91 protein-coding genes and 2 pseudogenes (1 of these 93 running past the window's edge) are annotated in these 115,343 nt (G+C 71.9%); 48 read left to right on the top strand and 45 right to left on the bottom strand.

Going from position 1 to position 115,343, the window contains the following annotated elements:
• A protein-coding gene (locus AB0B58_RS17465; protein ID WP_360224425.1) for a GNAT family N-acetyltransferase crosses the window boundary here: on the top strand, positions 1 to 227 show its 3' end. The gene continues 307 nt to the left of window position 1, outside the view; the window shows 227 of its 534 coding nt (coding positions 308-534); its start codon lies off the left edge, out of view; it ends in the stop codon at positions 225 to 227.
• A gap of 29 nt (positions 228 to 256) precedes the next feature.
• Here AB0B58_RS17465 and AB0B58_RS17460 read toward each other — a convergent pair whose 3' ends face one another.
• Together AB0B58_RS17460 and AB0B58_RS17455 are read right to left on the bottom strand one after the other, a co-directional pair.
• Complete coding sequence (locus AB0B58_RS17460) at positions 257 to 895, bottom strand: response regulator transcription factor (protein ID WP_360224423.1); 639 nt, start codon at positions 893 to 895, stop codon at positions 257 to 259.
• Complete coding sequence (locus AB0B58_RS17455; RefSeq protein WP_360224422.1) at positions 892 to 2,067, bottom strand: histidine kinase; 1,176 nt, start codon at positions 2,065 to 2,067, stop codon at positions 892 to 894. The genes AB0B58_RS17460 and AB0B58_RS17455 overlap by 4 nt, the downstream gene beginning before the upstream one ends.
• A gap of 233 nt (positions 2,068 to 2,300) precedes the next feature.
• Between AB0B58_RS17455 and AB0B58_RS17450 the strand changes: the two genes are divergently transcribed.
• The gene (locus AB0B58_RS17450; RefSeq protein WP_360224788.1) at positions 2,301 to 3,029 is read left to right on the top strand and encodes an ABC transporter ATP-binding protein; all 729 of its coding nucleotides are present in this window, start codon (positions 2,301 to 2,303) and stop codon (positions 3,027 to 3,029) included.
• A complete protein-coding gene (locus AB0B58_RS17445) occupies positions 3,026 to 5,596 on the top strand; it encodes an ABC transporter permease (RefSeq protein ID WP_360224420.1) in 2,571 nt (856 codons plus the stop codon). Before AB0B58_RS17450 ends, AB0B58_RS17445 begins: the two co-directional genes overlap by 4 nt.
• A 77-nt stretch (positions 5,597 to 5,673) precedes the next feature.
• Here the strand turns inward: AB0B58_RS17445 and AB0B58_RS17440 are convergent, their stop codons facing one another.
• Positions 5,674 to 6,255: a dihydrofolate reductase family protein gene (locus AB0B58_RS17440; RefSeq protein ID WP_360224418.1), complete on the bottom strand. Its 582-nt coding sequence runs from the start codon at positions 6,253 to 6,255 to the stop codon at positions 5,674 to 5,676.
• Positions 6,256 to 7,734: 1,479 nt separating this feature from the next.
• On the opposite strand from AB0B58_RS17440, the gene AB0B58_RS17435 reads away from it, so the two are divergent.
• Positions 7,735 to 8,373 (top strand): GNAT family N-acetyltransferase, encoded by a 639-nt coding sequence (locus AB0B58_RS17435; RefSeq protein WP_360224416.1) that lies wholly within the window; start codon positions 7,735 to 7,737, stop codon positions 8,371 to 8,373.
• Between the two features lie 282 nt (positions 8,374 to 8,655).
• Complete coding sequence (locus tag AB0B58_RS17430) at positions 8,656 to 10,881, top strand: N-acetylmuramoyl-L-alanine amidase (protein WP_360224414.1); 2,226 nt, start codon at positions 8,656 to 8,658, stop codon at positions 10,879 to 10,881.
• 60 nt (positions 10,882 to 10,941) lie between these two features.
• Here the strand turns inward: AB0B58_RS17430 and AB0B58_RS17425 are convergent, their stop codons facing one another.
• On the bottom strand, positions 10,942 to 12,507 hold the full coding sequence (locus AB0B58_RS17425; RefSeq protein ID WP_360224412.1) for an acyltransferase family protein: 1,566 nt from the start codon (positions 12,505 to 12,507) through the stop codon (positions 10,942 to 10,944).
• 292 nt (positions 12,508 to 12,799) lie between these two features.
• Between AB0B58_RS17425 and AB0B58_RS17420 the strand changes: the two genes are divergently transcribed.
• Positions 12,800 to 13,678 (top strand): CAP domain-containing protein, encoded by an 879-nt coding sequence (locus AB0B58_RS17420; protein WP_360224410.1) that lies wholly within the window; start codon positions 12,800 to 12,802, stop codon positions 13,676 to 13,678.
• Between the two features lie 129 nt (positions 13,679 to 13,807).
• A complete protein-coding gene (locus AB0B58_RS17415) occupies positions 13,808 to 14,569 on the top strand; it encodes a L,D-transpeptidase family protein (RefSeq protein WP_360224408.1) in 762 nt (253 codons plus the stop codon).
• 67 nt (positions 14,570 to 14,636) lie between these two features.
• Here AB0B58_RS17415 and AB0B58_RS17410 read toward each other — a convergent pair whose 3' ends face one another.
• A complete protein-coding gene (locus AB0B58_RS17410; protein ID WP_360224406.1) occupies positions 14,637 to 14,858 on the bottom strand; it encodes a hypothetical protein in 222 nt (73 codons plus the stop codon).
• 290 nt (positions 14,859 to 15,148) lie between these two features.
• On the opposite strand from AB0B58_RS17410, the gene AB0B58_RS17405 reads away from it, so the two are divergent.
• The 4 genes from AB0B58_RS17405 to AB0B58_RS17390 are packed head-to-tail and all read left to right on the top strand — an operon-like array spanning position 15,149 to position 19,312.
• Positions 15,149 to 16,492 carry an HlyD family efflux transporter periplasmic adaptor subunit gene (locus AB0B58_RS17405; protein ID WP_360224404.1) on the top strand — a complete coding sequence of 448 codons (1,344 nt, stop codon included), beginning with the start codon at positions 15,149 to 15,151 and terminating at the stop codon, positions 16,490 to 16,492.
• Positions 16,489 to 17,235 carry an ABC transporter ATP-binding protein gene (locus tag AB0B58_RS17400; RefSeq protein WP_360224402.1) on the top strand — a complete coding sequence of 249 codons (747 nt, stop codon included), beginning with the start codon at positions 16,489 to 16,491 and terminating at the stop codon, positions 17,233 to 17,235. The genes AB0B58_RS17405 and AB0B58_RS17400 overlap by 4 nt, the downstream gene beginning before the upstream one ends.
• Positions 17,232 to 18,416, top strand: a complete 1,185-nt coding sequence (locus AB0B58_RS17395) for an ABC transporter permease (protein WP_360224400.1) — start codon at positions 17,232 to 17,234, stop codon at positions 18,414 to 18,416. Before AB0B58_RS17400 ends, AB0B58_RS17395 begins: the two co-directional genes overlap by 4 nt.
• The gene (locus AB0B58_RS17390) at positions 18,413 to 19,312 is read left to right on the top strand and encodes an EamA family transporter (protein WP_360224398.1); all 900 of its coding nucleotides are present in this window, start codon (positions 18,413 to 18,415) and stop codon (positions 19,310 to 19,312) included. Before AB0B58_RS17395 ends, AB0B58_RS17390 begins: the two co-directional genes overlap by 4 nt.
• On the opposite strand, the gene AB0B58_RS17385 is transcribed toward AB0B58_RS17390, so the two are convergent.
• From AB0B58_RS17385 to AB0B58_RS17370, 4 genes are all read right to left on the bottom strand, one after another.
• Positions 19,284 to 23,582: a hypothetical protein gene (locus AB0B58_RS17385; protein WP_360224396.1), complete on the bottom strand. Its 4,299-nt coding sequence runs from the start codon at positions 23,580 to 23,582 to the stop codon at positions 19,284 to 19,286. The two genes, AB0B58_RS17390 and AB0B58_RS17385, sit on opposite strands and share 29 nt — an antisense overlap.
• A gap of 868 nt (positions 23,583 to 24,450) precedes the next feature.
• Positions 24,451 to 24,888 carry a hypothetical protein gene (locus AB0B58_RS17380; protein WP_360224394.1) on the bottom strand — a complete coding sequence of 146 codons (438 nt, stop codon included), beginning with the start codon at positions 24,886 to 24,888 and terminating at the stop codon, positions 24,451 to 24,453.
• Between the two features lie 107 nt (positions 24,889 to 24,995).
• On the bottom strand, positions 24,996 to 25,967 hold the full coding sequence (locus tag AB0B58_RS17375) for a pirin family protein (RefSeq protein WP_360224392.1): 972 nt from the start codon (positions 25,965 to 25,967) through the stop codon (positions 24,996 to 24,998).
• A gap of 10 nt (positions 25,968 to 25,977) precedes the next feature.
• Complete coding sequence (locus AB0B58_RS17370; protein WP_360224390.1) at positions 25,978 to 27,357, bottom strand: acyltransferase; 1,380 nt, start codon at positions 27,355 to 27,357, stop codon at positions 25,978 to 25,980.
• A gap of 130 nt (positions 27,358 to 27,487) precedes the next feature.
• Between AB0B58_RS17370 and AB0B58_RS17365 the strand changes: the two genes are divergently transcribed.
• Positions 27,488 to 28,441, top strand: coding sequence for a hypothetical protein (locus tag AB0B58_RS17365; RefSeq protein WP_360224388.1), 954 nt, complete (start codon positions 27,488 to 27,490; stop codon positions 28,439 to 28,441).
• A 6-nt stretch (positions 28,442 to 28,447) separates the two neighbouring features.
• Here AB0B58_RS17365 and AB0B58_RS17360 read toward each other — a convergent pair whose 3' ends face one another.
• Both AB0B58_RS17360 and AB0B58_RS17355 read right to left on the bottom strand, forming a co-directional pair.
• Entirely contained in the window at positions 28,448 to 28,858 is a 411-nt protein-coding gene (locus AB0B58_RS17360; RefSeq protein ID WP_360224386.1) for a TIGR03618 family F420-dependent PPOX class oxidoreductase, read from the bottom strand.
• Positions 28,859 to 28,874: 16 nt separating this feature from the next.
• Positions 28,875 to 30,305 carry a DUF2252 domain-containing protein gene (locus tag AB0B58_RS17355; RefSeq protein WP_360224384.1) on the bottom strand — a complete coding sequence of 477 codons (1,431 nt, stop codon included), beginning with the start codon at positions 30,303 to 30,305 and terminating at the stop codon, positions 28,875 to 28,877.
• 194 nt (positions 30,306 to 30,499) lie between these two features.
• On the opposite strand from AB0B58_RS17355, the gene AB0B58_RS17350 reads away from it, so the two are divergent.
• The 7 genes from AB0B58_RS17350 to mmsB all read left to right on the top strand — a co-directional run bounded on the left by AB0B58_RS17350 (position 30,500) and on the right by mmsB (position 39,601).
• Complete coding sequence (locus AB0B58_RS17350) at positions 30,500 to 31,513, top strand: LacI family DNA-binding transcriptional regulator (RefSeq protein WP_360224382.1); 1,014 nt, start codon at positions 30,500 to 30,502, stop codon at positions 31,511 to 31,513.
• Positions 31,514 to 31,679: 166 nt separating this feature from the next.
• Positions 31,680 to 33,320: a ribulokinase gene (araB, locus tag AB0B58_RS17345; protein ID WP_360224380.1), complete on the top strand. Its 1,641-nt coding sequence runs from the start codon at positions 31,680 to 31,682 to the stop codon at positions 33,318 to 33,320.
• Positions 33,317 to 33,991 carry an L-ribulose-5-phosphate 4-epimerase gene (locus tag AB0B58_RS17340; protein WP_360224378.1) on the top strand — a complete coding sequence of 225 codons (675 nt, stop codon included), beginning with the start codon at positions 33,317 to 33,319 and terminating at the stop codon, positions 33,989 to 33,991. The genes araB and AB0B58_RS17340 overlap by 4 nt, the downstream gene beginning before the upstream one ends.
• Positions 33,988 to 35,478: an L-arabinose isomerase gene (gene araA, locus AB0B58_RS17335; protein ID WP_360224376.1), complete on the top strand. Its 1,491-nt coding sequence runs from the start codon at positions 33,988 to 33,990 to the stop codon at positions 35,476 to 35,478. The genes AB0B58_RS17340 and araA overlap by 4 nt, the downstream gene beginning before the upstream one ends.
• 126 nt (positions 35,479 to 35,604) lie before the next feature.
• On the top strand, positions 35,605 to 36,732 hold the full coding sequence (gene chvE, locus AB0B58_RS17330) for a multiple monosaccharide ABC transporter substrate-binding protein (protein WP_360224374.1): 1,128 nt from the start codon (positions 35,605 to 35,607) through the stop codon (positions 36,730 to 36,732).
• Between the two features lie 74 nt (positions 36,733 to 36,806).
• The gene (gene mmsA, locus AB0B58_RS17325) at positions 36,807 to 38,339 is read left to right on the top strand and encodes a multiple monosaccharide ABC transporter ATP-binding protein (protein ID WP_360224372.1); all 1,533 of its coding nucleotides are present in this window, start codon (positions 36,807 to 36,809) and stop codon (positions 38,337 to 38,339) included.
• A 5-nt stretch (positions 38,340 to 38,344) separates the two neighbouring features.
• On the top strand, positions 38,345 to 39,601 hold the full coding sequence (mmsB, locus tag AB0B58_RS17320) for a multiple monosaccharide ABC transporter permease (RefSeq protein ID WP_360224370.1): 1,257 nt from the start codon (positions 38,345 to 38,347) through the stop codon (positions 39,599 to 39,601).
• A gap of 58 nt (positions 39,602 to 39,659) precedes the next feature.
• Here the strand turns inward: mmsB and AB0B58_RS17315 are convergent, their stop codons facing one another.
• Together AB0B58_RS17315 and AB0B58_RS17310 are read right to left on the bottom strand one after the other, a co-directional pair.
• Entirely contained in the window at positions 39,660 to 40,931 is a 1,272-nt protein-coding gene (locus AB0B58_RS17315) for a DUF1501 domain-containing protein (RefSeq protein WP_360224368.1), read from the bottom strand.
• 5 nt (positions 40,932 to 40,936) lie between these two features.
• Entirely contained in the window at positions 40,937 to 42,481 is a 1,545-nt protein-coding gene (locus AB0B58_RS17310; RefSeq protein ID WP_360224366.1) for a DUF1800 domain-containing protein, read from the bottom strand.
• Positions 42,482 to 42,596: 115 nt separating this feature from the next.
• On the opposite strand from AB0B58_RS17310, the gene AB0B58_RS17305 reads away from it, so the two are divergent.
• The gene (locus tag AB0B58_RS17305) at positions 42,597 to 43,643 is read left to right on the top strand and encodes an ROK family protein (RefSeq protein ID WP_360224364.1); all 1,047 of its coding nucleotides are present in this window, start codon (positions 42,597 to 42,599) and stop codon (positions 43,641 to 43,643) included.
• Positions 43,644 to 44,091: 448 nt separating this feature from the next.
• Positions 44,092 to 46,047 (top strand): PPC domain-containing protein, encoded by a 1,956-nt coding sequence (locus AB0B58_RS17300; protein ID WP_360224362.1) that lies wholly within the window; start codon positions 44,092 to 44,094, stop codon positions 46,045 to 46,047.
• A gap of 48 nt (positions 46,048 to 46,095) precedes the next feature.
• On the opposite strand, the gene AB0B58_RS17295 is transcribed toward AB0B58_RS17300, so the two are convergent.
• Positions 46,096 to 46,428, bottom strand: coding sequence for an STAS domain-containing protein (locus tag AB0B58_RS17295; protein WP_360224360.1), 333 nt, complete (start codon positions 46,426 to 46,428; stop codon positions 46,096 to 46,098).
• A 127-nt stretch (positions 46,429 to 46,555) separates the two neighbouring features.
• On the opposite strand from AB0B58_RS17295, the gene AB0B58_RS17290 reads away from it, so the two are divergent.
• Positions 46,556 to 47,026, top strand: coding sequence for a peroxiredoxin (locus AB0B58_RS17290; RefSeq protein ID WP_360224358.1), 471 nt, complete (start codon positions 46,556 to 46,558; stop codon positions 47,024 to 47,026).
• A gap of 4 nt (positions 47,027 to 47,030) precedes the next feature.
• Here the strand turns inward: AB0B58_RS17290 and zwf are convergent, their stop codons facing one another.
• Positions 47,031 to 48,524: a glucose-6-phosphate dehydrogenase gene (gene zwf, locus AB0B58_RS17285; protein WP_360224356.1), complete on the bottom strand. Its 1,494-nt coding sequence runs from the start codon at positions 48,522 to 48,524 to the stop codon at positions 47,031 to 47,033.
• Positions 48,525 to 48,682: 158 nt separating this feature from the next.
• Between zwf and AB0B58_RS17280 the strand changes: the two genes are divergently transcribed.
• A complete protein-coding gene (locus AB0B58_RS17280; protein ID WP_360224354.1) occupies positions 48,683 to 49,621 on the top strand; it encodes an exopolyphosphatase in 939 nt (312 codons plus the stop codon).
• Positions 49,622 to 49,779: 158 nt separating this feature from the next.
• On the opposite strand, the gene AB0B58_RS17275 is transcribed toward AB0B58_RS17280, so the two are convergent.
• Positions 49,780 to 50,601 carry a DUF1775 domain-containing protein gene (locus tag AB0B58_RS17275; RefSeq protein ID WP_360224352.1) on the bottom strand — a complete coding sequence of 274 codons (822 nt, stop codon included), beginning with the start codon at positions 50,599 to 50,601 and terminating at the stop codon, positions 49,780 to 49,782.
• Positions 50,602 to 50,680: 79 nt separating this feature from the next.
• Between AB0B58_RS17275 and AB0B58_RS17270 the strand changes: the two genes are divergently transcribed.
• The 5 genes from AB0B58_RS17270 (at position 50,681) to AB0B58_RS17250 (ending at position 55,317) form a co-directional block, all read left to right on the top strand.
• Complete coding sequence (locus AB0B58_RS17270; protein ID WP_184993586.1) at positions 50,681 to 50,887, top strand: RNA-binding S4 domain-containing protein; 207 nt, start codon at positions 50,681 to 50,683, stop codon at positions 50,885 to 50,887.
• Positions 50,888 to 51,033: 146 nt separating this feature from the next.
• Positions 51,034 to 52,407 carry a sugar ABC transporter substrate-binding protein gene (locus AB0B58_RS17265; RefSeq protein ID WP_360224349.1) on the top strand — a complete coding sequence of 458 codons (1,374 nt, stop codon included), beginning with the start codon at positions 51,034 to 51,036 and terminating at the stop codon, positions 52,405 to 52,407.
• Between the two features lie 54 nt (positions 52,408 to 52,461).
• Positions 52,462 to 53,427: a sugar ABC transporter permease gene (locus AB0B58_RS17260; RefSeq protein ID WP_360224347.1), complete on the top strand. Its 966-nt coding sequence runs from the start codon at positions 52,462 to 52,464 to the stop codon at positions 53,425 to 53,427.
• Positions 53,424 to 54,284, top strand: coding sequence for a carbohydrate ABC transporter permease (locus AB0B58_RS17255; RefSeq protein ID WP_360224345.1), 861 nt, complete (start codon positions 53,424 to 53,426; stop codon positions 54,282 to 54,284). Before AB0B58_RS17260 ends, AB0B58_RS17255 begins: the two co-directional genes overlap by 4 nt.
• A 136-nt stretch (positions 54,285 to 54,420) precedes the next feature.
• Positions 54,421 to 55,317 carry a hypothetical protein gene (locus tag AB0B58_RS17250; protein ID WP_360224343.1) on the top strand — a complete coding sequence of 299 codons (897 nt, stop codon included), beginning with the start codon at positions 54,421 to 54,423 and terminating at the stop codon, positions 55,315 to 55,317.
• Positions 55,318 to 55,437: 120 nt separating this feature from the next.
• On the opposite strand, the gene AB0B58_RS17245 is transcribed toward AB0B58_RS17250, so the two are convergent.
• Positions 55,438 to 55,806 carry an FKBP-type peptidyl-prolyl cis-trans isomerase gene (locus AB0B58_RS17245; RefSeq protein ID WP_360224341.1) on the bottom strand — a complete coding sequence of 123 codons (369 nt, stop codon included), beginning with the start codon at positions 55,804 to 55,806 and terminating at the stop codon, positions 55,438 to 55,440.
• Positions 55,807 to 55,969: 163 nt separating this feature from the next.
• Between AB0B58_RS17245 and AB0B58_RS17240 the strand changes: the two genes are divergently transcribed.
• Positions 55,970 to 56,905, top strand: coding sequence for a lytic polysaccharide monooxygenase (locus AB0B58_RS17240; protein WP_360224339.1), 936 nt, complete (start codon positions 55,970 to 55,972; stop codon positions 56,903 to 56,905).
• 33 nt (positions 56,906 to 56,938) lie between these two features.
• Positions 56,939 to 58,144 carry a glycoside hydrolase family 3 N-terminal domain-containing protein gene (locus AB0B58_RS17235; protein WP_360224337.1) on the top strand — a complete coding sequence of 402 codons (1,206 nt, stop codon included), beginning with the start codon at positions 56,939 to 56,941 and terminating at the stop codon, positions 58,142 to 58,144.
• 30 nt (positions 58,145 to 58,174) lie between these two features.
• On the opposite strand, the gene AB0B58_RS17230 is transcribed toward AB0B58_RS17235, so the two are convergent.
• The 5 genes from AB0B58_RS17230 to AB0B58_RS17210 form a co-directional block, all read right to left on the bottom strand.
• Positions 58,175 to 59,143, bottom strand: a complete 969-nt coding sequence (locus tag AB0B58_RS17230; protein ID WP_360224335.1) for an endonuclease/exonuclease/phosphatase family protein — start codon at positions 59,141 to 59,143, stop codon at positions 58,175 to 58,177.
• A gap of 36 nt (positions 59,144 to 59,179) precedes the next feature.
• A complete protein-coding gene (locus AB0B58_RS17225) occupies positions 59,180 to 60,364 on the bottom strand; it encodes a PQQ-binding-like beta-propeller repeat protein (RefSeq protein WP_360224333.1) in 1,185 nt (394 codons plus the stop codon).
• A 108-nt stretch (positions 60,365 to 60,472) separates the two neighbouring features.
• Positions 60,473 to 61,255, bottom strand: a complete 783-nt coding sequence (locus AB0B58_RS17220; protein ID WP_360224786.1) for an SAM-dependent methyltransferase — start codon at positions 61,253 to 61,255, stop codon at positions 60,473 to 60,475.
• A 128-nt stretch (positions 61,256 to 61,383) separates the two neighbouring features.
• Complete coding sequence (locus AB0B58_RS17215) at positions 61,384 to 64,434, bottom strand: discoidin domain-containing protein (RefSeq protein WP_360224331.1); 3,051 nt, start codon at positions 64,432 to 64,434, stop codon at positions 61,384 to 61,386.
• 226 nt (positions 64,435 to 64,660) lie between these two features.
• Positions 64,661 to 65,404: a class I SAM-dependent methyltransferase gene (locus AB0B58_RS17210; protein ID WP_360224329.1), complete on the bottom strand. Its 744-nt coding sequence runs from the start codon at positions 65,402 to 65,404 to the stop codon at positions 64,661 to 64,663.
• 133 nt (positions 65,405 to 65,537) lie between these two features.
• Here AB0B58_RS17210 and AB0B58_RS17205 point away from each other — a divergent pair, with 133 nt between their 5' ends.
• A complete protein-coding gene (locus AB0B58_RS17205) occupies positions 65,538 to 65,972 on the top strand; it encodes a CBS domain-containing protein (RefSeq protein WP_360224327.1) in 435 nt (144 codons plus the stop codon).
• 355 nt (positions 65,973 to 66,327) lie between these two features.
• Here the strand turns inward: AB0B58_RS17205 and AB0B58_RS17200 are convergent, their stop codons facing one another.
• The 3 genes from AB0B58_RS17200 to AB0B58_RS17190 form a co-directional block, all read right to left on the bottom strand.
• Positions 66,328 to 69,045 (bottom strand): cation-transporting P-type ATPase, encoded by a 2,718-nt coding sequence (locus AB0B58_RS17200; protein ID WP_360224325.1) that lies wholly within the window; start codon positions 69,043 to 69,045, stop codon positions 66,328 to 66,330.
• Between the two features lie 149 nt (positions 69,046 to 69,194).
• Positions 69,195 to 70,028, bottom strand: a complete 834-nt coding sequence (locus AB0B58_RS17195) for a hypothetical protein (protein WP_360224323.1) — start codon at positions 70,026 to 70,028, stop codon at positions 69,195 to 69,197.
• Positions 70,029 to 70,039: 11 nt separating this feature from the next.
• Positions 70,040 to 70,534, bottom strand: coding sequence for a SigE family RNA polymerase sigma factor (locus AB0B58_RS17190; RefSeq protein ID WP_360224321.1), 495 nt, complete (start codon positions 70,532 to 70,534; stop codon positions 70,040 to 70,042).
• Positions 70,535 to 70,793: 259 nt separating this feature from the next.
• Here AB0B58_RS17190 and AB0B58_RS17185 point away from each other — a divergent pair, with 259 nt between their 5' ends.
• The 3 genes from AB0B58_RS17185 to AB0B58_RS17175 are packed head-to-tail and all read left to right on the top strand — an operon-like array spanning position 70,794 to position 73,634.
• Positions 70,794 to 71,018, top strand: a complete 225-nt coding sequence (locus tag AB0B58_RS17185) for a ferredoxin (RefSeq protein WP_360224319.1) — start codon at positions 70,794 to 70,796, stop codon at positions 71,016 to 71,018.
• Complete coding sequence (locus AB0B58_RS17180) at positions 71,015 to 72,406, top strand: FAD/NAD(P)-binding oxidoreductase (RefSeq protein WP_360224317.1); 1,392 nt, start codon at positions 71,015 to 71,017, stop codon at positions 72,404 to 72,406. The genes AB0B58_RS17185 and AB0B58_RS17180 overlap by 4 nt, the downstream gene beginning before the upstream one ends.
• A 13-nt stretch (positions 72,407 to 72,419) precedes the next feature.
• Positions 72,420 to 73,634: a cytochrome P450 gene (locus AB0B58_RS17175; protein WP_360224315.1), complete on the top strand. Its 1,215-nt coding sequence runs from the start codon at positions 72,420 to 72,422 to the stop codon at positions 73,632 to 73,634.
• Here the strand turns inward: AB0B58_RS17175 and AB0B58_RS17170 are convergent.
• From AB0B58_RS17170 to AB0B58_RS17150, 5 genes are all read right to left on the bottom strand, one after another.
• Positions 73,596 to 74,198: a hypothetical protein gene (locus AB0B58_RS17170; RefSeq protein ID WP_360224313.1), complete on the bottom strand. Its 603-nt coding sequence runs from the start codon at positions 74,196 to 74,198 to the stop codon at positions 73,596 to 73,598. The genes AB0B58_RS17175 and AB0B58_RS17170 overlap by 39 nt on opposite strands.
• Complete coding sequence (locus tag AB0B58_RS17165; RefSeq protein WP_360224311.1) at positions 74,195 to 75,025, bottom strand: carbohydrate ABC transporter permease; 831 nt, start codon at positions 75,023 to 75,025, stop codon at positions 74,195 to 74,197. The genes AB0B58_RS17170 and AB0B58_RS17165 overlap by 4 nt, the downstream gene beginning before the upstream one ends.
• Positions 75,025 to 75,906: a sugar ABC transporter permease gene (locus AB0B58_RS17160; protein ID WP_360224784.1), complete on the bottom strand. Its 882-nt coding sequence runs from the start codon at positions 75,904 to 75,906 to the stop codon at positions 75,025 to 75,027. The genes AB0B58_RS17165 and AB0B58_RS17160 overlap by 1 nt, the downstream gene beginning before the upstream one ends.
• A 104-nt stretch (positions 75,907 to 76,010) precedes the next feature.
• Positions 76,011 to 77,345, bottom strand: a complete 1,335-nt coding sequence (locus AB0B58_RS17155) for an ABC transporter substrate-binding protein (RefSeq protein WP_360224309.1) — start codon at positions 77,343 to 77,345, stop codon at positions 76,011 to 76,013.
• Positions 77,346 to 77,350: 5 nt separating this feature from the next.
• Positions 77,351 to 78,403, bottom strand: a complete 1,053-nt coding sequence (locus AB0B58_RS17150; protein ID WP_360224307.1) for a LacI family DNA-binding transcriptional regulator — start codon at positions 78,401 to 78,403, stop codon at positions 77,351 to 77,353.
• Between the two features lie 239 nt (positions 78,404 to 78,642).
• On the opposite strand from AB0B58_RS17150, the gene AB0B58_RS17145 reads away from it, so the two are divergent.
• The 7 genes from AB0B58_RS17145 to AB0B58_RS17115 all read left to right on the top strand — a co-directional run bounded on the left by AB0B58_RS17145 (position 78,643) and on the right by AB0B58_RS17115 (position 87,730).
• Positions 78,643 to 79,962: a Gfo/Idh/MocA family oxidoreductase gene (locus tag AB0B58_RS17145; protein ID WP_360224305.1), complete on the top strand. Its 1,320-nt coding sequence runs from the start codon at positions 78,643 to 78,645 to the stop codon at positions 79,960 to 79,962.
• Positions 79,963 to 79,985: 23 nt separating this feature from the next.
• A complete protein-coding gene (uxaC, locus tag AB0B58_RS17140) occupies positions 79,986 to 81,389 on the top strand; it encodes a glucuronate isomerase (RefSeq protein ID WP_360224303.1) in 1,404 nt (467 codons plus the stop codon).
• Positions 81,386 to 82,687: an enolase C-terminal domain-like protein gene (locus tag AB0B58_RS17135; RefSeq protein WP_360224301.1), complete on the top strand. Its 1,302-nt coding sequence runs from the start codon at positions 81,386 to 81,388 to the stop codon at positions 82,685 to 82,687. Before uxaC ends, AB0B58_RS17135 begins: the two co-directional genes overlap by 4 nt.
• Positions 82,678 to 84,168: a mannitol dehydrogenase family protein gene (locus AB0B58_RS17130; protein ID WP_360224299.1), complete on the top strand. Its 1,491-nt coding sequence runs from the start codon at positions 82,678 to 82,680 to the stop codon at positions 84,166 to 84,168. The genes AB0B58_RS17135 and AB0B58_RS17130 overlap by 10 nt, the downstream gene beginning before the upstream one ends.
• On the top strand, positions 84,165 to 85,313 hold the full coding sequence (locus AB0B58_RS17125; protein WP_360224297.1) for a Gfo/Idh/MocA family oxidoreductase: 1,149 nt from the start codon (positions 84,165 to 84,167) through the stop codon (positions 85,311 to 85,313). The genes AB0B58_RS17130 and AB0B58_RS17125 overlap by 4 nt, the downstream gene beginning before the upstream one ends.
• A gap of 172 nt (positions 85,314 to 85,485) precedes the next feature.
• The gene (locus AB0B58_RS17120) at positions 85,486 to 87,033 is read left to right on the top strand and encodes a right-handed parallel beta-helix repeat-containing protein (RefSeq protein ID WP_360224295.1); all 1,548 of its coding nucleotides are present in this window, start codon (positions 85,486 to 85,488) and stop codon (positions 87,031 to 87,033) included.
• A gap of 163 nt (positions 87,034 to 87,196) precedes the next feature.
• Entirely contained in the window at positions 87,197 to 87,730 is a 534-nt protein-coding gene (locus AB0B58_RS17115; protein ID WP_360224293.1) for a hypothetical protein, read from the top strand.
• Positions 87,731 to 87,975: 245 nt separating this feature from the next.
• Here AB0B58_RS17115 and AB0B58_RS17110 read toward each other — a convergent pair whose 3' ends face one another.
• Complete coding sequence (locus AB0B58_RS17110; RefSeq protein ID WP_360224291.1) at positions 87,976 to 88,788, bottom strand: hypothetical protein; 813 nt, start codon at positions 88,786 to 88,788, stop codon at positions 87,976 to 87,978.
• A 405-nt stretch (positions 88,789 to 89,193) separates the two neighbouring features.
• Between AB0B58_RS17110 and AB0B58_RS17105 the strand changes: the two genes are divergently transcribed.
• Positions 89,194 to 89,631, top strand: a complete 438-nt coding sequence (locus AB0B58_RS17105; RefSeq protein WP_360224289.1) for a hypothetical protein — start codon at positions 89,194 to 89,196, stop codon at positions 89,629 to 89,631.
• Between the two features lie 347 nt (positions 89,632 to 89,978).
• On the opposite strand, the gene AB0B58_RS17100 is transcribed toward AB0B58_RS17105, so the two are convergent.
• Positions 89,979 to 91,088, bottom strand: coding sequence for an LLM class flavin-dependent oxidoreductase (locus AB0B58_RS17100; RefSeq protein WP_360224287.1), 1,110 nt, complete (start codon positions 91,086 to 91,088; stop codon positions 89,979 to 89,981).
• 197 nt (positions 91,089 to 91,285) lie between these two features.
• Between AB0B58_RS17100 and AB0B58_RS17095 the strand changes: the two genes are divergently transcribed.
• The 4 genes and pseudogenes from AB0B58_RS17095 (at position 91,286) to AB0B58_RS17080 (ending at position 98,090) form a co-directional block, all read left to right on the top strand.
• Positions 91,286 to 92,344: an amidohydrolase family protein gene (locus AB0B58_RS17095; RefSeq protein ID WP_360224285.1), complete on the top strand. Its 1,059-nt coding sequence runs from the start codon at positions 91,286 to 91,288 to the stop codon at positions 92,342 to 92,344.
• 606 nt (positions 92,345 to 92,950) lie between these two features.
• The gene (locus AB0B58_RS17090; RefSeq protein ID WP_360224283.1) at positions 92,951 to 94,045 is read left to right on the top strand and encodes a hypothetical protein; all 1,095 of its coding nucleotides are present in this window, start codon (positions 92,951 to 92,953) and stop codon (positions 94,043 to 94,045) included.
• Between the two features lie 138 nt (positions 94,046 to 94,183).
• A pseudogene (locus AB0B58_RS17085) lies at positions 94,184 to 94,542 on the top strand (DDE-type integrase/transposase/recombinase).
• A gap of 695 nt (positions 94,543 to 95,237) precedes the next feature.
• Positions 95,238 to 98,090, top strand: a complete 2,853-nt coding sequence (locus AB0B58_RS17080; protein ID WP_360224281.1) for a M36 family metallopeptidase — start codon at positions 95,238 to 95,240, stop codon at positions 98,088 to 98,090.
• 52 nt (positions 98,091 to 98,142) lie between these two features.
• On the opposite strand, the pseudogene AB0B58_RS17075 reads toward AB0B58_RS17080, so the two are convergent.
• Both AB0B58_RS17075 and AB0B58_RS17070 read right to left on the bottom strand, forming a co-directional pair.
• Positions 98,143 to 98,283 (bottom strand): annotated as a pseudogene (locus AB0B58_RS17075) (DDE-type integrase/transposase/recombinase); the annotation flags it as partial.
• A 346-nt stretch (positions 98,284 to 98,629) separates the two neighbouring features.
• On the bottom strand, positions 98,630 to 99,523 hold the full coding sequence (locus tag AB0B58_RS17070; protein ID WP_360224279.1) for a PmoA family protein: 894 nt from the start codon (positions 99,521 to 99,523) through the stop codon (positions 98,630 to 98,632).
• A gap of 88 nt (positions 99,524 to 99,611) precedes the next feature.
• Here AB0B58_RS17070 and AB0B58_RS17065 point away from each other — a divergent pair, with 88 nt between their 5' ends.
• Positions 99,612 to 99,971: a hypothetical protein gene (locus tag AB0B58_RS17065; protein ID WP_360224277.1), complete on the top strand. Its 360-nt coding sequence runs from the start codon at positions 99,612 to 99,614 to the stop codon at positions 99,969 to 99,971.
• 46 nt (positions 99,972 to 100,017) lie between these two features.
• Here the strand turns inward: AB0B58_RS17065 and lpdA are convergent, their stop codons facing one another.
• From lpdA to AB0B58_RS17035, 6 genes are all read right to left on the bottom strand, one after another.
• Positions 100,018 to 101,415, bottom strand: a complete 1,398-nt coding sequence (gene lpdA, locus AB0B58_RS17060) for a dihydrolipoyl dehydrogenase (RefSeq protein WP_360224275.1) — start codon at positions 101,413 to 101,415, stop codon at positions 100,018 to 100,020.
• 60 nt (positions 101,416 to 101,475) lie between these two features.
• Positions 101,476 to 102,879, bottom strand: a complete 1,404-nt coding sequence (locus tag AB0B58_RS17055; RefSeq protein WP_360224273.1) for a family 43 glycosylhydrolase — start codon at positions 102,877 to 102,879, stop codon at positions 101,476 to 101,478.
• Positions 102,880 to 102,984: 105 nt separating this feature from the next.
• Positions 102,985 to 104,244 carry an alpha-L-arabinofuranosidase C-terminal domain-containing protein gene (locus tag AB0B58_RS17050; RefSeq protein ID WP_360224271.1) on the bottom strand — a complete coding sequence of 420 codons (1,260 nt, stop codon included), beginning with the start codon at positions 104,242 to 104,244 and terminating at the stop codon, positions 102,985 to 102,987.
• A gap of 117 nt (positions 104,245 to 104,361) precedes the next feature.
• Positions 104,362 to 105,519 (bottom strand): carbohydrate binding domain-containing protein, encoded by a 1,158-nt coding sequence (locus AB0B58_RS17045; protein WP_360224269.1) that lies wholly within the window; start codon positions 105,517 to 105,519, stop codon positions 104,362 to 104,364.
• Positions 105,520 to 105,594: 75 nt separating this feature from the next.
• Positions 105,595 to 106,371: a glycerophosphodiester phosphodiesterase gene (locus tag AB0B58_RS17040; RefSeq protein ID WP_360224267.1), complete on the bottom strand. Its 777-nt coding sequence runs from the start codon at positions 106,369 to 106,371 to the stop codon at positions 105,595 to 105,597.
• A complete protein-coding gene (locus AB0B58_RS17035; RefSeq protein WP_360224265.1) occupies positions 106,362 to 108,104 on the bottom strand; it encodes an acyl-CoA dehydrogenase in 1,743 nt (580 codons plus the stop codon). The genes AB0B58_RS17040 and AB0B58_RS17035 overlap by 10 nt, the downstream gene beginning before the upstream one ends.
• A 137-nt stretch (positions 108,105 to 108,241) precedes the next feature.
• On the opposite strand from AB0B58_RS17035, the gene AB0B58_RS17030 reads away from it, so the two are divergent.
• Positions 108,242 to 110,176, top strand: a complete 1,935-nt coding sequence (locus AB0B58_RS17030) for a S41 family peptidase (RefSeq protein ID WP_360224263.1) — start codon at positions 108,242 to 108,244, stop codon at positions 110,174 to 110,176.
• A gap of 3 nt (positions 110,177 to 110,179) precedes the next feature.
• On the opposite strand, the gene AB0B58_RS17025 is transcribed toward AB0B58_RS17030, so the two are convergent.
• The 5 genes from AB0B58_RS17025 to AB0B58_RS17005 form a co-directional block, all read right to left on the bottom strand.
• Positions 110,180 to 110,767, bottom strand: coding sequence for an NADPH-dependent FMN reductase (locus tag AB0B58_RS17025; RefSeq protein WP_360224261.1), 588 nt, complete (start codon positions 110,765 to 110,767; stop codon positions 110,180 to 110,182).
• Between the two features lie 77 nt (positions 110,768 to 110,844).
• Positions 110,845 to 111,267 (bottom strand): MmcQ/YjbR family DNA-binding protein, encoded by a 423-nt coding sequence (locus tag AB0B58_RS17020; protein ID WP_360224259.1) that lies wholly within the window; start codon positions 111,265 to 111,267, stop codon positions 110,845 to 110,847.
• 67 nt (positions 111,268 to 111,334) lie between these two features.
• On the bottom strand, positions 111,335 to 112,621 hold the full coding sequence (locus tag AB0B58_RS17015) for a methyl-accepting chemotaxis protein (protein WP_360224257.1): 1,287 nt from the start codon (positions 112,619 to 112,621) through the stop codon (positions 111,335 to 111,337).
• An 80-nt stretch (positions 112,622 to 112,701) separates the two neighbouring features.
• Positions 112,702 to 113,940 (bottom strand): D-arabinono-1,4-lactone oxidase, encoded by a 1,239-nt coding sequence (locus AB0B58_RS17010; protein ID WP_360224255.1) that lies wholly within the window; start codon positions 113,938 to 113,940, stop codon positions 112,702 to 112,704.
• Positions 113,941 to 113,989: 49 nt separating this feature from the next.
• Complete coding sequence (locus tag AB0B58_RS17005; RefSeq protein WP_360224253.1) at positions 113,990 to 115,198, bottom strand: acyl-CoA desaturase; 1,209 nt, start codon at positions 115,196 to 115,198, stop codon at positions 113,990 to 113,992.
• Positions 115,199 to 115,343: the final 145 nt, after the last annotated feature.

Here is a 115,343-nt window from a genome sequence, read left to right as displayed (position 1 = left end):
ACGGCGTACGCCCGTCGGCCCGCCGCCGCGGCCTGGCCACGCTCGCGCTGCGCGAGGTCCTGTCCCATGCCCGCAAGCTCGGCCTGGACCGGGTCCTGATCACCTGCAACGTGGACAACGAGGCCTCGCGCCGCACGATCGAGCGCAACGGCGGCGTACTGGAGGACATCCGCGACACCGAGATCGGCCGGCTGCGCCGCTACTGGGTCGACCTGTCCGGCGACTGACCGCCCCGCGGGCGCGGTACTCGCCGGCGTCAGCCGACCAGGCGGCGCTCCCAGGCCCAGGCGGCGATCTCCACCCGGTTTCGGGCGCCCAGCTTGGTCTGGACGCTGCCCAGGTGCGTCTTGACCGTGCCGACCGAGATGAACAGCCGGGTGGCGATCTCCGCGTTCGTCAGGCCGCGGGCCGCCAGCTTCACCACGTCCAGCTCGCGCGGCGAGAGCCCGCCGTCGTCCCCGGCCGGTGCCGGCGGCGACAGGTGCTCCAGCAGCCGTACGGTGATCGACGGGCTGATCAGCGCGTCTCCCGACACCGCGGCGCGCACCGCCTCCACGAGCAGCGCCGGGCCCGAGTCCTTCAGCAGGAAGCCGGCCGCGCCGTTGCGCAGCGCCTGGTGCACGTACTCGTCGAGGTCGAAGGTCGTCACCACGACCACCTTGATGGGGTCCGCGACGCCCGGCCCGGCGAGCAGCCGCAGGGCCTCGAGGCCGTCCATCCGGGGCATCCGGATGTCGAAGAGCGCCACGTCCGGCCTCAGCTTCCGGGCCATCGCCACCGCCTCGACGCCGTCGGCGGCCTCGCCGACCAGCTCCATGTCGGGCTGCGCGCCGATGATCATGCCGAAGCCGGTACGCACCATCGCCTGGTCGTCGGCGATCATCACGCGGATCACCGCGCCACCTCCTGGTCGAGCGGCAGGGCCGCGTCGACCACCCAGCCTCCGTCGATGCCCGGCCCGGCGGAGATGCGCCCGCCGACCGCGCGGACCCGTTCCGTCAGGCCCACGAGACCGTACCCCGGCGCCTCCCGCGGCGCGGCGGCGCGCGGCACCGCGCCGTCGTTCGCCACCCGGACCAGCAGCCAGTCGGGGGTGCGGCGCACCCAGACGTCCGCGACGCGCGCACCCTGCGCGTGCCGGCGGATGTTCGTCAGCGCCTCCATCACCACCCGGTACGCCGACGTGGACACCTCCACCGGGATGCCGGTCGTGCTCCCGTCCACGTGCAGCCGGGCGAGCACCCCGCCCGAGTTGCCGAACTGTTCGAGCAGCGGCCCGAGCTCGTCGACGCCGGCCAGCGGCGCGAGCGGGGCGTCGGGCTGGGCGTTCGGGTCGCGCAGCACGCCGACCATCCGGCGCATCGACGCCATCGTCTCGGCGCCGGCCGCCTCGATCTGCTCCAGGGCGAGCATCACCCGCTTCGGGTCCTGCTCGGCGATGAACCGGGCGCCCTGCGCCTGCACGACGATGCCGGTCACGTGGTGGGCGATGAAGTCGTGCAGGTCGCGGGCGAACTCGGCGCGCTGCTCGGCCCGTACCGAATCCATCGCCCGCTGCCGGGTCGAATCGATCGTGCGCAGGTAGACGGCGAGGGCGATGACCGCGGTCGCGGCCAGGCCCAGGGCCAGGCCGGCGATGACGTAGTCGGCCGTCAGGCCGCCGCGCAGCGGCAGGAAGCCGATCGCCATGCCGATGAGCAGCACGGCACCGACCGCCCACTGGGCGTCGCCGCGGCGGGTGACGACGAACATGACGCCGAGCAGGCCGACCGCCTCGGCCATGCCGAAGCTGCCCCCGGTGCCGCCCGCGCCCCCCGCGACCGCGATCGTCAGCAGCAGGGAGAACCCGGCGAGCAGCATTGCCACTTTCGGCAGACGCTTCGATCCCTGCCGGTGCCGGGGCAGCCAGACCACGGCGGTCGCCACGGCGCTGAGGATCATCAGCGGCGCCAGGATGAGGAAGCCGCCGCTGGTCACGCTGCTCAGGTCGGCCAGGCCGAGAACGGCCATCAGCACCAGGGCGGCGACCTGGCCGGCGCGGAGCAGCAGGTTCTTTTGCGTCAACATCGTGACCCAGCGTAACCGCTGGTAAACGCCCCTCCATCGGCCGAAAGTCAGACCCGGGCCCGGCGGTCAGCCCTGCTGCGGGCCGATGTGCGGGCCGGTCCTCCGCCATCAGGATTCTCCCAGTTTCGCCGATCCCGGCATCCTCGCCGACCCGCCCCCGGAGGCACCCGATGAGAACGCAGTCCCCGGCCACCGCGCCGACCACGCCGTCCCCGGCGGGCCCGGACGACGGCATGACCGCCGTCGCGGCGGTGAACCTGGTCAAGGTGTACGGCAGCGGAGACACCGCCGTACGCGCCCTGGACGGCGTCACCGTCGGCTTCGCCCGGGCCCAGTTCACCGCGATCATGGGCCCGTCCGGCTCCGGCAAGTCGACGCTCATGCACTGCCTCGCCGGCCTGGACACGGCGACCTCGGGCCGGGCGCTGCTGGGCGGCACCGACCTCACGACGCTGAGCGACAAGGTCCTCACCAAGGTCCGCCGCGAGCGGATCGGCTTCGTGTTCCAGTCGTACAACCTGCTGCCGCAGCTCACCGCCGAGCAGAACATCACCCTGCCGCTCGACCTGGCCGGCAAGCGCGCCGAGACCGGTCTCTTCGCCCACCTCGCCGACGTGCTCGGCATCACCGGGCGCCTCGCGCACCGGCCCAGCGAGCTCTCGGGCGGACAGCAGCAGCGGGTCGCGCTGGCCCGCGCGCTGGTCTCGCGCCCCGAGGTGGTCTTCGCCGACGAGCCGACCGGCAACCTGGACTCGCGCTCCGGCGCCGAGGTGCTGATGTTCCTGCGCAACTCGGTGCGCGACCTCGGCCAGACCATCGTCATGGTCACCCACGACGCCGCCGCGGCCGCCTACGCCGACCGGGTGGTGCTGCTCGCCGACGGCCGGGTCGCCGGCGACCTGGACCGGCCCGGCCACGCGGAGATCGCCGACGCCCTGCGCAGCCTCGGAGCGCACCGATGACCGTGCTGCAGACCCAGCTGACCGGGGTGGCCCGGCGCCCGGCCCGGCTGCTGCTGACCGGGCTGGCCATGCTCGTCGCGTCCTTCGTGGTCTACGCGACAGTGCTCGCACAGCAGATCGCCGAGCGCACGATGCTCGACGGGCTCAGCGGCACCCCCGCGGCCGTCGACCTCGTCGTCGGCGGCGGGAACCTGGCCGGCAGCGTCGGCGGCGCCCCCTACCTCACCGCCGCCGACCTGGCGAAGCTCAAGGCCGTGCCCGGCGTCGCCGAGGCGGCGGGCCGGGTGGAGGCCTCCGGCGAGACCGGCGGCCAGTACCTCAACCTGACGGCCGACCCGGGCAGCGGCCCGCTCGCGGTCACCCACGTCACGCAGGGCCGGTTCCCGGCGGCGCCGGGCGAGATCGCGGTCAGCCCCCGTACGGCGGACCGGATGGGCCTGCCGGTCGGCACCGCCGTCACCCTCTTCACCTCCTGGGACGACCAGGGCAACCCGACCAAGCCGGTGAAGTTCACCGTCACCGGGCTCGTCGACGCCCGCGACGACTACGGCTTCACCGGGTACGCGCCGGAGAGCACGATCGTCCCGCTCGCCCCCGACGGCCTGTTGTCGCAGGTGGACCTGCGGTTGCAGGCCGGCGCCGACGCGGCGGCGGTGCGCTCGGCGGTGGACCGGATCGCGCAGGGCGGACCGGCGCCGAAGGAGGGCTACGAGCGGCCGGCGGTACGCACCGGCGCCGAGGTCCGCACCGCCGAGGCCAACGAGGCGGCGTCCGACCTGGACGCCCTCTTCGCGGTGGTCGCGATGTTCGTGGCCATCGCCGTAGTCGCCGCCGGGCTGGTCGCCACGTCCACGTTCCGGATCGTCTTCGCCCAGCGGATGCGCCAGCTGGCGCTGCTGCGGGCCGTCGGCGCCGGGCGCGGCTCGATCAGCCGGGCGCTGGCCGCCGAGGGTGCCCTGACCGGCCTCGTCGCCGGAATGGTCGGCGTGCTGGGCGCCCTCGCCGTCGGCCACGCGCTGCCGCCGGCCCTGCGCGCCTTCGACCTCAGCGTCGCCTCGCCCGGCTGGCCCGTGCTGCCCGCGATCGGCGTGGTCCTGCTGTCGGTGGCCATCACCGTGCTGGCCGTGCTCGCCCCGGCGTACTCGGCCGCCAAGGTCGCGCCGCTCGAGGCGCTGCGCTCGGCCAGCACCACCGGCGGGCGGCGCGACATCGGCAGGCTGCGCTGGGCGTTCGGGCTGCTGCTCGCGCTGGGCGCGGCGGCCTCGGCCGCGTACGTCATCACCAACCTGCCGGGTCGTGACCAGCCGAACTACAACCCGGAGCCGATGCTGTTCATGGTCGTCGTCTCGGGAGCGCTCGCCTTCTTCGCGCTGATGGCCCTCGGGCCGGTGCTGGTGCGACCCGTGCTCGCCGCCGTCGGCTGGCCGATGCGGCGCCTCGGCGCGGTCGGCCGGCTCGCGGTCGGCGGCGTCGGCGGCGCACCCCGGCGGGCCGCTGCGGTGTCCGTGGTCGTGGCGCTGGGCGTGACCATGATCGCGGGACTCGTCGTGACGGGGGCCTCGGTCCGGGTCCTCGCCGACCGCGAACTGGCGTCGTCGGTGCCCGCCGACTACGAGCTGACCGCCAACGGCGACGACCCGGTGCCGGCCGCCGTGTACGACCAGGCGAAGGCCAGCACCGACCTCGTGCACGTCACGCCGTACCGGCGGCTGAGCGACGTGCGGATCACCGGCTCGGACACCGAGCTCGTCGCCACCGACCTGGTCATGAAGCAGCTGCCGACGCTCGACAAGATCGACGTCTCGGCCGGTTCGCTCGCGGACCTCGGGCCGGGCAAGGTCGCCATCTCGGGCTGGACCACCGACCTCACCGGCCTGAAGGTCGGCGACACCACGACCCTGACCGTCGGCGCCAGGACGGCCCGGGTCCAGGTGGTGGCCACCCTGCCCGACGGCGCCCCGCTGGGTTCGTACCTGGTGCTGGACCCGGGCGACCTCACCCGGCTCGGCGCGCCGGCCGGCTACTCCGGGCTGCTCGCCGACGCGGCGAAGGCGGGCGAGGACGGCCGTACCGCCGGGCAGAAGGCGTTGCAGCAGCTCGCCCAGGGGCGTGCCGGGCTGGGCGTCACGGTCCTGGCCGACCAGCGCGACCAGCTCAACCTGGTCCTCAACGGCGTCCTCGCGGTGGCCCTGGGCCTGATCGGGCTGACCGTGCTGATCGCCGTCGTCGGCGTCGGCACCACGACGGCGCTGTCGGTGGTGGAACGGGTCCGGGAGTCCGGCCTGCTGCGGGCGGTCGGCCTGTCCCGCGGCGGCCTGCGCGCGATGCTCACCGCCGAATCCAGCCTGTACGGCGTCATCGGCGCCACGATCGGCCTGCTCCTCGGCGTCCCGTACGCCTGGCTGTCGATCAAGGCACTCGGTGTGAACGCGCCGCTGGCCCTGCCGGTGTGGCAGCTGATCGCGGTCTTCGCGGCGCTGGTCGCCTTCACCGCGCTCGCCGGGGTGCTGCCCGCCCGCAAGGCGTCACGGGTCAGCCCGGTCGCCGCCCTGGCCACCGACGGCTGACGGAGCTACCTACCCACCCCCGGCGGTTCCGGCCGCCGGGGGTGGGCCAGGCTTCTTCGCGTACCCGCTCAGATCGGTCAACGGCGCACCCGATAGCGCAGGTGAAGCACCCGGTTGCTCTGAATCACCACGTCAGGATCCTCCAACAGGTGCTGCCCTTCGACCGACCCGAAGTAGCGCCTGCCGGACCCGAACACGACGGGTACGACGTCCATGCGCACCTCGTCGACCAGACCCGCGGCCAGCACCTGGCCACCGACATCGCCGGCGGCGACCTCGACCAGGCGGTCGCCCGCAAGCTCCTGCGCCTCGGCCACGGCTGCCTCGACGCCGTCGACGAAGTGAAACGGCGCCTCGGGGTCCCAGCCCTCGGGCGCCGGCCGGTGTGTCACGACGACCACGTGGTCGATCCCGCTCGGAGGCTTCCCGTCCCAGCCGTCCGTCATGTCGAAGACGCGGCGGCCGGCGATCGTCACCCCGATCTGGTCCCAGTACGCCCGGGTGTAGTCGTAGGAGGTCTGCGACACCTTCACGTAGCCGCTGTCGTCCAACGGGACGTCACCGCCGGACAACCAGTCGAACAGCGGCCCGGGCTGATCATTGTCGTCCGCGATGAAGCCGTCCACCGACACCGAGCTGTACATGACGACCTTGCCCACGGGGCTCTCCTCTGCTTCGAGCTACCCCCAAATTAGCGTGTCGTGAGCCGGCGCTCTGGTAACAGCCAGATGTCCTCACCGGCGAATCCGTGAACCGGGCAGGGCATCGACCGGTGCCTCCGGCAGACCACCCTCTCGGGTGATAATCAGAAAGTGGCGGGTTGTGGCGGCGGCGGAGCTCGGCCGAGGCGCGGATTGCCGGTGAGAATGCATCGGCCGGGTATTCCTGGGAATGGCTTGTCATGCCCCGGGCGCTACCGCCGGTGGCCGCCGATAAGTGCAATTGTGGATTGAGTGCGGCTTTGACTCGGCCCGGGATTCTGCATTCCTTCGACTGCCGGGCAGGTTGATTTCGCGGCAGGCTGCGTCGATTGTGTTTCCCTCGGATTTCAAAGCGGCGGCGGTCCGCGGGTGTGATCTGGCGGGTGTCGGTAGCCGGTGTGTCGGCGATGCTGTGGTGCCCTCGGCAGGGGAGTTCCGGGGCGGGTACCGCTCGCGGGGGTGATGGGCGGGAGTGCCTGGTCCGGCAGGTGCGTGCCCGATGCCTCTCGGCAGGTTCCGCCTGGCCGGCACGTCGTGGAGCCTTGTCCGGCAGGTGCCGGCCGAGGCCGGCGTGTCGCGGCTGGTTCGGCCCTTCGTCGGATCCTGCCTGGTAGCCCGCTGCCGGCTGTGGCGCTGCGACGGGTCCCGCCGGGCCGGGGCCCGGTGCCGGGTGTGATGTCTGCGCCATGCGGGCGGGCTCGCCCGGCAGCGTCGGCGGGGGAGCCGACCGGTGCGGCACGTCCGGGCTTGTCGCGCTGGCGTCACCGAATCGGTTCCGTGCGTGACACAGGCGCTCGGCGTGGCGCCGGGACAGGCCGAAGTTGCGACGGCGTGCCTGGTCGCGGCGGAATTCGTCCCGCGCGGGAGAATGATTACGGGATGCGGTCCGGTCACGCATAGCGGCCAGTTCCCTGGTGCTGAACAACTGAAGCTGCCGCATGTATTGATTATTCCGCAAACCCGGCGAGTGTGGGGCCTCGATAGGCGATCGATCATGCCAATTTGTGGGGTCGTCGCGGAGACAGGACAGGGATAAATTGAGGACGTCGCTGCGGATTATCGCCGTGCGTGATTGGAAGACCGACCCAAGCGGGCGAGATCTTCGGTGGCTCCCCGAACTCGGCGACATTCGGTGCAGTGACTCGGCTCTGGTGCGGTGACCGGTGACCTTCACCAGTGCCGCGCCGGCGAGGCGCCTCAGCTCTTCCGATCACCTGACGGTCGCGACTCCCAGGCAGCGAAACAGCGCTCCCAATCGCTGGACACCACGTCCAGCGCCGAACCACACCCGATCTTGAGGAGTGGAGGTCGGCTCCGATCCCCGACCCTTCGACATCTGGCCGGCCGGCCCGCAACCCGGTCACCGCAGCGGCGGGCATTTCGGTGGATGATCGCTGTGGCATGACTCACGCGACCCGCGGAGGGAGAAGGTGACCCGTGGACGACTGGCCGTTGTTCGGGCTGCGGCTGCGGTGCCGGGAGGTCACGCTCCGGCCGGTGCGGGAGGACGACCTGCCGCGCCTCGCCGCCATCCTGCCCGACGACTTCGAGCAGGATCCGCGGCTCGAACGCCTTCCCGGCCTGGACGCCGCGGCGCAGGAGCGCGGCTTGTTCTGCCAGGGGTACTGGCGTGCGCTCGGCACCTGGTCGCCCTCGTCGTGGGTGCTGCACCTGGCCGTCGGGTTCGAGGGGGACCTGGTCGGCGTGCAGACGCTCGAGGGCGAGGACTTCCCGGCGTTGCGGACCGTCGACTCGGCGTCCTGGCTGACGCGCCGGGTGCGCGGCCGCGGGCTCGGGGTCGCGATGCGCACGGCGGCGCTCGGGCTGGCGTTCGAGCGGCTCGGCGCGGTCGCCGCGGTCTCGTCCGCGGTGCCGGCGAACGTGGCCTCGCTGGGGGTCTCGCGGCGCATCGGGTACGCGGAGAACGGGGTCGGTCTGATCGCCGCGCCGGGCGGCCGGGTGGTCGAGCTGCGGCACCTGCGCCTCACCGCGGACCGGTGGCGGGCGGCGGGGCACGGCCGCTCGGTCACGGTCGCGGGCTTCGACCCCTGCCGGCCGTGGTTCGGCCTGGCCTGAGCCGGCCCGGCGACCGCCCGTGGGGCCGCCCGGTCTGATGCCCGTGGGGCCGCCCGGTCTGATGCCCGTGGGGCCGCCCGGTGCGATTCCCTCGCCGCGCGTCCCGTGTTCAGGCCGTTCGGGTCGATCCGTGCAACCGAACGGGGGAAGCGATACAGGCAGGCGGCGCCTATCAAGCGCCGTCCACTTCGGACCGGCCGCGGCGGGCCGCGCGGAGATCGTCGAGCCGGTACTCTCACGGCCGGTCGGCCGCTCGTCGCGGCTAAGCACACGGGGGTACGCGTGAAGCAACGGCAACTCGTCGGAGTCGTCGCGGGCACGGTGGTGCTGGTCGCCGGTGCGGCGGTCGTTGCGCTGAACCTGCCCGGCGGATCGGCAAAGCGGGCGCCGCAGGCCGCGCCGGCCGTGGCGGCGGAGCCGGTCGCCGACGCGGAGCCCGTGATCGACGACGGCGACGGCAAGGCGGTGGCCACCAGCCTGCACACCCTCGACATCGCGCCGGCCGACCGCGCGGCCCGCCGGGCCGAGGTGCGCAAGCGCGGCACCGAGCGGTTCAGCCTGCTGGGCCTGACCTGGTCGGACCCGGCGCTGGCCGTCGGCGGCACCGTCGAGGTGCGTACCCGGGCGGTCGGCACCGGCCGCTGGAGCCGGTGGCAGACCCTGGAGACCGAGGGCACCCGCGGCCCGGACAGCGGTGCCGAGGCCGAGGGCGATCTCCGCGGCGGCAGCGAGCCGCTGTGGGTCGGCCCGTCCGACGGCGTAGCCGCGCGCGTGGTGAGCGCCGAGGGCACCGGGCCGCTCCCGGCCGGGCTGCGTCTCGACCTCGTCGACCCGGGCCGGACGTCCGGGTCCGGGGGGCAGGGCGGCGGGCTCGCGCTCGACCCGAGCGACCCGGTCACGGTGGCGCCGAGCGGAAGCGCCGCGCCGAGCACGACCCCCGACGCGCCCGCCGGCCCCGACGCGCCTGCGGTGTCGCCGGCTCCGGCTGCGGCCAAGGCCGTCGCGGCGGTGGCGCGGGTGCCGCTGCCGTCGTACACCAGCCGGGCCGGATGGAAGGCGGGCCCGGCGCGGGCCGAGCCGGCGGTGGCGGACTCCGTGGCCGTGATGTTCGTGCACCACACCGCGGACGGCGGCAACAACTACGACTGCGCGGACTCGCCGGCGCACGTGCGCGCGATCCAGACGTACCAGGTCGAGAGCCAGGGCTGGGACGACATCGGTTACAACTTCCTCGTCGACCGCTGCGGCACCCTCTTCGAGGGGCGCGGCGGCGGCGTCGACCGGGCCGTCGTCGGCGCGCACACCTACGGCTTCAACACCGGCACCGCGGCGATCGCCGTGCTGGGCACGTACACGACGGGCGGCGTCTCCGAGGCCGCGCGCAAGGTCATCTCGCAGGTCGCGGCGGCGCGGCTCACCGCGTACGGCTTCGATCCGGGTACGACCGCGCAGCTGACCGAGCGCGCCACCGACGGCAAGTTCCCGTACCTGTCGGAGCAGACGTTCCAGCGGATCTCCGGACACCGCGACGGTGTCGCCACCGAATGCCCCGGCGACGGCCTCTACGGGCAGCTGCCGGCCGTCCGGGTCGAGGCGTCGTCGCGGGTCCTGGGGCTGAAGGCCGGCGCACCGTCCGGCGGCGTCTCGTCCGGCGGAAAGTACTACGTCAAGGGCCGGGCCACCCTGTCCTGGTCGGCGGCGACCCCGTCGGCGTCGATCGCCCGGTTCGAGCTGCTGGTGGACGGCGCGGTCCGCGCCACCCTGGCCGGCACCGCCCGCTCCGGCCCGGTCGACGTCCCGTCCGGCACGCACCGGTTGCAGGTACGGGCGACACACGTCAGCGGCAACGCGGAGACGACGGCGGCCGCCACGGTCGTGTCGGACGTGACCCTGCCGGTGATCTCCACGCCGTGGCTGGGCCTTCGCACCGGCACCGTGAGCACGACCTCGGTGCCGGTGACGGTGAACTTCAAGGCGTCCGACAACGTCAAGGTCGCCTGGATCGGCGGCACGTCCCCGTCGACGGCGACGTTGTCGTCGACCGCGACGACCTGGTCGACCTCGGCGAAGCCGGGCCCGGCGGTGACCTTCGGCGTATCCGCAAAGGACCTGGTGGGCAACGTCGGCAGGACCTCGGTGGTCCGCACCACGGCGCTGCTGGCGGAGACGTCGGCGAAGCGGACGGGCAAGTGGACGACGAAGTCGTCCGGCTCGCACCTCAACGGCAAGGCGCTGTACAGCTCGAAGAAGAACACCAAGCTGACGTTCACCTTCACGGGCCGGTCGGCCGCGCTGATCGTCGGCCGCTTCAAGACGTCCGGCAAGGCGACCGTCTACCTGGACGGCAAGAAGGTGTCGACGATCGACACCAGGGCGGGTAAGACGACCTACCGCCAGGCGGTCTGGACCAGGAGCCCGGCGTACGGCAGGCACACGGTGACGATCGTGGTGCTGGCGACGAGCGGGCGCCCGGGCGTCACGGTCGACGGCCTGGCCTACGTCAAGTAGGGCCGGAACACGGCAGCGGCCGGGGGCGCGACCATCGGTCGCGCCCCCGGCCGTGAGCAGTCAGCGGCCTTCGTCCGAGTCCCCGCCGAACCAGGACGTCGCCGCGGCCGGCTCGTCGTCATGCCCGCGGGACTGCTCGGGTGCGGCCGGGCCGCGGGGCGTGATGTCCGGGTGGCCGGCGTCCTGCCGTCGCAGGCGTGGCCCGTCCTCGGGCGGGCCGAACGACACCGCGGCCTCGGGATACGGCGCGACCGGCTGCCTGCCGGTGCCGTACCCGTTCCCGCCCGGGGCGGACCACGGCGCGACCTGGTCCTGCTCGTCCCGGTAACCCGCGGGAGCGGAGGGGACGCCCCTGGCCGGGACCACCGGCGGCGATTCGAAGCCGCCGCCGGCCGGGAGGTCGGGCTCGCCCGCGGCCTGGGCCGGCGCGTACCCGCGGCGGTGCGCCCGAGGGGTGCCGGCGGTCTCGGCGTCCCGCCCGGGGCCGGCCGCGGCCGCGACCGAGGCGGGCTCGACCCCGAACCCGTTCGATCTGGTCCGCCCGCTGCGCGGCGCCGGATCCGGCGGCGGGTCGGCGGCCGCTTTGCGGCGGCCGGCGGCCGGCCACAACGCGGGCCGCCGCCGCGCTGCCACGTCCTCGACCCAGCCGAGCGCCAGCACCGCCAGCATCGTCAGCGCCATCGACGCGACCAGGTCCACCGGCCCGTCCAGGATGTCGAGATCGTCCAGGGCCAGCAGGGTGAGCACCGGCCAGATCGCCGCGATCGCGATGTTGTGCCACAGGTAGATCGTCACCGCGCGCGCGTTCAGGAAGTCCACAGCGCCGTCGAGCACCCGGTTCTTCGCCAGCCAGGACATGTCGGGCTGCCACCGCAGCGCCAGCAGGACGAACGCCAGGGACCACAGGGCCTGGGACTCCGACACGTCGTTCAGGTCGTAGCCGCCCTCGCCGGCGTGCCCGCGTAGCCAGTACAACGCCGCGCAGCCCATGACCGTCGACATGCCGAGCACCACCACGGGGCGCAGGCGGGCCAGGCGGCCGTCGTGGTGGGCGAAGCCCGCGATCCAGCAGGCCCCGTACGTCGCGAAGTCCCACATCGCCGCGTCCGCGCGGCCGAACGGCAGCGAGAAGCCGCTTTTGTCGAGGAAGGCGATCAGGATGATCGGCGCCGGCACCGCGGCCCAACCGATCTTCTTGTACGCCAGGTACATCAGCGGCGACAGCACCACGAACCAGAGGTACGCCCGGACGTACCAGAGGGGTTCCCACACGTCGATGCCGCGTTCGCTGCCGGGCGGGTCGCCGATCGGCAGGATCCACAGGCCCAGCTTCCAGCTCCACGGCTCGTCGCCGCCGTCCTCGTTGGTCCAGCCGAGGTACAGCATCGCGGGCACCGCGATGATCGCGAGCGCCCAGAGCGGTGGCAGCAGGCGGCGTAGCCGGGAGGTGATCACGTCGCCCGCCGACCGTCTGTCCAGCGACGCTGCTGTCAGCGATCCCGCGAGGGCGAACATGATGCCCATGGCCGGCAGCAGGATCGACAGCCACGGCCAGCCGAACAGGTGGTAGACGATCACTCGGACGATGGCGGCGGCCCGGAGCAGATCCAGGTAACGATTGCGCACCGCAGAACGCTAGCCATGCGCGACCCCTCCCAAGAACCTCCGCAACGGCTCTCATGTAGACCCGCGTGGGTTACCCCGAAGGGATGAAGTGTCCGGTTTACTCGTGCGTTTGTGCGTTCATCATGATCCATCGTGGAGGGCATAACCGCAGGTCAGGGCGCATAGTGACAGCCGCGGGGCGGTCATGTGGCGAAAACCGGGAGGAGTCACCCGGTGGATGGTGGTGACGTTGGTCCATCTTGAGGGCGACGTGCACGGGGCGCGGCGCCGCGAGCAAGAGGGAGACAACGGGATGCGCAGACCAGCTCTCGTAGCGGCCGCCGCGGTCTCGGCGGTGCTGGCCGGCGGGATCATGGTGGCCACCACCGCGGGCGCGGAGGAGACTCCGGACGCCCTGGCGGTCCCGTCGATCCAGTGGCCCGACCTGGCCGGGGTACCGCAGCTGCCCGTCATCGCGGGCGTACCGGACGTACCGGACGTGGCCGCCGTACCGGCCGATCCCGGTCCCGTTGCCGTTCAGGGCGGGCCGATCGGCCAGGGCGAGCCCGCCGACGACGCCGGGCCGGCCCGCCCGGGCGGCGCCGCGAAGCCGGCGGCCGGCGTCCTGCCCGCCGCGAACGACCGGCCGGACCGGCCCGCCGCCGACGACGACGCGGCGGGGGCCGCCGTCGACGACGACAGGCGGACCAAGCCGACTCAGGCGGACAAGCCCGCCGCGCCCGCCGCGCCGGCCGCGGCGCAGCGGGATGTCACGGTCGGCCAGGCGCTCTCCACCGACCCGCGCAGCGCGGTGCAGCAGCGGGCGCTCGACATGGTCAACCAGTACCGCCGGCGCGCCGGCTGCGACGACGTGACCGTCGACCGCAGGCTGATCCTCGCCGCGAACCGGCACGCCGCCGACATGGCCCGGCGCGGCTACTTCGCCCACGAGGACACCCGCGGCGACCGGGCCGGTGAGCGGGTCGAGGACGCGGGCTACCGGTGGCGGCGCTTCGGCGAGAACATCGCGCGCGGCCAGGAGAGCGTCTACGAGGTGGTCGAGGGGTGGATGGACAGCCCGGCGCACCGCGAGAACATCCTGGATTGCGGGCTGCACCAGGTCGGCCTCGGCCTGGCCTTCGCCGGGGACCGCACCTCCTACTGGGTGCAGGACTTCGCCACCCCCCAGTGAGCCCCGCCGGGTGACCCGGAGACCCACCGCCTCTGACGTCCCGGATTCGCGCCACAGTCAACCGGATGACCTTCCCAGGTGCACACGTGTGCTTCGATGTGCGCACACAAACTCCTGGGGAGGACCATTTTGGGAGGGCAGCGGGTTTCCGCGCGCCTCGCCGCCGCCGTCGTGGCCGCGGCGGTCGGCGGTGGGCTCGGGGCTGTCGCCCTGACCCCGGTCGCGGCAGGTGCCGCGGTCCGGCCGGTCGGTGCGGCGCCGATTACCGCCGTCGTCGTCACGAAGGCCGCCGCGGCTTCGTGCTCGACGGGCAAATATCAGAAACAGGTCGAGGGTTACCTCAAGAAGATCGGTGGCTACGGCACCGTCACGGTCGACGGCAAGCAGTCCGCCGCCGACTGCAAGGCGATCAAGAAGTTCCAGAGCCGGTTCGGCATCAAGCCGGCGGCGGGGCTGGCCGGCCCCACGACGAACGGGGTGGCCAAGCGCATCGCCGCCACCAAGACGTCGAAGTGCAAGGCGAAGAAGTCGGGCTACACGTTCTGCGTGGACCTGACCAACCAGACGACCTGGGTGATGAAGAACGGCAAGGTGCACGCCAAGCCGACGGTCACCCGGACCGGCATGAAGGGCTACCGGACGCCGGCCGGCAGCTTCAAGATCAACAAGCGCACCAAGAAGGAATGGTCCGACCCGTACGAGGTGTGGCTGCCGTACTGGCAGCGCTTCATCGGCGGTCGGGGCTTCCACCAGACGACCACGTACATCCACGATGCGTGGCGTGGCTCGCACGGTTGCGTCAACCTGCTGCCGTCCGACGCCAAGAAGTACTACAGCATCGGCAAGATCGGCATGACGGTGAAGGTGATCGGCCGGCGACCCGGCACCTGATCCGGGCAGGTGGTTGTGCGGGGCCCGTCGGCTGCGGCCGGCGGGCCCTCGTCGTGTCCGGCCGGGGTCAGGCGGCGAGCCCCGGGTGTGCCAGCCGGGCGTGGGTGGTGAGGATGTCGAACCTGGTGAAGGCCTGTTCGTCGCCGGTCGCCGTCAGTACCCGCAGGCCGTCGCGGGTCAACGTGTAGGTGACGTCGGTGAAGTGGCTGACCGTGTCGTCGTGGTGCACCACCGTCAGCTCGTCGGCGCGCAGCATGGCGGTGGAGGTGGGTAAACCGTGTAGCGACATGGTCCCGTCCTTCGGTACGCGGATCCGGCAACGTGACTCCGACTACGGGCCCCGCGGGCGTTCGGTTCAACAGGCGGCCGATTGTGCCTTGCCGGCGGCCTGCCCGTCGAGGCCGCAATTCAGCGTCGCGCCGCCCTTTGAGCTGCGCAGTCGCCGACCCGTCGCCCGCCGGGCGGATAACCGACATCCGGCCGGTATCTCCACCATCCAGACCGATATCGATCAGCCGGCGCGGACGGGATGAGTGCCGATGGAAACGTCCGCCGGCGGCCCGGATTAGAGTGACGCTCGTGTTCGGGCCCAGACGTCGCACCGTTGTCCTGCTGGTCGCCTTCGCCCTGTTGCCGCCGCTGACCGCCGCATCCTGCGGCGACGAGCCGTCCGGGGTCACCCTGGGCACGGCCGCCCGCGGCACCGTTCAGGAGATCGTCGAGGCGTCCGGCTCGGTCACCGCCCGCGCCGCCGCCACCGTCAGCTCGCCCGCGGCCGGCACCCTCGCCGAGCTGCGCTTCGACGCCGGGGACAAGGTCGCCAAGGGCCAGGTCGTCGCGGTGATCGACTCGCCGGCCGCCACCCGCCGCCTCGACGACGCGGCCCGGGCCGTGGACGCGGCCTCCGCCGGCGGCGTCCCGGCCGGCGGCGGCACAGCCGGCTTCCGGGCCGTCCAGCGCCGCACCGACGCCCGCGCGGACCAGGCCTTCGCCACCGCCCGCGACGCGGCCGGCAGGGTGACCGATGCCGAACTCCGCGCGGCGCTGCTGACCCAGGTCAAGGCGGCCCGGCTGCAGTACGAGGCCGCCTCCGAGGCCGCCGGCGCCGCCGTCCGCTCGGTGCAGCGCGGCGTCGCGAGCCTGGGGGACGCGGTCAACGCCCTGACCGACGCGCAGCGGCTGCAGGCGCGGCAGGCCTACGACCTGGCCGAGGCCGCCGTCGACGCGCTCACCCTGCGCGCGCCCGTCTCGGGCGTCGTCCAGCTCGGCGGCACCCCCTCGGTCGGCACGGCGTCGCTGACCGACCTGCTCTCCGATCCGGCGTCGGCCACCGCCGGCGCGGCCCCGGCCCAGGCGCCGCTGAGCGGCGTCGACTCCGCGATCCCCGTCGGCGCGGTCGTCGGCGCGGGCACCCCGATCCTGACCATCGTCGACACCGGCCGGCTCGGCCTGGCCGCCGAGGTCGACGAGACCGACGTGCTGCTCGTCGCGCCCGGCGGCAGGGCCACCGCGGAGCTCGACGCCGCCACGGGTGCCACCTACGGCGCGACCGTGCAGGCCGTCGACCTGCTGCCCACCACCTCGGCCCGCGGCGGGGTGTCGTATCGCGTCCGCCTCACCCTCGGAAAGGGCCGCTACGCCGACGGCCGCACCGCGCCGACGCCGCGGCCGGGGATGAGCGCCATCGTCCGGCTGCGGGTGCGCGAGGCCGCCGACGCGGTCACCGTGCCGGTGTCCTCGATCGTCTCCTCCGGCGGCCGGGACACGGTGTGGGCGGTCCGCGGCGGCCAGGCCGAGCGTGTCCCGGTCACCCTCGGCGTGCAGGGCGAGGACGTGGTGCAGGTCGTCTCCGGCATCGCCGCCGGCCAGCAGGTCGTGGTGGGCGGCGCGGACCAGGTCAGCGCCGGGCAGACCGTGCCGTGAGCGGCGGGCCCGCGATCGTCGCCGTCGACGTCACCCGGACGTACCAGCTGGACGGCGTCTCCGTCGCCGCCCTGCGCGGCGTCTCGCTGACCGTCCCCGACGGCGACTACCTGTCGATCGTCGGCACCTCCGGCTCCGGCAAGTCCACCCTCATGCACCTGCTCGGCGGGCTCGACCGGCCGACCGGGGGCACGCTGATGATCGGCGGCCGCGACGTGGCCACGCTCTCGCCGCCGGAGATGGCCCGGCTGCGCAACGAGACCATCGGCTTCGTCTTCCAGTCGTTCCACCTGCTCGCCCGCACGACCGCCCGCGACAACGTCGCCCTGCCGCTGGTCTATCGCGGCATCGGCCGCCGTGAGCGCCGGGCCCGCGCCGCCGAGATGCTCGAGCGGGTCGGCCTGGCACACCGCATGGACCACCGGCCCAACCAGATGTCCGGCGGCGAGCAGCAGCGGGTCGCCATCGCCCGCGCCCTGGTCACCGCCCCGTCCGTGCTGCTCGCCGACGAGCCGACGGGCAACCTCGACACCACCACCGGCCAGGCGGTGCTCGCCCTGCTCGAGTCCCTGAACGCCGAGGGGGTGGCGATCGTGCTGGTCACCCACGATCGTGAGGTCGCGGCCCGGGCCGGCCGGCAGATCGTGATGCGGGACGGCCTGATCGTCGATCCCGCGCCGACCGATCACCCGCCGGGCGCCGCGGCCGAGGGCGGCCCGGCGGGCGGGGACGGCGCCGCGTGAGGCTGGCCGAGGCCTGGCGGGTCGCGCTCGACGCGCTGCGCGCCAACCGGCTGCGCAGCGTCCTCACCATGCTCGGCGTCGTCATCGGCGTCGCCGCGGTGGTCGCACTGGTGGCCATCGGCACCGGCACCAAGCAGCAGATCGAGCAGCAGGTCGAGGGCCTCGGCTCCAACCTGCTCATCGTCGTGCCCGGCCGCCTCGAGGCCGGCTCCGCGCCGTCGGTGTCGACCCTCTCGCTCGACGACGTCGAGGCCGTCGGCCGGGTGGTCGGCGACCCAAGCCGGGTCGCGGTCACCGTCGCCTCCGGCGAGACCGTCCGGGCCGGCAGCCGGACCACGTTCGCCAGCATCCAGGGCGTCCTCGAGACCACCCCGACCGTGTTCGTCCGGCACCTGGACCGCGGCGCCTACCTGACCCGCTCCGACGTCAGCACCGCACGCCGCGTCGCGGTGCTCGGTGCGGGCGTCGCCACCAAACTCTTCGGCGACCGCGACCCGATCGGTCGCCAGATCACCATCGGCGGGGTCCGGTTCCGGGTGATCGGGACGTTCGAGCGATTGGGCCAGAGCCTCGGCGTCGACCGCGACGGCGAGGTGCACATACCCGTCACCGCGGCCCAGCGCCTGCTCGGCACCGACCGCATCGACGCGCTCGCCATCCGTGCACCGGACCGCGAACGCATCGACGCCCTGGGCCGCGACATCGTCGCCACCCTCGGCGAACGCCACCCCGACAGCGACTTCAGCGCCGTCACCCAGGAGCAGATCCTCGGCGTGCTCGGCGACATCCTGGGCGTGCTCACCGGGGTGCTCGCCGCCATCGCCGGGATCAGCCTGCTCGTCGGCGGCGTCGGCGTCTCCAACATCATGCTGGTCTCCGTCCGCGAACGCACCCGGGAGATCGGCCTGCGCAAGGCGGTCGGTGCCCGCCCCCGCGACATCGGCCTGCAGTTCCTGCTCGAGGCCGTCCTGCTCACCACGATCGGCGGCGTCATCGGCATGGCCCTCGGCATCACCGCCGCGCTGCTCGTCGACCGGCTGACACCGGTGCCCGCCGCCGTCACCTGGTGGTCGCTGGCGCTGGCGTTCGGCGTGTCGGCGCTGGTCGGCATCGTCTTCGGCGTCGTGCCCGCGCAACGGGCCGGGCGGCTCGACCCGGTCGTCGCGCTGCGTACCGAATGATCACGGTCGTCCGCCGCCGTACGCCGCCCGCCCCGCTGCTCGTCCTCGCCGCGATCGTGTCGGTGCAGTTCGGCAGCGCCGTCGCCCGTACCCTCTTCGACGATCTGGGCGCGGCGGGCATGACCCTGCTGCGGCTCGCCATCGCCGCCGTGATCCTCGCCGTGGTGTTCCGGCCCAGGGTCGGGGGCTGGAACGCCGCCGCGTGGCGAGCCGCCGCGCTGCTCGGCATCGTCATGGCGGGCATGAATCTCCTCTTCTACCTGGCCCTGCGCACCGTGCCGCTCGGCGTCGGCGTCACCGTCGAGTTCCTCGGGCCGCTGCTGCTGGCGCTGGCGCAGACGCGCCGGCTGATCGACCTGTGCTGGGCGCTCGTGGCCGGCGGGGGAGTGGCGCTGCTCGGCCTGGGCCCGGGGGTCACGGCGCCGCCCGCCGGGCTGCTTCTGGCGTTCGCCGCCGGGCTCTGCTGGGCCGGGTACATCCTGGCCAGCGCGCACCTCGGCACCCAGGTGCCGGGCACCGGAGGGCTGGCCGTCGCGGTGGCGGTCGCGGCGCTGCTGGTCCTGCCGTTCGGTGCGCAGGGCGCGTCGGCGGTGCTCGACCACCCGTCGCTGCTGGTGGGCGCGACCCTCGTGGCGCTGCTCTCCTCGGTCCTCTCGTACGGGCTGGAGATCAACGCCCTGCGGCGGATACCGACCCGGGTCTTCGGCATCCTGATGAGCCTGGAACCGGCCGCGGCGGCCGTCGCCGGACTGATCCTGCTGCACCAGCGCCTGGGCGCCCGCGAGATCGCCGCGCTGCTGCTGGTCAGCCTGGCGAGCCTGTGCGTCACCCTGACCCGCCGCGACCCGGTGATCCGCGAGACGCCGCCTAGCGCTGTTCCTGATCCTCGCCCTTGACCAGACCGAGGATCTCCCGCCGCGAACGCGGGTACGGGCCCCACCCGTCCCGCAGGACGTGGATGTAGATGGCCTCGAGCGCGACGTCGATGCGCTGTGCCAGCTCGGAGTCGTCGGGCGACCCCAGCCGTACGGCGCGCGCGAAGTGATCGAGCGCCTCCATGTGCCGGCCCTGGTCGAAGGCGCTGCGCCCGGCGTTCTCGTGCACGACGCTGCGCAGCAGTTCCGGTGCCTCGGAGCCGGCGGCGCGCTCGAACAGCCGGTCAGCCTCCTTGTGGTCGCCGCGCAGCCGTAGCACGTGTGCCAGCTCGGCCTGTGCGATGACGGTGGCCTGCACGTCACCCGACGACTCGGCGTGTGCCAGCGCCAGGCGGCTGGCGGCGGCGGCCATGCCCAGCTCCTCCAGGAGGCGGTAGACCTCCGCCCGTACGCTCAGCAGCCCCGCCTTGACGACGTTGTCCTGCTCCTCCGAGAGCGGGCCGTCGAGGCGCTCACCGAGCACGCGCAGGGCGTCCCGGTCGTCCACGACCTCGCGCAGCGTGGCGCCGTCGAGGCGCCAGCGGATCGCCGCCAGGTCCTCCGGGCCGAGCGGCCCGGTGCCGTCGGGGGCGGTCGCGGGCATGACCTCGGTCGGTTCCGGCCCGGGTACGAGCCGGGCCTCGGCGGCCGGCGCGGGCGCCTGTTCCGGCGCCGCGGCCTGCGTGGCGCCGGCGGTGCCGTTCAAAAGCCCGGTGATGTCCACGTCGAGCACCACGCCCTCGGGCTCGGCCCCGTCCGCTCCGGTGCCGTCCGAGCCCGGTGCATCCGCGGTCCGGCCGGCGTCGGCCGGTTCCGTGCCGGGCTCTGCGGCGGTCGTCGCCCCGGTGGACGTCCCGGTGGCGGGCTTGGCGCCGAACCAGGTCGGGCCGAGGTCCGCGTCCGCGTATCTGGGGGGCGCCGTCGGGCCGGAGGTGATCAGGCGGCCGATCGGGACGGCGAACGCCGCGGGGTTCGGGCCGGGCCGGGCCGCCATCGGCACCCCGGAGGGACCGCCGGCGCTGCCGTCGGCCAGGCGCGCGGCCTCGGCCTCGCGCGCGGCCTGCGTCAGCCGGATCGCCTCGGCCCGGCGGGCCTCCTCGGCGGCCAGGCGTGCGGCCTCGGCGTCCCGCGCGGCCCGCGACTGCCGCTCGGCCTCCGCCTGCCGCGCGGCCGCCGCCCGGCGCACCGCCTCCGCGTGCTGGTCGGCCTCGGCCTGGCGGGCCGCGATCGCCGCCTGCCGGGCCGCCTCGGCGCGGCGGGCCTCCTCCTCGGCCTGGCGCGCGGCCTGCGCACGGCGTGCGGCGTCGGCCTCCCGCGCGGCCTGGCGTTCGGCCTCCACCTGGCGGGCGGCCGCCTCGGCGCGGCGGGCCTCCTCGGCCCGGCGTGCCGACTCGGCGGCCTGGCGTGCGGCCTCGGCCTGGCGGGCGGCCTCCGCCTCGCGGGCCGCCACCTCCGCCCGGCGGGCCGCCTCCTCGGCCTGGCGTACGGCCTCGGCGTGGCGTGCCGCCTCGGCCGCCTGGGCCTGGCGTGCTGCCTCCGCCTGCCGTGCCGCCTCGGCCTGGCGGGCGTACTCCGCCTGGCGTGCTGCCTCGGCCTGGCGGGCGTACTCCGCCTGGCGTGCTGCCTCGGCCTGGCGGGCCGCCTCCTGCGCCCGGCGGGCGATCTCGGCCTGGCGGGCGAGCTCGGCCTGCCGGGTCGACTCCGCCAGGCGGATGGCCTGCTCCATCTTGCGGTCGGCCTCGGCGCGGCGCTGGACGTCCGCGAGCTGCGCCGCCGCGGCCCTGGCCTGCTGCGCCTCGGTGGCCCGCCGCGCCTCCTCGGCCTGCCGGGCCGCGTCCGGGTGCTGCGTGGGCACGCCGCCCGAACGGGCCGGAAGCACCTCGCCCTCCAGCACCTGCGGGCCGGAGTGCCGCCCCTGCGGCGGTTCGTCCTGGCGGTACTGCGCCGGGGGCTCCGCCAGGCGGCTCTCCGGTGCCTGCTGCGTGGCGTGGCGGGGCTGGTCTGGCGTCCGCTGCTGGGGTACGTGGATCCCGGCGTCCGGGCCGCGCATCCCGTCCGCCGGGGACGGTCCGCCCGGGGAGACCGGCTGGTCGGCGCCGACGACCGGCAGTTCGCCGGTCGTCGCGGCCAGGTCGCGCGGGCCGGCCGGGGAGGACGGCCGGGCCAGGCCGACCGTCGGGCCGTCGGCCGCTACCGTGCCGCCGCCCTGCCGCGGGTCGAGCACCTCGCCGCTGATCGCCGCGGCGGCCGGGTAGCCCTGCGCCGGCATGCTGCTCACCGGCCGGTCGTAGGCCGTGACCTGCGGCTGCGGCGCTCCGACGGTCGGCGCGGTACGCGACGGCGGGCGCTGCGACGGCGGGACCGCTGTCGGCGTACCGGTGGAGGTGATCATCGCCGTGCGCGGCCCGCCGACGATCGGCCTTTCGGCGGTCGAGCCGTCGTCGAAGGACGACCGGCCGTGCGGTGCGCCCGGCGGCGGACCGGCCTGGGCCGGCCGGCGGCCGCGAGGGGCCGCAACGCGCGGGTCCTGATCGGGCGCGGCGGCGCCGTCCGGATGGCCGGCGCCCCAGGGTGCGAACGGCGGCGGAGCCTGCGGCGCCGCCGGGGTCGGCCGCACGGCGGGCGCGTTCTGCGGCGGGGCCGCGGCGGCGGGCCGGCGGATGGGCGTCGGCGCCGACGGGGGAACCGGCGGCGGCGCGGCGGCCGGCATGACCGGTGGCCGGTTCTGCGGCGCGCCGGGAACGCCGGCCGGTCCGCCGGGCGCGTGCCCCGGAGGCGGCGGCACGCCTGGGCGGCTCCGGGCCGGGTCGAAGGCGGCAGGGTTCGCCGGTGCCCCGGCCGGCGGCTCGCCGGGCATGCCGGAGGGCGAGATGAAGCCGACCCTGGGCCGGCGCGGACCGGCGGGGCTGACCGGCGGGGCGGCATCCCGGTGGTAGCCGGGTGCGCCGCCGGCCGGACCCTGTTCGTACGCGGCCGGCTGCGCGGGCGCACCGTTCGCGGCCCAGCCGCCCGGCTGGTCGCCGTAGGGCGGTGTGCCCTGGTCGTACGCCGGCGCCGGCGACGAGGGCCGCAGCACGTCCGCCGACGCGGCGGGCGCCTTCGGCACGTTCGGCGGCGCGGGCGTCACCACCCGCGGCGTGGCCGTCTGCGGCGGCGCGTTGACGACGCGGGGCGGCGCCGGCGGCTCGGCCTTCTTGATCACGCGCGGCGTCTCCGGCGGCGTCGCCTTGCTGATCACCCGCGGGGCGACCGGCGGAGTGGCCCTGCTCTTGACGCGCGGGCCCTCGCCCTCGCCCGGCGTGCCCGTCTCGGCCGGCCGGTCGCCGACCTCCGAGCCGGCGGCAGCGGCGGGCTGCTCGGACCAGGGGTCCGGCCGGGACGCGGCGGGCGCGTCCGGGCGCGACGTCCGCGGGTCGCCGCCGGACTGGGCCGCGGCCGGCCTGACCGGCCGCGCCACGCGCGGATCTCCCTCGGGCCGCAGGTCCGGACGCGGTGCCCGGCCCGGCCGTACGGGCGAACGACGGTCCTGCTCCGGGCTGAAGGCCGCCGGAGCGTCGTAGGGGCGCAGATCCTCCTCGCGCAGGTCGTCGAGGAGCGGGTCGTAGTCGCGCCCGCGCCGGGACCGGCGATCGTCCGGCGGCGGCGACACCCGGGCCCGGCCACTGGCCACCTCGGGCACGTCGCGACCGGCGCGCCGGGCGGGATCGTCGTACTCCTGCGCGAGGCGGGAGCGGCGCGCGGCGGTGTGGCGGCGCTGCTCCTCCCAGTCCTGGACGTCGAAGTCGCGGTCGTCGTACTCGAGCTCGTCGAAGTCGAGGCTGCGGCGCTGCCACCCCTCGGCACCGGGCGGCGAGACGGGGGCGGCGTCGAGGTCGGCGGGGGTGAACGCGGGGTCGTCCAGCCATCCCGGGCGGTCCCCGTCGAAAGCCGAACTGATCCGCTTGTCGCGGTTCGGTGACCGTTGGTAGCCGGCCTCCCGGCGCTGACGGCGGCGTTCGGCGAGTTCGTCGACGCCCGGATCGAACGAATTGACCGGGGCGGACACCGGGGCGGACACGGGGTCCGGCGCCTCGTCGAAATCGTCGTCTTCGATGTACTGCGTGCGTTGCACCGGCCGGCGGGTGTCGGCGCCCCACCGGGCGGCGACGGCGTCCGCATACGGGTCCCGGGCCGTCGCGGTGGTGTTCGTGTACGGCACCTTGCCGTTGTCGTCGTACTCGGATTCCCAGTATTCGTCGTCCTCGAAGCTCATCGGGTCACCCCGGGGCGACCCTCGAGAGCGCGCGAACGAGGATGCGCCGAGCCGGCCCGCTGCCGCATACGTGCCCCCCGTCCTCGCCGCCGCGTACGCGCACCACGCGCCCCGTAACACCTCCGCGCGGACTGACTTGGAAGGTTAACCACGGATTTGCGTGCAGCGCTACCGCCCGCGGAGGCGCGTCACCCGACTCACGGACGGCCGTCGCGTCCGGAACCGGCCCCGGCGCCGCGGCCCGCCGAAGTGTTCCCTCAACGGACAGTACGGGTGTGGGCGCCAACCGGTTCAATCGCCGTGGTACGAGGTGCGGAGGGTTCCGGTCGATTGACGGAAAGTGACCGCGGTCGCCGCGCCCGATCACCATTCCATGAACGGTTTCCATTGTTACGCGGACGTGGCCGGCCGCAGAAGTTAAGCCATTCTTAATGACCCGCTGAGGAAAGCGACGGAAAGGTGCTGTGTGGACTCGCCGGATCCCGGCGAGCGTGATCACTGAACGTGACCGTGGCGAGGGACACGTCGCCGCGCCGCGGATCATGGCGTGACGGGATGTCATGGTTGGAGCCACGGGCCGGTCCGACGATGTACCGGCCCGCGGCATGTCGGTCGGCCGCGGCGACCGGCCCGTGCAGTGACCGATACACGACACCTCGGCGCCGTGCGCGCCACCCTCCGGACGGCCGCCTCCGGACGGCCGCGCACCGCTCGGCTCCCCGGACCGTGTCCACCCTGAACTCCCCGGCCGGCGGCCACCGCGCCCCCCGTCGTAGGCCGCCATCAGCCGGGGCACAGAAACGGCGGCGGGTGCACCCGCCGCCGTTTCGACCTCTTCCCGGGCCGGGGTGCCGGCGCGTGGCTCCCGTCAGAGCCGGCCGTCCTTCGTGAACGGTCCGACGGTCGCCGGCAGGACCAGGCCGGCGTCCACCAGCGCGTGCAGCAGCCGGCCGAGCTCGGTCCGGCTCAGCGCGCCGTCCGGCCCGGGCTCCCGGTGCGGCACGTCGAGCGCCTGGGCCGCCTCGACGGCCCGCACGCTGATGGCGGCCTCGACCGCCCACAGCCGGTGTGCCCGCATCGCGATGTGCGCGGAGCGGGTCAGCTCGTCGTGCAGCCGCAGCAGCCGGCGCAGGTCGGCCGCGAGCTTCTCGATGGGCAGGCCGATCGGCACGGGCTCGCGGTCGGCGTTGTCCGGCCAGACCCGGGCGAGCACGGCACACCACCGGGGTGCGTAGACGACCACGGCGCCGATCAGGGTCGGTGTGACGGTGATGAGGGCGAGTTTCCCCACGTCGAGCAGGCTCATGGTGCACTCCTTCAGCCCGCGTGCATGGCTGTCACTCTGACGATCCGCCCGCCCGCGACCACCGTCAAGCCACGTTTGTGTGACTCACCGATGCGGATCTTCCCAGCTCAGCGGGTGCGGCCCCGGGCGACCAGCCGGGTCGTCGGCATCGGCGGCGCCGGGATGTCGGGTCCGTCGTAGCCCAGCACCCGTCCGAACCGGCCACCGTCCGACCGGGCCTCCCACGCCTCCCGCGCCGCGACGATCTCGTCGTGGTCGCGGCCGACGAAGTTCCACCACATGACGATCCGCTCGTCGAACGGCTCACCGCCGATCAGCAGCAGCCGGGTCCGCGGACCAGCGTCGAGCCGGAGCCGTGAGCGCCCGGCGCCGAGATAGAGCAACGGCCCGGGCGTGACGCTCGCGCCCTCGACGGTGGCGGCCCCGTCGAGGACCAGCACCGCGTGCTCGAAGTCCGGCCGCAGCGGCAGCGTCGCGCCGCCGCCCGCGGCCAGCGTGACCTCGGCACCCACGAGCGGCGTGTGGCACGCGGCGGGCGAGAGCTCACCGGCCAGCTCACCCATGAGGACGGTGGCGGACAGGTCGCCGACGGCGACCACCGGCAGATCCGGGTGATGGGCGAACGAGGGCGGCACGTCGCGGGCGGCGCCGGGCAGGGCGACCCACAGCTGCACCCCCTGCAGCACCCCGCTGTGCGCGGCGGGAGTCTGCTCGGAGTGGGAGATGCCGCGCCCCGCGGTCATGAGGTTGAGCTGACCCGGCCGGATCTCCTGGAGGCTGCCGAGGCTGTCCCGGTGCAGGACCTCGCCGGCGACGAGCCAGCTGACGGTCTGCAGCCCGATGTGCGGGTGCGGCCCGACCCGCATCCCCGCCGAGCCGGCTAGCGCGTGCGGCCCGTACGCGTCGAGGAAGCACCACGCGCCGACCATCCGCCGATGCTTGTTGGGCAGGGTCCGGGTGACCTCGAACCCGCGGGGTCCGCCGAGCGCGACGGGCGCGCCCTCCAGCAACTCCGTCCCGTCCGGCGACGGCGGAACCACCGCGCGGCCGACCTCGGGATCCGCTTCCAGACAGCTCACCCGTCGAAAGCTACCGCCGCCCTCCGACGATTTCACCGTTTGCGGCGGCTTCCGGCCGGCGTGGGCTGCTCAGCGGCGCCGCTCGCAGCAGCCCCGCGCCCAGGGCGACCAGCGCGACCGCGACGGGGGCCGTGACCGGCACGACCAGCAGCGTCGCCGTGCGCCCCTCGAGCAGGCCGCCGAAGCCGACCGCCGAGACACCGAGCACCCCGAGCGTGCACAGCGCCGCACCGGCCGCCGCCCGCGGGCCCGGCCCGGCCGTGATCACCGTCGGCCGGGCCGCGTCGAAACGCCGGAAGGTGAGCACCAGCACGGCCGTGACCAGGGCGGCCGCGCCGATCCACAGCGGCCGCGTGGCCCACCAGCCGGCCGAGCCCGGCGCTCCCGCCGAGAGGCCGCCGAGCGTCACCAGCACCACGAACGCCGCGCTCAGGTGCCACAGGAAGGCCGTCATCGCGAGGCCGTTGGCCGCCACGACCGCCCGCCAGACCCGGGCCCGCCGCAGCAGGCGCGTGGCCGGCTCCCGCAGCAGCAGCACCAGGCCGACGAGCCACACCGCGTGCGCCGCCAGGGCGGCCGTCGGCGGGGACATGTTGGAGATCGCCTCGCCGGGCACCCCGACCATCGACACCGGGTACGGGCCGGCGGAGGTGAGCAGGACTACGGCGGTCAGCCCGCCACCGGCCAGCAGCAGGCCGAGCCGCCTGCCGCCGCGCTGGAGGGTGCCGTCCGCGTACAGGAAGCCGAGCTGGTGCACGCCGGCCCAGACGATCAGCAGGTTGAGCATCGCCACCCGCGGGTGCCCGTGGAAGCGCAGCACGTCCACGACCACGGCCGCCGCCAACAGCGCCGCCGGGACCGCGGCGCCGAAGCGGCGGTGCAGGCGCCACATCGCCGGGGCCAGGGCCACCAGGCCCAGGTAGACGCCGAGGAACCACAGCGGCTGCACCACCGTGCGCAGGGCGACCCGGACCAGGCCGTGGTCCTGGCCGGCCAGCGCCGCGCCCAGCGCCAGCGCCAGCCAGATCGCGACGAAGACCGCCGTCGGCCGCAGCAGCCGGGCCGTGCGGGAGCGGGCGAAGTCCGCGTAGCCGCCGCCGCGCCGGGCGATCGACGTCAGCGCCGTCGCGTGAGCGAAGCCGCCGACCAGGAAGAACACCGGCATCACCTGGAGCAGCCAGGTCGCCGGCGCGAGCGCGGGCACCAGGGCGAGCACGTTTGTCACCCGGGCGGTGCCGCCGGCGTCGGTCACGGGCACGGCCATCAGCCAGTGCCCGGCGATCACGACGCCGAGGGAGACCACCCGCAGGAGGTCGACGTAGCGGTCACGGCCGGCCGGCGTCGCGGCGGCCAGGGCGGCCGCGGGGCCGCGCATGGTGGCGGGGGTCATGCACACAGACCTTTCCCGAGGCCGGGCCGGTCCGGATGGGGCCGCGTACTCAATCGTGGCTGGGTGTGAGCGCTGAAGATGTCGGCGGCCCGCAGTACCGTGGCCCTCTGCCCGCAGACAGGAGGTCGATGTGCGCCCTTCGCTGCGTCGCGCGCTCGCGGTCCTGGCCGTCGCGGCCCTCGCCGGCTGCGGTGGCGACGGCCCCGAGACCGCACCGACGGCGTCCGCGTCCGCCCCGCGCGGCGGCTCGGCGGGACCCGGCGCCACGTCGCCGCCACCACCGGCCGGCGGGCCGGCGAAGCCGAGGGAGCTGCCGCTCGGCGGCACCAGGATCTTTCCCGCGTACCGCGTCGTGGCCTACTACGGCACGGCCGGCAACGCCGCGCTCGGCGTGCTCGGCGAGGGCGGACCCGACAAGGTGCTGCCGAGGCTGCGCGCCGCCGCCAAGCCGTTCGCCGGCGGCCGCAAGGTCCAGGTGGCCTACGAGTTGATCGCCAGCGTCGCCCAGGCCCGGCCGGGTGCGGACGGCGACTACAGCCAGATGATCGAGCTCGGCAGGATCCAGCACTACGTGGACCAGGCGCGCCGCAACAAGGTGCTGGTCATCCTCGACCTGCAGCCCGGGCGGGGCGACTTCCTGCCGCAGGCCCGGCAGCTCGAGCGGTTCCTGGTGCAGCCGCACGTCGGCCTCGCGCTGGACCCGGAGTGGCGGATGCCCAGCGGCAAGGTGCCCGGCAGGACCATCGGCCATGTCGGCGCGGCCGAGGTCAACCGGGTGTCCGACTACGTGTCCGGCCTGGTCGCGCGCCACAGACTGCCCGAGAAGCTGTTCGTGCTGCACCAGTTCCGGGCCTCGATGCTGCCCGACGTCCCGAAGATCCGGCAGCGGCCGGGGCTGGCGATGGTCCAGCACGTGGACGGCTTCGGCACCCGCTCGGAGAAGGACGCCACCTGGGACCGGCTGCGCCGCCCGCGGCAGTTCCATCTCGGCTACAAGCTCTTCTACGACGAGGACGTGCGGCGGTACGCCCCGGCCGACCTGCTCAGGTTCTCCGACGTGCCGGAGCTGATCTCCTACCAGTGAGCGGCGCTACCGCGGCGCGCCGAGGCTCACCGACCCGAGCACCCTGGTGATGGTCACCTCGATGGCGACCCGCTCCGGGTTGGGGCGCGGCTGCCGGTAGCGCACGGCGTACCGGCGGACGGCCTCGGCCACCGACTCCGGGTCGTCGCGGACCACGGCCTTGCCCTCGATCGTGCTCCAGCGTGGACCGTCCACCTGGCAGACCGCCACCCGGTCGCCGCCCGCGAGGACGTGACGGACCTTCGCCGAGCCGCGGAACGCGATGATCCGCAGCAGCCCGGCCTCCGGGTCGACGGTGGCGCCGACCGGCACGACGTGCGGCGAACCGTCGGCGCGCAGCGTGGTGAGCGTGCAGAGGTGCCGCTCGGTCCAGAAGTCCAGGACCGGCTGCGCCGAAAGCGACAGACGACCGCTCATGTCCCTACCTCCCCGTTCATGCGGGCTCCGCCGGTAGGACGCCCCGGCGCACCGCGTCCAGCAGGCATTGATGGTCGCTCTCGACCTGGTCCGCGTACGCGTGGGCGAACCGGGCGAGCATGTCGTCGAGCTTGTCGCTGCTTCCGATGTAGCCCGCGATCATCGACGCGCCGCTGGTCCGGGCGTGGCTCTTGGCGAGCAGGTACCCGCAGATGCCGGCGTAGTCGCCGAGCGCGGCCGCGTTGATGCCCTCGACGAGGATCGCGCCCTTCATGTCGCGGAACTGTCGCACGTAGAACTGCAGGTCGCCGATGGTGGCCCAGCCCAGCAGCGGGTCGCTGACCGTCTGCAGCTCCTGCTGGTACTCGACCACCCGCTGGCCCTGGTGGCGGTGCCACGCCGCGTCGCCGTGCAGGTGCTTGGCGATCACCGACCGGCGGGCCTGCTTGAGCTGCAGGAACACCACGTCGTCCGGGCTGCTGCCCTCGCACAGCGCCACGTAGGCCCGCAGCCCGACCGAGCCGACCCCGACCACCTTGTGCGCGATGTCGACGATCCGGTAGCCGCCCAGGATGCGCGCCCAGTGCGGCGGCAGCGTGTTCAGGTAGCCGTCGAGCGCCGCCGCGAGGTGTTCGTACTCCCGGTCGCTCGGCCGGGTGATCAGCGGCGGTTCCTGCACCAGCCGGGCCGTGCCGTCGCGCTGCTCGGTGAAGCGGGGCAGCGCCCGGTCGCTGGTGCGGCGCCGGGCCCGGCGGGCGGCCCGTTCGATCTCCTCGCGGAACCCGGCCTTGGTGGCCGCCCTGCGCAGGTCGTCCACGTCGAGGGCGGCGAACGAGCGGGCCAGCAGCGGCTGCTCGGCGAGGTGGCCGATCTGGTCGCGGTACTCCGCGACGCAGTGCCGCACCGCGTCGGCGCAGGCGTGCTCGCGGAAGCCGTTCTGCCGCCCGGCGACCCAGACGCTGGTGACGAGCCGGCGCAGGTCCCACTCCCAGGCGCCGGGGTGTGCCTCGTCGAAGTCGTTGAGGTCGAAGACGAGCTCGCGCTCGGGGGATGCGTAGAAGCCGAAGTTGCCGAGGTGGGCGTCGCCGCAGATCACCGGCGTGATCCCGGTGTGCGGCAGGCTGGCGAAGTCGTCGGCCATGATGTTCGCCGAGCCGCGCAGGAACGCGTAGGGCGACGCGATCATGCGGCCGACGCGCACCGGGATCAGCCGGGGCAGCCGGCCCTCGTGGGCGTCGACGAGCTGCTGGATGGGGTCGGCCCGGTCCGGGGCGGGTTTCCAGTCGGCCAGGTTGGTGCGAGGCGAGCGCTCGCGCAGGGAGCGGCCGAGCTCGTAGCGCGCGGCGCGCGGGCGGGCCACGGTGCGCAGCGAGGCGAAGCCGTCGTCGCGGCCGCTGCCGAGCACGCCGCCGCCGTCGTTCGGCGGGAAAACCGGGGCTGCGTCCATCTCCGCCGAGCCTACGGGGCGGCGCGAGCAGGGGGAACGGGCGGGTTGACGGCAATCTTGTTATCGCTAACACTTACCGTCGGGCCCAGAGTGCGGATCACCCGGGCGGCCGGTACCCGTCCGCCGAGCGCCGCGCGGCGCCGGTACGGTCACTCATCGGGTCGTGACGGCCCGCGACGGGGACAGGAGTGGCGATGGACGTCAAGGCAGCGCGCAGTCCCGCCATGACCGATGTCGCGCGGCTGGCCGGCGTCTCGCACCAGACCGTCTCGCGGGTGCTCAACGATCACCCCAATGTGCGCGAGCAGACCCGGCTGCGGGTCCGCGCGGCCATCGCGGAGCTGGGCTACCGCCCCAACCGCGCCGCCCGGGCGCTGGTCACCGGCCGCTCGCAGCTGATCGGGATCGTCGCGCAGAACAGCACCCTCTACGGTCCGGCCTCGCTGCTGGCCGCCTTCGAACAGGCTGCCGCCGAGGCCGGTTTCGCGGTCAGCGTCGGCAGCGTCGGGCGCCTGGACCGCGAGTCGATCGCCGGCGCGGTCGAGCGGCACCTGGATCAGCGGGTCGCCGGGCTGGTGGTGATCGCGCCCGTCAAGTCCGCCGACGACGCGCTCGAGGACATGCCCGTCGGGGTGCCGCTGGTGACGATCGACGGCGATCCGCAGCGTTCGCACACGCTCGTCACCGTCGATCAGGCCGCCGGGGCCCGGGCCGCCACCGAGCACCTGCTGGCCGCGGGTCACCGCACGGTCTGGCACATCTCCGGGCCCGTGGACTGGTACGACGCGGCCTGGCGCATCGAGGGCTGGCGCGGCGCGCTCGAGGACGCCGGCGCCGAGATCCCGCCGCTGGTGACCGCCGACTGGTCGGCCTCGTCCGGCTACGACGCCGGACGGATGCTGGCCCGGATGCCCGAGGTCACCGCCGTCTTCGCCGCCAACGACCACCAGGCGCTGGGCCTGCTGCGCGCCTTCAGCGAGCACGGCCGCCGGGTGCCGCAGGACGTCAGCGTCGTCGGCTTCGACGACGTGCCCGAGGCGGCGTACTTCATCCCGCCGCTGACCACCATCCGGCCGGACTTCGACGCGGTCGCGCAGGCGGGCCTGGATCTGCTGCTGGCGCAGCTCACCGACGAGGCCGCGCCGCCGAACCGGGTCGTCATCGCGCCCACCCTGGTGGAGCGGGCGAGCGTGGCCCCGCCCGGATAGCCCGGCGGCCCCGGCAAACGGTTTCGGCCAGGTTGCCCCGATGTAACCGCCAACCCGTTGACATCAGAAATGTTAGCGCTCACACTCGATCCCACGCCGCCCGGCACGCGCGCTGCCACCACGCGGGCGACATGCCGGATCCCCCCTTCGCGGAGGTACATCACTCATGCCCGTCGCACCGTCCGAGACCTGTGTGATCGGCGTCGACTTCGGCACGCTCTCCGGCCGGGCCGTCGTCGTCCGCGTCGCCGACGGCGCCGAGCTCGGCTCGGCCTCACACGACTACCCGCACGCCGTGCTCACCGACGCCCTGCCCGACGGCACCCCGCTCGGCCACGACTGGGCGCTGCAGGTTCCCGGCGACTACCTCGAGGTGCTGCGCGAGGCCGTGCCCGCCGCGGTGCGCGCCGCCGGCGTCGACCCGGCCCGGGTGGTCGGCATCGGCACCGACTTCACCGCGTGCACCATGATCCCGACGCTGGCCGACGGCACCCCGCTGAGCGAGCTCGAGGGCCTCACGAACCGGCCGCACGCGTACGTGAAGCTCTGGCGCCACCACGCCGCCCAGCCGCACGCCGACCGGATCAACCAGCTCGCCGCGAAGCGCGGCGAGTCCTGGCTGCCGCGGTACGGCGGCCTGATCTCCTCGGAGTGGGAGTTCGCCAAGGGCCTGCAGGTCCTCGAGGAGGACCCGGAGATCTACGACCGGATGGACCGCTGGGTCGAGGCCGCCGACTGGATCGTCTGGCAGCTCACCGGCGCGTACGTGCGTAACGCCTGCACGGCCGGGTACAAGGGCATCCGCCAGGACGGGCGCTACCCGGCGCGCGCCTTCCTGGCCGAGCTCAACCCCGCCTTCGCCGGCTTCGTCGCCGAGAAGCTGGACCAGCCGATCGGCGAGCTGGGCGACGCCGCGGGGACCCTGACGGCGCGGGCCGCCGCCTGGACGGGCCTGCCGGAGGGCATCGCCGTCGCGGTCGGCAACGTCGACGCGCACGTCACCTCCGCGGCCGCCCAGGCGCTCGAGCCCGGCCGGCTGGTGGCCATCATGGGCACCTCGACGTGCCACGTGGTAAACGGCGACACGGCCGTCGACGTGCCCGGGATGTGCGGGGTGGTGGACGGCGGCATCGTCGCCGGGCTGTGGGGCTATGAGGCCGGGCAGAGCGGGGTCGGCGACATCTTCGCCGCCTACCTGCGCCACCTCGCCCCCGAGTTCACCCACGAGCGGCTGACCGAGCTCGCGGCGCGGCAGCGGCCCGGCGAGCACGGGCTGATCGCGCTCGACTGGCACAGCGGCAACCGCTCGGTGCTCGTCGACCACGAGCTCTCCGGCCTGCTGATCGGCGAGACCCTCGCCACCCGGCCCGAGGACGTCTACCGGGCGCTGATCGAGGCGACCGCGTTCGGCACCCGCACGATCATCGAGACGTTCGGCCGGGCCGGCGTGCCGGTCGGTGAGTTCATCGCCGCCGGCGGGCTGGTGCGCAACGCGCTGCTGATGCAGATCTACGCCGACGTGCTCCGGATGCCGTTGTCGGTGATCGGCTCCGAGCAGGGTCCGGCGCTGGGCTCGGCCATCCACGCGGCCGCCGCCGCGGGCGCGTACCCGGACGTCCGCTCGGCCGCGGCGGCGATGGGCCGCAAGCAGACCGCGGTGTACCGGCCCGACCCGCGGGCCGCGGACGTCTACGACGAGCTGTTCGCGGAGTACACGAAGCTGCACGACCACTTCGGGCGCGGCGCCAACAAGGTCATGCGCAATCTGCGCGCCATCCAGCGCCGGTCGGGGGCGGGCACAGCATGATCCTGACGGACGCGATCAGGCAGATCCGCCGGCAGGTGGCCGACCTGCACGCCGAGCTTCCCCGCAACGAGCTGGTGGTCTGGACGGCCGGCAACGTCTCGGCCCGGGTGCCCGGCGCGGACCTGCTGGTCATCAAGCCCTCCGGGGTGCGCTACGACGAGATCACCGCGGACAACATGGTGGTCACGGATCTGGAGGGCAACCTGGTCGACGGCGAGCTGAGCCCGTCGTCGGACACCGCCGCACACGCGTACGTCTACAAACACCTGCCGCGCGTCGGCGGCGTCGTGCACACCCACTCCACGTACGCGACCGCCTGGTCGGCCCGAGGCGAGGCGATTCCGTGCGTGCTGACGATGATCGCCGACGAGTTCGGCGGCGAGATCCCGGTCGGCCCGTTCGCGCTGATCGGCGACGACTCGATCGGCCGCGGCATCGTCGAGACCCTCGAGGGGCACCGCTCGCCGGCCGTCCTCATGCGCAACCACGGCGTCTTCACGGTCGGCGCCACCGCGAAGGCCGCCGTCAAGGCCGCTGTCATGTGCGAGGACGTCGCCCGGACCGTGCACATCTCGCGTCAGCTCGGCGAGCCGGTGCGCATCGCGCAGCCGGATATCGACGCCCTCTACGACCGCTACCAGCACGCCTACGGACAGGAGTCCACCCGATGAAGCCCCAGATCTGGTTCCTCACCGGCAGCCAGCACCTCTACGGGCCCGAGACCCTGGACCAGGTCGCCTCGCAGTCGCAGCAGATCCAGCAGATCCTGACCTCCTCGGGCGTGATCTCGGCGGAGATCGTCAGCAAGCCGGTGCTCACCGACGCCGCGGCGATCCGCGCGGTCATGCTCGAGGCGAACGCCGACCCGGCCTGCCTCGGCATCATCGCCTGGATGCACACGTTCTCGCCGGCCAAGATGTGGATCACCGGGCTGGACGCGCTGCGCAAGCCGCTGCTGCACCTGCACACCCAGCTCAACCAGGCGCTGCCGTGGGCGTCCATCGACATGGACTTCATGAACCTCAACCAGGCCGCGCACGGCGACCGCGAGTTCGGCTACATACAGACCCGGATGGGTGTCGCCCGCAAGACCATTGCGGGGCACGCGGCCGACCCCGGCGTGGTGGCCCGCATCGACGGCTGGGCCCGGGCCGCGGCCGGCGTGCAGTGCCTGCGCGGCCTGCGGCTCGCGCGCTTCGGCGACAACATGCGCGACGTGGCGGTCACCGAGGGCGACAAGGTCGAGGCCGAGCTCCGCTTCGGCGTCTCCGTCAACACGTACGGGGTGAACGACCTGGTCGCGGTCGTCGACGCCGTGCCGGACGGCGAGGTCGACGCGCTGGTGGCGGAGTACGCGGACGCGTACGCGCTGGACCCGGCGCTGTCCCGCGGCGGCGACCGGCACTCCTCGCTGCGGTACGCGGCGCGCATCGAGGCCGGGCTGCGGCAGTTCCTCACCGCGGGGGGCTTCGGGGCGTTCACCACCAACTTCCAGGACCTCGGCGGCCTGCGCCAGCTTCCCGGCCTGGCCGTGCAGCGGCTGATGGCCGACGGCTACGGCTTCGGCGGCGAGGGCGACTGGAAGACGTCCGCCCTGCTCGCCGCCGTCAAGGCGATCGGCGCGGGCACCGGGCGCGGAACCTCCTTCATGGAGGACTACACATACCACTTCGGACCAGGCGAGCAGAAGATCCTCGGCGCGCACATGCTCGAGGTCTGCCCCAGCATCGCCGCCGACCGGCCGTCCTGCGAGATACACCCGCTGGGCATCGGCGGCCGCGGGGACCCGGTACGGCTGGTATTCGACGCCGCGCCCGGCGCGGGCGTGGTGATCGGCATGGTCGACCTGGGCGACCGTTTCCGGCTGGTCGCCAACACGATAGAGGTGACCGCGCCGGACGAGCCGCTGCCGCGGCTGCCCGTGGCCCGGGCCGTGTGGAGGCCGTCGCCGTCGCTGGCCACCTCCGCGGAGTCCTGGCTGACCGCCGGCGGGCCGCACCACACGGTGCTCACCCAGGGCGCCGGGGTGGAGTCGCTGCGCGATTTCGCCGCGATGCTGCAGACGGAGCTCCTGCTCATCGACGAGCGCACGGACACCTACGACTTCGCCGACCGGGTGCGCTGGAACCAGGCCTATTACCGACAGTTCGCAAGGTAGCCCGCAGAGCGGCGGAATGTAACGCACCGCTAACGACAGTGTTCAGGATTGTTTACTTCTGAGCGGACGTGCGGGAAAGTTCCCTCATCTCGTGCGTTCGCGACCCCCCATCGCAAGGAGAGAACGATGAAGTTGACCCGGCTCGCGTCGGTGGCCACGGCCATGACGCTCATGGCGGCCATGGCCGCCTGCGGTTCGAGTGAGAAGACGGCCGACAAGCAGGCCGCGGCCGGCGACAACAGCGGCGCGCTGGTCGGCGTCACCATGCCGACCCGCTCCTCCGAGCGTTGGATCGGCGACGGCGACAACCTCAAGAAGCAGCTCGAGGCCAAGGGCTACAAGGTCGACCTGCAGTACGCCGAGGACGACATCCCGACGCAGGTCAACCAGCTCGACAACCAGATCACCCGTGGCGCCAAGCTCCTGATCATCGCGTCCATCGACGGCACGGCGATCACGACGCAGCTGGAGAGCGCCAAGGAGAAGAACATCCCGGTCATCGCCTACGACCGGCTGATCCGCGACAGCCCGAACGTGGACTACTACGCCACCTTCGACAACTTCAAGGTCGGCGTGCAGCAGGCCACCTCGCTGCTGGTCGGCCTGAAGCTGCTCAAGGAGGACGGCTCGAAGGGCGACGCCAAGGGCCCGTTCAACGTCGAGCTGTTCGCCGGCTCGCCGGACGACAACAACGCCACCTTCTTCTTCAACGGCGCGATGTCGATCCTGCAGCCGTACATCGACGCCAAGACCCTGGTCGTCAAGAGCAACCAGACCGACTTCAAGACCGTCGCGATCCTGCGGTGGAAGCCCGAGGTCGCGCAGAAGCGCATGGAGGACCTGCTGACCTCCACGTACAAGGGCGGCGCCAAGGTCGACGGCGTGCTCTCGCCGTACGACGGCCTGTCCATCGGCATCCTGTCCGCGCTCAAGAGCAGCGGCTACGGCACCGCCGGCCAGCCCTACCCGGTCGTCACGGGTCAGGACGCCGAGGTTGCGTCGGTGAAGTCGATCATCGCGGGTGAGCAGTACGCGACCATCTACAAGGACACCCGCAAGCTCGCGGACACCACCGTGCAGATGGCCGACGCGGTCCTCAAGGGCCAGACGCCGCAGACGAACAACAACAAGGACTACGACAACGGCGTCAAGGTCGTTCCGTCCCAGCTGCTCGACTCGGTCATCATCTACAAGAGCAACTACAAGAAGGAGCTCGTCGACTCGGGCTACTACAAGGAGTCGGACCTCCAGTGATCCGAGCCGGTGCCCGTCGCCGCACGCCGGCGGCGGGCACCGGTCCCTTCGCGTGCCGACCCTGGGGGATGAGCATGAGCGACACCATCCTGCAGATGCAGGACATCACCAAGACGTTTCCCGGGGTCAAGGCGCTCCAGGACGTCAACCTCACCGTACGCCGCGGCGAGATCCACGCGATCTGCGGCGAGAACGGCGCCGGCAAGTCGACGCTGATGAAGGTCCTGTCCGGGGTCTACCCGCACGGCTCCTACGACGGGGAGATCACGTTCGAGGGCGAGGCCTGCCGTTTCTCGGGGATCCGGGACAGCGAGCACCGCGGCATCGTCATCATCCACCAGGAGCTGGCGCTGGCACCGCAGCTCTCCATCGCGGAGAACATCTTCCTCGGCAACGAGCAGGCCACCCGCGGCCTGATCGACTGGAACCGCACCAACCACGCCGCCGGCCAACTGCTGGAGCGGGTCGGCCTGCACGAGAACCCGGTCACGCCGATCATCGACCTCGGCGTCGGCAAGCAGCAGCTCGTCGAGATCGCCAAGGCGCTGTCCAAGGAGGTGCGCCTGCTCATCCTGGACGAGCCGACCGCGGCGCTCAACGACGAGGACTCGGCGCACCTGCTCGGCCTGCTGCGCGACCTGCGTGGCCACGGCATCACCTGCGTGATCATCTCGCACAAGCTCAACGAGGTCATGGCGATCGCCGACCGGGTGACGATCCTGCGGGACGGCCGCACGATCTCGACCCTGGACCTGGTGGAGGACGAGGTCACCGAGGACAAGATCATTTCCGGCATGGTCGGCCGGGACCTGGATCACCGCTTCCCGCCGCACGAGCCGAACATCGGCGAGGAGGTGCTGCGCATCGAGGACTGGACGGTGCGCAGCCCGACCCAGCACGGCCGCGTCATGGTCCGCAACGCCAATCTGAGCCTGCGCCGCGGCGAGATCGTGGGGCTGGCCGGGTTGATGGGTGCCGGCCGCACCGAGCTGGCGATGAGCGTGTTCGGCCGTGCGTACGGCACCGGGATCTCGGGCCGGATCTTCAAGGACGGCAGGGAGATCCGCCTGCGCTCGGTGCGCGACGCGATCAAACACGGCATCGCGTACGCGACCGAGGACCGCAAACGGTACGGCCTGAACCTCATCGAGGACATCAAGCGCAACATCTCCGCGGCGGCCCTCGGCAGGCTCGCGAATCGTGGCTGGGTGGTGGACGAGAACGAGGAGTTCAAGGTCGCCGGCGGCTTCCGGGAGAGCATGAACATCAAGGCTCCGAGCGTCCTGAGCATCACCGGCAAGCTCTCCGGTGGCAACCAGCAGAAGGTCGTCCTGTCTAAGTGGATCTTCACCAATCCGGACGTGCTGATCCTGGACGAGCCGACCCGCGGCATCGACGTCGGCGCCAAGTACGAGATCTACACGATCATCAACCGGCTCGCGGACGAGGGCAAGGCGGTGCTGGTCATCTCCTCGGAACTGCCCGAACTGCTCGGCATCTGCGACCGGATCTACACGCTGTCGGCGGGCCGGATCACCGGTGAGGTGCCCCGCGCCGAGGCCACCCAGGAAAGCCTGATGACGCTCATGACCAAGGGAACGGAGTAACCGCGATGTCTGTCGCACCCACCAACGCCGACCTCGCGGTGGACGAGACGCCGGCGGCGCCGGCCGGGCCGACGGGGGACTCGCCCCGCCGGTTCAACCTGAACCTGCGCCAGAGCGGCATCTACATCGCCTTCGCCGTGATCGTCCTGCTGTTCACCGTGCTCAGCGGCGGTGACCTGCTGGCGCCGCAGAACATCAGCAACATCATCGTGCAGAACTCGTACATCCTGATCCTCGCGATCGGGATGATCCTGATCATCATCGCCGGCCACATCGACCTGTCGGTCGGCTCGGTGGTCGGGCTCTGCGGCGCCGTCGCCGCGGTCCTGATGGTCAACCACGACGTGCCGTGGCCGCTGGCTCTGCTGATCACGCTGGTGGTCGGCGGCATCATCGGCGCGTGGCAGGGCTACTGGATCGCCTACTTCGGCATCCCGGCCTTCATCGTCACGCTCGCCGGCATGCTGCTGTTCAAGGCGCTGACGCTGATGGTGCTCGGCAACCGTGGCATCGGTCCGTTCCCGGACCCGGTGCGGACGATGTCGAACGGCTTCCTTGAGGGCTACCTGGGCAATATCGGTCTCGGCCCGCTGGGCGGGGCGGACCTGTTCAGTCTGCTCGTCGGCGTGATCGCGGTCGCCGGCATCGTCTTCACCCAGTGGCGCACCCGCTCGGGCCGCCTGCAGTACGGCCAGGCCGTCGACCCGATGCCGCTGTTCATCGGCAAGATCCTGCTGTCGTCGTTCCTGGTCATCGCCGTCGTGACGCAGCTGGCCAGGTACAAGAACCTGCCCTGGGTGCTGGTGCTGCTGGCCTTCCTGGTGCTCGGGTACTCGTTGCTGACCAACCGGGTGGTCTTCGGGCGGCAGATCTACGCGGTCGGCGGCAACCTGCAGGCGGCGACGCTGTCCGGCGTCAAGGTCAAGTCGGTGATCTTCTGGATCTTCGTGAACATGGGCGTCCTGGCGGCCCTGGCCGGCGTGATCTTCGCCGGCCGGTTGAACCAGGCGGGCCCGACCGCCGGCAACCAGTTCGAACTGGATGCGATCGCGGCGGCCTTCATCGGCGGCGCGGCGGTGCAGGGTGGTGTCGGCAAGGTCGTCGGCGCCATCACCGGCGGCCTGATCATGGGCGTGATCAACAATGGCATGTCGCTGATCGGCGCGCAGAGCGAGACGGTGATGTTCGTCAAGGGCGCGGTCCTGCTCGCGGCGGTGGCGTTCGACGTCTGGAGCAAGCGCCGCGCCGGCGCCTCCCGCTGACCTCGAAGCCCGGTGCGGCCGTCGGATCCGGCGAGCCGCACCGTGGCCACCGCCGGGCTCAACGGGCGGCGGCCAGCCCCAGCGATGCCGGTGCGACGTCCGGGAAGACGTTCTTCAGCGAACCGAGGCCGCAGCGCTTCTGCAGGATCTCACCGATCACCGCGCGGTAGTCGGTGGTCGCCGCGAGGTCGCCGGCGACGAGGGCGCCGGGGGACAGTCCCGGCCACTTGCCGTACACCGTGCCGCCCTTGATCCCGCCGCCCATCAGCAGCATCGCGTTGCCGTGCCCGTGGTCGACACCGCGGGACCCGTTCTCCGCCACCCGGCGGCCGAACTCGCTCACCGTCACCAGCGTCACGTTCGCCATCCCGGCCGGGCCGAGGTCGGCCGCGAACGCCGCCAGGGCGTTCGAGGTCTCGAGCAGGTTGTCGTACATGCGCTGGCCCTTGACCGCGGTGCCGAGGCCCTCGTGCATGTCCCAGTCGCCGCAGTCCACCGCGGCCACGGCGAGACCCGCCTTCGCCTTGATCATGCGGGCCACGTCGCGCAGCGCGGCACCCAGCGGCGTCGACGGGTACACGGCGCCGTTCGCGGGCGCGTACGCGGTGGCGCGCAGCCCGGCCGTCGCCGTCAGGGCGGAGTCCGCCGCCCGGGCCGGCGCCGCCAGCAGGGCGGGCGCGGACGCGTACATCTTGCGCAGGGACGCGGCCATCGGGCGCTTGGCGCTCTCGCCGGCCAGGACGAGGTCGTCGACCGCCGCCATCGAGATGTCGGCGGACGGGCCGCTGAAGAGCCGGGCGGGCATCGCGTTGCCGAGCGAGACGCCGGCGAGCGGGCCGGTCGCGCCGGTCATCCCGAGCATCCGGTCCAGCCAGCCGGTGCGCACCGACGAGCCGGCGGCCGCGCGCTCCATCTCCTCCATCGCCGCGAAGTGCGACCGGGTCGGGTTGGGCTGGCCGACCGCGTGCACGGCGGCCAGGTTGCCGTTCTTCCACATCGGCAGCAGCGGCGCCAGCGCCGGGTGCAGGCCGAACTTCGCGTCGCCGGCGATCGCCTGGCTCTTCGGCAGGGCGATCGACGGGCGGGCCTTGTAGTAGTCCGGGTCACCGATGGGCGCGATCGCCGACAGACCGTCGAATCCGCCGCGCAGCGACAGCACCACCAGAGTGTCACCGGTGTACCCGCCGGCGGCGAACGCCATCCGGGTCGACAGCCCCTCGCCGACGAGCCCGGCAAGGGCACCGGCCGCGCCGACGGCCAGGCCGCGGCCCAGTACCCCCCGGCGGGTCAGCAGTTTCCTGTTCTCGTCGCAGCACGCCTGTGCGGTCATGATGCTCACCTCAGCTGGAAAGAGGGCGAATCGAGGACGAGGGCGACCAGATAGGGCAGGCTCCCGGCCACCGACTTGTCTTTGCTGGTCAGAGGACTCGTCGGCAGCTTGTCGGCAACGCTTAGCACGGCGGCGACATGGTCGGCGGGCAGCGAGGTGCCGATCAGGCGCTTGGCCAGGGCGTCCACCAGGGCGCCGTACGTCGCGGGCAGGGTCGGCACGAGCGCCTTGAGCATGTCGGCGGGGCGGGTGAGCTGCTTGGGGTACCAGCCGGTCGCAAGGTTCAGGTGGCCGTTGCAGCGCATGACGAAACCGGACGGCGAGGCCCAGGCGGCGGCGACGTCGGGGTAGCCGTTCGGCGGGCTCCAGCGGAACGGCGCGTTCCCGGCGTCGACCAGGTTGTTGTAGAGCGCGTCGAGCGCCTTGATGCCCGAGGTCTCCGGGCCGAGGCCGAGCGCGCGGACCGTCGCGGCCAGGTCCTCGAACGGCGTACGGACCTTCTTCCCGATCGAGGCGGCGAACTCCGGCGAGGTGAACAGGGCCCGCAGCACCGGCACGATCGCGGTGTCGTTGTCCAGGTACACCTTCGCCAGCTTGGCGACCAGCGTCGCCGGGGCCTCGTCCGCGACGAAGCGGACGCACAGCTTGGTGGCGAGGCGCTCGGCGGTCGCCTTGTGCCGGGCCAGGTGGTCGACGAAGGCCAGCGCGGCCGCCTCGCCGCCCGCGGCGGTGGCGTTCGCGTGGCTGAAGCCGAGGATCTTCACGGCGCCGGTGGCGTGCTTGTCCGCCGCGTACGTGTAGGTGCCGTCCTTGGCGACGGTCAGCCCGGTGAGCAGCTTCGCCGCCGCCTGCACGTCCGCCTCGCTGTAGATCATGCCGACGGTGTGCAGCTCCATCAGCTCGCGGGCGTAGTTCTCGTTCGGCAGGGCCTTGGTCGACGACCGGTTGTCCAGGTACGTGAGCATCGCCGGGTGCCGGGCCGCGGCCTTGAGCATGTCGGCGTAGCGGCCGAACGCGTGCTTGCGGATCACCGACGCGTCGTAGTCGGGGCGGCTGTCCCACACGCCGCTGGACGGCGCGGCGATGTGCAGGTGGTTGGCCCAGAACGCGGCGTTGGTCTCGAACAGCTGCCGGTTGCTCCAGATGGCCCGGGCGATCGCGGCGCGGCCCAGCTGACCGAATCCCTCGTACGAGTGGACCTTGAGCTTGGCCCGGACGGTCGCGATGCCGGCGCCGGCCAGCGGGAGGCGGGTCAGCAGCGAGTCCAGCGCGGCGTCGCTGATCTTGGCGGGGGCGAGCTGACGGTCCAGCCAGCCGGCCGCACCGAGCTTCTTGATCTCGGCGAGGGACTCGGGCGTCGGCCCGAAGGTGGCCCGGCGCAGCAGGTGCGCGAGCGGGTCGTTGGAGACGAGATCGGCAGGCCCGGGGGTTGCGGCGGCGGCGGGCACGGCCAGCGCCGCGTCGAGGGCCAGGCCCCCGACGGCGGTCGCGGCCACGGCCACGGCACCACCGAGAACGGCGCGGCGGGTCGGCTCAGTCTTCGTCGTCATACCGGACCCTTCGGCCCGTTCCCGGCCCGCCAGCGCCCGTTCGGCCGTTGGCAACCCACCCGCAATCCGCCGGCACCCGTCGCCTACCGGCGCGCGCGGACGTACGCTCAGGCCTGTGGATCAGATCGATGTGGTGCGGACCCCGGCGTCCTGGGTAGTGGTTGGCCTCGACAACGGCGGCACCTGTAACAATGCGACCGTGCTGGACGCGACGGGCCAGTATCTCGTCGATCAGATGGTGGAGAGCCCCAGTCTGGTGACCGACGGCCCGAAGGCCGCGGTCGAGCAGCTCGCCGAGGCGTTCCACGGCATCCTCGCGATGACCAGCACGCCGATGACGCTGGTACGCGCGGTCGGCCTGGACACGCCGGGCCCGGCGAGCGCCGACGGGGTGATCTCCTCGAAGGGCTCGACGAACTTCTCCCAGCTCTCCTGGCACGGTTTCGACATCCGCGGTGCACTCGAGGCGCGCATCGGCCTGCCGGTGATCTACAACAACGACGCCAACGCGGCGGCGCTCTACGCACACCATCGGCATTTCGGCTCCGAGGCCCCGCTGCGGTCGTCCGTGGCGGCGATCGTCGGCACCGGCCTCGGCGGCGGCGTGGTGGAGGACGGCAAGGTCGTCGGCGGGGCGGTCGGCATGGCGGGCGAGCTGGGCCACGTGCAGATCCCGCTGCACGGCGTGCTGGAGGACGACCAGCCGGTGCCGCGGTGCAACTGCGGCTTCGAGGGCGACGTGGAGAGCATCGCGTCGCTGACCGGCATCACCAACAACCTGTTGCCGTACTGGCTGGGCAGGTTCCCCGACCACCCGCTGGCCAAGGAGTCGATCAAGAAGGCGGCGAAGCTGCTGCGCGGGTACGGGGAGCGGGAGGACCCGCTGGCGCTCGCGGTCTTCGGTCAGCAGGCGAGGGCGATCGGCAAGCTGTTCACGATCGCGGCGAACTTCACCGACCCGGCCGCGTACTTCCTCGGCGGCGGCGTGGTCGAGGCGGCACCGCACTTCCGGCAGTGGTTCCTGAACACGGTCCGCGAGCACACCCAGCTCCGCGCCGAGCAGCAGGCGGCGGCGACGTTCGCGCTGGTGCCGGACCTCGACATGGCCGGAGCCCGCGGCGCGGCGGTCGCCGCGCTCGCCCGGGTCCGCAGCATGATGTAGGGCGGGCCACGAGCCTGTAGCAGCCGCCACCGCGCGGCCCGGATCTTTCACCCGGGCCGCGCGTGAAAGCCGCACCATTTCCCGTTGGCGCAGATCCCGTGGAATTCGCGACGAATGCGCCTCCGCCTAGAATCGACGGCGATCGATTCTGCCGTCCAGGCTCCAAGATCCGCTTGTTCATCCGGCCGCGGCGCCCGGAGGCGCGCTGGCAGAGCCGGTTCGCTCCGTTGTCGGGTAATGGCCGTCCGGCATTCCCGATAGACATTTCACCAATTTGGACCGAATGGCGTCGCGGCGCCGCGGCCGCGGGCCCGTGACCGCATTTGTGGGTGCGCCCCTAACACCTGTGACAGGTCATCGACAGCCCTAGATATTGATCGACATCTTCAGTAGCGTCCCCAGTGCCGTCCGCGGCGGGGGGCCCGGACGCGCTGAAGGGGGATCACTGATGCGACGTAGCATCGCGACCGTCGGAGCCGTCGTGCTCGGACTCGTTGCGCTCACACCGGGCGCAGCACCGGCCGCTCCAATCCAGACCGATCCGGGGCTCAGCCCCGCCGACAAGGCGTCCGTCGACGCCGGACTTCCGGTGGCGGACAAGGCCGCACCGGGCGTCAAACCGGCCGGGCCGAACCCGTTCCTGGCCCTGCTGCCCGACGCGTCGAAGGCCGACTACAGCGGCTGGGCGAACTACCTGAAGAAGCAGGCGTCGGCGAAGGCCGCCGCCCGCCTGAAGGCCATCGCGGGCACGCCCGCGGCGGCCGCGAAGGCCGCCGCCGCCGCGGTGGCCGTCGACGAGGACGAGCCGGACGGCACGCGCGGCTCCAATGAGGACCCGGCGTCCGCCCAGCTGATCAAGGGCTTCGGCACCGGTGCCGCGCAGAACTCCGCGATCCGCATCCTGGGCTCGCTCGACCCCGAGTCGGTCACCCCGGTCACCCGGGCCGCGACTCCCGAGGACGACGGGTCCATCCCGCTCGCCGGTGACACCGGCATCGGCTCGGGCCGGGCCGCGATCGTCACCAACGCCGTGATCGGCGACGGCCCGCACGGCTCGGCCGGCACCGGCACCAACGACTTCGACTTCTACGAGCTGCAGGCGACCGCCGGTCAGGTCGTGAAGGTGCAGACCGCCACGCCGACCGGCGACCTGGACACCCTGGTCGCGATCTACACGCCGGACGGCACGATCGTCGCCTCCAACGACGACTCGGGCGGCGGCTTCGACAGCCTGCTGCAGTACAAGGTCCCGGCCTCCGGCACCTTCTACGCGATCGTCGCGGCCTACAGCGGCCTGCCCGCCGACCCGTTCGACCCGGCCAGCGGTGACGGCGGTGCGAGCGAGGGCCCCTACACGGTCACCATCTCGGCGGCCTCGGACGACAACGACTTCTTCGCCGTCAAGCTCAAGGCCGGCGACGTGCTCGGCGCCTCGGTGAAGGGCTCCCCGGCGTACCTGACGGTCTACGACACCACCCCGCGCGAGGTGCACGGCTCCGATCAGGACGCCAGCTTCATCTACCCGATGGACTCGCTGCTGCCCGGTGGCGGCAAGGCGGCCACCGACTACGTGGCCACCAAGGCCGGCTGGCACTACATCGGCGTCGCGCAGGGCAGCGGCTCCTACGACATCACCGTCGAGGCGTACCGCCCGGTCCTGCAGGGCGCGAAGCCCGTCCAGACGCTGTTCCTGGACTTCGACGGCGCCCGGGTCAACACGGGTGTCTTCGGCGGCACGGGCAACGTGCAGCTCAGCCCGTTCTCGGCGTTCCTCGCGCTGTGGGGCATCCCCCGCGCGCAGGAGGACGACGTGATCGACGCGGTCGTCGCGAGCGTCACCGAGAACCTCCGGCAGGACCTGATCGACAGCGGTCTCAACAGCCGGTTCAAGCTGAAGATCCTCAACAGCAAGGACCACGCGGACCCGTGGGGCCAGAAGAACGTCAGCCGCATCGTCATCGGCGGCACGATCGCCGAGTCCGGTGTCAGCACGATCGGCATCGCGCAGAGCATCGACCCGGGCAACTTCGAGACCGAGGAGACCGCCCTGGTCCTGCAGGACGTGCTCAGTGACCCGGCCGGCGGCCCGGCCTCGCTGAACACGTACCTGGGCGCCGGCAGCGACCGGATCGCCTTCGTCGGCCAGGCGGTCGGCAACGTGACCGCACACGAGGCGGGCCACTTCTTCGGCGACTGGCACACCGACAACTCCGACGAGACACCCAACCTGATGGACTCGGGCGGCGCCAACTTCGACGTGCTCTTCGGCGTCGGCCCGGACGGCGTCGGCGGCACCGCGGACGACCTCGACGTCGACTTCGGTGACAGCCGGTTCAGCCCGGCCGAGGGCTTCGTCGGCACGGAGGACACGCTGGGCCGGATCGTCTTCGGCGTCACCAGCTGACGTTTCGGCAGGCGAAAGGGCGTCCCGGGGATCCGGGGCGCCCTTTGCTCACTCCTTGAGCGCGGCCGCGACGTCGGTGTGCAGCGACATGTGGTCGGTCAGCCCGAGGGTGTCGAGCAGGCGGCGCAGGAATCCCGAGGGTGCGGCGAGCCGGACCCAGCCGCCGCGTTCCGTGGCCCGGCCGTGCGCCGTGACCAGGACACCGATGCCCATCGAGTCGCAGAAGTCGAGGCCCGAGAGGTCGACGACGATGCGGGGGGCGGGGCGCTCCACGAGCCGGCCGAGGTTGGCCTTGAGCGATGGCGCGGTGTCGATGTCGAGGGAGCCGCGCAGCGTCAGTACGGCCGTGTTGGGTGGGTGGTGGGCGACCGAGACCTGCATGGCGGCGTCGCTTTCCTCGGGGGGCGGGCAGGGGTCAGCCGGGGGAGTCGGGACGATACCGGTGGGTGTGCTCAGCCTAGGCGAGGAGTCGGTCGCCGGCCGAATCAGGGCGCGGTACTTTGATCAAATGAGCATCGACAAGGGTGAGATCGCCCCCGACTTCGAACTATCGGACCAGGACGGCACGCCGCGGCGGCTGAGCACGCTGCTCGCCGACGGTCCGGTGGTCCTCTTCTTCTATCCCGCCGCCATGACCAGCGGCTGCACGGCCGAGGCCTGCAACTTCCGGGACCTCGCCGCGGAGTACGCGGCGGCCGGCGCGCAGCGGATCGGGATCAGCCGCGACGCCGTCGACAAGCAGAAGAAGTTCGCCGACCTGCACGGCTTCGACTATCCCCTGCTCTCCGACGCGGAGAGCAAGGTCGCCGACGCGTACGGGGTGAAGCGCAAGCTGCCGCTCGGCCCGCTGAGCATCCGGCGGATGACGTTCGTGATCGACACCGACCGGACGGTGCTGGAGGTCGTGCACAGCGAGCGGAACATGAACGAGCACGCCGACCGGGCCCTCGAGGTGCTCAAGGCCCGGCCGGCGAGGTAGTCGCTCAGACCGCGTTGCGCCACTTGCGGCCGCTGCGGCCGATGAGCCGGTCGGCGTCGGTCGGACCCCAGGAGGCGGCCTCGTAGGTGGGGATCGGCGAATTGTCGTTCTTCCAGCGCTCGATGATCGGGTCGACGATCCGCCAGCACTGCTCGACCTCGTCGGTGCGGATGAACAGCGTGGGGTCGCCGAGCAGGGCGTCGAGCAGCAGCCGCTCGTACGCCTCCGGCGACTCCTCGCGGAACGTCTGCTCGTACGAGAAGTCCATGCTCGCCGTGCGCACCCGGAAGGAGTGGCCCGGCACCTTGGCGCCGAAGCGCAGCGAGATGCCCTCGTTGGGCTGGATCCGCAGGATCAGCGCGTCCGCGTCCAGCTCGGTGAGCTGGTTGGTCGGGATCGGCAGGTGCGGCGGCCGCTGGAACTGCAGCGCGACCTCGGTGACCCGGGCGGGCAGCCGCTTGCCGGTACGCACATAGAACGGCACGCCGGCCCAGCGCCAGTTGTCGACGTTGAGCCGCATGGCCGCGTACGTCTCGGTGCGCGACAGCGGGTCGACGCCCACCTCGTCGCGGTAGCCGGCCATCAGGTCGTCGCGGGTGCCGCCGCGGGTGTACTGGCCGCGGACCGCCAGGTCGGCGATGTCGCGGTCGGTGGGCAGCCGGATGGCCTGCAGCAGCTTGACCTTCTCGTTGCGCAGCCCCTCCGCGTCGAACGACGCCGGCGGCTCCATCAGGGCCAGCGCGAGGACCTGGAGCACGTGGTTCTGCACGATGTCGCGCATCGCGCCGGCGTGCTCGTAGAAGCCGCCGCGGGTGCCGACGCCGAGCGTCTCGGCGACGGTGATCTGCACGTGGTCGACCCACGACCGGTTCCAGATGGGCTGGAAGATCGCGTTGGCGAAGCGCAGCGCGAGCACGTTCTGGACGGTGTCCTTGCCCAGGTAGTGGTCGATGCGGAAGACCTGCGGCTCGTCGAAGGCTGCGTGCACGATGCCGTCGAGCTCGTGCGCGGTACGCAGATCGTTGCCGTACGGCTTCTCGATCACGAGCCGGGCGAAGGAGCCCTCCCGGGCGTGGTTCAGGCCGGCGCCGGCGAGCCCCTTGATGACCGGCTCGAAGGCCTCGGCGGGGGTGGAGAGGTAGAAGATCCGGTTGCCCGACGTGCCGCGGGTGGCGTCCAGCTCGTCGAGCACCTCGGCCAGGCGCTTGTAGGTCTCCGGCTTGTCGTAGCCGCCCGAGACGTAGCGGATGCCGCCCTGCAGCTGCGGCTTGTCCGCGAGGCTGCGGCTGCCGAGGGCGCTCTCGGCGAACTGGTGGTCCTCCATCGGGGTGCGGGCGACGCCGACGAGGGCGAACTCGCCGGGCAGCCGGCTGTGCCGGGCGAGACTCTCCACGGCCGGCAGCAGTTTGCGGCGGGTGAGGTCGCCGGACGCGCCGAAGATGACCAGGGTGGCGGGCGGGGCGTTGCGGTCCTGCACGAGCTGGGGAACGTTGTCCATCGTCAGGTCTTCCTCCGACCGCGTACGTGAGCTTCCGTGTGAACTTTACGCAGCGCGAGGGGTGCCGGATCAAACCCGTACGCCGATGCGGCCAGGCCCATATCTGCAAAAGTGGCAAACTGGGGAGTAAGGTGCCAATCGGCAGAGGGAGATTGCTCGTGAAGTACCGGCTCGTGACCCGCAGCGACTTCGACGGTCTCGTCTGCGCGGTGCTGCTGCGTGTGCTCGACATGATCGACGACATCACCTTCGTGCACCCCAAGGATGTGCAGGACGGCGCGATAGCCATCACGGAGCGTGACATCCTGACCAACCTGCCGTTCTCGCCCGGCGCCCACATGGTGTTCGATCACCACCACTCCGAGACTCTGCGTAATCAGGGCGACCGGTCGAACCACATCATCGACCCCGACGCGCCCTCGGCGGCGCGGGTCATCTACGACTACTACGGCGGGGCGGAACGCTTCCCGGAGATCTCGGACGAGCTCATGCGCGCCGTCGACCAGGCCGACTCCGCCGACTACTCGCTCGACGACATCCTCAACCCGCAGGGCTGGACGCTGCTCAACTTCCTGATGGACAGCCGGACCGGCCTCGGCCGCTTCCGCGAGTTCCGGATCTCGAACTACCAGCTGATGATGCTGCTCATCGACGCCTGCCTCCAGCTGCAGACGGTCGACGAGATCCTCGAGCTGCGCGACGTCAAGGAGCGCTCGGAGCTGTACCACGACTGCTCGGCGATGTTCGTGGAACAGCTGCGCCGGGTGAGCCACGTCGACGGCGACGTGGTCGTGGTCGACCTGCGCGGGGAGGAGACGATCCACGCGGGCAACCGCTTCATGGTGTACGCGCTTTACCCCGAGGCTCGGGTGTCGGTGCACATCATCTGGGGCCGGCAGCGGATCAACACGGTCTTCGCGTGCGGCAAGTCGATCCTCGACCGCTCGTCCCCGGTCGACATCGGCGAGGTGATGCTGCGCTACGGCGGCGGCGGCCACCTGGCGGCCGGCACCTGCCAGGTACCGCACGAGGACTCGCCCCGGGTCCTGGCCGAGATCATCGACGCCCTCAAGACGCCCCGCACGGTCTCGGTGTAATCCGGCCGGGCAAAGAGCTGAGCGGAGCGGGAAGCCGAACCTTCCCGCCCCGCTCTATGCAGGTCGTGGGTCTTGCCCTTGACCCCACCCGCCGGTCGTGTTCCGCGCCCCACGCGCATCAGCACGACACACCCGCGCCCACCTGCGCGGGACGTCTGTCACTCGCCGGGGCCGTCCCGGTAGCTCCAGGAGGTCACCCGCGGCGCCTTCGCCGCGCCGACCAGTTCCTTGTCTTCTTCGTCCTTCGCCTCGGGCTCCTCGGCGGCCGGCTCGCCACGGCGACGGGACCGCAGCGCCACGATCAGGCCGCCGGCCGCGGCGAGGGCGGCGGCGACCCAGCCCGCCACGCTCCAGAAGCCGGGTCCGTCGTCGGCCTCGAGCAGGGCCGCGACCACGGCGGGGTCGATCGAGTCGGAGTTCGTGCCGGAGTGGCCGCCGCCACCGTGGGTGGCCGCCTCCTGGCCCGGCGCGGCCGGGGTGAGCGTGAGGGTCACCGGCGGCATGGTCGCGCCCTTGGCTGGGTCCGCGTAGGTCGCCTCGACCTTGAAGGTCATCTGTGCCGCGGCCGGCAGCGGGCCCATGGCCACGGTCAGGTCCGTCGACTTGCCGGGTGCGAGCGCCCTGCCCGGCATCGCGATCCAGGTGATCGCCGCGGCGGCCTCGTTGACCTGGCTGTTGCCGTGCAGGCCGAGCATCGGCTCGTCGAGAGGTCTGTTGACGATCTGCGGCGCCCAGTCGTCGACCGAGAGCGGGTAGGCCTCGGCGACCGGCAGGTCCGCGGGGAGCAGCAGCTTCACCCGCGTGATGGCGCTCTGCGCGGTGTTCTTCACCCGGAACGTCACGTCGGTGCCGCCGCCCTGCGGCGCGCTCGGCGGGCTGACCGTCACGTCGGCGGCGGCGGGGGATGCCGCACACAGCACACCCGCGGCGACGGCGGCGGCCACCACGCCCGCCCGGCGGTGCTTCACGAGATGCCTCACGAGGGTTAGTTCGGCTCCCGCGCCCGAATGGTTCAACCGCTCGGAACTTTCTTTTCCCGGGTTCGGCATGATGGTCGGCATGCGTGACGTGCCGATCGACAGCGACATGATCAGACTCGGACAGTTCCTGAAGCTTGCCGACCTCATCGACACCGGGGGAGAGGCCAAGGTGCTGATCACGATCGGCGATGTGACGGTCAACGGCGAGGTCGACACCCGGCGCGGCCGGCAGTTGCATCCGGGTGATGTCGTCTCGGTCCGGGGCCGGTCCGCGCGAGTCGCCTGAGGACGATCCGGGCAACTCGGATACTCACATAGGCAACAACGTGTGACGAGTTGTTGACATGGTGTCGATCACAGGCATCTACTGAGGTCGGTTGTGTTACCGGCGTCACAGATGTCGTGTTCGTTCCGCCTCGCTGGGGAGGCCCCATGTCTCGTGCACGCATTCGTGCGGTCACGTCGGTAGCGGCCGCGGCGCTGCTCGCGGTGGCGCTCGCCGGATGCGCGGGCTGGGGCGGTGGCGGCGGCGGGTCCGACGACGCGAACAGCATCGACGTGCTGATGGTCAACAACCCGCAGATGATCGATCTGCAGCGGCTGACCGCGGACAACTTCACCAAGCAGTCCGGCATCCGCGTCAACTTCACCGTCCTGCCGGAGAACGACGTTCGCGACAAGATCAGCCAGGAGTTCTCCAGCCAGGCCGGCCAGTACGACGTCGCGTCGCTGAGCAACTTCGAGATCCCGATCTACGCGAGGAGCGAGTGGATCGCCCCGCTGGACGCCTACGTCGCGGCCGACACCGTGTTCGACCAGGCGGACATCCTGCCGCCGATGACGAAGTCGCTGACCGCCAACGACGGCAAGCTCTACGGCGAGCCGTTCTACGGCGAGTCCTCGTTCCTGATGTACCGCAAGGACGTCCTCGACGCGCTGGGCGTCCAGATGCCCGCGAAGCCGACCTGGCAGCAGGTCGCGGCCATCGCCGCACAGGTCGACGGCAAGCAGCCCGGCATGGCCGGCATCTGCCTGCGCGGTCAGCCCGGCTGGGGCCAGGTCTTCGCCCCGCTGACCACGGTGGTGAACACCTTCGGCGGCACCTGGTTCGACATCGACTGGAACGCGCGGGTCGACTCGCCCGAGTTCCGCCAGGCCGTCCAGTTCTACGTCGACCTGGTCCGCGCGCACGGCGAGACCGGCGCGCCGCAGGCCGGCTTCACCGAGTGCCTCAACAACCTGATCCAGGGCAACGTCGCGATGTGGTACGACGCGACAAGCGCCGCCGGTTCGCTCGAGGCCGCGGACTCGCCGGTCAAGGGAAAGATGGGCTACGTCGCCGCGCCGGTCGAGAAGACCGCGAGCTCGGGCTGGCTCTACGCCTGGTCCTGGAGCATCCAGCAGGCCAGCGAGAAGAAGGACAACGCCTGGAAGTTCATCTCCTGGGCGTCCGGCAAGGAGTACGAGAAACTCGTCGGCGGCCAGCTGGGCTGGTCCCGGGTTCCCGCCGGCAAGCGTGCCTCGACCTACGACAACCCGGACTACCTCAAGGAGGCCTCGGCGTTCGCCGAGCCCACCGAGCAGGCCATCTCCACCGCCGACCCCCGCAACCCCGGCGTGCAGCCGCGCCCGGCCATCGGCATCCAGTTCGTCGGCATCCCCGAGTTCACCGACCTCGGCACGCAGGTCTCGCAGTACGTCAGCTCGGCCATCGCCGGGCAGATGACCGTCGACGAGGCCCTGGAACGCGGCCAGCCCCTGGCCGACGACGTCGCCGAACGATATCGATCCCGCGAGAACGGCTGAGGGCGTCACGGCCGGACGCGGGTCGTGCGGACATGAGAGGGAGGCGAAGCTGACATGACATCCGTGGCCGAGAAGACCGGCGAGGGACAGCTCGGCAGCGCTCCTCCGCGCCCACCCGGCGCGGCGCGCAGGGCCGCGGGCTGGGCCCGCCGCGCGCCGCTCATGCCCGCCCTCATCTTCATGATCATCGTGACCCAGTTGCCGTTCGTGGTGACCCTGGTCATCTCGTTCATGGACTGGAACGCCTACTACCCGGACGAGCGGGGCTTCACCGGCGTCGACAACTACCGGCGGGTCTTCACCGACGTCAACATGCTTGACGCGGTCTGGACCACCGTCAAGCTCACGGTCGGCGTCGTGCTGATCAGCCTGATCCTCGGGCTGGGCATAGCGCTACTGCTGGACCGGAGGTTCCGGGGCCGCGGCGCGGTCCGCACGATGATGATCGCCCCGTTCCTGGTGGTACCGGTCGCGGCGGCGCTGCTCTGGAAGCACGCGCTCTACAACCCCGAGTACGGCCTCTTCAACGGGGCGCTGACCTGGGTGTGGGGCCTGTTCGGATCGGACGACCCGCCGCAGCCGGACTGGATCAGCAACATGCCACTGTGGTCGATCATCTTCTCGCTGGTCTGGCAGTGGACGCCGTTCATGATGCTGATCCTGCTGGCCGGGCTGCAGAGCCGCCCGCTCGACGTCGTCGAGGCGGCGCGCATCGACGGGGCCGGCGGCTGGCAGATCTTCCGCAGCATGACGCTGCCGCACCTGCGCCGCTACCTCGAGCTCGGCGCGCTGCTCGGATCGATCTACATCGTGCAGAACTTCGACGCCGTCTTCACCATCACGTCCGGCGGCCTGGGCACGGCGAACCTGCCGTACACGATCTACCAGATCTTCTACCAGGCGCACGACTACGGCCGGGCCTCGGCGGCCGCCGTGGTCGTGGTGGTCGCCACGATCATCATCGCGACGTTCGCGCTGCGGACCGTCTCGTCGCTGTTCAGGGAGGACTCGGGCCGATGAGCACCCTCACGCAGACCGCGCCGGCGGGCCCGCCGAAGCGCAAGGACCGCGTCGGGCCGTGGCTCTCGCTGCTGGCCTGGGTCGTCGGCATCCTGTTCGTGCTGCCGGTGCTCTGGATGGTGCTGACCTCGTTCCACAGCGAGGCGGACGCCGCGACCAACCCGCCGGCCGTCTTCGCCCCGATCACCCTGGAGGGCTACCGCGAGTTCTTCTCCGGCGCCGCCAGCCCCTGGCCGCCGCTGCTCAACTCGCTCACCGCCAGCGTACTTTCGACGGTCCTGGTGCTGCTGCTGGCGTTCCCCGCCGCGTACGCGCTGTCCATCAAGCCGGTGCGCAAGTGGACCGACGTGCTGTTCTTCTTCCTCTCCACCAAGATGCTGCCGGTCGTCGCCGGCCTGCTGCCGCTGTACCTGTTCGCGCAGTACACCGGCCTGCTGGACAACATCTGGCTGCTGATCGTCTTCTACACCTCGATGAATCTGCCGATCGCGGTCTGGATGATGCACTCGTTCCTGGCCGAGGTGCCGGTCGAGATGCTCGAGGCCGCGTCCATGGACGGCGCGAGCCTGGCCCGGACGCTGCGCTCGGTCATCGCCCCGGTGGTCCTGCCGGGCCTCGCGGCGACCGCGCTGATCTGCTTCATCTTCAGCTGGAACGAGCTGCTCTTCGCCCGGGTGCTCACCGCCACCGTCGCGGAGACGTCCCCGGTCTTCCTGACCAGCTTCGTCACCAGCCAGGGCCTGTTCCTGGCCCAGTTGTGCGCGGCCGCCTTCGTGGTCTCGCTGCCCGTGCTCGTCGCCGGCTTCGCGGCACAGGACAAGCTCGTGCAGGGCCTGTCGCTGGGCTCGGTCAAGTAGCCGCCCGCCAAGCATCCACTCCGCCCCGATAAAGGTGACCGGCCCCGCCCCCTGGGGCCGGTCACCGCCCGCCGCGGACGATTTTTTCCCCGGAACGGGTAGGAACCCGTCCGCCCCGGGGTACGTCTCACCGCCTATGACCAGACTTCGCTGCCTGTCGACGGCCGCTGCCGCCGCTACCTTGTTCCTGCTCAGCGGATGTGCCCAGACGGTCGGCGCCGGCGCCGAGGCGCTGTCGCCCTCCGCGGCTCCCGCATCGCCCGTCCTACCGGACGACGATGACGCGCTGATGCTGCGGGTGGCTTACACGGGTGGCTTCGTCGGCCCGGACATGCTCGCCGGCCGGATGCCCGAGACCAGCGTCTACGCGGACGGCCGGGTGATCTTCGACGGCCCGGTCCCGGCCATCTATCCCGGCCCGGCGCTGCCCAATGTCCAGGTGCTGACCATCTCGCCGGACGCGCTCGGGACGCTGCTCGACAAGGCCGTCGCCGCGGGCGTGCAGGACGGCGCCGACCTCGGCCACCCCGGCGTCGCGGACGCACCGACCACCGAGATCACCGTCCGGACCGCGGCCGGCGAGCAGACGGTCGGCGCGGAGGCCCTCAATGAGGCGCAGGCCGACGACCCGCTGCTCACCGCGCCGCAGAAGCAGGCCCGCAAGAAGCTCCTGGCCTTCATCGAGGAGCTGAACAGGATCACCACCCAGCCGGCCGGCGGCACGCCGCAGCAGTACCGCCCCGAGGTCCTGGCCGCGATCGTGCGGCCGTACGTGGAGCCCGGCGACGGCCTGCCCGAGCGGCCGAAGAAGGTCGGGTGGCCCGGCCCGGCGCTGCCCGGCGAGTCGCTGAACCCGACCGTCGGGATCAACTGTGTCGCCGCCACCGGCAAGCAGGTCGACGCCGTCCTGGCCGCGGCGAAGGAGGCCAACGCCGCCACGCCGTGGACCTCCGGCGGCAAGACCTACTCGGTGCGCCTGCGGCCGCTGCTCCCGGACGAGACGGGCTGCGCCGACCTGAAGGCGGCCCGATGACCCCGATCGGCGAACCGTTCGATGAGTCGCCGGGCAACCGGCCCGACTCCGGCCCGGCGAACAGCGAAGGGCCGGGACAGGCGACGCCCGTCCCGGCCCGCACGGCCTGCCGGCCCTGGCTTACTGCACGCCGAGTAGATCCACCACAAAGATGAGGGTCTCGTTCGGCTTGATCGCGCCGCTGGCGCCGCGGGAGCCGTAGCCGAGGTGCGGGGGGATGGTCAGCTTGCGGCGGCCGCCGACGCGCATGCCGGCCACCCCCTGGTCCCATCCGCCGATGACCTGGCCGTCGCCCAGCAGGAAGTCGAACGGCTGGCCGCGGTTGTACGACGCGTCGAACTCCTTACCCGTGGAGAACGCGACCCCTACGTAGTGGACGTTGACCCGGTGTCCGGGCTTCGCCTCGTCGCCGTCACCGACGGTGATGTCCTCCACGACCAGTTCGGCCGGCGGCGCGCCCTCGATGGGGCCGACGTCGGGCTTCTCCATGTTTCCTCCTGTGTTGTGTGCCTTCGGCCATGCAACCACAGCGCCGCGTCTTTTTCGGGCAGCACCACCCACCGTAGTGAACGACTGGCGGCTGATCTCCGTACTGTCCGCCGTGGGGTCGCTGCGGCCTCGCGCCGCCGTGCCCGCGAGCCGAGGAGGTCACATGACCGTCGTACGCCGTACCGCTGCCCTGGCGCTGGCCGGCGGGATCGCCGCGGCCGCCGCCGTGCTCCCCGCCCTGCCCGCCCTCGCGCACGGCGCGCCGACGTCGCCGATCAGCCGCAGCGCGGCCTGCGCCGACGGCGGTGAGCGGACGGGTTCGGCCGTCTGCAAGGCGGCGCGCACGGCGAACGGCCGGGAGTTCGGCAACTTCTCGAACGTGCGGGTGCCGAACGTGAACGGCAAGGACAGACAGACCATCCCGGACGGCGAGCTGTGCAGCGGCGGCGTGGCGGAGTACAAGGGCCTGGACCTGGCGCGTACGGACTGGCCGACGACCAAGGTCACCGCGGGCGCCACGCTGCCGATCACGTACGCGGGGACGATCCCGCACCAGGGCACGTTCCGGGTCTACCTGACCAAGCAGGGCTACGACCCCTCCGAGCCGCTGGGCTGGGGTGACCTGAGCGCGTCGCCGATCCTGACGGCGCAGGACCCGCCGCTGCGCGGCGGCGCCTACCGGATGAGCGCCAAGCTGCCGAAGGATCGCAGCGGCCGGCACGTGCTCTACACGGTGTGGCAGACCTCCAGCACGCCGGACACCTACTACTCCTGCTCCGACCTGCAGATCAAGGCCCGGCCCGTTGCGGTCGCCGCGGCGAAGCCGGCCAAGGCGGCCAAGGCCTCCGCCGCGCCCAAGGCGTCGCGCTCCGCGGAGCCGGGGGTGATCGCCTCCCCGCAGGAGGTCGCCGCCCCGGCGGCCGCGGGCGTGCCGGAGCCGAAGGCCAAGGAGTCGTGGCTGAGCCCAGCGGCCGCGGAGGCCGAGGACCGGGTGGCCCTCGGCCACCAGATCATCCTCGCGGCGCTCATCGTGATCGTCGGCGTCCTGGCCGGTGCCGCCTTCAACCGCTGGCGCGCGGCTCGCGGCACGCGCGGGTAGGCGCCGCGGACCGGCCCGATAGCGTTGGTCGGGATGAGACAGCGCGTGCGGTGGTTGAGCGTCGGAGCCGTGGTGGCGACCGTGGTCGTCGCCCTCGCCCTCCGGCCGGCCACGAACGACGGTCCACCGCCGACGGCCTCCGGCGCGCCCGCCTCGCCGGCCGCGTCGGCGCCGCCCTCGGCGTCGGCGTCCGCCGCGCCCCCGCCCGGTGCGCCGGCGTGCGCCCGGGCGGTCGCCCGCCTCTCGCCAGAGGAGCGGGCCGGGCAACTGCTCATGGTGGGTACGCCGGTCGACCGCCCGCGCGGCCTGAGGGCCGTGGTGCGGCGGCACCACCTCGGCGGCGTGTTCCTGGCCGGCCGCAGCAAGCGCTCCGCCGCCGCGTTGCGTTCGGACATCGCCGCACTGCAGGGCGGCTCCGCGCTGCCGTTGCTGGTCGCGCTCGATCAGGAGGGCGGCAGCGTGCAGACCCTCAAGGGGCCCGACTTCCCGCTGATCCCGTCGGCGCGGCGGCTCGGCGGGTCCTCGCAGGCGTTGCTGCGCGACGCCGTGCGCGACAGTGCGCGGCGGCTCTCGGGGATCGGTGTCACGGTCAACCTCGCGCCGGTGGCGGACACGGTGCCGGCGGGACTGGGTGAGGGCAATCCGCCCATCGGGGCGTTCGGCCGGGAGTACGGCTCCGAGCCCGGCCGGGTCGCCGACGACATCCGTGCGGTCGTGCCGGCGTCGCAGGGCGCGGGTGTCCTGACGATCCTCAAGCACTTCCCGGGTCTGGGCAGGGTGCGTGCCAACACCGACACGTCCACGAGGGCGGTCGACCGCGCGGCGACCGTCGACGACGAGTACCTCGAGCCGTTCGTGGCCGGCATCGACGCCGGCTCGGCCGGGGTGATGATCTCCTCGGCCTCCTATCCGCGCCTGGACCCCGACGACATCGCCGCGTTCTCGGCCCCGATCGTCACCGGGCTGCTGCGCGACCGCCTCGGCTACCGCGGCCTGGTCATGTCCGACGACCTCGGCGCGGCGCGGGCGGCGCGAGCGGTGCCGGCCGGGCAGCGCGCGGTCCGCTTCGTGCGCGCGGGCGGCGACCTGGTGCTGACGATCCGGCCGCAGGACGCCGGGCCGATGACCGCCGCCCTGATCGGGGAGGCCCGCCGGTCGCCGGCCTTCGCGGCCCGGGTCGACGACGCGGCCGTACACGTGCTGGAGGCCAAGCGGCGCGCCGGCCTGCTCCGGTGCTGACCCCGGGCCGGGCCGGCCGGAGCCGCGCCGTCACGGCCCGGGGTCCCGGAGCCTGATCCGCGCGGCGATGGGCAGGTGGTCGCTTCCGGTCGCGGGCAGCGCCCAGACCTCGGTGACCGTCGACGACCGGACCATGATCTGATCGATCCGCGCGACCGGCGAACCCGCAGGCCAGCTGAAGGCGAAGTCCGCCTCCGCCGTGGTCAGCAGCGAGCCGATCGGTTCGAGGCCCCGGTCGTGCACCGTGTTGTTCAGATCTCCCAGCAGGATCACCCGGCCGAGCGGCTCGGCGGCGATGTTCGCGGCGAGCAGGGCGGCGCTCTCGTCGCGCCGCGCGCAGTCGAACCCGGTGAGCCCGAGGCGCACCGAGGGCAGGTGTGCGACGTAGACGGCGACGTCGCCGTGCGGGGTACGCGCGGTGGCCCGCAGGCCGCGGTTCCAGCCGGCGCCGAGGTCCCGCGGCCTGATGTCCACCGGGCGCGCCTCGGCGAGCGGGTAGCGCGACCACAGGCCAACGGTGCCGTGCACGGTGTGGTGCGGATACTCCGGCGGGAACGCCGCGGCGTATTCGGGCAGCGCGGCGGGGGTCAGCTCCTCCAGGGCGACCAGGTCCGGCCGGACCTCGAGGAGTGCGCGCACCGTCGCCGCCGGGTCGGCGTTCTCGTCGCTGACGTTGTGCTGGACCGCGGTGACGTCGTAGGGCCGGTCCCGCTCCGGCAGCAGACAACGGCCGAAGAGGCCGGACCAGGCGAGCACGACCAGCAGCACGGCGGGCAGGCAGACGGCCGGCCGGCGCCACAGCGCCAGGCCGAGGAGCACCGGGATGCTCAGGCCGAGCCAGGGCAGGAACGTCTCCAGGAGGCTGCCCAGGTGCCCGGGCGTGTTCGGCACGGCGGCGTGGAACGCCAGCAGGCCGGCGACAACCACGGCGAACGCCGCGACGACGAGTCCGCGCCGCCGGCCGCCGCCGGTCCCGGCGCCCCGCGGTGAGGTTCGCACCCGGCGATGCTCGCAGCCTCGCGCAACCGCGACGGCTCAGGGTGCGTACACCCGAAGCTCCGTCCGGTCGGTGATGTAGAGCTTGCCGCCGGCGACGACCGGGTGGCTGTTCATCGGGGCGAGGCCGCTCGGGGCGGCGGCCCAGGAGCCGTCCTCCGGAGACAGGAACGCGAGCTGATCGCCGCTGCCGGCGAGGAGCAGGTCGGTCGCGCGGACCATCCGCTGGGTGCCGTCCAGGCCGCGCCACCACAGCAGCCTCCCCGTCGCCGGCTCCCAGGCGCTGACGACGGCGACGCCGGTGCCCGTGTGGAACTCCCCGCCGCCCAGGTAGAGGCGCCGGCCGTCGTCGCAGACGGGACCGCTCATCCCGGGTATCCGCCAGAGCGGCCGGCCCGAGGCAGCCTCCACCGAGCGCATCCCCCGCGCGTTGGTGAGGTAGAACCGGCTGCCGGTCGGGTCCGCCGCCTCGGCGGTGGTCTCGATGCCGGTGTGCCAGATCCGCCGTCCCGTGTCGGCGGAGACCGCCGTCCAGGTCCCGGCGGTCCGGTCGGCCATCAGCACCCGGCCGCGCGCCGACACCTGTCCGGCGAGGACGTCGTCGCGTTCCCACCGGCGAACGCCGTCGGAGGTACGGAAGGCGACCGAGCCGGCCCCGGGATCGGGCCCGGCGCCGTCGTAGGTCGATGCGACCACCGTGCCCGCGTCCACGACGAACGAGGAGATGCGCAGGTGCGTCGACGTCTTCCAGCGTACGGCCCCGGTCTTGACGTCCAGCGCGACAACCCGGGAACCCGCTGTGGACCGGGCGCCGCACCTCGCGCCGACGGCGATCAGCCGGTTGCCGGCCACCGCCATGCCCAGCGCGTCGAAGGAGGCCGAGCTGAAGCGCCAGAGCCGCTCGCCGGTCTTGGCGTCGTACGCCGTGATGCCGTTCGTGGCGTGGTCGAGGGCGAAGACGCGGCTGTTGGCGACCACGGGTGGCGTGCCGGCCCGGCCGCAGCGGTCGGCCTCGGGCCCCGAGTCGACGCGCCAGCGCAGCTTCAGGCCGGCGACGCTGCGGGCGGTGACGATCCGCTCGTGCGGGTTCCAGGTGTTGTTGCCCGGCCCGTGCCCGTCCTGGGCCCAGATCGACGAGGGCGACCCGGTGTCCGCCAGGGCGGAACCCGGGAGCGGCGTGCCGGCGACGGCGAGCGCCCCGGTGAGGACGATCTTGAGCAGCATGTCCTCATGGTCCGGCCTGCTCCGGCGGCGGCCGGTCAGGCGCGCGGATAAACGGACAAAACGGGCGCGATTCGCTGCGGAGCCGCGGCTCTCCGGGCCGGGTCCGGATCAGGCCGGTTTGCGACCGACGCCGGCGAACTCGGAGACCTTGTCGGTGATCCCGGGATGCCGCGGGTCGGGACGCCACGCCGAGCAGGTGACGACGCCCGGGTCGAGCAGCTCCAGGCCGTCGAAGAAGCCGGCGATCTCGTCGCGGCTGCGCGCGGTGATCGGCGCGGCGCCGCTCTCGTTCCACTGGCGCATCGACTGCTCCACCGCGGGACCGTTGACCTCAAGGGTCGGGTGCGAGATGACCAGGTAGCTGCCGGGCGGAACCGCCTCGACCAGGCGAGCGACCACCGCGTGCGCCGCGGCGTCGTCGACGATGAAGTTGACGATGCCGAGCAGCATGATCGTGATCGGCTCGGTGAAGTCGAGCGTCTTCGCCGCGTCCTGCAGGATCCTTTCGACGTCGTTGGCGTCGGCGTCGATGTAGTCGGTCGCGCCCTCCGAGGTGCTGGTCAGCAGGGCCCGGGCGTGCACGAGCACCATCGGGTCGTTGTCGACGTAGACGATCCGGCTGCCGGGCGCGACGGCCTGGGCGACCTCGTGCGTGTTGTTCGCCGTCGGCAGGCCCGTGCCGATGTCGAGGAACTGCCGGATGCCCGCCTCGCCGGCCAGGTGGCGCACCACCCGGCCGAGGAACTCCCGGTTCGCCCGGGCGGACTGCACGAGCTCGGGCATGAGGGCCAGTGCGTACTCGGCGGCCTCCCGGTCGGCGGCGAAGTTGTCCTTGCCGCCGAGCAGGTAGTTCCACAACCGAGCCGAGTGTGCGACCTCGGTGTTGAGCATGTCGTGCAGCTCGGCACCGGTAGCGGGCGTGTCCGTCACGGCTGTGTCCCCTCGAATCGCCGCAGGATCTATGTGGACGGAATCCTAGCCCCGCCCCGGGCGCGGCGGGAGTGCCCGGGGCGGCGGGATCATCTGCCCATTACGCCGACCTCCGCCGCGCTGGTCCAGGGCCGCCCGGCCACCTCCGACAGCGCCCGGAGCCGGACGTAGCGGGCGGTCCGCGCGCTGAAGCAGGCGTTCTGCTCGGCCACGTTGTTCAGCCAGGTGCCGGTCGCCGCCGGCGTGCCCCAGGTCGCGCCGTCGGTGGAGGTGTACACCTCGTAGCCGGCGATCCGGCCGTTGGGGCTGTTCTGCCGGGGCCGGTAGTAGACGCAGCTGACGCTGCCCGCGCGGCCCAGGTCGAGCTGGATCTCGTGCGGATGCGGTGGCGCGGCGGCCTGCCACTGGGTGTGCCAGTACGTGGCCGTGTTGCCGTCCAGCACGTTGACCGCCCGGCCGTCCTCGCCGACGGTCTCCTGGCTGTCGGCCGAGCGGACCTTCATCGTCACCCGCGGCACCCGCTGCGCGACGGCCACGTTGAGCTCGGCCGCCGTCGTCCAGGCCCGGCCCGCCACCTCCGAGAGCGCCCGGAGCCGCAGGTAGCGGCCGGTCTTGCCGGCGAAGGTGACCGTCTGCTCGGCGGTGCTGTTCGGCCAGGTGCCGGTGGCTACGGGTGTGCCCCAGGCGGTGCCGTCGGTGGAGACGGACACCTCGTAGCGGGCGATGCGGCCGTTTGTCGAGTTCTGCCGGGGCAGATAGGACAGGCCGGTCACGCTGTACGTCGCGCCGAGATCCAGGGTGACCTGGTGCGGATGCTTGGGATCGGCGGCCACCCACTGGGTGTGCCAGTGGGTGGCCGGATTGCCGTCGAGCGCGTTCGTGGCGGGGCCGGTGGTCTCCTGGCTGTCGACGGACCGCACCCGCAGCTGCGACTGCGGCAGCCGCTGCCGTACGAAGGTCGCCGTGTAGGTCTTCGGCGTCGTCGGCGCGACGACGACGTGGGTCTGCGCGCCCGCGTCGGACCAGGCGGCGTAGACGTACGCGGTACCGCCGTCGGACTGCGGGGTGACGGCGCTGACCGTGTTCTCCGAGCCCTGGATGACCGTGCGGGTGAACGGGGTGGTCTGCTCGGTGCTGCCCACCGCCAGCCGCAGCCCGGGCGGGTTGCTGTGGAACGTCAGGTCGACCGTGCGCGGGTCGATGCGCCGGGTGCTCGTCGCCGACAGCCCGCCGGAGTCGGTCGCGGTCAGCACAAGCTCCAGGTACGACGGATACTCGTGGTCCGGCGCCGGGAACGACGCCCCGGAGACCCCGTTCCACTCCTGCACGGTGTGGATGTGGCAGTTGTCCAGCGTGAAGCAGTGGTACTGCAGCAGCCGCCACCGCAGGGCGGACGCGGGCAGGGCGCCCAGCTCGGGGTCGGTGGCGTGCCCGGCGAAGGTGATCGTGTCGCCGACGGCGAAGGTCGAGCCGGCCGCCGGCGCGTCGACGAAGGCCTCCGGCGGCGTGTTGCCGGCCCGGATCTCGACGGTCTGCGCGTCGGCGACGTCGAGGGTGTCCACCACCCGCAGCCGCGCCGTGTACGGCCCGCCGGGCGGATACGTGTAGGTCGCGGTCGGCGTCCGCGCGTCGACGGTGCCGTCGTCGGTGAAGTCCCACTCGTAGCGGAGCAGGCCCTCGTCGGCCGGGTCCGGGTCGGTCGAGGAGGTCGCGTCGAAGGAGACGGTCAGCGGCCCGGGCCCGGTGGTCGGCGACGCGACGAGGACCGCGTTCGGCGGCTGGTTACCGGCGAAGTAACGGATCCTGCGCACGGAGCCGCCCGCGTCGGCGTAGTACAGGTCGCCGCCCGGCCCGATCGCCAGGTCGACCGGGTTCGCCGCCGCCGCGACGAAGGTCACCCGGTTCGCCGCGACCGGCACCCCACCGGGCGCGGCCGGCTGCATCGCCCAGATGCAGTCGCGGGTGTAGTCGGCGAAGAACACCGCACCGGCGTACGCGGCCGGATAGTCGCCGCCCGCGGCCGGGAGGAACGCCACGCCGGAGGTGCTGGAGCCGCCGGTCGGGCAGGCCTCCCCGGCGACCACCTTCTCGGTGTGCTGGTACGCGTAGTGCGGCGACGCCTGCCCGCCCGCGGTGTACAGGCCCTCGCACAGGTTGACGTTGGCGCCGTCGTACCCGGCCTGCCGGGCGGTTCCCTCGAAGCACGGCCAGCCGAAGTTGGTGACCGCCGCGGTCGGGCTGGTCAGGCGGTTGATCTCCTCCCAGGTGTTCCAGCCGACGTCGCCGAGCCACACCTCGCTCGTGCCGGGCCGCATCGCGAACCGGTACGGGTTGCGCAGGCCGTGCGCGACGATCCGCCGGGTGTTGGGGTCCGCCGACGCGCCGGCCGGGTTGCCGGCCGCGGCCTCCCCGGTGAGCGGGTCGAGGCGCAGGATCGTGCCGTCGAGCCCGGCCGGGTCGGCCGGCGTGCGGACGTCCTGTGAGCGCAGCGCCCCGCCCTCGGCGGTGGGCGGCGCCATCGTGCCGCCGGGCGGGTCGGCGCACGGGTTGAGCGGCGTGCCGAGCTGCCCGTAGTCGACGGCATTGAAGCTGGCGCCGTCGCCGGCGCTGACGTAGAGCATGCCGTCCGCGCCGAAGTGCAGGTCGCCGATCGAGTGCGAGGAGAACTGCTGGCACCAGTCGTGCAGGAGCACCTGTTCGGTTCCGGTCATGACGTCGCCGGCCGCCTGCAGGCGGGACAGCCGCCCGGTGACGATGCACCGGCCACCGTTGGCGCCGCCGATCGCGCTGCAGTTGTCGTTCCACACCGGCGCCGTCTGGCCCGGCGGGGCGTCGTAGGTATAGAGCACATAAATGTACGGTTGGGCGGGAAAATCGGGATGTAGAGCGAGTCCGAGAAAACCCCGGTCGTTCTGATTGTGCACGTTGACCGAAAGGTCGGCGAAGAGGGTCGGTGTCGGATCCGCGATCGAATCGAAGACCTTGATCCGGCCCGCCTTCTCGGCAACGAAGATGCGGCCGTCCGGCGCGAACTCGATGTTCATCGGCTGGTCAAGGCCGGTCAGGACGGTCTGTTCGCGAAAGCCCGCCGGCAACACGGCGGCGGACGCCGGCGCCGACGATCCGATAACGGCCGTCATGGTGGCAATCAGTGCGGCCGCTAGGAATGCGGACATCGTGCGCCGATATGACATGGTCACCCTCCCCATCAAGGCGATGTCATTGGCGCGAATGACAACACGTCCAGAATGGATGCGGGGGACCGCGCGGATAGAGGCTCGTTTATCGCCCCTTCCGACTCTTGTGATCAAACAGGAAGGAATCAGAAAGGAATCGGAGATGCACCGGACCGGGCCGGCCCGGCGTTCAGGTGCGGCGCAGTACCAGCGTCACGAAGCCCAGCACGTTCCGGTACCCGCGCAGCCACTGGTCGCGGTGCTCGCGGGCGAGGGCGAGCGCACCTGGTGCGTCGGGGTGGCCGGGATTGTCCAGCGCCCACTCGGTGAGGGACCCCGTCCAGGACCACTCGTAGTTGTCCCACTCGGCGATGTCGCTGACGTGCGCGTACACCGGAGCCCAGCCCGCACGCTCGGCGACGTCGACCAGGGTGGCCAGGTCGGTGAGGTCCGCCGGCGCCGCCTGGAGCCCCGCCAGCGCCTCGGCGGTCGGCGGCACCTGCCAGAAACCCTCGCCGACCATCAGGATGCCGTCGGGCTTGACGTGCCGCCCGGCCGAGTCCAGCGTCTCGGCGAACCCGCCGAACGCGTGCGTCGACCCGACGCAGAGCACCAGGTCGTAGTCGCCGTCGGCCACGTACCCGCGCGCGTCGCGTTCGTGCAGCGTCAGCCGGTCGGCGAGGCCGCGCTCGGCGGCGGTGGCCTGCGCGCGTTCGAGGCCGTGCCGGCTGATGTCGACGCCGTCCGCGTGGCCGTCGGGGTAGTGGGCCAGGGCCTGCAGCGCCCACGCCGCCTCTCCGCAGCCGAGGTCGAGAATGCGCGCCGCCGGCTGCCGGCCGGCCCGGCGCAGGAGCCGGTTGACGTTGACACCGAAGACCGGGGCCGCGATCGGGTGGTGCGAGTGCGCGATGCTGCTGAGCCGTTGACGATCCACCGGCCGAGTCAACACGAAAACGTCAGACGTCGCCGACCCGCCCCCGACCCAAAAGTGGATGATGAAGCGCTTACAGCCGCGTAAGCGGGCCGTCGCACCCTAGGCTGTTAGGGACCAGGCCTGGGGAGGAATCATGCGTATCAGTGACGTTCTTCGTGTCAAGGGCGGACAGGTCGTGACGGTGCCGCCGGAGACGCTGGTCGAGGCGCTGCTGTCGGTGCTGGCCGAGCACCGGATCGGCGCCATCGTGGTATCCCGGGACGGGTCCTCGGTCGACGGCATCGTCAGCGAGCGCGACATCGTCCGGGCGCTCGCGGCCCGCGGTGCCGCCGTGCTGGCTGAGCCGGTCTCGGCCATTCACACCGCCGAGGTGCAGTCGGTCGCGCCCGAGGCCGCGCTGGAGGATGTGGAGCGGCTGATGACCGAGCGGCGGTTCCGGCACGTGCCGGTCCTCGTGGACGGCACGCTGCGCGGCATCGTCAGCATCGGCGACGTCGTGAAGGAGCGGATCGGGGAGCTGGAGACCGAGCGCTCGGAACTGGCCGGCTACATCACCGGCGAGCGGTAGCCCGCGGGGAGCCGTGAGCCTGCGGCGAAACGCACGCACGGTCCCGGTAGCGTCTCCCGCCGCCGGGACCGTCCGTTCCACCACCTGGTGCCCCGGCGCCGCGGGGTTGGCTCGGTTATCTAGGGGCATGGGTGCCAGTGTTGCCTGACAGCTCTACGGTCGGTCGCCGACGGTAGGAGTGACGGATTCCAGTTGGAGTTGGCCGATGGCGTCGAGGCCGAGGAGAATCCACGTCGACCACGTCCTCCTCGCAAAGGCGAATAGCTTGCGGAAGCACTGGTCGACGCCGAAGGCGGCGAGTTGTGGGACGTGAGGGGCAGTTCGTCGAGGGGTTTCATCCCGTCCTCGACGTCGCCTATCTGCGGATCGCCTTCCTGATTTCGGAGGCGACGACGACGGATGCGGCGACGCAGGCGCACGCCAGCCACTGCCGGATGTTGAGATTCGTCATGTCCAGGAGCTTCTGCAGCGGCCCGAACGCCGTGGACAGGATCAGCGTCAGCACCGTGGCGACGGTGGCGATGTTGAGTTTCCGGTCGGTGAAGGTGTCCAGGCTGAACACCGTCCGGCGCTCGTCCTTGACGGCGAGCGAGAAGAACAGCGCGAAGAGCGAGAACGTCACGACGCCCATGGTGTGTGCGACGTCCGCGGGGTAGGAGCGTTGTTCGGCCCACTCGATGACGCCGAGCGTACCGATTCCGATGATGACTCCGATGGTCACCAGCCAGGCCATCCTCGCCCGGTCGAGGATCGGCTGGTCCGGCCGGCGGGGTCTGCGGTCCATCAGCCGCGCGGCCGGGTTGCCGTAGCCGAGCCCGATCGCCTGGAACAGCAGCGTGGTGAAGTTGATCCACAGTGTCTGCAGCGGGAGGAAGGGCACGCCGCCGGTGATGTTGAAGATGCCGGCGCCCAGGAATGACGTGATGAAGCCGAACAGGCAGCCCATCTGGAAGCGTACGTACTTGGTGAGGTTGTCGTAGAGGCCGCGGCCGATCTCGACGGCCTTGACGATTGTCGAGAAGTTGTCGTCGGTGAGGACCATCACCGCGGCTTCCTTGGTCACCTCCGTGCCGGTGATGCCCATGGCGATGCCGATGTCGGCCCGCTTCAGCGCCGGCGCGTCGTTCACGCCGTCGCCGGTCATGGCCACGATGTCGCCGTTGCGCTTCAGGATGTCCACCAGCCGGACCTTGTGTTCCGGGGTCACCCGGGCGATCACGCCGACCTCGTCGATGGCGTGCAGCGCCTCGTCGTCGGTCATGGCCTCGAACTCGGCGCCGGTGATCACCCGGCCGTCGATGCCGAGCTGGTTCGCGATGGCGCCGGCGGTGACCGCGTGGTCGCCGGTGATCATGCGTACCCGGATGCCGGCGGACTTGGCCGTGGCGATGGCCGCCTTGGCTACGGGCCGGGGCGGGTCCACGATTCCGACGAGGGCCAGCAGTTGCAGGTCGTCGACGAGGGTGAGCAGGTCGGCGTCCGGATCGAAGGTGGCCGGGTCGAAGTCGCGCCGGGCGGTGGCCAGGACGCGCAGGCCCTGCTCGCCGAGGCTCTGGTTCTCGGCCAGGTAGCGGCGCCGGAAGTCGCCGTCGGCCGGTACCGGCCCCGCGTCGGCGTCGAACACGGTGGTGGACCGTGCCAGCAGCTGGTCCGGCGCCCCTTTGACGTAGCAGCGGATGACGGCGCGACCCGCGTCGTCGGTCATCCGGTGGAACGTCGCCATCAGCTTGTACGCGGCGTCGAAGGGCAGCTCGGCGATGCGCGGGTACGCCTGCCGGGTCGACACGGCGTCGACGCCGCCCTTGGCCGCGAGCGTGACGAGGGCGCCCTCGGTCGGGTCGCCGATCAGCTCGCCGTCGGTCACCACCGCGTCGGAGGCCAGCACCATCGGCAGCAGGAACTGGTCGACCGCGACGATCGGCTCGCCGGCGACGCGGGTGATGTGCCCCTCGGACGAGTAGCCCTTGCCCTCGACGGCGTACCGGCGGCCGAGCACGGTCATGCGTACCGCGGTCATCTGGTTCAGGGTCAGCGTTCCGGTCTTGTCCGAGTTGATCGCGGAGGTGGAGCCGAGGGTCTCCGTCGACTGTAGCCGCTTCATGATCGCGCCGGCGCGGGCGAGCGCCTGGGTTCCGTACGCGAGGATCGCCGTGACGACCGCCGGCAGATTCTCCGGGATCGCGCCGACGGCGAACGCGACCGCGGCGGTGAAGACCACGGAGAAGGTGTCGCCGCGGGCCAGGTTCAGCGTCATGGAGATGGCCAGGGCCACGCCGGCGATCACGAGAATCTGGTTGGTGAGCCGGTCGAGCTGGCGGGTCAGCGGCGTCTTGACCGCCGTTGCGCCCTGCAGCATGCCGGAGATGTGGCCGACCTCGGTGGACATGCCGGTCGCGGTCACGACGAACACGCCGGAGCCGCGGGTGACGTTGGTGTTCATGTACACCATGTCGGTCCGGTCGCCGAGGGGTGTGTCGCCGCCGCGGACCGGCTCGGTGCCCTTCGCGACGGGCAGGCTCTCGCCGGTGAGCGCGGACTCCGCGACCTCCAGCGTCGCGGCCCGCAGCAGCCGGCCGTCGGCGGGGACGATGTCGCCGGCCTCGAGGGAGACGACGTCGCCGGGTACCAGGCATTCGGCCGGCACCTCGGCCAGCGCGCCGTCGCGGACGACCCGCGCCTTGACGATCATCATCTTCTCGAGCGCCGCGACCGCCGCGGCGGCCTTGCCTTCCTGGCGCAGCCCGAGTACCGCGTTGAAGAGGGTGAGCAGGACCAGCATGATGCCGGTCTCCAGCTCCTTGAGCGGGTACAGGCTGACGATTCCCGCGATCAGCAGGACGATCTGCATCAGGTCGGCGTACTGGCGCGCGAACGCGTGCCAGCGTGACTCCACCTTGCCCGCGACGAACCGGTTCTGGCCGTAGCGGGCGGTTCGCCGCTCGACCTCGGCCGAGTCGAGGCCGCGGTGTTCGTCGACGTTCTCCGCCTGCAGGACGAGCTCAGCGCTGAGGGTGTGCCAGTCGGGTTCCTCAGGCGCCAGCGTGGCGGTCGGCCCCGATGCGCTGGTCATCATGTTCCCCCGCCTTACCGGTGGCGTCGCCGCAGCGGGCGAAGGAGATCTCGATGTGCTCTCGATCGGGTTGAAGTCTAGTTTTCCGGGGGACGACCGGTCGTGGAGATCGAGAGAAGTCACGGTCCCGGTGACTCCGGGACCGTGCGCTCCTATTCGAGGTGGAAGCGGGGGTCGGCGGCCAGGGCGGCCAGTTGCGGGACGGTCAGCGGCAGCTCGGCGAGCGGCTTCATCCCGCTGTCGGCGTTCGTGGCGGTGCGGGCCTGCGCCACGAAGACCACGATTCCGTCCGGGTACCGGTAGGCCGCCCACTGGTCCAGCCGGCTGTCGCTGCCGGGAGCGACCACCACCCCGATCCTCGCCGCTCCGACCTTGGTCTCCTCGCAGGTCCCGCCCATGCCCCAGAACTGGCGGGCGAGCGCGCACGGCTCCTTGGCGAGGGTGTTGTCCGCGGTGTGCACCTCCACCAGCAGCCGCCCGGTGCCCTTGTCCCTGGCCACGGCGGCGGAGGCCAGGTAGCCCCAGGATCCGTCGCCCTCGACCGCGGCCTGGTGATCGCGCAGCGGTATACCGTCCCCGGCGTCGCCGGTGGGCGTGGTGTAGCCGTCCGGCACCACCGCCAGGATACCGTCGAGCACGCGCCTGCCCTGCTCGTAGCGCTCACCGGAGCGGGCGGTCGCGTCCTCCTGCGGCTTGCCGTCGCCGTCGATCGGCCACGACGGCTTGGTGTCGGCGGGCGCGGGGATCGTCGGTGTCGGGCCGGGGCCCGCCCACGGGGAGCCGCCGGGCACCAGCCGCAGCCCGGGACCGGCGGCCGCGACGCCCAGGGCGACCAGGACCGTGGCGGCCCCGGCGCCGGCGAGCGTCATCCGCCGCCGCACGGCCCGGCGGCCCGCGGTGACCGCCGCCGCCGAGTCCATCGGTGGCGGCTCCGGCGTGATCACCAGCGTGCTGCGCATGGCTTCGCGCAGGTCGTTCTCGTTCACGGTGCCTCTCCTCATTCGGCGTTGACGGGTGGGGGCACCAGCGAGCGCAGCGCGTTCAGCCCGCGCGCCGCCTGGCTCTTGACGGTGCCGGCCGAGCAGTTCAGGGCCCTCGCGGCCTCCTCGACGGACATGTCCTCCCAGTAGCGCAGGACCAGCACCGCCCGCTGCCGCGGCGGCACCTCGGCCAGCGCCCGCATGAGCACCAGCCGGTCGTCGGTGTGCGCCTGGGCCGCCGGAAGGTCGACCGGGGTGTCCTGCGGGTGCTCCCGCCGCCGCCAGCCCCGCCGCCCGTCGTCGATGAAGGTGCGGATCAGCACCCTGCGGACGTACGGGTCGAGCGCCTCGTGCCGTGCCACCCGGTTCCAGTGCACGTAGAGCTTGGTGAACGCGGCCTGAACCAGGTCCTCGGCCCGGTGCCAGTCCCCGCAGAGCAGGAACGCCGTGCCGCGCATGGCCCCCGACCTGGCCGCGAAGTACTCGGCGAACGCCGAGTCACGATCGCTCATCCTCACCCCAATCCGTGCAGTCCCGGTAATCACGAGCCCGGCCGCCGAGAGGTTGCACCACCCGGCGGGGAATTCTCCCGCGCGGGTTCGGCTGATGCCGTTCCGGCCCGCGCACCGCCGGCTGGGGGATAGGCTTCTTTACTTGCGGAGATCTCGGTGCGCGACCGCGCCGGATGCTCACCCGCCGAATTCATGGTCAGGAACATCCGTTCGCGGTGTGCAGATCCCGCGGTTTCGCAGTCCTGAGACGGAGGCCGGGATGAGGGTTGTCGTAGATCTTGCCCGATGCCAGGGGTACGCGCAGTGCGCGTTCCTGGCCCCGGACACGTTCCGGATGCACGGTGAGGAAGCGCTGATGTACGACCCGAACCCGGACGACGCCCAGCGGGAGCAGGTGCTGCGTGCTGCGGCGGCCTGCCCGCTGCAGGCGATCCTCGTCGAACGGCTGGAGGGCCGGGACCTGGCGGTGGAGGCGACGCGGTGAGGGCCAGCAGGGTCGAGGTCCTGGAGGCCTTCAAGCGCGACGGCCGCATCGTCATCGTCGGCGCCTCACTGGCCGGGCTGCGGGCCGCCGAGGCCCTGCGCGACGAGGGCTTCACCGGGTCGTTGACGATGGTCGGCGACGAGGTGGGCGAGCCCTACGATCGTCCCCCGCTGTCCAAGCAGGTGCTGACCGGATGGGTGCCGGCCGGGGGAACCACGCTGCCCCGGCGTCGTGACGTCGACGCGCAGTGGCTGTTGGGCGTGCCCGCGTCGGGGCTGGACATCGCCGGCAATCTGGTGCGGCTCGCGGACGGCCGGGAGGTTCCCTACGACCGGGTCCTGATCTCTACCGGTGTGCGGGCCCGGCCCTGGCCCGTCGAGGCCGAAGCGGCCCTGGGCGGGGTGTTCGTGGTGCGCACGCGGGAGGACGCCGACGGCCTGCAGCAGGCGCTCGCCGCCGGGCCCGGCCGGGTCCTGGTCATCGGCGCGGGCTTCACCGGCTCGGAGATCGCCTCCATCTGCCGCGAGCGCGACATCCCGGTGACCGTCGCCGAGCTCGGGCCGGCCCCGCTCGTCGGAGCACTCGGCGCCATGGTCGGTGAGATCGCGGCGGAACTGCAGCGTGCACACGGCGTCGACCTGCGCTGCGGAGTGAAGGTCACCCGGCTCGAAGGCGACGAGCAGGGGCGGTTCCGCCGCGCGCACTTCTCCGACGGCAGCACCGTCGACGCCGACGTGGCGGTGGTCGCGCTCGGCGGCATCCGCAACACCGAATGGCTACGCGACTCCGGACTGGCCATCGGCCCGTGGGGCATCGCCTGTGACTCGGGCTGCCGCGCCATAGACCTCAACGGCCTGGTCACCGACGACGTGTTCGTCGCCGGGGACGTGGCACGCTGCCCGCACCCGGTCTACGAATACCGGTACATCTCGCTGGAGCACTGGGCCAACGCCGTGGAGCAGGCCAGGATCGCGGCACACAACATGGTCAGCCTCCAGGCGGACCGCTGGCCACACCTGACCCTGCCGACGTTCTGGTCGACCCAGTTCGGCGTCAACATCAAGTCCGTCGGGGTGCCGACCTTCGCCGACGAGGTCGTCGTCGCACAGGGATCGGTGTCGGAGCACCGCTTCGTCGCCGCGTACGGCTACAACGGCCGCGTCACCGCCGCGGTCAGCTTCAACAACGCCAAGTGGCTTGACCACTACTACAACCTGATCGATGCGGCGGCACCCTTCCCGCCGTCGTGCCCCACCCCCGACCAGCCGGTCGACGCGAAGCCGGTACCGGTCGATTTCCCTGGACCGTTGCTGCTCGCTCAGGGCGCCACGGTGGTCGTCACCAACCACGACCCGAGCGAACGTCGCGTCACGGCCGTGCGGCTGTAGAGAGGAGACCAGCATGACCATGACCGAGGCGCCCGACACCATGCGCCGGATCCTCGACTACTCCGCCCGGGCCGATCCGTACCCGTACTATGCCGAGCTGCGCAGGACCCCGGTGTCCCTGCAGGAGGACGGCAGCTATGTGATCAGCACCTATCGCGAGCTCGCCGACATACTGCACAACCCGCACCTGAGCTCCGACGCGCGCAACCTGTCCCGGCCGATGCCCGCGGCCGAGGGACGCGAGACGCCGTCGTTCCTCCAACTCGACCCGCCCGAACACGACCGCCTGCGGCGCCTGGCCATGCGCCACTTCGGGCCCCCGCACACCCCGGGGCTGGTCGACGGCATGCGACCCGAGCTGTCCGCCGTCGTCGGCGGCCTCATCGACGACTTCGCGGGTAGGTCCCGGATAGACATCGTCGACGACTTCGCGTACCCGTTCCCCGTTGCCGTGATCTGCCGACTGCTCGGCGTCCCGCCCGAGGACGAGCCGCGATTCCACCACTGGGTCAACGCCATCATCGACTCGCTCGACTACAACGCCGAGACCGACCCGCCGGAGAAGCTGAGCAACGGAATGCAGGCCGGCAAGGATCTCGAGGAGTACCTCGGCGGGCTGGTGGAACAGCGCCACAGCCGGCCCGGTGACGACCTGCTGTCCCGGCTGGCCACCGACGACGGGCCCGACGGGCGGATGACCGACGATGAGATCAACAGCACCGCCCGCCTGCTGCTCATCGCCGGCCACGAGACCACCGTCAACCTCATCGCCAACGGCATGCTGACCCTGCTGCGCCACCCGCAGACACTGCAGCGGCTGCGCGATGAGCCGGACCTGATCGTGCCGCTGGTCGAGGAGCTGCTGCGCTACGAGCCGCCCGTGCACATGGTTCCCTGGCGCGCGGCGTACAGCGACATCACCGTCGCCGACACCGTCATCCCCAAGGGCTCCCAGGTCATTCTGATGCTCGCCTCCGGCAGCCGCGACCCCGAGCGCTTCCACGAACCCGACCGCTTCGACCCCGATCGCCGGGACAACCAGCATCTCGGGTTCGGCAGCGGCATCCACCTGTGCTTCGGCGGCCCACTGGCCCGGCTGGAGGCCCAGATCGCCTTGAGCGAGCTGGTGCGCCGCCTGGACCGGCCCCGGCTGGTCAGCGACCCGCCGCCGTACCGGCGCAGCCCCGTCCTACGAGGACCGATCCATCTGCACATCGAACAGGGCTGACGATCTCGGCGCGAACCGGCGGGCGACCACGTGCAGCGCGAACAGGGCGTAGCCAGCCAGCACCGGCACCAGGACGGGATGCACCAGGACGGCGAGGAGGCCGGCGAGCACGAGCACCCCGGCGGCCGCCGGCAGGGCCCGGGCCAGCGGCACGCCCCGGGCGGCGGTTCGCCACGGCCGGTCCGGGTGGGCGCCGATCGCCACGAGCGTCAGCCCCGCGTACCCGGCGGCGGCCGCGGCCAGCACGGCCGTGAGCACGAGCAGCGGCGTCCCGCCGGGCACCGCGCCGCCGCGTACGGCCAGGAGATCGACGATGACCAGCGCGACCGCCGCCGCGCAGGCCGGGCCGGCGAGCAGGCCGGGCACGAGGGCGCGGCGGAAGACGGCCCAGCTCAGGCGCGCCGGCGGCCACCGGTCGTGCTCGAGGTGGTGGTGCACCGCGGCGCTGCCGGCGGCGATTGCGGCGCCCGCGGTGACCAGCGGGAGCACCGCGACCGCCACGACCAGGCCGAGCAGCGCCAGGTCGGTCGCGACCCGCACGGTGTCGCGCCAGTCCCGCCTCATCCCTTGAGCCCGCTCGTGTTGATGCCCTCGACGAGCATGCGCTGGAACGCCACGAAGAACATGAACACCGGGACCAGCGACAGCAGCGACATCGCGAACATCGGGCCGACCGAGCTCTCGCTGGTCGAGTCGATGAACAGCGTCAGCGCCACCGGCGCCGTGTAGTCCTGCAGCTCGGACAGGTAGACCAGCTGCCGGAAGAAGTCGTTCCAGGTCCAGATGAACGAGAAGATCGCCGTCGTCACCAGGGCCGGGCGGCTCAGCGGCAGGATGACGTGCTTGAAGATCGAGTACGGCGAGGCGCCGTCGATCTTCGCGGCTTCGTCCAGTTCGCGGGGGATGCCCCGCATGAACTGCACGATGAGGAACACGAAGAACGCCTCGGTGGCCAGGAACTGCGGCACCAGCAGCGGCAGGTACGGCCAGTCGCCGCCGACCCAGCCGAGCGTCCGGAACAGGATGTACTGCGGGATGATCAGCACATGCCCGGGCAGCAGCAGGGTGGCGATCATGATGGCGAACCAGAACCTGCGGCCGCGGAACCTCAGCCGGCCGAAGGCGTACGCGGCCAGCAGGCAGGACGCCGTGTTGCCCACCACGGTCAGCGCGGAGACCATCGCGCTGTTCATGAAGAAGCGGCCGAAGCCGACGTCGAACTTCTGCCAGCCCGCGGCGAAGTTGCCCGGGGTGAACTCGCGCGGGAACAGCCCGATGTTGCTGGCGATCTCCTGCGGCGACTTGAACGAGGTGCCCACCATCCAGAGCAGCGGGTAGAGCACGACCGCCAGGATGGCGATCAGGATGAGCAGGCGCAGCCGGCTACGCATCAGCGGTCCTCGCCGTCGGAGTAGTGGACCCAGAACCGGCCGGTGCGGAACAGCACCACCGTGATCAGGCCGATGGCGAGCAGGAACACCCAGGCCATCGCCGAGGCGTAGCCCATGTCCAGCTCGACGAAGCCCTTGATGTAGAGGTCGAGGGTGTACATCAGGGTCGAGTCGACGGGCCCGCCGGTGCCGTTGCTGAGGACGAAGGCGGACGTGAAGCCCTGGAAGCCGTTGATCGTCTCCAGCACCAGGTTGAAGAAGATCACGGGGGAGAGCATGGGCAGGGTCACGTTGCGGAACTGTCGCCAGGCACCGGCGCCGTCGACCGCGGCGGCCTCGTACAGCTCCGTCGGCACCTGTTTGAGGCCGGCCAGGAAGATCACCATGGGGGCGCCGAACTGCCAGATGGCCAGCAGCATCAGGGTCTCCAGGGCCCAGGCCGGGTCGTTGACCCAGGGCGCGCCCTCGATGCCGAACAGGCCGAGGAAGGAGTTGAACGCGCCGTCGCGGTTGAACATGTTCACCCAGACGATGGCCAGCGCCACGCTGCCGCCGAGCAGCGACGGCAGGTAGAACAGGCCCCGGAACACGCCGATGCCCCGGATGCCCCGATTCAGCAGCATCGCCACCCCGAGCGCGGCGGCCAGCTTCAGCGGTACGGCGACGAACGCGAAGGTGCAGGTGACGGCGACCGCGTGCCAGTAGGACGGGTCGGCGGTGAACATCCGCTCGTAGTTGGCCCAGCCCACCCAGTTCGCCTCGGACAGCGGGGTGAGCACGTCGTAGTCGGTGAAGCTGAGGTAGAGCGAGAGCAGCATCGGGATCGCCGTGATCGCGAACAGTCCGAGCAGCCAGGGCGACAGGAACACGTACCCCGGCAGGTTCTCGCTGTGTCTTCGCCCGCGCGGGCCCTGCCGTTCGGCAGGGCCCGGTGGGACGGTTCGAAGTCGGCTCTGTGCCGGTCGCACCGTGGTCACGTCGACCGTCAGCCCTGCCCGATCGCGGCCTTGGCGGCGGCGACGAACGCCGCGGCGCCCTGCGCCGGCGTCTGCCGGCCGAACTGGACCTCCTCGGCGATCCGCACCAGCTCGCTGCGCACCTTGCTGTGCCCCTTGAGCGGTACGGCCGGAGCGGGCCCGAAGGTCTTGCCCAGCTCGTTCTGCACCGCGATGGTCTGCTTCATGCTCGGGTCGGTGGTGCTGTCCTCGACGAGCTTGCGGATGTCGAGGTTGGACGGCAGGCCCCGGTCGGTACCGAGGATCTTGCCGGCCTCGGGGTCGTTGGCGAGGAAGTTCACCACGTCGACGGCCGTGTCCTTCTCCGGGCTGCCGCGGAACACCGAGAAGTACATGGAGGCGCGGGCCCACTGCGCCTTCGGATCGCCGGGGTACGCGATGACGCCCAGCTCGTTCGCGGTGTTCTTCTTCAGCTCCGGCATCTGGTTGGCCCAGACCCAGGACGTGCCGGCCTTGCCGGTGACCACCAGCTGCTTGCTGATGTCGGTGGCGTTGCCCTCGTGGATGACGTCCGGTGTCGGCGTGGCACCGCGGCCCCGGGCGCCCTTCCAGAGGTCGAACCAGCCGGTGACCTCCTGCTCGCTGAAGCCGAGCTCCTTGCCCTGGTAGAGGTCCTTGCCCTGCTGGCGCAGCCAGACCCAGAGGGCCTGGTAGACGGCGCTCGGGTCCTGGGTGCCGGGCACCTTGGCGATCTTGGAGACGTTCTCCGCCCAGGTGATGAAGTCGGCCCAGCTCATCCCGGTCGTCGGCGCGGGCAGCTTGTTCTTGTCCAGCAGGGTCTTGTCGAAGACCAGGCCCTGGGTGTTCTCGCCGAACGCTACGCCGGCGAGCTTGCCGTCGACGATGCCGTAGTCGCGCAGGCCCGGCGGGAACTTGGACAGGTCGAGGCGGCCGTCGCCCGAGTACGGCGTGAGGTCGAGGGTGACGTTGCGGCCCGCGTACTCGGCGATGTAGTTGTCGTCGATCTGGAAGATGTCGGGTGCGTTGCCGCCCGCGGTGAGCGTGGCGAGCTTGTCGAAGTAGCCCTGGTTGGCCTGCCAGGTCTTCTTGAAGGTGACGTTGGGGTGCTTCGAGGTGTAGAGGTCCAGCGCCTTCTCGGTCAGCTCGGCGCGCTTCTCGGCGCCCCACCAGAAGATCGACAGCTCTACCTTGCCGTTCGAGTCGCTCGAGTCGTCGCCGCCGCAGGCGGCGGCACCGAGGGCCAGGGGTATGACCAGGGCCGCGGCGAGAAGCCGTCGCCTGGTCGCGGTACGGTGGCCGCGCGCGGTTCGCGCGCCCGCCGTCGGGGTCTTGTCGGGGTGCATGGCGCTCACTCCTTGGCGTAGGAGGCGACAGCGTCGGGGGCGGCGGCAGCCGCGTAGCCCGGATCCGCATGGCTGTGCGGATCCGGGCCCGGTCCCGTCGAGTCGCGGATGACCAGTTCGGTCTGAAGGCTCGCGTGTGCGGTGGTTCGGCGGTCGTCTCCGTGCGCCAGGAGCATGTCGACGGCCGCCCGTCCCGCGGCGGCGGCAGGTGTCGCCACCGTGGTCAGCTTGGGGTGGATCAGGCGGCTCAGCGCGATGTCGTCGATGCCGACGACGCTGATGTCCTCGGGCACCCGCACGCGGAGCGCGTGCAGGCCCTCGATGAGGCCGATGGCCATGAGGTCGTTGTAGGCGAGCACGGCGGTGACGCCGCTGCGCAGGACCTGCTCGGCCGTGGCCGCGCCGCCGTGCTCGTTCGGCGGGTTGGGGCCGATGACGGTGAGTTCGGCGTCGGCGGCCCGGGTCGCGGTCGCCGCCGAGCGCCGGATCTCCTTGCTGGTCCAGGAGCCGCGCGGCCCGGCGATGAGGCCGATCGAGCGGTGGCCGAGCCCGGCCAGGTGCTCGACCGCGAGCCGGGCGCCCTGCGCCACGTCCATGACGACGGTCGGCAGCCCGGCGATCGCCCGGTTGACGACGACAAGCGGCACCTCCCGGCTGAGCAGCTCGATCAGGCTGTTGCTCATCCGCGGGCTGCACAGCAGGATGCCGTCGACCTGCTTGGCGAGGGCCCGGACGAGGTCCTCCTCGACCGCGGCGTCCTCGTTGGAGTCGGCGACGAAGATGTGGTAGTCCCGTTGCCGCGCCTGGCTCTCCGCGGCCTTGATCAAGGGTGGGAAGAAGGGGTTGGCGATGTCGGCCACGATCAGGCCGACGTTGTACGTGCGGCCGGTGATCAGCGCCCGGGCCGCCCGGTTGGGCCGGTAGCCGAGCTGTTCGGCGCAGGCCAGCACGCGGTTGCGGGTCTCGGGGTTGACCAGGTGCGGCGCCGAGAACGTCCGGGAGACCGTGGAGATGTGCACTCCGGACTCCCGTGCGACGTCGCGAATCGTGGCTGGCACGCCGGCCCTTCCCTCGATGGATGTGGCTGTGTTCGGGGTCACTCTGGTGGCCAATTAATGCAAACGGTTGTAGCTCTGTCAACGGTCATTTATTGCGGCTTCGTGTCCACTGTCCGCATTGAACGCGCCCTCGAACGGCGCTAACACGGATATATAGCTATGAATCGGTGCGGATTTCTTGACGGCGGGGCATCGACGTGTTTAGTTCTGCTGCAAACGTTTGCAGGAGGTGAGGCACTGTGGACGAACGACGGCGCTACGCGTTGGTCGGAGCCGGCGCCCGAGCGGAGATGTTCGTGCGGGCGTGCGTGCTCGACCACGCCGGCACGGCCGAACTGGTCGGTCTCGCCGACGTCAACCCCACCCGGATGGCGGCACACAACCGCTGGCTGACCGAGCTCGGCGCCAGGCCGGTGCCGACCTGCGCGCCGGCCGGGTTCGCGGCGATGCTGAGCGCGGAACGCGTCGACGAGGTGCTGGTCACCAGCGTCGACCGCACGCACGCCGACTACGTGGTCGCCGCGCTCGACGCCGGCTGCGACGTGATCACCGAGAAGCCGATGACCGTGGACGTCGACGGCTGCCGGCGCATCCTCGACGCGGTCGAGCGGACCGGCCGGCGGGTGTCGGTCGCCTTCAACTACCGCTTCAACCCGCTGCACGAGGCCGTCCATGAGGTGCTTGCCGCCGGCGAGATCGGCGAGATCGGCTCGGTCCACTTCGAATGGCTGCTCGACGTGCGGCATGGCGCCGACTACTTCCGGCGCTGGCACCGCGAGAAGGCCAACTCCGGCGGGCTGCTGGTGCACAAGTCGGGACACCACTTCGACCTGGTCAACTGGTGGCTCGGCGCCGCGCCCGCGCAGGTGTACGCCGCCGGCCGGCTCTTCTTCTACGGAGAGAGCGGGCGCCGGCACGGCTACGCCCGCGACTACCCGCGCGCGCACGGCGATCCGGCCGCGCAGGGCGATCCGTTCGCGCTGAGCCTGCGGGACAACCCCCGGCTGCGGGAGCTCTACCTGGACGCCGAGGCCGACGACGGCTATCGGCGCGACGTGAACGTCTTCGCCCCCGGCGTCACGATCGAGGACGATCTGGCGGTGCTGGTGCGCTACGACTCCGGCGCGACGATGACCTACCACCTGACGGCGTACGCGCCCTGGGAGGGCTACCGGGTCATGTTCAACGGCAGCAAGGGCCGGCTCGAGCTCGAGGTGATGGAGAGCGACCACGTCAGCCCCGCCGGGGCGCGCGAGGTCAAGGGCGCCGCGCTGCACGGCGTGACCGAGGCCGTCGAGCACGGCCGGGCCACGCTGACCGTCCGGCCGTTCTGGGCGCCGCCGCGCGAGGTGCCGCCGCCCGCGGCGTACACCCGGGGCGGACACGGCGGCGCGGACGCCCGGATGACCGCCGTCCTGTTCGGCGCCGCCGAGGATCCGTTGCACCGCTCCGCCACCGCGCGCGACGGCACCCTCGCGCTGCTCACCGGCCTCGCCGCCAACCGCTGTCTCGAGACCGGAGCCCCGGTCCGCGTCGCGGACCTGCTCGACCTGCCCTGACCCGCTGCCGATCTGAGGAACCCATGTCCGACCTGCTGTTCGCGGCCGAACCCCGGCAGCGAGACATCGCCCGGGAGCTGTACGCGCTCGCCCGGGACCTGCCGCTGATCTCCCCGCACGGCCACGTCGACCCCGGCCTGCTCGCCGGCGACGAGCCGTTCGTGGACCCGGCCCGCCTGCTCGTGGTCCCCGACCACTACGTCACCCGGATGCTGCTGAGCCAGGGCATCCCGCTCGCCCGCCTCGGCGTGCCCAGCCGCACCGGCATCGCCGTCGAACAGGACCCGCGGGCGATCTGGCGGCTGCTCGCCATGAACTGGTACCTGTTCCGCGGCACGCCGTCGCGGCTCTGGCTGGAACGCACGCTGTCCACCGTCTTCGGCGTCGATACCCGGCTCGGCCCGGACACCGCCGACCGGATCTACGACACCGTCGCGGAGCGCCTCGCCGAGCCCGCGTTCCGGCCCCGCGCGCTGTTCGAGCGCTTCGGCATCGAGGTCCTGGCCACCACCGAGTCGCCGCTGGACGACCTCAGCCGGCACGCCAAGCTGGCGGCCGACGGCTGGGGCGGGCCCGGTGGCCGGGTCATCACCACGTTCCGCCCCGACGACGTGGTCGACATGGAGTTCGACGGATGGTCGTCGTCGGTGTCCCGGCTCGGCGAGATCACCGGGGAGGACACCGCCACCTACCGGGGATACCTCGCCGCGCTGTGGTCGCGCCGGCAGGCGTTCCAGGCCGCCGGCGCCACCTCGTCCGACCACGGCCACCCGACCGCGCACACCGTCCTGCTGACCTCGGCCGAGGCGGCGCGGCTCTTCGAGCGGGGCCTGCGCGGACGCGCGTCGGCCGCCGACGCCGAGGCGTTCCGCGGGCACATGCTCATCGAGTTCGCCCGGATGTCGATCGAGGACGGGATGGTGCTGCAACTGCACCCCGGCGCGGTCCGCAACCACAACCGGAGCCTGCACGCCGTGCACGGCCGCGACGTCGGCGGCGACATCCCGCAGGCGACCGACTACGTGCACGCCCTCGCCCCGCTGCTGGAGGCGTACGGCAACGACCCGCGGCTGCGGGTGGTGCTGTACACGCTCGACGAGGACGTGTTCACCCGGGAACTCGCGCCGCTCGCCGGGGGCTACGCCGCGCTGTACCTCGGCGCGCCGTGGTGGTTCCTCGACTCCCCGGACGGCCTGCGGCGCTACCGCGACGCGGTCACCGAGACCGCCGGCTTCTACAACACCGCCGGCTTCGCCGACGACACCCGGGCGTTCTGCTCCATCCCGGTACGCCACGAGGTGGCCCGCCGCGCCGACGCGGCCTACCTCGCCCGGCTCGTCGCCGAGGGCCGGCTCCCGCTCGACGAGGCCGCCGAGACCATCGCCGACCTCGCCTACCACCTGCCGAAGAAGGTGTTCCGCCTGTGACCACTATCGAATCGGTCGACGTTCACGACGTACGCTTCCCGACCGCCGCGGCCGGCGACGGCTCCGACGCGATCAACCGCGGCGACTACTCCGCCACCTACGTCGAGCTGCACACCGGCACCGCGCACGTCGGCGCCGGGTTCACGTTCACCAACGGGCGCGGCAACGAGATCACCTGCGCCGCCGTCCGTGCCCTCGCGCGCCACGTCACGGGACGGAGCCTGGCCGAGCTGTTCGAGGACCCGGCGGGATTCGTCCGGAGCCTGACCGCCGACGGGCAGCTGCGCTGGCTCGGGCCGGAGAAGGGCGTCATCGCGATGGCGACCGGCGCGCTGGTCAACGCGGTCTGGGACCTGCGGGCGAAGTCCGCGGGCGTGCCGCTGTGGAGGCTGCTCGCCGAGATGCCGACCGGGGAGCTGGTCGCCTGTGTCGACTTCCACCACATCAGCGACGCGCTCACGCCCGCCGAGGCCACCGAGATCCTGGACAAGGGCCGGGCCGGCATGGCGGAGCGGCTGGCCGAGCTGGACCGCGACGGATTCCCGTCGTACACGACCTCGGTGGGGTGGCTCGGCTACCCGGACGACAAGGTCCGCGGCCTGGCCCGGGCGGCGTACGCGCAGGGCTGGCGGGCGATGAAGATGAAGGTCGGCGGCGACATCGAGGACGACGTGCGCCGGGCCGGCATCATCCGGGCGGAGATCGGCCCGGACGCGCTGCTGATGATGGACGGCAACCAGGTGTGGGACGTCGACGAGGCGATCGGGGCGATGGCCCGGCTCGCCGCGCTGGACCCGTACTGGATCGAGGAGCCCACCCACGCCGACGACGTCCTCGGCCATGCGCGGATCAACCGGGCGGTCGCCGGGCTCACCGGCGGGCGCTGCCGGGTGGCGACCGGCGAGGCCGCCGCGAACCGGGTGATCTTCAAACAGCTGCTGCAGGCCGGTGCGATCGGCGTCATGCAGGTCGACGCCTGCCGCGTCGCGGGGGTCAACGAGGTGCTCGCCGAGCTGCTGCTGGCCGCCAAGTTCGGCGTGCCGGTCTGCCCGCACGCCGGCGGGGTCGGGCTCTGCGAGCTGGTGCAGCACCTGGCGGTCTTCGACTACCTGCGGGTCGGCACCTCCCTGGACGGCCGGATGGTCGAGTACGTGGATCACCTGCACGAGCACTTCGAGGATCCGGTACGCACCAGGGGCGGCCGCTACCTGCTGCCGGAGCGGCCCGGCTACAGCGCCACCATGCGCCCCGCGTCCATCGCCGAGTTCTCCTTCCCCGGCGGTCCGGCATGGCGGTGACCACCGCGCCGCTGCTCGGGCTGGGCACGCTGAGCCGGCTGCCGGAGCAGAGCCGCCCGCTGCTGCGTCCCGGCTCGGTGCCGGCGGGGATCGTCCACCTCGGCCTCGGCGCGTTCCACCGGGCGCACCAGGCCGTGTACACCGAGGAGGCCGTCGCCGCGGCCGGCGGCGACTGGGGCATCGTCGGCGTCTCGCCGCGCTCGGGCGCCGTCGTCGCCGACCTGCTGGCGCAGGACCGGCTGTTCAGCGTGACGAGCCTGTCCGGCGCCGGCCCGCGTACCCGGGTGATCGGCGCCCTGGCCGGGGTCCGGCACGCCGCGGCCGACCCGGGCGGCGTCGTCGCGCTGCTCGCCGACCCGGCCATCCGGGTGGTGACGCTGACCGTCACCGAGAAGGGCCACCGGCTCGACCCGGTGACCGGCGAGCTGGCGGTGGACCGGGTGCTGCTGACCGACCTCGCCACCGCGGGGCCGCCGGTCACCATCCCCGGGCTGCTGGTCCGTGGCCTGCTCGCCCGCTACCGCGCCGACGCGGGCCCGCTCGCCGTGGTGAGCTGCGACAACTTCGCCTCGAACGGGCGCCGGCTGCACGGGATGGTCGAGCAGGCCCGGGTGCTGGTGCCGGGCGCCACCGGCGGCTTCGGCGACTGGCTGCGCGAGAGCGTCACGTTCCCCGGCACCATGGTCGACCGGATCGTGCCCGCGAGCACGCCGGCCACGCTCGCGGTCGCGCAGGCCGCGCTCGGCGCGCGCGACCTGGCCGCGGTGCACGGGGAGCCGTACCGGCAGTGGGTGATCGAGGACCGCTTTCCCGGCGGCCGGCCGGCGTGGGAGAAGGCCGGCGCGGTGCTCGCGGCGGACGCGGGACCGTGGGAACGGCTGAAGCTGCGCTCGCTCAACGGCGTGCACTCGGCGCTGGCGTACCTCGGCGCGGTGGCCGGGCGCGAGACCATCGCCGCCGCGCTGGAGATACCGGGGATGCGTTCGGCCCTGGAGCGCTTCGTGGCCGAGGACGTCGCCGGCAGCTTCGAGCCGCCGCCGGGGGTCTCGGTCGTCGGCTACGGCGCGTCGGTGCTCGACCGCTTCGCGAACCCGGCCATCGCGCACGCGACCCGGCAGGTGGCGATGGACGGCTCCCAGAAGCTGCCGCAGCGGGTGCTGCACACCATCGTGGACCGGCGAGCGGCCGGCGCGTCGCCGCGCTGGGGCGCGCTCGTGGTCGCCGGCTGGATACGGTTCGTCCAGGGCCGCACGGACGACGGGCGGGCCCTGCCGCTCGACGATCCGCTCGCCGCCGAGATCCGGGACCGGCTGGCGGCGGCGCCGTCGACACCGCGGGGCGCCGTCGAGGCGCTGTTCGGTCTCGACGCGGTCTTCCCGGCCGAGCTGGCCGCCGACGAGACGGTCCGCGCGCTCGTGCTCGACTGGCTGACCGCCCTCGACCGCCACGGCGTCGAGGCGACGCTGGCCGGTGCTTCGTGACCGTCCGGGTGGCGCTTGTCGGCGCCAACGGGCACGGCCGTACCCATCGGCGGCGGATCGCCGAGCTCGAGGACGGCGGGGTGCTGCGGCTGGTCGCGCTGGCGGACGTCAAGCCGATCGGCGACGTGCCGCCCGGCGTGGCGGTCTTCCCGGGCCATCGCGAGCTGCTCGCGGCGGCCCGGCCCGACATCGTGGTGATCTGCACCCCGCCGCACACCCACCTGGAGGTCGCCCTCGACGCCCTCGACGCCGGCTGCGACCTGCTGCTGGAGAAGCCGCCGGTGCCCACCCGGGCGGCGCACGCGATCCTGGCGGCCGCGGCGGCGGAGGCCGGCCGGTCCTGTCAGGTCGGGTTCCAGGCGCTCGGCTCGCTCGCCGCGCGGCACCTCTTCGACGCGGTCGCCGCCGGTGTGCTCGGCACGGTCGGCGCCGTCGCGACGGTGGCCTCCTGGCGGCGCGACGACGCGTACTACGCCCGTGCCCCATGGTCGGGCCGGCGCACCGTCGACGGCCGCCCGGTGCTCGACGGCGCCCTGGTCAACCCGCTCGCGCACGCGGTGATGCAGAGCCTGGCCGTCGCCGCCGCGGCGGGCGCGGGGGAGCCGGTGCTGCTGGAGGCCGAGCGCTACCGGACCCGGGACATCGAGGTCGACGACACCGCCTTCGCCCGGCTCACCTTCCGCGGCGGCCTGCGGCTGATGGCCGCGGTCACGCTCGCGGGGGAGGACTTCATCCCGGGCGAGGTCCTGGTCACCGGTGCGGCCGGGCGCGCGGTGCTGGAGTATCCGACCGACCGGCTCGTCATGCCCGGCCCGGCCGCGCCGTCCGGCCGCGTCGACCTGCTCGAGAACCTGATCGCCCACCGCCGGGATCCGGCCGGCACCCCGCTGGTGGCACCGCTCTCGCGCACGGCGGACTTCACCACCGTGGTGCAGGCGCTGACCGGCGCGGGGGTGCCCGCGCCGCACCTGATCGATGACGCGCACGTCGCCTCGGTCGGTGCGCCGCCGGGGCGGGTACGGGTCATCGGCGGCATCAACGCGGTGCTGCGCGAGGCCGCGGAGATGATGAGACTGCCCGCCGAGTCGGGTGTCGCCTGGGCGGTGCCCGCGTACACGGAAAGTCTATTGCAAACAACGGAGTAGCCGCCGCCGCGAAAAGCGGACCGAAGTGCATCACTCGGCCATTTACCGGCCGTGAGGATACGTTCTTGCCATTCTCGTGTGCAACATTTCTGCATATTCAAAACATTGAATGTAATGGATGTGAATGGGACCGTGGGGGAAGTGAACAGACCCGTCTCCCCACGGAGGAATCATGCAGCGGAAGCACCTGGCGAGGACGGCGGCGGCCACCGGGGCCGGCCTGCTCGCCCTCGCCCTGACCATCGGACTGGCGGGCACCGCCCGCGCGGCGACCCTGTTCAGCGACGATTTCAGCGGCGGAACCGGCTCCTGGTCGAAGTCCGGCGGCGACTGGTCGACGGTCACCGACGGCTCCGCCACCTTCCAACAGGCCAACACCGGCAGCGAGCTGGCCCGCCAGTTCGCCGGCGACACCGGCTGGTCCGACTATCAGGTGCAGGCGCGGGTCAAGCCGCTGGCATTCAACGGCAGCAACCGGCTGGTCGCCATCGGCGCCCGGTCGACCAGCGCGTCGAAGATGTACCGGCTCGCGCTCACCAACGCCGGCCGCGCCGAATTGCAGGCCGTCGACGGCAGCTCGATCACGGTGATCGGCTCGGTGGCGCTGACGGTGAACACCGGGTCGTGGTACACCCTGCGCATCGAGGCGAGCGGCAGCACCATCAAGGGCTTCGTCAACGGCAGCCAGATCGCCGCCGGCTCCAACTCCGCGTACGGCGCGGGCCGGATCGTGCTGGTCACCGCGTACGCCTCGGCGCGCTTTGACGACGTCAGCGTCGACACGGTCGGTTCGACACCGACGACGCCGCCGACCACGTCACCGACGACCCCGCCGACCACCCCGCCGACCACCGGACCGACGTCCCCGCCGCAGACCGGCCTCGTCGGCTGGGCCACCCAGAACGGCGGCACCACCGGCGGCGGCAGCGCTGCGGCCACCACCGTGACCACCGCGTCGGCGCTGACCAGCGCGCTCGGCTCCACCTCGGCCGCGGTCATCCGGGTCTCCGGCACGATCTCCTGCTCCGGCATGCTGCGAACCCGGTCGAACAAGACCATCATCGGCAACTCGGGCGCCGCCATCGTCGGCTGCGGGCTGACCATCAGCGGCGACCGCAACGTCATCGTGCGCAACCTGACGTTCCGCGACTGGGACGACGACGCGATAAACGTCGAGACCTCGGCGACCAACGTCTGGGTCGACCACAACAGCTTCACCAACGGCTACGACGGCGCGGTCGACATCAAGCGCGGCTCCGACTTCGTGACGGTGTCCTGGAACCGCATCTTCGGCCACGACAAGTCCATGCTGCTGGGCCACAGCGACGACAACGCGAGCCAGGACGTCGGCCACCTGCGGGTCAGCTACCACCACAACTGGTTCGACGGCTCGGGCACGCGGCACCCGCGGGTCCGCTTCGGCAACCCGGTGCACGTCTTCAGCAACTACTACTACAACAACGAATACGGCGTCGCCTCCACGATGAACGCGGGCGTGCTGGTCGAGGGCAACTACTTCGAGGGCGTGGACGAGCCGACGCTCGTCGGCTACGCCGACTCCGACCCGGGAACCCTGGTGCAGCGCAACAACTACTTCGTCGGATCGGGTACGCCGCAGAGCGCGGGCTCGGTCGCCTCGATCCCGTACTCGTACCAACTCGACCCGGCATCGTCGGTGAAGTCCATCGTCACCGCCGGCGCGGGCGCCGGCCGCATCTGACCCCGCGACGAACGAGGGCCTCGGCAGCGCGGGGGCCCTCGTGTCACGCCTCGGACACACATTCGGCCTTCAGTGTCTTCAGGCCTGGCTTGTAGGTACCTCCTTTCATCGTGGGTGCGGAAATCTGGGTGTGTGCTCCTGGGGTCTTCGACAGAATCGGATCATGGCGCGCTTCGGAATTCAGGACTACGAGCCGCACTGGCTCAACGGCCGGGACAGCATCACGGCTGTCCACGGCCGGCGTCTCGCGCGCTTGGCGGGTCGCATTCTTCGGCATGTCTGGCTGGTCTGGGACCTCGATGACGACGAGTGGTTTGCGGATGCCCCGGTCCTGCTGGACTTCGGTGATGATCGGGTTGGAATCGATCATCAGAAGTTCGACGATCTCTGCATTACGTGGAACACCGTCGACCCGGCCCGCGCGATCGAGGATCCCGCCGACGAGGATTGTCGCTTCAATCTCGCCTGGCGCCCGGAGCCCACGCGGCAACTGGCCGAACTGGCCGGTCGAACGCTGCAACGTGTCGAGCTGCTCGAATGGGCCGGCGGGTACGACGACATGGCGAACGGCAGCGTCGCGATCGGTTTGGACCTCGCGCCGGCCTGGCTCACGATCTTCAACGCGCTGGATGAGAACGGACTGGCCTTCGGTCCACCCGAGAGCAGTTACCGCCGCCACTACCTCAACGGTCCCTGAGTCAGCCCTTGGCCGAAGTCGACCCGCCGTCGGATACTTGTTGACGTCCGTCCGCTCGTCGGTCCGCGCGCTGATATGCGCAGACGCGCGCGAGTGGACGGACGTCCGCGCGGACGATCAGGTCAGGCGCGCCAACCGGTCAGCGGATCTTTGGCCGGCGGCGGTGCGGGACCCTCACCGGACCGCGCGTAGAGGCACACTGGCCGGCGGGAGTCTCTTCGGGCGAACGAGCCGTCAACGCGCCTTCAGACGTCGCCGGGGCTCACCATGCGGCGGTAGAGCGCGATGGCGGAGGCTTGGAGGTGATGCTCGGTGGGCCGCAGGGCGCCGCGCGCGCCGGGAAAGGCCGATCTCGCCGCGGCCCTGGGGGTGGTGCTCGCCGCGGACTTGGCAGCGCGCGCAAAGGCGGCCCAGCCGACGGCCCATGCGGCCTGCATGGCCGCGCCTCTCGCGACGCCGCCGGAAGCCGCTTGCCAGGCGGCCTCCCCAACGGCTTCCTCGACGTCTTGGTCGACGTCCCCGATGGTCAGGCGAATGGCCTGTTCGCTGGCCTCCCACACGGATTCGGTAACGGCATTCACAACATCGGCACCAACAACGACTTCGGCAGCGTCCGCAGTCGCATCGGCCGCGGCGCGCGCTGACTCCCACGCCTTCTCTACCAACGGCGCCGCCTGCTCCGCGGCCATCAGGTGCGTGATCGGCCGCAGCTCGCGCAGTGACCGAGCCGGCGCCGGCAACCCGGCGAGGTCCAGCCACGCTGGGACGTGGGTGCGGATCACCCAATCCAGCGCCAAGTACGAGCGTGCCTCGTCCAGACCGTCACCGGCCGTACCCACCAGGCGGGGAATCAACGGCTTCAGCTCCTGGCGAGCCTCCGCCGGCAGCGCCCAGCTCAGCCAGCGGCCGACCATGCACAGCGTCGGCGACACACAGGCCGGATCGCCCGCGGGGTCCTCGCCCGCGTACAAGGCGACCGCACGCAGCAGGAAGATGCCCTGCTCGGGAGAGTTCGATAGGCCTGAGCCGAGAGTCACAGTGGACAGATCTAGTTGCATCGAGGCGCTCCAAAGCCGGAAGGGTCGGATGGTGCAAGATCAGGTTAGGTATTGGACCACCCGGCTCCGGCGCCTGGTCCGCCGCTACGACTACCCACGAAGCGCGGAGAGTGAATGATCTCACACGCCGCGTGACTACTGAGGGCACGTCAACCCCGTGAGCTGCGCCTTGCGCAGCGCCAGTGGCCGCCCACCGCTCTGTCGCCCGCGCTTCAACTTGACCGTCACACAGCGATGTCGTCTGATCATGACGCGCCGTCAAGTGGGCACAACTCACTGCAAGCATCCTCAATGGTGTCCGGCCCGTGGTCCTGCCACAGGTCTGCGCCGAGGACGCTTCCCTGACGGCAAGGAGCACCATCCACCCCCTGCCCGACCGGCGGGGATAACACGAAGGAACGACCGATGAAGTCTCTCGCCGTACGCACTCTCGGCATCGTCGCGATGGCCGGTTTCACCGTCGGGGTTACCGCCGCGCCCGCCGCCGCTGCCCTCGACAACACGTTCGAGCTGTCCACCGCGAGCGTGTCCGCATACGGCACCTACGACCGCATGATGAGCATTCCGGAGCGGCCGGTTCCTCCGATCCGCATCAGCGGCACGCTGGCCGTCAACTCCGCCAACGCCTGCGGCGTCGTGCAGGTCGCCTACAACGGTCCCACCGACGGCATCGAGTGGCGCACGTTCGGCAGCCTCTGCGGCAAAGGCAAGACCAACTTCACAACCACCTCCGTCCTGCTGTTCGGGGGTTTCGAGCCCGAGGTGCGGCTGTGCAGGGGCACGACCGTGAAGAAGGCCGAGCGCGGCACCGCCTGCGACACCTTCACGCCTGCGGCCAACTGACAGCAGGCAACCATCGCGGCGGTTCCATAGGTTGACACCGCCGAGTCGGTGCCAGGCAGGAGCCACCTCGGGTGGGCCTGTTCCGGCTCGGCGGCGCCGCTTGGTCCCCGCGGATGGCTGAGCGTCGCACCTTCCATACCGGAGACGCGCAACCCCCGGATCGGCTCGCTCACCGGCCCGGCCGGGCCGGGCCTCCGCGCGCCGGCTCCCCGAAAGTCACCGGCACCCGGGTCAGCGCGCGGCGGCTGCACTACGTCGACATCGCCAAGCCGCTCGCGCGCGACGCCGCGACAGCACGGATGACCGGGCGATCGGCATGGAGTGGAACCGTTCGAAGATGCCGTGGATCAGCCGGCCCAGTGCTCGGCGAGCAGCCGGAAGGACCGTACACGGTCGGCGTGATCGTGCGTGATCGTGGTGACCAGCAGTTCGTCGGCGCCGGTGACCCGTCGCAGGGTGGCCAGCCGCTCGGCGACGGCCGCCGGGGTGCCTACGAACTGGGTGTCGACCCGGTCGGCGACCAGCTCGCGGTCAGCGTCGGTCCACGGGTGTGCGAGCGCTTCCTCCGGGCTCGGGTACGCGATGGCGCCGCCACCGGCCCGGATGCTGCGCACCCAGACCCCGTACGGCGCCGCGAGCCGTTGCGCCGTGGCGTCGTCCTCGGCCACGACCACATCGGCCGACACCATCAGCCACGGCTCGGCGAGCGTCTTGGACGGCCGGAACGCGGCGCGGTAGGCGGTTGCCGCCTCGAGCACCTTGGCGGGGAAGGCGTGGTAGTTGGCGGTGAACGGCAGCCCGCGCTCGCCCGCCACCTGCGCGCTCTCGCCGCCACTGCTCCCGAGGACCCAGACCTGCAGGTCGGCGCCCTCGCCGGGGATCACCCGGGCCTCGTTGCCGTGCGCGTCCGCGTACGGTCCGGTCAGGAGGGTGTCGATGTCGTCCAGCATGGTGCCCAGGTCGTCAGCGTTCGCGCCGGGTTGCTTCAGCAGGCGGCGCAGCAGCTCCAGGCGCTGCGGCGGGACCGTGAACGGGACATGCCGCGGGATCAGCAGCCCGTCGACCTCGTGTGGCTCGCCCGGGCTCTCGCCCGTCACCGTGGTGAATGCCGCGCCAGGACGCTGCGCCCAGCGGCCCAGGCCCAGGTCGAACCGGCCCGGGTACAGAGCGTCGAGCATCCCGAACTGTTCCACGATCGCCAGCGGCGTCTGCAGGCCGGCCAGCACCGCTCCGGAGCCGAGCCGGATCCGTTCGGTGACCGTGGCGAGCTGGCCGAGCAGCAGGGCGGGCTGCGAACTGGCCACCCCCGGAGTCAGGTGGTGTTCGGCCACCCAGTAGCGGTGGTAGCCGAATCGCTCGGCGTGCTGGGCGAGGTCGAGCGTGCGCCGCAGGGCGTCGCGGGCGTCGCCGCCGGACACCACCGGCGCGAGGTCGAGGACGGAGAGGGGTACGGTCACGTGGCGTTCCTTTCCAGGCCGGCAAGCTGCTGGCGAGCCGGTGACGGGGCCGCCCCGGGTGCGTGGCGGCCATCGACGATGATCTCGAAGGGCGTCAAGCGGAACCTCGCGGGGGCCGAGTGGTGGAGGGTCGCTAATGTCGTGACGGTTGCGAGTGGTCACCGGACCCTGCATGGCCACACGGTAGGGGGCTGTTCGTGTTCAAGGTGCGCGGTGTCGTTCTGCCCGAGCGAGAAGAGCGGACGTTCTGGATCGACGGCGACCGGCTGCGCACGGATCCGGTGCCCGGCGGCGAGCTGATCATCGACGGTGGGTGGGTGCTGCCGGGGCTGGTCGATGTCCACACGCACCCGGGCAGCACGGACACTCCGGAGGACCCGTTCGACGAGGAGGTCCTGCGAAAGCATCTGGTGGACCACCGAGAGGCGGGCGTGCTGCTGATCCGCACACCTGGTACCGCGGCCCGCCTACCCGACTGGGTCGAGACCGATCCCGACCTTCCCCGGGTCCGTTCGGCCGGGCGCTGGCTGGCGACCCCGAACCGGTTCGTGAAGGGGTACGGGCGCGAGGTCACCGAGGAGGAACTGGTGGCCGCCGCCGTGGAGGAGGCCACCGCCGCGTCCGGATGGTGCAAGATCCACGCCGATTGGGGCTTCGACTACCCTCCGCTGCCGTTCGATATCCTGAGTGAGGTCGTGAAGGCCGTCCACGCCATCGGCGGGCGGGTGGCCACGCACTGCCAGACCGCGCAGGGCACCCGTAACGCGGTACTAGCCGGCGTCGACAGCCTGGAGCACGGCTGGTTCCTCGATGAGGAACTGATCGACCACATGGTCCGCAACGGCACGGCGTTCGTCCCCACGCTGACCGTCTTCCAGGACAAGATCGCCGAGGTGCGCGAACGCGAGGACAGCCCGCGACGCGACTGGGCGCTAAAGGGCTGCGAAGGGACCCTGGACACCGTCCGCGCCGCCGTGGACGCCGGCGTCACGATCCTGGCGGGGACGGACAGCTACCCTTGCGGCACGATCGCCACCGAGGTGGATTGGCTCATCCGCGGCGGAATGTCGCCCGAGGCGGCGATCGGGGGCGCATCCTGGACGGCCCGGTCCTGGCTCGGACTGCCGGGGCTTGTCGACGGCGCTCCCGCGGATCTGGTGGTGTACGACACCGACCCCACCCTCGACCCGCGCGTTCTCGCGCATCCCAGCGCGATCATCCTGCGCGGCCGGGTCCACCGTTCCCGCCCCGCATGAGTCCGACCCGGCCGGCAGCCCCATCCCGGGCGGGCGGGGTGGAGTGCGCGCTGAGCTTCGCCTGATCGACACAGGTGGAACTGCTCGGTCGCCCGGCCGGGTACGACCTGCTGCCCATACCGTACGGATGATCCGGGGGTCGCCGGGGTTGGTATACGCACCCGTTGACAACCGTTCGGCGCCGTTCAGGCCGACTCGATGCACCCACCCCGTTGCCCTGGCAATCGGTCGGTTAGGGCAATAGCGCCGCCGCCGCGCCCGTATGGCGGCGGTCATCCTCGCGGCGTGCTCCTGCAACCTCGTGCCGGCAGCGCCAGCCGCGGCGTAGCCAGCGCCGCCAGACCCGGGCCAGGTCCAGATCGCCGCGACGTACGCGGTGCGCGGAATATCCCAGACCGGGTCGGCGCGTTGACCAGCGCGGCCTTCGGCATGATGGGTCGGGTCTCGCCGTGCGCGGCCGCGGGTGCGCCACCAGGCGGCGTACGCGTTCACCTTGCATGCCAGCCGGGCTACCACCTTCGTGCGCACCACTCGCCGGACCTATTCTCATCATGTCGGGTGGCTCACGGCCGATGAAACCGCGGTGAGCCAGCTTGGGTGTACGGGGTGAGCGGCAGTGCGTCTGGCGCTGAGGAGCTGTCGGCTGCCCTGGGCGTGCTGGAGGACCAGGTCATCGTGGACGCCGCAGCGAGCTACACCGCCGCGGTGGAACTCGAACGGCGGGCTGAGGCTCTGGGTGACGAGGCATTGCTCATGCGTGCCCGCCTGTGCTGGATCGACATGCTCAGGCGCACCGGAGACTTCCGGGAAGCTGCCCGGCAGATCAAGGGCATCCAGGCTTGGGCCTGTAAGCACGGCGACCGCCGGCTACAGGCGCGTACCCACCTGGTGTGGGCGAACATCGAGTGGCTGTCCGGTAACCGGGCCAAATACCTGAGGCACGCGCTGAGCGCGGTCGAGTTGCTCGATGAGACGGCCACCGCGCATATGCAGATCTTGCACCGTGTCAGGCTGGGCGGTGCGCTGGCCGACAACGGCGACATGGACGCGGCGCGGACGCGCTACCGCCAGGCGGAGGAACTGGCCAGCAAGCTACAGGACTGGGAACGGCTCATCGTGGTGCTGAACAACTGGGCCTACATCGAGTACAAGTCCGGAGACTTCCGGCGGGCCGGGGAGGTCGCGGGGCGGATGCAGGGCCACGCCGTAGCGCGCGGCTTCCACCTTGACCCGGGCGCGCTGGACACGATTGGGGCGATCCAGATCGCCAACGGCGAGTACGCCGAGGCTGAGCAGACGATGCAGGTATGCATCGCCCGCTACAAGCGCGCAGGGGTCAACGACGCCGACGAAATGGCCGAGTATCTGCTGACCCTGGCCCGGGCTCAGCGTGGTCTCGGTGCGACCGGCCGGGCCCTGGTGAGCCTGCACGCCGCCCACACGCAGTGCACCGAGCGTGGCCTGCGGGAGATCCTGGTCCGGGTGTATCAAGAGAAGGCCGACCTGCACGCCGCCCGCGGTGAACACACCGAGGCGCTCGCCGCGAAACAGGCCTTCATCGCTGCCCAGCAGAGCCTGACTTCCCCGCGGCGAAAGCCCATGCGCTCGATCCTGCAGGCGTTGCTCCCAACCCACCGAGGTCTGCGAAGAAACCGGGCCCCTGGGATGAGCAGGCGCGCTACCGCTGGCGGGGCTGGATAGGCGGTGCCGGTAACGCCGGCACTATCGGCATCCCAGCGGCGGCGTGTCGGGCAGGCTTGACGAGGGGGCTCTGTTGCGTTCTCCCCTCGGAGATCAAGGCAGGCTTGACGGGGTGATGCATTCTGCGCCGTCCCGTCTCTGGTCGCCTCCCCAGCGTTCGCGGGATTCCGCTTCCCAGCCGAGGTGATCGTGGTGTCGGTGTGCGCTGGTAGTTGCGCTATGGCCTCTCGTACCGCGACGTCGAGGAGCTGCTCGCCCCCGCGGCATGGCACCACGTCGAGCAGCACGCGAGCAACCCGAGAGAAGCCGATCATGGCCAGCTCAAGCGCCGGCTGAAACCGATGCGCGGACTAGGAACTGACCGGACCGCGCAGGTCGTGATCGCCGGCCATGCCTTCATCCAGAACCTGCGACGCGGTCACTACGAACTTGGAGTCGACACCCGCCCGGCGTTGCGGGCCGCTATGGCGTTCACCGAACTTGCCCGAGCCATATGACGCCACCCGGCGCCGACCTGAGCGCGACCACCGATCCCGCAACGCAACAGCGCCATCAGCCATCCATCCAGGCCAAGCGCGCCGGACGAGACCGCCTTGCCGCGTAGCGGGGAGGCGGACGGACGCGTCCTGATCGTCCAGGTGGGGTCACCCGGCACGCATCGACTCGGGTGCTCGTCGATCTCGGCCCCGAGGGTGCTGCCGGCCAGATCGGCGAGCCGGCCGCCAGATGGGCGCGGAGTGTTCGCTCCTCGATAAATGCGAAGCCGCGTCCTGCTTGCGGCGCCGCGCGAGTTCCTCCCGCTGCACGTTGATGTCGGTCACCGTGCCGGCGAGGTCGAGGGTCTGTTCTGGGGGCCTTGTGCCCGAAGGGCAGGCGCAGGCGATTTCGCGGCGGCCCGGCACCGGGCGCTGCCTACGGGTGACGGACCATCCGAGCTCGTCCACTAGCTCAGTGCGATCGGTCGATCACTGGTTGGTTGCAGGTGGGTAGTGAAAACGGCATTGGGCTCGCGTAACAGGTTCCGCATCCGATCAGCACCCTTCGGATGGCAGCAGACGTGAGGTGAATTCCCGGCCCGAGGCGTGTCCTCGGCAGGTCTTTCACCCGAGTCGGCCGAAAGGGGCCTTGGATGAAACCGGTGTCAGCTTTGTTGCTGAACCGACGGTGGTTGGCGGCGACAGCGGGCGTAGCCATGGTCGCGGGGGTAGCTGTCACACAGCTGGACTCCGCGCCGGAGCCGCAGCGCGCCGCAAGCGTGGCGGACCCGGCGAGCGAGCGTGAGGAGCTTGTCGACTACGACTCGCGTGACGCGCTGAACGCGGAACGGGCCAAGAAGTCGGCGAACGCCACCAAGAGCGCCAGCGTCGCCGTATCGCGGCTGAACGCCGTCGCGGAGCCGGACAGCCCGGCCCGCAAGCTGCGGGACAAGCTCGGCGTGCAGGGCATCGTCGACATGGACCCGGCCACCGGTACGCCGCGCCGCGTCGCCAAGATCGACGGGTTCCTCACCGGACCGAGCCACAGCAATCCCGCCAAGGTCGCCATGGGCTATGTGAAGGCGAACCCGGCGGTGTTCGGACTCAGCGCCGCCGAGGTCGGCCAACTCAGGCTGCGCCGCGACTACGTCGATGTCGCGGGAACCCACCACCTCAGCTTCACCCAGAGCGTGGGCGGCGTGCCGGTGTTCGGCAACGGCCTCAAGGCCCACGTCGCCAAGGACGGCCGACTCATTCAGGTCGACGGTTCGCCTCTCGCCGAGTTGCCGAGCAGTCCCGGCTCGGCCAAGCTGAACGCGGAGAAGGCGCGCGCCGCCGCGGTTCGCAACGTCTTCGGCGACTCCACCGCCACGGTCGTCGACCGGGCCGACGGTGCGACCAAGACCACCACGTTCTCCGACAACGGCGCAGCGAAGCTGGTCATGTTCCAGACCGCGGACGGTCCACGCCTGGCGTGGCAGACCGTGGCGATGGACGAGGGCTGGATCCACGTCGTCGACGCACAGGACGGCACGGTCCTGTTCCGGCAGAGCACGGTCGCCAAGGACGCCTCTCTCGTCTGGCCCAACTACCCGGGCGCGCCGTCGGGCGGCAAGCAGGTGCCCGTCGACCTGGGCAAGTGGCTGCCGAACGGCTCGCCGAAGCTGGCCGGCAACGTCGCGCACGTCTACACCGACGTCAACGACGACAACAAGGCAAGCGCCAGCGAGGAGGTCAGGCCCACCAGCAAAGGCAGCTGGCGGTACCTGATGACCGACTTCAGCAAGCAGGTCGGCGGCAAGTGCAGCGCGAAGTTCAAGTGCTCCTGGGACCCGAACGTCCCGTACTCCTGGCGGAAGAACCGCAGCCAGTCGTCCGTGGAGCTCTTCTATCTCCTCGGCGTGTGGCACGACCACCTGGCGACGGCTCCGGTCGGCTTCACCCGCGCCGCGGGCAACTTCGAGGCGATCGACGACGACGCGGTGCAGGGCCAGGCCCTCGACGGTGCCGACACGAACGACGGCCTGCCCGACGCCGACCACATCAGCAACGCGAACATGAGCACCCCGCCGGACGGCACCCCGCCGGTCATGCAGATGTACCTGTGGGGTGACCCGACCAACCCCGACGACGAGTCCATCGCCGCCAACTCCAGCGACGAGGCCGACACGGTGTTCCACGAGTACACCCACGGCCTGTCCAACCGTCTGGTCGTCGACGCCAACGGCGTCTCCACCCTGACGGTGCATCAGGCGCGAGCCATGGGCGAGGCCTGGAGCGACTGGTACACCCAGGACTATTTCGTGTCCAAGGGCTACGAGAAGGACACCGCGAAGGACGGCGACATCCTCGTGGGCAAGTACATGTTCGCCGGCAAGGCCCTGCGCTCCCAGCCGACGGACTGCCAGGTCGGCAGCAGGTCGGCGGCATGCCCCGGCACCCCGACCGCGGGCCCGGGCGGCTACACCTACGGCGACTACGGAAAGATCTACTCCGGCGGTCCCGACGTGCACACCGACGGCGAGATCTGGGCACAGACCCTGTGGGACCTGCGTGCGGCGCTCGGCAGCACGAAGGCCCGGTCCCTGGTGACCCGTGCGATGGAGCTGTCACCGGCCAAGCCGTCCTTCCTCGACCAGCGCAACTCCATCCTCCAGGCCAACCGCGTCATCAACGGCGGTCGACTGCAGGCGACGATCTGGAAGGTCTTCGCCCGGCGCGGCATGGGCTACTATGCCGGTTCCACGGACGGGTCCGACACCGACGTTGTCGAGGACTTCTCCATGCCTCCCACGACAGGGACCCCGCGCGGCACGGTGACAGGCAAGGTCACCGACACCGACACCGGCCTGGCCATTGCCGGGGCGACCGTCGGCTTCGGCGGACACCTCTCCGGCTTCGCCAGTGACTACGTCGCCGTCACGGCGGCGGACGGTACGTACACGATCAATGGTGTGCTGCCGGGCACCTACCCCGAGGTGTACACCCAGGCCGTCGGGTTCGACTCCATCGCCAAGACCGTCTACGTCGGCGCCCGGGCGAACCGGGTCGACTGGCCGCTGCGCCGCGACTGGGCCGCCACCGCCGGTGGCAGCAGCGTGGAGAGCTTCACCGGACCGGACTTCACCGCATACCGCTGCGGCCCGACGCACCTGTTCGACCAGTCGTCCGGCTCCGGTTGGGGCTCCGAGGTCGCCGCGGGTGGCACCGGGCAGAACGTGGTGGTCAAGCTGCCGCAAGCCGTCGACATCGAGGAGCTGACGCTCGACCCGACCGCGACCTGCGGCGACGGGGCAAGTGCCGCGACCGGCCGGTTCCGGGTCGAGACGTCACCGGACGGCAGCGCGTGGACGGTCGCCGCCGTCGGTCAGTTCGGCGAGGCCGACCGGAACCGGTCCAACCCCGTGTCGCTGACCGCGGGCACGACCGACGTGCAGTTCCTGCGGTACACGATGCTGTCGTCCCAGGCAGAGGACATGGGCGTGTGCACCACGCCGGACACACCGTACAGCGGTTGCTCGTACATGGATTCGACGGAGCTCGCCGTCTACGGCACCCCCTCCATCTGACCCGTGCACACCATCGGCCCGTCCCGCACCGCGGGGCGGGCCGATGGCGGCGCTCGACTCCAAGTTCGTAGTGACCGCGTCGCAGGTTCTGGATGAAGGCATGGCCGGCGATCACGACCTGCGCGGTCCGGTCAGTTCCTAGTCCGCGCATCGGTTTCAGCCGGCGCTTGAGCTGGCCATGATCGGCCTCTACCAGCGCACCCCGACACCACGATCACCTCGGCTGGGAAGCCAGCATCCGCCGCACCCACCGGGTGCGGTTCCGGATGGGCCGGTCAGGGCAGCACCTACACCACCGCCTGGTGCTCGGGAGGGACCGGCACGTTCAACGTATGGGCGCAGTGCAAGTCGAGCGTCTGGCCGTACCCGTATTCGTTCGTGGAGAGCAGTTGGCGCAGTCCTGGGGGACGGCGATCAACAACTCGGCATGGGCCCAGTGCCCCTTTCCCATGAACATCGTCGACCGGGGGATCGGCCGAAGGAACTGATTAGGCCCCACAGTCGGAGCCTGGGGCCGCAGCCATAGTGGCCCGCGGCCATCATGGCTGCGGCGGCGCTGTTGCGGAGCTCGCCGTCTGCGGCACACCCTCCACCTGATCCACGCCCGCCGGCCCGTCCCTGTCGCCAAGGGCTGGCCGGTGTGCGGCGCACTGCTCCCGGGTGAGCAGGCCGTCCGCGACCAGGACGGTCAGCGTCCGCTCCAGCGGGATGCCGGCGCGCACGACCAGCTCCTCGGAGAAGGCCAGGGCCGCGCACACGCCGGCGTAGCCGCCGTTCGAGGTCCGGACGAACCAGCGGTCGTCGCCGCTGAGCCCGCGGAACACCAGCGTGTACGGCCCCGGGCCGGTCAGCGCCACCCACGGCTCGGCGCTGCCGTTCACCTCGTCCTCACCCTCGTGCCGCGCCGTGAACGTGGTAGCGGGGCCGGGTGCCGCACGCCAGAAGAAGCCGCCGTAGCCGGCGCCGTCCGGACGGCCGTTCGTCGCGGGGCTGCCGAGGCGCACGTCGCGGTCGCCGCCGAGCGTGTACGAGAAGGTGAGCTCCCAGCCCAGCGGCGCCGGATCCGCGCGTACCGTGCGGACCTCGGTGAGCAGGACCTCGCCCGCCGGGCTCAGCCAGTGCAGGCGCTCGGCGAAGCCGCCGCCGGGTGCGGGCAGCCACTCCACGTGCGCGATGCGGCCGTGATCTTCCAACCAGGTGTACCCGCGGCCGCGCACGTAGGTCCTGCCGCCCCACAGGTTGACGCCGTCGGCGTCCTGCATGGCCACCGAGACGCCGAGGTGCCAGCGATGGTCCTCCGGCAGGGCGTCGGAGACCGGGACGCCGCCGAGGGTGCGGACCGGATGCAGGTAGGGCCGGGGGCCGAGAAGCGGGTCGACGTCCGGCTCGGCCTGGTACTCCGCGACGACGGCATCGCCGGCCATGATTCGCATTGCGGGACGGTACCGCGCCCTGCCGATATGGTCGTAGCCGCCGCGCGATCCACTGTGCATAGCGGCCGGTAGCAGAGAGGATGCGTATGTGGGCACCCGAGAAATACCGGATCACATTCTCGACCAGCTGCTCGTCGGCCTGGTGTTCTACGAGGCCGAGCTGACCCTCATGCACTTCGAACCCGGCGGCACGGCGCTCATCAGCGACTCGTTCGGCGACGTGTTCACCTGGCTGTGGCGGGAGAACCCCGCCAAGGCGACCATGCTGGTCGCGGACTACCTGGCCGAGCTGCGCTTCTACCATCACAACGCCAACCGGACCCTCGGGCTCGAGGCGGTGCTGGAGGGGCTGCCGCCGTCGCTGCGCGGGGTGCCGCCCGACGAGGTGGCGGCGATGCAGGACGTGCTGCGCCGCCACGTGCCGATGTACGTCAGCCAGGGCGACTGAGCACCGCCCGGCCGACCGGGGTCGACCGGCCGGGCCCGGTGCGCGGCTAAAGGTTGATCATGTGGCCGGTCAGGCCGTGGAACGCCTCCTGCAGGGCCTCGCTCAGCGTGGGGTGGGTGTGCACGTTGCGGGCCAGCTCGTTCGCCGTCAGGTCCCACTTCTGCGCCAGCGTCAGCTCGGGCAGCAGCTCGGAGACGTCCGGTCCGATCAGGTGGCCGCCGAGCAGCTCGTTGTACTTCGCGTCCGCGACCAGCTTCACGAAGCCCGTTGGCTCGGCGAGGCCGTGGGCCTTGCCGTTCGCCGTGAACGGGAACGACGAGACCTTCACGTCGTAGCCCTCGTCGCGGGCCTGCTGCTCGGTGAGGCCGAAGCTGGCGACCTGCGGCTGGCAGAACGTCGCCCGCGGCATCATCCGGTAGTCGCCGAGCGTCATCGTCTCGGCGCCGCCGATCGTCTCCGCCGCCACCACCCCCTGCGCCTCCGCGACGTGGGCGAGCTGGAGCTTCGAGGTCACGTCGCCGATCGCGTACAGGTGGGGGATGTTGGTCCGCATGTGGTCGTCGATCTCGATCGCACCGCGGTCGGTCAGCTTGACGCCGGTGTTCTCCAGGCCGTAGCCCTCGACGCGGGGTGCGAAGCCGACCGACATCAGCACCCGGGCCGCCTCGATCGTCTCGCTCCGGCCGTTCTTCGTGTAGGTCACCACGACCGACTTGCCCTTGTCCATCACCGTCTCCACCTTGGCCGACGCGACGATCGGGATGCCGAGCTTGCGGTACTGCTTGGTGATCTCCTTCGACACGTCGGCGTCCTCGTTGGGCAGGGCCCGGTCGAGGTACTCGACGATCGTGACGTCGACGCCGTAGTTCTTCAGGACGTAGCCGAACTCCATGCCGATCGCGCCGGCGCCGACGATGACGATCGACTCCGGCAGGTCGCGGTCCAGGATCTGGGTCTCGTAGGTGACCACGTTGTCGCTGAGCTCGACGCCGGGGAGCAGCCGGACGGTCGACCCGGTGGCGATGATCGCGTTGTCGAAGGTGAGGGTCTGCGAGCCTCCGGTGCCGAGCGCGACCTCGAGGGTGTTCGCGTCGCGGAAGGTGCCCCGCCCGTCGTACTCGGTGATCTTGTTCTTCTTCATCAGGTAGTGCACGCCCTTGACGCGGCCGTCGGCGACCGTGCGGCTACGGTCGAAGGCCGCGCCGAAGTCGAAGCTCACCTCGCCGGTGATGCCGAACGTCTTCGCCTGGGTGTGGAAGATGTGCGCCAGCTCGGCGTTACGCAGCAGGGCCTTCGACGGGATACACCCGACATTGAGGCACACACCACCCCAGTACTTCTCCTCGACGACGGCCGTCCGCAGGCCGAGCTGGGCCGCGCGGATCGCCGCGACGTAGCCGCCGGGTCCCGCGCCGAGGACGATCAGGTCGTAGTGCTCGCTCATGGTGAGGCTCTTCCGCGTCGACGTCAGATCGGTACGGATGAAGTATCCCGCAGCGCGCGCTCAGCGGAGCAGGAAGACGGAGGCGTCGCCCGTCACCACCGTCCCGTTCCGGTGCCGCAGATAGCGGGTGGGGTCGCCGGCGAGCTGGATCCTGACCCCCCGGCCCGCCGGCAGCCTGCGGAAATCCGTCGGCGTGCCGGTGTCGAGGCGGACCGCGCCGTCGACGACCCGGAGGTGCCGCCCGGGGAGGTCTACCGACCGGATCACCTCCGTGCCGCCCGCGGACGGCACGAAACGGAACTGGGTGTCGCTGAGCGCGTGGCCGGGCGGGCCCACGACCAGGGCGGAGTCGTCGTGCCGCACGAACCACGCGCCTTCGTCGGCGGGGGAGAGGCGCACGATCGGCCCGCCCGCGCCGACCGGCACGCCGAACAGCGGCGTCCCGTCCGGATGCCAGTAGAGCCGCTGCACCCGGGTGTGCCGGTTGGGGTCGTAGAGCGGGTCGCCGACGATGTCGCGGTAGTCGCGGGCGTGGTAGACCAGCACGTCGGTGACGCCGTCCTCGGCGACGGTGAAGCTGTTGTGACCCGGGCCGTACCGGCCGGTCGCGGCGTTCGTGACGAAGACCGGGTCCGGTGTCTTCGTCCAGGACGCGTTGGCCAGCAGGTCGGCGCGGGCGTCCGCGGTCAGCAGGCCCACGCAGTAGCGGGCGTCGGTGGCGCTGGCGGAGAAGGTCACGAAGACCCGCCCGTTGCGGACCAGCACCGCCGGGCCCTCGTTGACCCGGAAGCCCTGCGTCTCCCAGCTCCGGGTGGGTGTGGCGATCCGGACCGGCTTGCCGCGCAGCGCCCAGGGCGAGCTCATCTCGGCGATGTAGAGGCTGGAGTTCACCGCGATCTCCGGCTCGCTCTGCGCCCACACCAGGTAGCGGCGGCCGCGGTGCGCGAACGTGGTGGCGTCCAGCGAGAAGCCGTCCCACTCGGTGGCGACCTGGCCGCGCAGGGTCCAGCCGGCCGGGTCGGTGGGGTCGGCCAGCGGCGACTCCAGCACGTACATCCGGATCCGGAAGACGTTGCCGGCGTCGCCGGCGGCGAAGTAGAGGTACCAGCGGCCGTCGATGCGGTGCAGCTCGGGAGCCCAGACGTGCCCGCCCATCGGGCCGGACGCGGGGCGGCGCCAGACCACCGATTCGGTCGCCGTGGCGAGCCCGGCGATGGTGCTCGCCCCGCGTACGACGAGCCGGTCGTACTCGGGCACCGAGCCGGTGAAGTAGTAGCGCCCCCCGGTCCGCGGGGTGATGAACGGGTCGGCACGCTGCTCGATCAGCGGGTCGATCGTGGGCACCCCGTAGATCTGCGCGTCGGTGCGGGCGTCGCGGTCCAGCGCCGGGGCGGCGAGGGCGCCGACGCCGGCGACACCCAGCCCGCCGCGGAGCAGGGTGCGGCGGCTGACGTCGTTCGTCATGACTGAGCCTTTTCAACGTGGCCCGGGCGGCAGCTCCCGGCGGCGGTCGACGGCTCGGATAACTCTGGCCCGAGGCCAGGTTGAAAATTGCTCACTGTCTTCCCCTCACTTGGTCTTCAGGCGCAGGAAGGTGACGGAGTTCGGGGCGAACGTCCGGGTGAAGGTGGACGCGATGCCGCTCACGGTCGTGGTGACCGGCTGGATCGGCTCGGCGGAGCGGGTGTTCTGCTCCTGCGGGTCGCCGGTGATGACGGTCATCCTCGCCCGGCCCGCGACCTTGCGGCCGCCCAGGTCGACCGCGGTGACGGCCGGGGTGTCCTGCGCGTTGACGACCTTGACGATGATCTCGCCGGTGGCGTCGTCCTGCGTGATCACCTGCGCGAACGGCTCGGTCACCTGGTCGTCGGTGAAGCTGCCCCACTCGGCGCCGTCGAGGAAGAGCCGCACCGCGCTGCCGCGGACCTCGATGCGGATGTCGTACGTGGTACCGGTCGCGATGCTGTTGGGCTTGGCGAGCACGATCTCCTTGCTGCCGCCCGCACCCTTCTGGACGGCGCCCTGCGTGTTGTTCCAGCCGCCGAGGTTCCACCAGTAGAGCTCGCCGGACTCCTGCACCCCGAACGCGACCAGGAAGCCCTCGGCGCCGGCCCGCTTGGTGGCCTTCAGCGTCAGGTCGTAGTCGGTCGCGGTGATGTTCCCGGCCTTGACCAGGGTGTCCAGCGCGGCGGTGTCGCTCTGGCGGTAGCCGCCGTCCACCACGGACCAGTTGCCGCGGGGCTCCACCGGCGTCCACTGCCCGGCGCCGGCGGAGAAGTCGTCGGAGAACAGGACCGCGCCGCCGGGCGTGGTCACCGCGATGTCGTCGTAGGTCGCGGCGGTGGCCCACGTGGAGAGCCCGATCGCGCCGGTGATCGGCTTCGGCGCCACGACCGGCCCGGTCGAGCGGCTGCGCACCACGCGGTCGCCGACGTTGTTCATGAACAACTTCTGCACCTGGTAGCTGGTCGAGCCCCAGGACTCGTCGTTGTCGAACCAGATCAGGTCCGGCCGCCACTGCACATGGTCGACGTTGGCGAGCAGCGGCGCGTACGAGGCCATCCGCACCACGTCGGCGTTGCGCTCCAGCCCGGTCATGTACGACGCCTCGGCCAGCGAGTTGAACAGCTTGTTGTCCAGGGAGGCGTACTCGCCGAGGAAGACCTCCGGACCGGCGCGGTCGTAGCCGTCGTAGCGCCGGTTGTTGCCGAGGAACCACGCCGGGCTGTTGTAGTAGTGCTCGTCGACCATCGCCACGCCCGCGGCCCTGTTCTTGGCCCACAGGTTGTCGAAGGTCGCGCCCTGGTCGTCCGGCCCGGAGTTGCCCACCACCGTGATGCCGGGGTGTTCGGCGGCGATGGCGCCGCGGAACTCGAGGAAGTCGGCGAAGTAGGCGTCGGGCAGGTTCTCCTCGTTGCCGACCGCGACGTGGGTCAGCCCGAACGGTTACGGGTGGCCCATCCGGGCGCGCAGCCCGCCCCACTCGGAGCTCGCCGGCCCGTTGGCGAACTCGATCAGGTCGAGGGTGTCCTGGATGCGGCGGCGCAGCAGCGCCGGGTCGTCGGTCGCCCGGTTCTGCCCGCAGCCGGTGACCAGCGCGGGAACGACCGGCAGCGGCATGGCGCCGATGTCCTCGGACAATTGGAAGTACTCGTAGTAGCCCAGGCCGTAGGACTGGTGGTATCCCCAGAAGTTGGCGTTGGCGGCGCGGGTCTCGACCGGCCCGACGGTGTCCTTCCACTGGTAGGAGCGGGCCCGCGGGAAGTTCGCGGCCGCGTCGTAGCCGTAGTGGCTGCCGGTGTTGACCAGGCAGCCGCCGGGGAAGCGCACGAAGCCGGGCCGCAGCGCCGCGATCTTCTCGGCGAGGTCCCTGCGCAGTCCGTGGTTCTTGTAGGTGTCGCGGGGCATCAGGGAGACCATGTCGAGGCGCAGGGTCCCGGTCCCGCCGGCCAGGACCGACAGGCGGCCGGCGTCGGTGGTCCGGCTCGCCCGCACCGGTACGGCGTAACGGGTCCAGCCGTCGCCCCGCACGGTCAGCTCCGCCGGCGCCGCCAGCGTTTCGCCCGCGGCGTCGCGCAGGACGACGGACAGCGGCGTGCCGGCGGGTGAGTCGCTGCGGGCCCAGACCGAGAAGTCGTACGTCGCGCCGCGCCGCACCGCGAACCCGGTGTTGTACCCGGAGTTGGTCACGCCGTAGCGCCCGCCGGCGGGGCTGGTCAGGGCGAGCTTGAGGTAGGTGCGGTTGCGCTCGTTGAGGCGGTCCGCGTCGTTCACCGCGGACGCGCCGCCCGCGCCGCCGGACTCGCCTCCGGGTGTCCAGGCGGTCAGGCCGTGGTAGGACGCGTTGTCGGCCGGGAGGAACTCGAACGAGCGGTTGCGGACCAGCTCGGCGTAGAGGCCGCCGTCGGCCGCGAAGTTGATGTCCTCGAAGAACACCCCGTACATGGAGTCGCCGATCGCCGGGCCGGTGGCCGCCGGCTCGACGGTGATGGCGTATTCGGGTGCGGCGGCCGGCGGTTGCGCCAGGACGGGTGCGGCCCCGCCGGCGGCCGCGATCAGCATCGCGGCGGTGGCGAGTCCGAGGAGAGCGCGTGACGGGGACATCCATGTCCTCCAGATGTGAACGTTAACAACGCGCGTCGATTATCATCGATGTGTCACGCGCAGTCAATGCTCCGGTTACCCGGCGGGCCAGGCGCCCCGGGCGGTGTACACGTCGCGGAGTACCTCGGTCCGGTCGGTCATGATGCCGTCGACGCCGAGCTCGAGCAGCCTGTGCATCTCGGCCGGGTCGTCGATCGTCCACACGTGCACCTGCAGGCCGAGGCGGTGTGCCCGGCTCACGAAGCGGCGGTCGACCACGGTCACCGGGCCGAACCGCGCCGGGACCTGCGCCGCGGCCGCCGACGCCGGCAGCCGCAGCCGGGTGCCGGCCACGGAGGACACGCGCAGGCGCAGCACCTCCCGCTGGCCGAGGGACGTCGCGATCCCGGGCCCCGCCAGGGCGCGGACCCGGGCCAGCCGGGCGTCGCTGAACGAGGCCAGCAGGACCCGGTCCCGGGCACCGGCGCGGCGGACCGCCTCCACCGTGGGCCCGGCGGCGTCGTCGGCCTTGACGTCGATGTTGAAGCGGACCTGTGGCCACGCGGCGAGGACCTCGTCCAGGCGGGGCACCGCGCCCGCCCCGCCGACCCGCAGCGTGGCCAGGTCCGCCCAGCGCAGGTCGGCCACCCGCCCCGCGGTGCCGGTCAGGCGGCGCAGGGACGGGTCGTGGAACACCACGGGTACGCCGTCCGCGGTCGCGTGCACGTCCGTCTCCACGTACCGGTAGCCCAGCGCGACCGCCCGGCCGAAGGCCTCGGCGGTGTTCTCGTCGCCCTCGGCGGCCCCGCCGCGGTGCGCGAACGCCAGCGGGAGGGGCGAGTCGAGATAGGGGAAGCGGACGCCTACAGACACGCGTCGTCCAGGTCGGCGAGCAGGGTGTCACGGCTCTCCAGCAGCTCGAACCAGGTCGTGGTCCGGGGCAGCTCGTGGGTGAAGAAGTAGCGGGCCGCGAGGCGCTTGCCGTCGTAGAACGCGCCCTGCCGGCCGGCCGCGGCGGTCGCCTGCTCCAGCCACATCCACGCGACGACCAGGTGGCCGGCCGCGTTCAGGTAGGCGGTCGAATTGGCCAGCGCTGTGGTCGGGTCCGCGTCCGCCCACAGCTTGCCGGTGACCTCGACGAGGCGCGCGCAGCCGGACTCGAGCCGCTCCGCCATCCACGCGAGGTCGGCCGGTGCCCGCCCGGCGGCCTCCCGGATCCGGCGGACCAGCAGGGTCAGGCCCGCGCCGTCCCGCATGATCACCTTGCGGCCCAGCAGGTCGAGGCCCTGGATGCCGTCGGTGCCCTCGTGGATCGGGTTGAGCCGGTTGTCGCGGTAGAACTGCTCGACCGGGTACTCGCGGGTGTATCCGTAGCCGCCGTGCACCTGGATTGCGTGGTCGTTGGCCTTCAGGCACCACCGCGACGGCCAGGCCTTCACGATCGGCGTCAGCACGTCCAGCAGCAGGGCGGCCTCGGCGGTGTCGCCGGTCTCCTGCTCGTCGACGAGCCTGGCGGCGTACAGGATGAGGGCCATGCCGCCCTCGACGTAGGTCTTGGACGCCAGGAGCATCCGGCGCACGTCCGGGTGCCGGATGATCGGCACGGGCGGCGCCGACGGGTCCTTGCCGGCCACCGGCCGGCCCTGCACCCGCTCCCGGGCGTAGGCGAGCGCGTGCAGGTAGCCGGTGTAGCCGAGGGCCACCGCACCGGCGCCGACGCCGATCCGTGCCGCGTTCATCATCTGGAACATGTACGCGAGGCCCTTGCCCTCCTCGCCCACCAGGAAGCCCTCGCTGTCGGTGAAGGACAGCGCCGCGTTGGTCGTGCCGCGGAAGCCCATCTTGTGGTTCAGCCCGACCAGTTCGACGCCGTTGCGCCTCCCGGGCACGCCGTCCGGGCCGACGACGTGCTTGGGCACGATGAACAGCGACAGGCCCTTGACCCCGGGCGGCGCGCCGGCGGCGCGGGCCAGCACCAGGTGCACGATCGTCTCGCTCAGCTCGTGGTCACCGCCGGAGATCCACATCTTGCTGCCGGTGACCCGGTAGGTGCCGTCGCCCGCGGGCACCGCGCGGGTGGTGACGTCGCTCAACGACGAGCCGGCCTGCGGCTCGGACAGGCACATGGTGCCGGTGAACCGGCCCTCGACCATCGGAGCGACGAATCGCGCCACGTGCTCGGGCGCCGCGTACGTGCGCAGCAGGTTCGCGTTGCCCATGGTCAGCATCGGGTACGCGGAGGTGGCGATGTTCGCGGCCTGGAACCAGGCGAAGCAGGCCCGGTGCACGACGTGCGGCAGCTGCAGCCCGCCGTCCTCGGCGTCCAGCCCGCCGGCCAGCAGGCCCGACGCGTTGAACGCGGCCAGCGCCGTCTTGACCTCGGGGATCACCTGCGCCCGCCCCTCGGTGAAGCGCGGCTCCTCGGCGTCGCCGCGCCTGTTGTGCGACGCGAACTCGCGCTCGGCGATCTGCGCGGAGACCTGCAGGAACGCGTCGAACGTCTCCCGGGAGTGCTCGGCGAAGCGGGGCCGCGCCGTCAGCGACTCGACGTCGAGCCATTCGTAGAGCAGGAACTCCAGGTCACGCCGCGAGAGGATGTTGGACACCGTTGCACACCGCCGTTTCACGTTCGGGCACGTCACCTCACACTAACGGCGCATTCTCAAGTCATAGGCCCGACAGGTGTCTCGTGCGACCCCGCGACGGCTCGTAGCGTCACGCTGAGTCGCTATGGAGGTGCGCTATGTCGATCATGTCGGAAGTCAAGCTCGAGGCCGACCACGGACTGGGTGCGGTGCGGACGATGCCGCAGTTCCGGAGCGCCACCGAGGCGTCGGCGCTGACCGCGGCGGACCGGCAGACCCTGCTCGACCAGGCCGCCCTGCTCATCGACACCGTGTACGTGCACCTGCTGCACAAGCGCGCCATGTACGCGATCGAGCCCACCCAGCGGCTCAAGCTGCTGCGCCACCGGCAGGCCCGGCTGAGCGACGCGCAGTTCCACGCCGAACTGCTGCGGATCTTCATCGAGCTGCGCGATCTGCATACCAACTACGTGCTGCCGCGGCCTTACCAGGGTCCGTTCGCCTTCCTCGGCGTGCTGCTCGAGCAGTTCTGGCGCGACGGCAAGCCGGGATTCCTGGTGTCCAAGACGTTCCCGCACCTCACCGGCGACCCGCAGCTGGTGGACGGCGCCGAGATCACGCACTGGAACGGGGCGCCGATCGCGCTCGCGCTGGCCCGCAACGCCGACCGCGAGGCCGGCAGCAACGCCGACGCCCGGCTCGCCCGCGGCCTGGAGAGCATGACCCTGCGCACCCTCGCCCTGTCCGCGGTGCCGGACGAGGACTGGGTCGACCTGCGTTACCTGGTCGGCGGCACCGCGCACGAGACCCGGCTGCACTGGCGGGTCTTCGACACCAGCGCCGACCTCAACGGCCCGCTGCCCGACAGCGGCCCGTTCGCCGGCCTGGGCGTCCCGTCGGCGCACCTGGTCGGCCTCGACCTGCGTACCGAGCTGGTCCGGCAGGCGAAGAAGCAGCTCTTCGTGCCCGCCGCGGTCGACGAGGAACGCCGGGTCGCCGCGCAGGCCGGCGACGTGCCGGAGCCGACCGCCGGGCAGCTCGCCGCCGGCGAGATTCCGACCACGCGCCCGGACGAGCTGCGGGCCCGCGTCGTCACCACGGCCGCCGGCACCTTCGGGCACCTGCGGATCTTCACGTTCCACATGCGGGACCAGGGCATCGAGGCGTTCCTGAACGAGGTGATCCGGCTGCTGGACGCCCTGCCGAAGAACGGCCTCATCCTGGACGTCCGCGGCAACGGCGGCGGCTACGTGGTGGCCGCCGAGTTCCTGCTCCAGTTCTTCACCCCGCGCCGGATCCAGCCCGAGCCGATGCAGCTGATCAGCACGGACGCGACCCGGCAGCTCTGCGCGAGCGTCGACGACCTGGCCGAGTGGCGCCCCTCGATCGAACAGGCCGTCGAGACCGGCGCGCAGTACTCCAGCGCGATCCCGCTGTACCCGGCCGAGGTGGTGAACAGCGTCGGGCAGGTCTACCACGGCCCGGTCGTGCTGATCACCGACGCGCTCTGCTACAGCGCGACGGACATCTTCTCCGCCGGCTTCCAGGACCACGAGATCGGCAAGGTGCTGGGCATCGACGAGGCCACCGGCGCCGGCGGCGCGAACGTGTGGACCCAGCAGAACCTGGTGGACGGCTGGCGGGCGGGCCCGTTCCGCAAGCTGCCCGCGAGCGCGCAGTTCCGGGTGGCGCTGCGGCGCTGCCTGCGCGTCGGCAAGCGGGCGGGCGAGCCGGTGGAGGACCTCGGGGTGCGCCCGGACGAGCTGTACCGGATGACCAGCCGGGACCTGCTGGAGGGCAACGCGGACCTGCTGGAGCGGGCGGGCACGATCCTGGCCGCCGGCACGCCGCGGCGCCTCGACGCGGAGGCGGGGCCGCGCAACGGTGCGGGCGTGGCGCTTTCGCTGACGACCGAGGCGCTGACCAGCGTCGACGTGTACGTGAACCAGCGGCCGGTGCGGTCGGTCCCGCTCACCGACACCAAGCCGACGCTGCAGGTGCCGCTGCCGGGCGCCGGTGCGGCGGTGATCCGGCTGGAGGGCTTCGACGGCGACACCCTGGTCGCCGCGCGCACGGTGGAGGTGCCGGCCTGATCGTCAGGCGCGGAGCACGGGGGCCTCGCGGGGCAGCACCGTCAGCACCCGCGTGATGTGGTCGCGGAACTCCGCCATGTAGGTGGCGAGGAAGGTCTTGGTCGACTCGTCCGTGACCCGGCCGTCGCCGGGGAAGGTCTCCGCCGTGAACTTGATGTAGGCCTCGGGCGAGGTCATCTGCCGGGCGTTGCAGAAGCTCAGCACGGCGCGCAGGCTCTGCTGCGCGAGCGCGGTGCCGATCGCCCCGATGGAGGCTCCGATGACGGCGGTGGGCACGTGGTCGAAGGAGTTCTGGCCCCACGGCCGGGAGGCCCAGTCGATCGCGTTCTTCAGGGCGCCCGGTATGGAGCGGTTGTACTCCGGGGTGACGAACAGGATCGCCTGCGACCGCTTGATCGCGTCCTTGAGGGCGGTCGCCTCGCCCGGATAGTCCGCGTCGTAGTCCGGGCTGTACAGCGGCAGCTCGCGGATCGGGATCTCGGTGAACTCGAGGTCGTCGGGCGCCAGCTTGATCAGGGCCTTCGACAGCTCACGGTTGATCGACGTCGATGAGAGGCTGCCGACGAAGTAGCCGACCTTGAACGTGGTCATCGTTGCTTCCTAACCTCGGCTGATCAAGCCATACTCCCGCTCCGCGTCCCCTCGCGCAGGCGAACGGCGGCATTGGATCACGCCGGCGGGTGCGCACTCAGCCACGCCGCCGCCCGGCGCGCCGACGCGCGGGACAGCCAGGCGTCCTGCACCACCTCGGCCAGCTCCCCGCGGGTCAGCTCGCCGATGCGGCCGGCCCGCAGCAGGACGGACCGGTGGCCGTTGAAGTGCGGGGTCGTGAAGAACGGCGACGCCGGGTCCTGGACGAGCGCCTGCTTGTCGGAGTCGGACGGCACCCAGAAGACGATGACGTCCGGGTAGCGCTCCCCGGTGACGGGATCGGCCGCGTCCGGCCGCGGGTTGCGGAAGAAGACGAACGACTTCCCGCCCACCTGGTAGACCGGATTGTCGCCGGTTCCATACTCGACGGTGACGTGTGGCATCGCCGAGGCCAGCTCGTGCACGTCCTCGACCCGGGCGGGCCGGCTCGCATCCAGCATCTGCATACCCTGCCGCTCCGCTGCCGGATCCGCCAGTCGGCGCGGTGATCGCGCGCTGTCGGATCGGCTAAGCGGACGTACGCGAGAGGCGCTCCAGGGTGTGCACCTCGTCGGTGATCCGGCCGACCTGGCCCGCGGCCTCCTGGACGCTCGTCGCGATCTGCCGTACGGAGGTGGACTGCTGTTCGAGCGCCGCCGCCAGCGACGTGTTGTGCGACGACAGCTCGCCAACGCTCTCGGCGATCTCCGATACCCGCTTCACGGCCGCCTCCACCTGGTTCTGCACGTCTCCCAGCGTGCGGGCGATGGTCTCAGCGTTGCCGCCCGACTGGTGCGCGAGATCCTTGACCTCGCCCGCGACGACCGCGAAGCCGCGACCCGCCTCGCCGGCCCGCGCCGCCTCGATCGTGGCGTTGAGGGCGAGCAGGTTCGTCTGCTCCGCCACGCCGTGGATGACGTCCGAGGCCGCCATGATCTGCTCGCTGGACTTCGCCAGGGCCCGCATCAGTTCCGAGGCGATCTCCGCCTTGCCGGCGACCGAGGTGGTGATCTCCTCGGTGAGGTGGGCGGTCCTGGTCAGCTCCTCGATGGCGCGCGACATCTCGTCGCTGGCGGTGGCGACCGCCGCGGTCTGCCGTTGCACCTGCTCGGCCGCCTCGGCGAGCACGGCGCCCTGGTCCGCGATCCGCTGCTGGATCCGGTGGCGTTCGGCCAGTTCCGCATCGGCGGCGGCGATCCGTTCACGGTCGGCGAGCTCCCGGTCGGCGGACGCCTGCGCCTGCGTCTCCGCGGCGCGCTGCTCGGATGCCGCGGCCGCGGCGCTGGCCGCGTCCAGCCAGCCGCGCAGCACGTACATGGCGAAGCCGATGCCGGTCACGCTCGCCCAGAACGCCGCGAGCAGCGAGATCGCGTGCAGCGGCGTCTCGACGAGCAGGAGCGGGACGCCGATGGCGACCATGGCGAGCAGCGAGGTCGTCACCAGGTCGCGGCGGTCGAGCGAGAAGCCGACCCACATGAAGAGCATGGAGTAGCCCAGGACCACCATGAGGTCGGTCTCGGTGCCGCCGAGGCTGGTCAGGAAGAGAATCACGGTGGCCGTCACCGGCGTGCAACGCACCACGGCCGTGGGGAGCCGGCTCAGCTTGACCGCGAACATTCCGGCGGCCACCAGCAGCGCCGCGACGCCGGGAACGGCCAGCCACGGTCGGGCTGCCGGGTCGACGCTCGGGAGCGACACCAGCGCGGCGAGTCCCCAGACCAGCCAGAGGGGTGGCTGGAGCTTGCCGGACAGCGTCAGGTCCTGGGACGGACGCGGACGCACGGAGGACATGGCGGCGGTGGTGTGGTCGGTCACGTGCCTTCGATCGGCGGGCCGTGGCCGCCCGTGAGCGGACGTGGCCCGTGTTACCCAACTGCTACCTACTCGAGGGCAGCTCAGAGGAGATCGTCGAGCCATGTGTTGCGGAAGACGCCGGCCGGGTCGTAGCCGGCGACCAGCGCCCGGAAGTCGTCGAAGCGCTCGTAGCGGGAGCGCACCGTCGCCGGGTCCAGCGTGAAGACCTTGCCCCAGTGCGGGCGGGCCTGCAGCGGCGCGAGCTGCTCCTCCAGCGCCGAGACGGCCGGCAGCACCGCGGCCGTGTCGGCGATCCAGGTGAAGTGCAGGCCAAGGCTGTCGCGGTGGTAGTTCATGCTCAGCCACAGGTCGTCCGCCGCCACCGTGCGGATCTCATTGACCTGGAGGACCGGCGCGATCGTCTCCCGCACCCGGGCGACGGCGTCGATCGCCTCACCCGCCCGGTCGAGCGGGACCATCCACTCCGACTGCAGCTCCGCGCCGGTGCTCGGGCTGAACTCCATCCGGAAGTGCGGCAGCCGGGCGTGCCACGGGCCGGGCACGCCGAACTGCTCGGTACTGTTCTCCGCCGGCACCCCCGGCACGGGGTGGCGGGGGCCGTCCGCGGGCCGCGCGCCGAACCACGGGCCCGCCGGCATCGGCTCGGTGCGCTTGAGCCAGGCGTGGTTGACGTCCGGGCTCGCCCAGTTGGTGAACAGGCTGACGCTGTAGCCGGCGCCGAGGATCTCCGGCAGGTCCGCCTCCAGGCGGGCGCGGGGCAGGTCGTCGTAGACGTACTGGCGGATCTCGAACGCCGGGACCACGTCCAGGGTCAGCGCGGTGACCACGCCGAGCGCGCCCAGGCCCACTACGGCGCCGTCGAAGCCCTCGTCGCCGCGGCGCAGCGACACCAGTTCGCCGTCGCCGCGGATCAGTTCCAGGGCGGCCACGGCGGTGGCCAGGTTGCCGTTGCGCACGCCCGAGCCGTGCGTCGCGGTGGTGACCGCCCCGGCGACCGAGATGTGCGGCAGCGAGGCCAGGTTGTGCAGCGCCAGGCCCCCGGCGTGCAGGCGCCCGGCGAGCTCGCCGTAGCGGATGCCGCCGTCGACCCGGACGGTCCGGCGGTCCGCGGCGATCTCCACCACGCGCGGCAGGCCGTCGAGGCTGACCAGGTCGCCGGTCGTGTCGGCCATCCGGTTGAAGGAGTGGCCGCTGCCCAGGACCCGGACCGGCCCGCCCGCGGCGACCAGCTCCTGCAGCCGGGGCACGGTCACGCTCCGGTGCACCCGGCTCGCGCCGAACGTGATGTTTCCTGCCCAGTTGCGCACCGAGTCTGCCACCGGCCAAGCGTATGTGAATTTCGCCCGGCCGCCGGGTGGGAGTGTCGCGTCAGGACCCGACGGTCGCCGGGGCCTTCTCCGCCGCCGGGCGCTGCCAGCGGGTGGCGGGCTGCTTCCTGCGGGTGCTGACCGGCCGGGGAGCCTCCGCGGCGATCTTGGCGGCGCCGCGGTTGGGCAGCGAGAGCCGGAAGACCTTCGCCCAGGCCGAGCCGACCTGCTTGGGCATCGGGCCGCTGACGTAGCTCAGGCCGTAGCGCTCGAACAGCTCGCGGATCTTAGGCGCGATCTCCTGGTAGCGGTTGCTCGGCAGGTCCGGGAAGAGGTGGTGCTCGATCTGGTACGACAGGTTGCCGGTCATGATGTGCATGAGGCGGTTGCCGTCGATGTTGGCCGAGCCGAGCATCTGCCGCAGGTACCACTCGCCGCGGGTCTCGCCGTCGATCGAGGTGCGCTCGAAGGTCTCGACGCCCTTGGGGAAGTGCCCGCACATGATCACCGAGTGGGTCCAGAGGTTGCGGACCAGGTTGGCGACGGCGTTGGCGGCGAGGGTGTGCAGGAAGGAGCCGGTCGCGGCCGACAGCGCCGGGTGCACGACGTAGTCCTTCAGCACCTGCTTGCCGATCTTGCGGCGTACCTGCGCCAGCCGGGCCTTGAACTCCGGCGCCCGGCGCCGCTTCTTGCTCTTGAGGTTGCGGCCCAGCTCCAGGTCGTACGCGGCGATGCCGTACTCGAAGAAGCAGGCGTTGACGAAGTTCCACAGTGGCTGTCCGAGGTAGATCGGGTGCCAGGGCTGCTGCTCGTCGACGCGCATGATGCCGTACCCGAGGTCGTTGTCCTTGCCGACCACGTTGGTGTAGGTGTGGTGCAGCTCGTTGTGCGAGTGCTTCCACTGCTCGGCCGGCGATGCGTTGTCCCACTCCCAGGTGGTCGAGTGGATCTTCGGGTCGCGCATCCAGTCCCACTGGCCGTGCATGACGTTGTGCCCGATCTCCATGTTCTCGAGGATCTTGGCGACCGACAGGCCCGCCGTGCCGATCAGCCAGGCCGGCGGGAACAGCGAGAAGAGCAGGACCGCGCGGCTGCCGAGCTCGAGGCGCCGCTGCACGCTGATCATGCGCCGGATGTACGCGGCATCGCGCTCGCCGCGGTCGGCCACGATCTCGTCGCGGATGGCGTCGAGCTCACGACCGATGGCCTCGATGTCTTCGGGGGACAGGTGCGCGATCGGGTTGACGCTCTTACGCTGCAACGTGGTCACGGGGAATCCTCGGTTCTCTTCGGGTGCGGTAGCGGGGGAGAAGGCTCAGACGTCCAGGTGGCAGGGGCCGGCGGCGGCGGACACGCAGGTCTGCACCAGGACGTTGTCGCCCTCGACGGCGGTGGTGATCGAGCCGTCGCGCAGG

Source organism: Actinoplanes sp. NPDC049118, from assembly GCF_040648555.1.
In the GTDB taxonomy this organism is placed as follows: Bacteria; Actinomycetota; Actinomycetes; order Mycobacteriales; family Micromonosporaceae; genus Actinoplanes.
This window is presented reverse-complemented; position numbering and strand designations above follow the sequence as displayed.

Coding starts and splice junctions, on each gene's coding strand:
- AB0B58_RS17165 (WP_360224311.1), bottom strand. CDS start 75,025: ATGCGTAGCCGGCTGCGCCTGCTCATCCTGATCGCCATCCTGGCGGTC.
- AB0B58_RS17390 (WP_360224398.1), top strand. CDS start 18,413: ATGATCACGGTCGTCCGCCGCCGTACGCCGCCCGCCCCGCTGCTCGTC.
- AB0B58_RS17225 (WP_360224333.1), bottom strand. CDS start 60,364: ATGCTGCTCAAGATCGTCCTCACCGGGGCGCTCGCCGTCGCCGGCACG.
- AB0B58_RS17235 (WP_360224337.1), top strand. CDS start 56,939: ATGAGACAGCGCGTGCGGTGGTTGAGCGTCGGAGCCGTGGTGGCGACC.
- AB0B58_RS17370 (WP_360224390.1), bottom strand. CDS start 27,357: ATGACCCCCGCCACCATGCGCGGCCCCGCGGCCGCCCTGGCCGCCGCG.
- AB0B58_RS17170 (WP_360224313.1), bottom strand. CDS start 74,198: ATGAGGCGGGACTGGCGCGACACCGTGCGGGTCGCGACCGACCTGGCG.
- AB0B58_RS17450 (WP_360224788.1), top strand. CDS start 2,301: ATGACCGCCGTCGCGGCGGTGAACCTGGTCAAGGTGTACGGCAGCGGA.
- AB0B58_RS17245 (WP_360224341.1), bottom strand. CDS start 55,806: ATGGAGAAGCCCGACGTCGGCCCCATCGAGGGCGCGCCGCCGGCCGAA.
- AB0B58_RS17315 (WP_360224368.1), bottom strand. CDS start 40,931: ATGACCGCACAGGCGTGCTGCGACGAGAACAGGAAACTGCTGACCCGC.
- AB0B58_RS17300 (WP_360224362.1), top strand. CDS start 44,092: ATGCGACGTAGCATCGCGACCGTCGGAGCCGTCGTGCTCGGACTCGTT.
- AB0B58_RS17030 (WP_360224263.1), top strand. CDS start 108,242: ATGTCGATCATGTCGGAAGTCAAGCTCGAGGCCGACCACGGACTGGGT.
- AB0B58_RS17120 (WP_360224295.1), top strand. CDS start 85,486: ATGCAGCGGAAGCACCTGGCGAGGACGGCGGCGGCCACCGGGGCCGGC.
- AB0B58_RS17255 (WP_360224345.1), top strand. CDS start 53,424: ATGAGCACCCTCACGCAGACCGCGCCGGCGGGCCCGCCGAAGCGCAAG.
- AB0B58_RS17240 (WP_360224339.1), top strand. CDS start 55,970: ATGACCGTCGTACGCCGTACCGCTGCCCTGGCGCTGGCCGGCGGGATC.
- AB0B58_RS17080 (WP_360224281.1), top strand. CDS start 95,238: ATGGTCGCGGGGGTAGCTGTCACACAGCTGGACTCCGCGCCGGAGCCG.
- AB0B58_RS17355 (WP_360224384.1), bottom strand. CDS start 30,305: ATGGACGCAGCCCCGGTTTTCCCGCCGAACGACGGCGGCGGCGTGCTC.
- AB0B58_RS17380 (WP_360224394.1), bottom strand. CDS start 24,888: ATGAGCCTGCTCGACGTGGGGAAACTCGCCCTCATCACCGTCACACCG.
- AB0B58_RS17350 (WP_360224382.1), top strand. CDS start 30,500: ATGGACGTCAAGGCAGCGCGCAGTCCCGCCATGACCGATGTCGCGCGG.
- araA (WP_360224376.1), top strand. CDS start 33,988: ATGAAGCCCCAGATCTGGTTCCTCACCGGCAGCCAGCACCTCTACGGG.
- AB0B58_RS17205 (WP_360224327.1), top strand. CDS start 65,538: ATGCGTATCAGTGACGTTCTTCGTGTCAAGGGCGGACAGGTCGTGACG.
- AB0B58_RS17410 (WP_360224406.1), bottom strand. CDS start 14,858: ATGTCGCTACACGGTTTACCCACCTCCACCGCCATGCTGCGCGCCGAC.
- AB0B58_RS17020 (WP_360224259.1), bottom strand. CDS start 111,267: ATGCTGGATGCGAGCCGGCCCGCCCGGGTCGAGGACGTGCACGAGCTG.
- mmsA (WP_360224372.1), top strand. CDS start 36,807: ATGAGCGACACCATCCTGCAGATGCAGGACATCACCAAGACGTTTCCC.
- mmsB (WP_360224370.1), top strand. CDS start 38,345: ATGTCTGTCGCACCCACCAACGCCGACCTCGCGGTGGACGAGACGCCG.
- araB (WP_360224380.1), top strand. CDS start 31,680: ATGCCCGTCGCACCGTCCGAGACCTGTGTGATCGGCGTCGACTTCGGC.
- AB0B58_RS17200 (WP_360224325.1), bottom strand. CDS start 69,045: ATGATGACCAGCGCATCGGGGCCGACCGCCACGCTGGCGCCTGAGGAA.
- AB0B58_RS17445 (WP_360224420.1), top strand. CDS start 3,026: ATGACCGTGCTGCAGACCCAGCTGACCGGGGTGGCCCGGCGCCCGGCC.
- AB0B58_RS17070 (WP_360224279.1), bottom strand. CDS start 99,523: ATGCGAATCATGGCCGGCGATGCCGTCGTCGCGGAGTACCAGGCCGAG.
- AB0B58_RS17250 (WP_360224343.1), top strand. CDS start 54,421: ATGACCAGACTTCGCTGCCTGTCGACGGCCGCTGCCGCCGCTACCTTG.
- AB0B58_RS17265 (WP_360224349.1), top strand. CDS start 51,034: ATGTCTCGTGCACGCATTCGTGCGGTCACGTCGGTAGCGGCCGCGGCG.
- AB0B58_RS17290 (WP_360224358.1), top strand. CDS start 46,556: ATGAGCATCGACAAGGGTGAGATCGCCCCCGACTTCGAACTATCGGAC.
- AB0B58_RS17420 (WP_360224410.1), top strand. CDS start 12,800: ATGCGCAGACCAGCTCTCGTAGCGGCCGCCGCGGTCTCGGCGGTGCTG.
- AB0B58_RS17025 (WP_360224261.1), bottom strand. CDS start 110,767: ATGACCACGTTCAAGGTCGGCTACTTCGTCGGCAGCCTCTCATCGACG.
- AB0B58_RS17360 (WP_360224386.1), bottom strand. CDS start 28,858: ATGAGCGGTCGTCTGTCGCTTTCGGCGCAGCCGGTCCTGGACTTCTGG.
- AB0B58_RS17340 (WP_360224378.1), top strand. CDS start 33,317: ATGATCCTGACGGACGCGATCAGGCAGATCCGCCGGCAGGTGGCCGAC.
- AB0B58_RS17270 (WP_184993586.1), top strand. CDS start 50,681: ATGCGTGACGTGCCGATCGACAGCGACATGATCAGACTCGGACAGTTC.
- AB0B58_RS17190 (WP_360224321.1), bottom strand. CDS start 70,534: ATGAGCGATCGTGACTCGGCGTTCGCCGAGTACTTCGCGGCCAGGTCG.
- AB0B58_RS17115 (WP_360224293.1), top strand. CDS start 87,197: ATGGCGCGCTTCGGAATTCAGGACTACGAGCCGCACTGGCTCAACGGC.
- AB0B58_RS17310 (WP_360224366.1), bottom strand. CDS start 42,481: ATGACGACGAAGACTGAGCCGACCCGCCGCGCCGTTCTCGGTGGTGCC.
- chvE (WP_360224374.1), top strand. CDS start 35,605: ATGAAGTTGACCCGGCTCGCGTCGGTGGCCACGGCCATGACGCTCATG.
- AB0B58_RS17260 (WP_360224347.1), top strand. CDS start 52,462: ATGACATCCGTGGCCGAGAAGACCGGCGAGGGACAGCTCGGCAGCGCT.
- AB0B58_RS17185 (WP_360224319.1), top strand. CDS start 70,794: ATGAGGGTTGTCGTAGATCTTGCCCGATGCCAGGGGTACGCGCAGTGC.
- AB0B58_RS17455 (WP_360224422.1), bottom strand. CDS start 2,067: ATGTTGACGCAAAAGAACCTGCTGCTCCGCGCCGGCCAGGTCGCCGCC.
- lpdA (WP_360224275.1), bottom strand. CDS start 101,415: ATGAGCGAGCACTACGACCTGATCGTCCTCGGCGCGGGACCCGGCGGC.
- AB0B58_RS17175 (WP_360224315.1), top strand. CDS start 72,420: ATGACCATGACCGAGGCGCCCGACACCATGCGCCGGATCCTCGACTAC.
- AB0B58_RS17215 (WP_360224331.1), bottom strand. CDS start 64,434: ATGACGGCCGTTATCGGATCGTCGGCGCCGGCGTCCGCCGCCGTGTTG.
- zwf (WP_360224356.1), bottom strand. CDS start 48,524: ATGGACAACGTTCCCCAGCTCGTGCAGGACCGCAACGCCCCGCCCGCC.
- AB0B58_RS17155 (WP_360224309.1), bottom strand. CDS start 77,345: ATGCACCCCGACAAGACCCCGACGGCGGGCGCGCGAACCGCGCGCGGC.
- uxaC (WP_360224303.1), top strand. CDS start 79,986: ATGTCCGACCTGCTGTTCGCGGCCGAACCCCGGCAGCGAGACATCGCC.
- AB0B58_RS17295 (WP_360224360.1), bottom strand. CDS start 46,428: ATGCAGGTCTCGGTCGCCCACCACCCACCCAACACGGCCGTACTGACG.
- AB0B58_RS17055 (WP_360224273.1), bottom strand. CDS start 102,879: ATGACGAACGACGTCAGCCGCCGCACCCTGCTCCGCGGCGGGCTGGGT.
- AB0B58_RS17130 (WP_360224299.1), top strand. CDS start 82,678: ATGGCGGTGACCACCGCGCCGCTGCTCGGGCTGGGCACGCTGAGCCGG.
- AB0B58_RS17385 (WP_360224396.1), bottom strand. CDS start 23,582: ATGAGCTTCGAGGACGACGAATACTGGGAATCCGAGTACGACGACAAC.
- AB0B58_RS17105 (WP_360224289.1), top strand. CDS start 89,194: ATGAAGTCTCTCGCCGTACGCACTCTCGGCATCGTCGCGATGGCCGGT.
- AB0B58_RS17220 (WP_360224786.1), bottom strand. CDS start 61,255: ATGCTCAACACCGAGGTCGCACACTCGGCTCGGTTGTGGAACTACCTG.
- AB0B58_RS17045 (WP_360224269.1), bottom strand. CDS start 105,519: ATGTCCCCGTCACGCGCTCTCCTCGGACTCGCCACCGCCGCGATGCTG.
- AB0B58_RS17110 (WP_360224291.1), bottom strand. CDS start 88,788: ATGCAACTAGATCTGTCCACTGTGACTCTCGGCTCAGGCCTATCGAAC.